Genomic DNA, 115343 nt, shown 5'->3' with positions numbered 1-115343 from the left:
CGTCGGTGCTACCGGTGGAGGAGCCGCAGGCGACGCCCATGCGCCCGTCCTTGATCGATTCGTCGCCCAACAAACCGGCGTCGGCCAGTGCCAGTTCCGACGCGCCGACGGCCAGCCGTGATACCCGGCCCATGCTGCGCAGCTGTTTGCGGGTCCAGTGGCTTGGCACCGTGAAATCATCGATCGGCCCGGCCAGGCGTGTGTTGAGTTCGGTGAAGCGGTCCCACTCGTGCATCCGGCGGATGCCGCTGCGGTTGGCCGCGAAGTTGCCGACGATGGTCGCCCAGTCGCTGCCCAGTGAGGTGATACCGGCCATGCCGGTGACGACGACGCGCTTCATCAGCACAGGCCTCCGTTGACGGCCAGAACTTGCCGGGTGATGTACGAGGCTTCCGCCGACATCAGGAAATTCACCGCGCCGGCCACCTCTTCAGGGGTGCCCATGCGCTGCGCGGGGATCATTTTCATCAGTTCTTCCACCGGCACGTTTTCGTCGAGCATGGCTGTGTCGATCAGGCCGGGGGCGACACAGTTAACGGTGATTTTGCGCTTGCCCAACTCAATCGCCAATGCCTTCGCTGCACCGATCAAGCCGGCCTTGGAGGCGCTGTAGTTGACCTGGCCACGGTTGCCGATCAGCCCGGACACCGAGGTGATGCAGACGATCCGCCCCGGTGCGCGGCGGCGAATCATCGGCATCATCACCGGGTGCAGCACGTTGTAGAAACCGTCGAGGTTGGTGCGCATCACCACATCCCAATCATCCTCGCTCAGCGCCGGAAAAGCACCGTCGCGGGTCAGGCCGGCATTGAGCACCACGCCGTAATAGGCGCCGTGGGTTTCCACGTCCGCTTCAAGGATGGCTTTGCAGCTGGCGCGGTCGGACACGTCGAATTGCAGGATGCGCGCCTGGCGCCCCACGGCTTCGATTTCGGCCTGGACGGCTTGCGCATCGGCCACGCCGTTACGGCAATGCAGCACGATGTCATGCCCGGCCTGGGCCAGGCGCAAGGCGATGGCGCGGCCGATACCACGGCTGGAACCGGTGACCAGTACGGATTCAGTCATCACTGGATTCCTGGGATTCATGAAGATATTGAGCCGCGTGGGGCGGGCGATACACGTTCAGACGGGCTGTCACGTGAATGCCCGTGCCGTTGATATGGCATTCGAACACGCCCATGCCGTTGTCGTCTTCCAGGGAGCGGATGCCATGGATGGTCAGCTCGGTGCCCGCCGGGAAATTTTCGACGTTGCTCTCGAATTTGCGGCTGCCGAGCAAGAACCCCATTTCCACGTCATCACCGCGCTGGCGCGCATGGCAACCGGCGAACGCAGCGACGCTCTGGGCCATCAGTTCAATGCCGACCCATGCCGGCATGCTGCCGTCGGGGCGACTGAACAGGCCATTGGGTCTGACGATAAGACGGGTGTGAATCTGCTCTTCATCGAACGCCAGGATCTGCTCGATGAGGATCATGTCGCCGCCGTGGGGCAGCAGTTCGGCGAGCGGCCAGTCAATCATGGGGCGTCTCCGATAATCAGGCTGACGTTGTTGCCCCCGAAAGCGAAGGAATTGCTCATCAGGTAGCGCGGAGCAATGGACGCCAGGCGAGCGGCCGGGGTCACCCAATTCAGCGCGGGTAACTGGGGATCCGGCTGGCCATCCCAGAGATGGGGCGGCAGAACGTGATCGACATTGACCGGGCTCAGGCTCAACCAGCAGAACGCGGCTTCCAGTGCACCGGCGGCGCCGAGGGTGTGGCCGGTCATGGGTTTGGTGGAAGAACAAGGCACGCCTTCGGGGAACAGCGTCGCGACCGCCTGGCTTTCCATGGCGTCGTTGTGCTGGGTGGCCGTGCCGTGAAGGTTGAGGTAGTTGATCTGCTGCGGCTTCAGGTGCGCACGGCTCAAGGCTTTGTTCATCGCCTGCAAGGCGCCACGGCCCGTGGGTTCGGGGGCGGAAATGTGGTGTGCATCGGAGCTGGCGCCGCTGCCAAGCAAGGCAATTGATGGTGCATCGCCAGCCTGTCGGCTCATCACAAACAGCGCCGCTGCCTCGCCGATGTTGATGCCGTTGCGGTTCACCGAGAACGGATTGCAGCGTTGCCCCGAGACCGCTTCCAGTGCCGAAAAACCATTGAGCGTCAGCTCGCACAGGGTATCGACGCCTCCGCACAGCACCGCATCGCACACGCCGAGGTCCAGCAGGCGCTGGGCGCTCATCAACGCACGGGCGCTGGAGGTGCACGCTGTGGAAATGACATAGGCAGGACCGCTCAGTTGCAGCCAGTCGGCGAGAAAATTCGCCGGGGCCGCGAGTTCCTGCTGCTGATAGTCATACTCAGCCGGGAACTGTTTTTCGCGGATGTAATGGGTCAGGCCCTGGCTGGCCTCGTGGATGCCCGAGGTGCTGGTGCCCAGCACCACACCGACGCGGTGGTGGCCGTAGGTCTGAATTGCACTGTCGATGTCCGGGCGGATTTGCAGCGCGGCTTCCAGCAGCAACTGATTGTTGCGGCTGCGATGCAGCGACATGTCGTCTGGAATTGCCACCAATTCGCCTCGGACCGCACCGACCGGCAATGACCGCTCGCGTACCCATCCAGCCTCATCGACCATGCCGGAGCAGTCGCCGGCAAACAGGTTTTGTGCGACTTCCTGTTTGTTGCGGCCCAAGGCGCAGACCACCCCGAGGGCATTGAGGTAGGTGGTCATGGCGCGTCACCGCTCAGTGGAGTGACTTGGTAGGTCGGACCTTTCGGTAGCTGCAATTGAAAATTCTGCGGTTGTGCGTAGCGGATGTCCCAGCGCTCGGGCAAGGACCGTTGTGTGCCGTGCTGCCAGGCGCCAGGATAATTGGCGGCCAGTTCATCGTTCGGCGTCAGTGCAAACAGCAACGCTGCGAACAGCTCCCGGGCTTCCGGATTGGGTGGCAAAAACCCGTCGGATTCCCAGTGTTTATCGATCAGTTTCTGGCGGGCCTGAGGAATGCCCAACAGGTCCATCATCGACCAGCGAATGCCTTGGTCTTCACGCTGGATCACCAATACCCAATCCTGGCGCTGGTCAGCCTGCAAGCGCTGGATATGCAGTTGCATGGGCAGCGCAAGGTTCGGGTTTTGCTCGGGCAGCGGCGCACGACTGGCGCAGGCGCTCAGCAACAGGGTCGTCGCGACCAGCAGCCATCGCAGATAGCCCGTCATCCCCGTGGGAGCGAGCTTGTTCGCGAGGGTGGTGAGGCATTCAACATTAATCTTAGCTGACCCACCGCAGTCGCTCGGAAAGCTCATGTCTCCTCTCTTGCACAGAGCGCCGAAATAACCTTCAAGCGGCGCTTGGCTTCGCTGACGAACGGATTGCGTTCGTCCCAGGCATACCCGGCGAGAATGGAGCAGATCATCCGGCGGATTTCCGCTGAGCCGCCCTCATGGTAGATCACGTCCTGGAAGGTCCCGGCGTACCAGCCTTCGACGTAGCAGCGGAACGTGTCGACGCCGCGCTTGAGCGGATCGGCGAACTCGGTCTGCCAGTCAACGCTTTCGCCTTGCAGCTGACGGTGCAGCACTGCGGCGGCCATGCTGGCCGAACGCATGGCGATGGTGACGCCCGAGGAGAAGACCGGGTCAAGGAACTCCGCCGCGTTACCCAGCAGCGCGAAACCCGGGCCATGTAAGCTTTTGACGTTGGCCGAGTAGCCGCCAATGGTTCGGGCTTCGGTGTCCCACACGGCGTTGTTCAACACGCCGGCCAGGCTTGGCGTCTCGGCAATGAAACCGCGCAGGCAGTCGTCGAGGTTGTCGGTGCGACCTTCGAAGTGTTCCTCGGCGGCGACCACGCCAATCGAGCAGCGCCCGTTGCTGAACGGAATGGTCCAGAACCACACATCGCGTTTTGTCGGGTGGGTGGTGATGAGAATCTTGGTGCGGTCGAAGTCCGGGCTGTCGATGCAGTCTTCGACGTGGGTGAACACGGCCTGGCGCACCGGGAAGTTCGAGGGTGCCTCAAGCTCGAGCAAACGCGGCAGGACGCGCCCGTAGCCGCTGGCGTCGAGCATGAACTCGGCTTCGATGGTGTATTCGCTGCCGTCTTCGCGGCGTACGCCAAGTTGCGGCTTGGCGCCCTTGATGTCGACGCTGACGATGGCCTCGCCGTAACGAATTTCCACGCCTTGCAGCGCGGCCTGATCGGCCAGCAACTTGTCGAAATCCGCACGCTGAACCTGGAACGTCGTTGGTTTGCCCTGGGTGAAGGTGTCGCTGAAATCGAAGGCGCTGTAGCACTCGCCCCAGGCGAACGCAGCACCGGTTTTCACCTGGAAACCGGCGGCGTTGACGGCGTCGAGCATGCCCGCTTCTTCGACGAAGTCCAGGCAGTGGGCCAACAGGCTCTCGCCGATGGAAAAGCGCGGAAAATGCTGGCGTTCAATCACCAGTACATCGTGACCTTTGCGCTTGAGCAGTGCGGCGGCGATGGCGCCGGAAGGGCCGGCACCGATCACTACGACCTGGCGGCGTTGCATTTCAACGGTTGGCATTTGGGCTCCTTGCCGGCGCGGCGGCTTTCAACGGGATTCGGTGCATGCCGGTCAAGGCCGGCAGCAATGTAGCGATCAAGCCCATCAACATCAGCGCGAAGTACAGCGGCGGGCTGATGAGTTGTTGTTGGAGCAGCAGGTTGAGGAAGACAATTTCGCTCAAGCCGCGAATGTTCAGCAATACGCTTTCCCGCCAGCGGCTGGCACCACTGAACGAGGCGCCGGCCCAACCGAGGCCGAGCCAGTTGCCCAGCAGTTTGCTGGTGATCGGCAGCAGCAGCAATGCCATCAGTTGAATCCAGCCAAGACTGTCCAGGGCGCTGTGCACGTTGATCTGCACAATGCCGAACGTGAGGATCAGCGGAATGGCGAAGTACGTCTGCAAACGGCTCATCCACAGCAGTGGAATCGGCAGGATTAGAGGCGCCTTCAGTGCGGCCATGATCAGCACATAACCGATGCCGAAAATCAGCGCATTGAGCTTGAAGTGCTCGGCCACCATCAGCAGCGCAAAAAAGCATCCGCTGTACAGCCACGCCTGACGCAAGCCCAGCAGGCGCAGCAGCACCGGCAGGCAAGCGCCGGCCAGGGGCAGCAACAAACTGCTCAGCTGCAGGCTGCCCTGGGCGATGCCGAACACGGTCCAGCAGGCGAGGTCGATGAGGATCGCGGTTTGCACCAACCGTCGGGTCGCGGCGGGCGGGTAGTCGATGTGTTGCAGGTACAGATACAACACCGGGATGGCGGTAATGGCGAACAACAATCCGATCGCCAATGAACTGATCCAGGGTTGTGGTGGCAGTAGCCAGATCGCCGTGACCAGGCCGCAGGCAAATGGAATGCAGAAGCTCGGCAAGGCGATTTTCAGGCTCTGGCGGTCCAGTTGCAGGTCGATCACATCGCTGAGGATGTAACCCAGCAACAGGGCGAAGCTCAGGCTGTAGAGGTTTTTCAACCAGTCCGGCGACACCAGTGCCGCACCGCTCAGTTGCCATTGCGGTTCGATCCAGAAGTACATCAACAGCGGCAGGCCAAGGGTCGCCAACAGCAACTGGCTGACAATCGGAATCAGGCCGAAATGACGCCCGACGCGAGTCGCCACGGCGAACAACGTCAGGGCCATCGCCCAGAACAGAACCACCATCACGCTGCCGTCTCCGCGACGGACGCGGCATGCAACTGGCGACCGGCCCAAGGGGCGAGCAGGAAACTGAAGACCAGACCCAGGCTCACCGACAGCCCGAAATTGCTCACCGCCGGGGTGCTCGACACCGCCAGCAAACCGAACGACAGCCAGGTGGTGACCGCCGCCAACAAGGTCCCCAACAGGCTCACGGCAGCGCCACCGACCTGTTCGCGCATGAGGATGGCGTAGTCGACGCTGATCGCCGTCACCAGCAGCAAGCCGAACAGGCTGAACAGGGTCAGCGGTTGCCCCAGCCAACCGAGGCTGGCGAGGCTGCACAACGCTGCCAGCAGAGGCAGGGAGACGATGCGCAATGCGCCGCTGAAACCGAATGGCAGGATCAGCACCAGCACGATCAGCACGCAGGAGGCGAGCTTCAGTTCGGCGGCGCTGATCTGGGTGGCGGCGAAGACGCTGTTCAACTCGCCCAGTCGATCCACCAGCACCACGCCTGGTAAATCCTCAGCCTGGACTTGCAGCAAGGTCGGGTTGCTCACGCCTTGCAGGCTGACGATGGCTGCGACGCCGTCATCCGTCGGCCCCAGCCACAAAGTGCGATAAGGCTCGGCCAATGGGCCGGTGAGTGCTGTGTCGATGTCTTCGGCGGGCAGCGATTGCAACGTAGCCAATTCGGCCTGAAGTGCCTCGACCGGCACACCGACATCGATCAACGGCTGCCAGAACTGCGGCAGTTTGTTCAGTGCATCGCGCACTTGCTGCTGTTCGTTCGGCGGGCTGACCAGTTGGTTGAGCGACAGATAACCCTGAAGTTTGTCCAGACCGGTCAATTGATCCAGGCGTTCGCTCAGGGCGCTTGAGCGTTCGAGCAGTTGCTGCTGATTGGCGGCGCGTACCAGGAAGAACTGACTGGTGGGTTGAAAACCGGTTATTTGCGCGATGGTCCGCGCTTCGTCGGTCAATGATTGCGGTGCGCTGATCCATTGGCGGATGTCGTTCCTGCTGTCGAGTTGCAGCAGTCCGCCTACGCAGAAGGCGATCAGCAGCGCCAGCAACACCGGCGTCTTGAGGTGCTTGAGCAGCGCTTCACGGCAGCTCAACAGATACTCGCAAATGCGTAATGGCCAATCGGCCGGGCGCAGTTCTACACCTTTGAGCAGCGCGGGCAGCAGGCATACCGCGGACAAATAGGCGCCGAGCAGGCCGGCAGCGGAGAACACGGCAATCTGGGTCAATGCCGGGAACGGCGTCCAGGCCAGCGCCAGGTAGCCGATGGCGCTGGTGATCAGGCTCAGGGTCAGCCCGGGCAGCGTCAGGCGCAGCGCCGGCCAGCTGTGCCAGGGTTTCAGGCTCCAGCTCTTGGACAGGTAATGCAGCGGGTAATCGACGGCGACGCCGATCAGGCTTGAGCCCAATACCAGCGTCATCACGTGCATGTGGCCGAACAGCGCCACGCAGGCCACCGCACCGAAAAGCATGCCCACCAGCACCGGAATAAACGCCAGCAAGACGCGCCAACGACGGAAAGCCAACAGCAGTAACAGCAGGATCCCGACGGTGGCACCGCCGCCGACCCAGGTCATCTCCCGCGAAGCCTGTCGCTGGCCGCTGGCCGCGTACAGCAGACCGCTGGCGGCCAACAGTTGCACGTCGGCCTGGGCGGCCTCTTCGCGACTGTGCTGCAGCAGGTCAGCCACTTGCAGCGGCAGGTTCATGTCGAAGGCGTTGCCAGCGGTGCGCGCTCGCAGCAGCACCCAGCTTTTACCGTCGGCATCAGCTATCAAGGCGCCGCTGCCGATGTCCAGTTGCACCGAACCGCGTTGCGGCTGGCTGTTCTGGATGCGCCCGGTCAGGCCCAGCCAGTCATCCTGGCTGGACACCAAGGTGAAACCGGTGAAGGGGTCGAAAAGCGCTTGCACCCGTTGCTGGATAAAAACGTCAGGGTGTTCGACCAGTTGCTGACGATCTTCGGTCGAGAGCATCGCCAATCGACCTTGCAGCAGTTGCGTGCGCAGTGCCGGGAGGTCGGCTTGCAGGTTCCACTGGACCTTTTCGAACAAGCCGCTGGCTTGCCACTGATCGCCCAGCTTCTGCGCCATGCTGATGGCTTGTTCACGATTCTTGTGGCCGACCAGCACCAGCATCTCGCGGTTCAACGGCGCTTGCATGCGTTGTTCGGCGCGCTGTTCCAGCGCATCCGGTGCCGTACCGGGCACCAGTTCCATCAGGTTGGCCGACAGCGGCGCACCGTCACGCCATTGCCAACCGGCGAGCGCCAGCACGGCCAGCAGCAGGAGAAGAAACAGCCACGGCAGTCTGCGTTCACTCGGCAAAGTCATGTTGCTCCGCGTCGCTCAACGGTTGGGCGCTGGTGCTGTCCTGCATGCGCAACAAGGTGCTGTCGCCCTGGGTTTCCAGCAGTTCGATGCTGTGCACCAGATCACTGCCCGTGATGTTGATCTGATTGAACACCTGCTTGAGCAGCATCGAGCGCGGTACCAGTGTCAGTTGCCAGTTCTGTGCGTCGCCACTCAAGGACAACTCGAAATCCCGTTGCAGTCCTGTGCTGTCGCCTTGCAACACGGCGAGGAACAAACGGTTCTGCTCGGCACCGGCGCTCTTGCCCGGCAGCATCTGCCAACCATGGACATCACGCCGGGCAATGCCTTGGGCGGTGATGCGGTAATCCTGTTGCAGCGGCGTTTTCAGCAGCCACAACAAACCGTGGTTTTTCGCCAGGACGAAGGTGCCCTTGCTGGTCAGCGGTTGGGGCAGGGCACGCAGGTGCTTTTCCTGAATGAAGCTGCCGTGGATGACATCGGGCTTGGCCAGTTGATCGCTCAGCTGCTGCAGGTCGAATGCGTGGGCCAGTCCGGGTATGCCCAACAATACGCAGAACACTGCAGGAGCGAGCTTGCTCGCGAAAGACCTGAGAGCGCCGCGCAGTGTCAGGTGCCCTGCGTCATCGTTGACGTCCATCGCGAGCAAGCTTGCTCCTACAAGGGAACGGGGAGGGCTGAAAATCATCGCAGAGCTCTCTCTACGGCTTCGACAAACACCTTTGGCGAGGCCAGTTGCATCTCGCGGCTGGCGATCTCGACGGCGACCTGCACCGAGACAGCGCGGGTCAGGCGTTCGCCGGTGACCAGATCCGTGATCAGGTAATTGATCTTCAAACGGTTCTCCCACTCCACGAGGCTGGCGCGCACATTCAGCTTCTGGCCGAACACGGCGCCGCGCACATAGCGCAATTGCAGGTCGATCACCGGCCACGCGAAGCCCGAGTCGTTCATCACCGTGTAGTTATGACCGATCCTGTCCAGCAGCGCGCAACGGGCGACTTCCAGATATTTCACATAATGGCCGTGCCAGACCACATGCATGCTGTCGACGTCGAAAAACGGCACGAGGATTTCCGTGTCGGTGTGAAGCACTCCCTTGCTACGCATGCAGCCTCCAGTGTTGTTCGGCGATGCGTTGCAGGCACAGGCGCAATTCGCCTTCCAGCGCACGGTCTTCGATGACCGGTGGGAAATCGTCGGCCAATGCTTCGTGCATGGCGGCGAGGGCGGGTGGCAACGGTCGAGCGTCTTCGGCCTGACCGCGCAGCCAGACACCCTGATTGGCCGCCAGTAATGTTGCCGCGGCGACCTGTTCGGTCAGCTCCAGCACGCGGATGGCATCGCGGGCGGCGATGGTGCCCATGCTCACCTTGTCCTGGTTGTGGCACTCGGTGGAACGCGAGAAAACGCTAGCGGGCATGGTGTTCTTCAAGGCTTCGGCGGTCCAGGCGCTGGTGCCGATCTGTACCGCTTTGAAACCATGGTTGAGCATTGCCCGCTCGGCGCTGGCGCCGGACAGGTTGCTCGGCAAACCGTGGTTGTAGCGCTCGTCCACCAGCAGCGCCAGTTGTCGATCCAGCAGGTCGGCGACGTTGGCCACGAGGTTTTTCAGGCTGTCCATGGCGAACGCGATGTGCCCGCCGTAGAAGTGCCCGCCGTGCAAGACACGCTCGGCTTCGGCATCGATGATCGGGTTGTCGTTGGCACTGTTGAGTTCAATCTCAATGAACGAACGCAGCCAGTTCAGGCTGTCGGCCAACACGCCGAGCACATGCGGTGCGCAACGCAGGGAGTAACGGTCTTGCAGGCGATGCAGCGGCGCGGTCGGTGCGTCGATCGCCAGATCCTTGCGCAGCCACGCGGCGACTTGCATCTGCCCCGGGTGCGGTTTGGCGGCGAACAGGCGCTCGTCGAAGTGCTCGGGATTGCCTTGCAGGGCGACCACGTTCAGCGCCGTGATACGCGTGGCCAGTTGCAGCAGGTAATCGGCGCGGGCATAGGCCAGGCAGGCGAGGCCGGTCATCACGGCGGTGCCGTTCATCAATGCCAGCGCTTCTTTCGGGCGCAGCACCAGCGGTTGCCAGCCGAGTTCGCGGTGCACATCGGCGGCTTGCCGGCGTTCGCCACGGAACATCACTTCGCGTTCGCCGGACAAGGTCGCGGCGACGTACGACAACGGCGTCAGATCGCCGCTGGCGCCCACCGAGCCTTCTTCCGGGATCAGCGGCAGAATGTCGTTTTCAAGGAACGCTTGCAGGCGTTCCAGCAGTTCCACACGCACCCCGGACACGCCGTGGCACAGCGACTGCAAACGCGCCGCCAGCACGGCGCGGGTGGCCTGGGCGTCGAGCAACTTGCCCAGTCCGCAGCCGTGGAAGGTGTACAGATGACGTGGCAGTGCCTCGACGTGATGCAGCGGCACCGCAACCACGCAAGAATCGCCGTAGCCGGTGGTCACGCCGTAGATCACGCCTTCCTTGTCCAACAGGGAATCGAGGAATCGCGCACCCTTGGCAATGCGTTCGCGGTAGGCGGGATCGCGCTGCAACTGTGTCGGCACCTTGCGGTTGGCCAGGGCCAACACATCTTCGATGCGCAAAGGGCGTTCGCCGAAGGTTACCGGCTCAAGCGTTGGCGTCGTCATCGGTCTTCCAGAAAGGGTAAAAGTTGAACCATTGTCGGGGGGCTTCGAGGCAATAGTGACTCAGTCGTTCGGCATAGCGCGAAGCCCACTGATGAATGACCTGCTCGCGATCGCTGCGTTTCCAGATGATCGCCTCGGCGAACGGCTCAATCGTCAGGCGATAGCCGTCGTCGGGCTTCTTCAGGCACATCAACAGATTGACCGGACATTTCAATAAACCGGCCAACAGCCACGGGCCTTGGGGGAATTTTGCCGGGTGGCCGAGGAAGTCCACGGTCACGCTGCGCCCGCCATGCAGCGGTACGCGGTCGCCGGCAATCGCCAGCCATTCGCCGCGCTCCAGGCGTTCGTGCAGTTGCAGCATGATGACCGGGTTCAGTTCGCTGACCTGAATCAGGCGCAAATGGGTCGCCCCGGCTTCGCCCAGCAAACGGTTGAACTGCTCGGCGTGCTTGGTGTGCACCAGCACGTTCATCGTGACCCTTTCGCCGATTTCCGCCAGCGCCCGGCAGACTTCCAGATTGCCCAGGTGCGCGCCCACCAGCATCTGCCCGCGTGTGCCGAGCAACTGATTGCGCAGCAGCGCCGGGTCGATGATTTCGATCTGCTCGATGCTCAGCTTGCCGTTCCACACGTCGAGTTTGTCGAGCATGGAATCGGCGAAGGCCATGAACTGGCTAAATACGCGCCAATGGCTAGGCCGCAATTCTCTGCGACCGCTCCAGTCGGCGAGCCGTTGCTGGTATTGCCAGGCACTGTGGCGGGCGCTGCGGCCGAACAGGAAAAAGTACAAGACGATACCGTACAGCAGCGGGCTCAACAGTCGGCGACCGAGAACCCTGGCGGCAAACGCGGTGAGCTTCATCAGCCAGAAACTGCCGCGCTCTTCGCGGTCGGCCCAATGCTGATTGTCTGGCGTCATGGTCGCCACCGCCGCCAGAGGATCACTGGCGAGCGCAACAACATGCCGAAGAACAGCCGGGTGTGCATGCTCGTGATCAGCACGTTGTCGTGGAACATGCGGAAGTGCGAAACACCGTCCAGCGGGTAGTGAACTTTGGTTTTCAGCCACTGCATCGGCTGATTGCGCCAGGCCAGGCGCACCAGAATGTCCGAATCGAAATCCATGCGCTTGCCGATCTTCGCCGAGTCGATCAGCTTCAGAGCCGGCGGCAGCGGGTAAACCCGAAAGCCGCACATGGAGTCGCGGATCTGCAGCGACAGGGTGTTGATCCAGACCATGACGTGGGTCAGGTAGCGGGCGTACAACCGGCCTTTGGGCACGCTGTCATCGTATTGCGGGTAGCCGCAGATGACCGCTTGCGGATGGGCGCGTGACAGTTCGATAAACCGTCGCACGTCTTGCAGGTCGTGCTGGCCATCGGCGTCCACTTGCAGGGCATGGCTGAAACCCAGGCGCGAGGCTTCACGCAGACCGGTCATCACCGCGGCGCCCTTGCCCTGATTGGTGGCCAGGCGGATCAGGTACACCATCTCGCGCCGGGCCAATCGATCGAGCACCCGGGCACAGGCCGGGCTGCTGGCATCGTCCACCAGAATGCAGGGCAGGTTGCAGGCGATCAGTGCATCGACCACGGTGGTGATGGCGGTTTCGTGGTTGTAGACCGGGATGACGGCGCAGGGGCTATGCATGGACCGAAACCTCTACAACACTTTTGTGGCGAGGGAGCTTGCTCCCGTTCGAGTGCGAAGCACTCGCCATGACGCCGGTGCGAGATGGTTTTGGGTCTGCTTCGCAGCCCAGCGGGAGCAAGCTCCCTCGCCACAGGTTATGCATTCAAAGCCTCCAGCAAGATCCGCCCGCTGGAGCAGGTTGCGGTCTCGTTGCGATAGGCGAAATACAATTTGCCCCGGGTCGAGTCGTAACGCAGGTGCAGCTGGATTTCATCGCCGGGACGTACCAGTTGCTGAAACTTCAGCACTTCCATGCCGGCGAATTTTTCCGGCAGGTTCATCACTTGCTGGCCCAGGTTCAACGCCCACTCCACCTGCACCACACCGGGCAGAACCGGCGCGGTGGGGAAGTGACCGCTGAAGTAGGCCAGGTCCGGTGGCACGGCCAGTTGCAGGCTCCACTCGCCATCGGTTTCGGTTTGCGCCAGCACTTGCGGCGCCTTGGGCCGTGGTGCCAGCAGCAAGGCGTCGACGTCGGCCTGAGGCAGTTTGCCTTGGGCGTTCAGCGGCAGTTGCCGCAGCAAGCGCCAACGCCGTGGCAAGGCGAGCGCCTCACAATGCAGGCTCAGGTGCTGGCGCAATTGTTCGGTGAGGGTGCGTCGGCCCTGATTGCGCAGGGCATGCAGGCCCGTTTCAGTCAGCACCAGCAAGGCACCCAGCGAGGCACGTTTTTCCTGGACTACGCCAAGGCGCGCTTCGGCGACCCAGGCATGAGCCATGAGTGCCTGTTCCAGCATTGGCAGCGAGATACGTTTTTCTTCCAGTTTGACGATCCGGTCCAGTCTTCCGAGCAATTCGAACCGGCCATCCGCGGCGACTCTCGCGGAGTCGGCGGTGTGTTCGACATGGCCATGAGGCAAGTACGGCGAGGCAATCAGCAGCGCGCCGTCGCTGTCCTCGCTCAACACAACGTCGGTGAAGGGCCGCCAGAGCTCCGAGGCTTGGCGCCAGGCGATACCGCCGGTTTCCGAGCTGCCGAAGATTTCCGTCGGCCATTGTCCCAGGCGTTCGTGCAGGCTCTGTGCGGCCTCGGCCGGCAAGGCGCCGCCGGAAGAAAACACCCGACGCACCGCGCTCAGGGCTGGCCAGTCGAGGTTGTCGCCCATGCGTTTGAGCAACGCCGGGCTGGCAACCCAGGCAAAGGCCGGGTGTTCGCGGCTGGCACGTTGCAAATCTTCCGGAAAGGCCAGTTGCCGACGTACAAACAGGCGTCCGGCACACAGCGGCCACAGCACCCGAAACAGCAGGCCGTAGATGTGCTGAGTGGCAACGCTGCCGATGATGCACGCCGGCCCCAGGTCCGTTCCCCACAACTGTTCCAGGGCATCGACTTCATTGGCCAGTTGGCGCAGGTTCTTTTCGATGCGCTTGGGCTCGCCACTGGAACCGGAGGTGCACAGGTTGAGCCGACAGTGATCGAGATCCAGTGCGGCGCCTTCCAATGGCGGATGGCGATACTCGCTCAGGTGCGCATCGCCGGTTTGATCGGTCAGCCACAGGTCGACGTCATTTGACCAGCGTTGGCGGGTCTGCGGTTGCAGGTCGGCAGGCAGCAACACGCTGACCCCGGCGCGCCAGGCGCCGAGCAACGCAACCGCCAGATCGGCGGCATCCTCAAGGTGCACGGCCATCTGCCGCACGCCTTGGACTTGCAGGCCGCCGGCCAGGCGCAACGCCCGGTCGCACAGTTGGGCATGATCCAGTGCCGGACCGGCCGTTACGGCACGCTCCGGTTGCGCCTTGAGCAACAGGTGCTCAAGTTTTATCCAATTCATGGGTGGCCTCGTACCCGTTGGCGTATCAGCCATTCAATGGCAAACATCAGGCCTATCAATCCGTAGGAAATCAGACCGGTGTACAACATCCACCAGCTCAGCGGTGCCCACAGCGTCAGGGCGGTGGCGCACAAACCGTTGCAGAGAAAAAACACACTCCAGGCGATGGTCACCTGGCGGGTATAACGAATGGCCTTGGCCGGTAACTGCGGTTCACGCAGACGGGCCAGGCGTTCCACCATCGGCGGGCCGAATTTAAGGCTCAGGCCGAACAGCCCCAGCATGAATCCGCTGATCAGCACCGGATACCAACGCAGCAACTCCGGGCTGTCGAACAGCGCCAGCAACAGACAGAACACGATGGCCACCGCGGCCATCCACAGGCTGTCGGGGCGTCGCCGTCCGGTCAGCGCGCGCGCCAGCCACAGGCTGCCCAGCAGCAGCGCGAACTGCCACGGCGCGAAGTGCTCCATGCCGAAATACACCGCAAAGGGGTACAGCAGGCCTGCCAGCAGCAGGCCCAGGCCGATCAGTCGGCTCATGCGGCCGGTTGAACCAGACGGTAAACCGCCTCGACCACGTCGCTGACGGTACGCACCGATTTGAACTCTTCGGCGGCGATTTTCTTGCCGGTCTGGCGTTTGATGTGATCGATCAGGTCGACCGCGTCAATGCTGTCGATTTCCAGATCCTGATACAGGTTGGATTCGAGACTTACGCGCTCGGGGTCCAGTTCGAACAGCTCGACCAAGGCATCGCGCAAGGTGTTGAAAATGTCTTCACGAGTTTGCATGGTCCGGTCTCAAGCTGCCTGTTTTGCGGTGACGAACGCCGCAAGGCTCGCCACGTTGCTGAAGTGATTACGCGTGTCCTTGGCGTCTGCATCGATTTTGATGCCGTATTTTTTCTGGATGGCCAGGCCGAGTTCCAGGGCGTCTACCGAGTCCAGGCCCAGGCCTTCGCCGAACAGCGTTTGCTCATCGCCGATGTCGTCGGCACTGATGTCTTCGAGACCCAGGGCGTCGATGATCAGGTCTTTTATTTCCAGCACCAGGTTCTTAGTGTGCAGATTGCTCATCTTCGGCGAGCTCCTTGATAAAGTAAGAATGTAGATGATCGTTGAGCTTGCGCGAGGCCTGAGGCGCTGGCCCCTGCACGGCGAAGGCCTGTGGATCTATATCGGCCCCGACACGGAAACTGAAGTGCACGCGCCGCTTGGGTATGCGGTACCAGGGTTCGGCCTTGGTCAATGTCGTCGGGCTGACCTTGATCACCACGGGGGTGAGGATTTTCGCACCGCGCAGGGCAATTGCCGCACCCCCCCGATGAAAGGCGGGGGTCTGTCCAGGTTGCGTCCGGGTACCTTCGGGGAAAATGATCAGGGTCTGGCCGTTTTTCAGCGCATCGGCAGCGGTATCGAGCATGTCCATACTGCCATCATTGCTGATGTAATCGGTGCGGCGCAGCGGGCCACGCGTGAACGGGTTCTCCCACAGGCTTTGCTTGACCACGCAGTTGGAGTGCCCCACCAGCCCGATCAGGAACACCACGTCGATCAGCGACGGGTGATTGGCAATGATCATCTGGCCCGGGCGCCCGAGTTTTTCCGCACCCTTGATATCGTAGGTCAGTACGCCGGAACGGGCCATGAACTGCACGAAAAGCCAGAAGCAACGGCTGACGGTTTGCCGTGCACGCAACCGGTGGGTCTGGGCGTCGCCCGGCAGGCAGCTCAACAGCGGGAAAACCAACACGCGCAGGCACATCGCACCCAACCCGAACAGGGTAAAGCTCGCAGCGGTCGCCAGCAGGCGCCAGTAATAGGCGTCGCGGTTCTTTTCGGTCACGGGTTGCGTTGCCAGGTCCATACACGATTTTTCCAGGCATGTTGGCAGGTGGTTTGCTGGTCGAGTAGCGCACGCAACAGATTCAGTGCGTGGGGCCAGCGGGATTTTGACAACGCGTCCGAAGGGCTGTTCAGGGTCAACTGCCAGTCAGGGCCGGGTGTGATCAACAGGCCGACGGCATACGGGAACGGCACATCATCGATCCAGGCCGAATAGGCCGCGGGTGGTTGCTCCTCGGTCACCACCAGCAAGACTGCCGGGGCGCCTTCGGCCAGGAGCGCCGCTGCTTCCAGCATGCCGTGTTCAAGGCCGTCGCCAGCGGCAGCGAGGGCGGTCATCTCGCTGGTTTCACCGCGCATGATCGACCACAGACCGATGATTGCATTATGCACCGAGAGGCTGAACTGGGTTGGCGACAGCGGTTGTTCGGTGGCCAGGTCGCTCAGAATATCGAAGGTGCGCGGGGTTTCTCCGTGACGGGAAACAAAGACCAGCGGCAGATCCTGGTGACCGTCAGCCAATGGCCAGCCAACGCTGAACGCCATCCGCGCCAATCGACTGAGGCGTCGGCGCTGCATGGCCGGCAGGAACGAGACGTCCGGTGCCACATCGCTCAATGGCAGTACGACCGGTTGGCGACTCCATGCCTGCCAATCATTCACGCTTTCGAGCCCTGGAGCCCACGCGCGCCATTGGGCGATGTTGAAGTTGATCACAGACATACAATCCCGCCCTTGATGGGCTTCCTGACGTGTGAGGGGTCGAAAACCGCGACTCGCCTTACGTGGCGCCGGACGCCGACTGGTGCGCATTATCCCGGTGCCGGGAACGTGTAGCAAATGCTGGATACGTTTTGCTCAAACAGATGTACCGTTTAGTGAGCAAAAACTGAATAGTTGCCAATTATTCGCATTTTTACTGACCCGTCTGTCGGCGCTCGTCGCTTTTTCCGCAAGAGATGGCCGCTGACTGTGTAGTCCCGATGCCAGCGAGGTAGCGAAGCCATGCCGTCGCCCACTACACTCGGTCATTCTTTGATACACGGAGGTTTTGACATGCGGCGTGTGGTGTTCAATCAGAAAGGTGGTGTGGGCAAGTCCAGCATTGCCTGCAATCTGGCAGCGGTCAGTGCCAGCGAGGGCTTTCGCACCCTGTTGGTGGATCTCGATGCCCAGGCGAACTCCACCCAGTACCTGACGGGGCTTACCGGTAACGATATTCCGATGGGCATTGCCGATTTTTTCAAGCAGACCCTGTCGTCCGGGCCTTTCTCCAAGAAAAATCAGGTCGACATCTACGAAACCCCGTTCAACAACCTCCACGTCATTACAGCGACCGCTGAATTGGCGGATCTACAGCCAAAGCTTGAAGCCAAGCACAAGATCAACAAGCTGCGTAAGTTGCTCGAAGAGCTAAGTGAAGATTACGACCGGATTTACCTGGATACCCCGCCAGCGCTGAACTTCTATGCAGTTTCGGCACTGATCGCCGCCGATCGTGTGTTGATTCCATTCGACTGCGACAGTTTCTCCCGACAGGCGTTGTACGGCCTGATGGCGGAAATCGAAGAATTGAAGGAAGACCACAATGAGGGCCTGGAAGTCGAAGGCATCGTCGTCAATCAGTTCCAGGCCCGCGCCAGCCTGCCCCAGCAGATCCTCGACGAACTGATCGCCGAAGGCCTGCCAGTGTTGCCCGTTTACCTGGGCAGCTCGGTTCGCATGCGTGAGTCGCACCAGGCGAACACACCGCTGATCCATCTTGATCCGCGGCACAAGTTGACTCAACAGTTCGTCGAGTTGCACAACTTGCTGGAAAACGCCTGAGGCACAAAAGATCGGTGTCAAACCCCTTGGCTACGCAACCAGCTCATCAACTGCGGTAACGGGAAGGCCCCGCTCTGGCGTGCGACTTCCCGGCCGTTCTTGAACAGGATCAGGCTCGGAATCGAGCGAATCCCCAATTGCGCCGACAACTGCTGGTTCGCTTCGCTGTCCAGCTTGGCCAGCCGGCACTTGCCCGCCAGTTGCCCCGCCGCCTGTTCGAACACCGGCGCAAACGACTTGCATGGCCCGCACCAGTCCGCCCAAACATCCACCAGCAGCGGCAGATCGCCCTTGATCTGGCTGGCGTAGTCGCCCTGTTTCAACTCAAACGGCGTGTTCAGCAAGACTTCGGCTTTGCAGCGCCCGCATTTCGGGTGGTCGTTGAGGCGCTCGGCCGGGATGCGGTTGAGGCCGTTGCAGTGGGGGCAGGGAATCAGAAGTGGATTAGACATGTAGGTGGTCCTGTTAAAAATCCGATTACTCACTATTTGGAGACGTCTGCTCACATTTTCAATCGAGCGGGGAGCGGCGATAAAACTAGGCTGAGTCGTACTCAGTCAGGCCACTGGTCTTGTAGTGGGTATCGCATCTTGCGATATTTTTGATCTGTGATTAACTCCCCATAGCAGAATGCGATAAGGATGTTGCATGCATGTCATCACCGAAAAACGAATACGTGAAGCAGCAACCAAATGGCCAAGAGCAGCTACTGCACTGGATCATTGGTATCAACTGGTCAAAGGAAGTAAACCCTCGGATTTTGCGGCGATGAGGGCCTTATGGATCACCGCGAATATGACCGCGGAAAATGGAAGGAGGGAAGAGCATGAGTGTCCTGATCAAAAGAGCTGCGGAGCATTGGGAGTTCGTCTCGCCGTTGCTTCGAAAACCGAAAAACGAAGACGACTATGACTTGCTGGCGCAGGCGCTGGACGAGTTGCTCGAGATGACCGGCGATGATGAGTCCCATCCGCTTATGAGCCTGGTAGATATCATCGGTGACTGGATTGAGGAATGGGATCACAAGCATCACCCTATGCCGAAGCCTGGTGGGGTCGATATTCTTGGCTACTTGATGCGCGAACATGGCCTGACCCAGAGCGACCTTCCCGGTGTTGGTACCCAATCGGTTGTTTCGGAAATTCTGAGTGGCAAGCGTCAGCTCAACCTGCGGCAAATCCGCTGGTTGGCCGAACGATTTGGTGTGTCGGTTGAAACCTTCATCTGACCAGATTCAGGAAGAACAACTGATCTCCAGATGCTTGCCCCACTCCGGCGGCCGCTCGGCATAACTTTCCATCCCCGGTTGCTCTTCGAACGGTTTGCTCAGCACCGCGTGCAGACGGCGGACCTCTGAGTAGTCGCCGCTCTCTGCCGCATCGATGGCTTTCTGTGCCAGGTAATTGCGCAGGATGTACAGCGGATTGACCGCGTCCATCCGTTGGCGGCGCTGCTCTTGATCAAGCGTGCCTTCACGGTCCACACGGGCGACGTAGAGCTCGCCCCAGGCATCGAAGCCCTTGAGGTCGACGAAGTTATCACGCAAGTGGGTAATGGCCTGTTCGGGCGCCTTTTCACCCAAACGACGGAAAAACAGGCTGTAATCCACGCCGCTGTTCTGCATCAGTTGCAGCAAGTGCTCCAACAGTTTCTGGTCTTCGTCTTCGGCGGTGGTCAAGCCGAGGCGGCGACGCATCAGGTCCAGGTAATGGGCCTGGAACAGCGGCAGGTACAGGCCGAGGGTTTCGCGCAGGGCTTCGACGCTGATGAACGGCGTCAGGGCCTGGGCCAGGGCGCTGAGGTTCCACTGGCCAATCGGCACCTGGTTGCTGAAGGAGTAGCGGCCCTGATCATCGGAGTGGTTGCAGATGAAGTTGGCGTCGAAGTCGTCGAGGAAGGCGAACGGACCGAAGTCGAAGGTGATGCCGAGGATCGACATATTGTCGGTGTTCATCACGCCGTGGCAAAAACCGTAGGCCTGCCACTTGGCGATGAGTTCGGCATTGCGCTCGACAATCTCGCGGAACATCGCCAGGTACGGTTCCGGTTGCTCCAGGCATTCCGGGAAATGCATGGCCAGCACATGTTCGCCGAGTTCTTTCTGTTTTTCGGGGCGCTTGGTGTAATAGAAATACTCGAAGTGGCCGAAACGCACATGGCTCGGCGCAAGGCGCAGGACCATGGCGGCGCGCTCCTGCTTTTCGCGCCATACCGGCGTATCGGAACCGATGACGCACAGCGCTCGGGTGGTCGGGATGTTTAGCGCATGCAGGGCTTCGGACGCGAGAAATTCGCGGATCGAGGAGCGCAGCACGGCGCGACCATCACCCATGCGTGAAAACGGTGTCTGGCCCGCGCCCTTGAGGTGCAGGTCCCAGTGTTCGCCCGCCTCGTTGTACACCTCGCCCAACAACAGGCCGCGACCGTCGCCCAGTTGCGGGTTGTACGAGCCGAACTGATGCCCGGAATAGACCATCGCCCGAGGCACCGCGTCGGCCCAGAGCTTGTGGCCGCTGAACAGTTCGGCAAACTCCGGGGTTTCGGCCACGGCCGGGTCGAGGTCCAGCAACGCCATGGCGGCAGGGCTCGCGACCACAAGGCTTGGATTATCGATGGGCTCGGGCAGCACGTGGGCAGAAAAGGTATCGCCCAGGCGGTCGAAGCGATTATCGAAGGTCAGTTCGTCGAGGGCTTTCAAGGGCCGGCTCCAGCAGAATGTCCGAGCATTCTGCTGGGGAAAGACCGGTTAGTCGAGTTTGGCGGCCGGCGGTTGCTGCGACGACTTGCCATCGGTGATCGGCACGATGGTTTTCGCTTCCGGCTCGATCGGCACCATCTTGTATTCCTGGCCATGCAGGTTCTTGAGGTAGACCTCCATCTGCCGGAACGAGATGTTGATGTGCTGCTTCTTGAACTCGCGGTTGATGAAGCGGTTGACCTCGTCGAGCACCGGGTTGCGGTCGCCGAGGTCGCGCACGTGCATGCGCAACTCGTGGTCGAGGGTGCTTTCGCCGAAGTTCAGGAAGTACACGTGGGGTTCGGGGTCTTTCAGCACACGCGGGTTATCGCGGGCAGCCTTCAGCAGCAGTTCTTTCACCAGATCGAGATCCGAACCGTAGTCGACGCCGAGCTTGAGCGTCACTCGGGTAATGGTGTCGGTCAGCGACCAGTTGATCAGTTGCCCGGTGATGAACGTCTTGTTCGGGACAATGATGTCCTTGCGGTCGAAGTCGGTGATGGTCGTGGCGCGAATGCGGATTTTGCTCACCGTGCCCGACAGGTTGCCGATGGTGATGGTGTCGCCGATCCGTACCGGACGCTCGAACAGGATCATGATGCCGGAGATGAAGTTGGCGAAGATCTCCTGCATGCCGAAGCCGAGGCCGACCGACAGGGCTGCCACCAGCCATTGCAGCTTGTCCCAGCTCACGCCGAGGGTCGACAGCGTCGAGACGAAACCGACGCCGGCGATCACATAGGACAGCAGCGTGGTCGTGGCGTAGGCACTGCCCTGGGCGAGGTTGAGCTTGGACAGCACGAACACTTCCAGCAGGCCCGGCAAGTTGCGGGCGAGGGCGAAGGTGATGCCGATGATGATCAGCGCGCCGAGCATGTCGCCGATGCTGATCGGCACCATGCTCATGTTGGCGCCGGTGCCGCTGGTGTATTCGTAGAGGGTGATGTTGTCCAGGTACGAGAACACCGTGATCAGGTCGGCCCAGACCCAGTACAGCAACGCCATGAACCCGCCGAGCAACGCCAGACGGATCAGGCGCAGGGACTGTTCATTGACCTTTTCGATGTCCATGGTCGGTTCTTCGATCACCGCTTCGCCATCGCCGGCCTCTTTGGCAGCCTGACGTTTGGCCAGGGCGCGCTGGTAGGCCAGACGGCGTGCCGCGACGCTGAGGCCGCGGACGAAAGTGGCTTCGATCACCAGCCAGAACATCAGCAGATACAGGGTGTTGATCAGACGGTCGCTGAGTTTCAGTGCGGTGTAGTAGTAGCCGAAGCACACGGCGACAAACAGCGCGACGGGCAGGATGGTGAACAGGAAGCCCACGATCTTGCGGAACAACGAGGCGTTTTCGTGGGTCGGGCTGCTGATCAGCAAGCGGCTGAGCAGCAGGGTCATCAAGGCGTAGCACGTGAGCACCACGGGCATGCCGATCACGTCGTCGGCCAGTCCCGCCGGTTGCAGTTCGGCAACCGCCACCACCGCCACCAGAGCCATCACGACCATGCCGAGACGGCGGACCCAGCCGCGCAGGAACTCGACCTGAGGCTTTTCCCAGCGGAAATGCAGCTCGGCCACGCCACCCGGCGCCAGAATCCGGTAGGCGGTGTAGAACACCAGCCACGCCTGGGCCATTTGCAGCAGCGCTGCGCCCATGTTGGCGTTTTGCCCGCGGGCGTCGATTTGCAGGGCCAGGCCGCACAGCGCGAAGGCCAGGGACACCGGCATCGCCAGCAAGATGTTGATCAGAATGGCCTGCGGCGTGTGCCACTGGCTGTCGCGCTTGAAGTGGCCGATGTCCTGGTGAACTTTGTTCAGTCGTGAATACAGTTGTTTGCGGCGCCACAGCAGGGCACCAATCAGCAGTGCCAACGGCAGGAACAGCAGCGGTCGCTGGGTCAGGCCATCGGTCAGTTCGCTCAGGCTTGAGGCCAGGGGCAGCGTATCGATCTGACGCTCCAGGCGATCCGGCACGCTGTAGATCCACTCCAGGTCCAGCGGCTTGTTGCTGGGAATCCAGAACATCTGTTCATCGAGCGTGGCCCGCAGGCTTTGCGCGGTGCTGAGCAATTGCTTCTGGTTCAGTTGCAGGGTGATGGATTCGTTGAGGACCGCACTCAGCTCCCGGTTCAGACGCTCCAGCAGGTCGGCACGGGTGGTGGCCAGTTCCAGCAGGCTCTTGCGCAGCTGCGGGGTCACTTGCTCGGGAGGCTGGGTCGACAGCAGGTTATCGACGTAGGTGGCCGGGTTGCTGAGCAATTCACGTTGCTGGCTGACTTCGAACTGATAGAGGCGAATGTCGGCGATCTGGTCGGCCAGGTCGCGGTCGACCTTGAGGCGCGGCAGGGCTTGCTTCTGCTTGTAAAGAATCTTGGAGAGCAGCAGGCTGCCTTTGAGCACGTTGATCTGCTCATCCAAAGCCGAGTCGCTTTGGGTCACGCTGTCGAGTTGCTGCTTGGTCTGCAGGTTTTTCTGGGTGACTTCGTTGAGGCGGTCAGTGCTTTTGAGCAGGTAGTCCGAGAGCTTCAGGTTGGCCGTGCTTTCGGTCGCCAGCAGGCTACTGCCGCCGGACTTCTGCGCTTCGATCGACTGTTGCGTAACCGTTTCCTGAGATTGCGCCAGACGTTTCTGATTGATCAGGTTTTGCAGTTCTTGAATCTCACGATCCAGACGGTCGGACCTTTCCGACAACAAGTCATGCTGGCTGTTGCCCAGGTCTTGCAGCTGAGTATTGCCGGCCAGTTCCTGGCGACGCAGCGGGATCAGGGCATTGAGCGCCGCGAGTTCGGCGTTGAGTTGATCGCGATGCTCGGCACTCAAGGTCTTGCCGGCGTCTTTGCCGGTCTTGAGGATGTTGTTGATCTGCTGGATGCGTGTCTGGCTCGCGGAAATTTCCGCCTGCGCACGCTCCGGACGGGTCTGGGCAGTGATGATCAGGCTGTTGGCGTCGGCCAGGGCTTTTTGCAGATCGCTTTGCTGGGTCGAACGCTCGGTGAGCAATTGCTCCAGCTGCTGAATGTTCTCTTTGGCGAACCGTTGCGCCACCGGCACCACACTGGTGGCCTTGAGGCGGGTCAGTTCACGCTGGTTCTCGATGGTCTGCTTGGGCGCGCTGCTCAGCTGTTGCTTGAGATCAACCAGCTTCTGCTCGTAATCGCGCTGGTTGTTGAGCTGGGTCAGCGTGCCTTGCAGGACGGACTGCAGAGCCTTTTGATCCGCCTCCGGCAGTTTACGGTCGGCGATCTTGTCCAGACTCGTCTGCACGGCTTCGCGGGTGGGCGGTTCGGCGGCTTGCAAGGGACCGACGGAGAGGCTCAGGCCCAACAGGGCCATGATGAAAATAGTGCGCAGGCTTGACATAGAGACCGATCAAAAAGCTGACGAGAAGTGGAGTTTAGAGGAAGAGTCCCGGACCCGGGCGACTTCCTTCGGGGAATCTGACGCCCACTTTGCCGATCTTGTTCCCCTCCATGACGGCAACGGTCCAGATGGTGTTGTTCCATTCCACCTGGTCGCCGACCACCGGCGCGCCACCGACTTTCTGGGCGATGAAGTGGCCCAGGGACATGTCCGGGTCGATGCCTTCGACTTTCAGGCCATACAGGGCGGCAACCGCCGCCAGCTGGGCGTCTCCTTCGAGTACGAAGTCGCCGAAGAAACGCAAATCGAGGCCCCGTTGCGGCGCCTGGCTGAAGAGTTTTCCGAGGGCCGGCAGGTTGTGTTCATGGCCGATAACACACAGTAAATCATCGACTTCCAGCACCGTACTACCCGACGGATGGAGCAATTGCTGGCCACGAAACAGGGCGGCAATGCGGGTGCCTTCGGGCATTTTCAGTTCACGCAGGGGCGAACCGATGCACCATTTTTCCGCACCGAGTCGATAAACGAACAGTTCCCATTCGCTGGTGACGTGGACTTCCAGGGCGGAGCGGGAGATCGGTGCAGGCTCCGGCGGCACCGTCACCTTCAGCAGTTTGGCGACCCACGGCAAACTCGTGCCCTGCACCAGCAGCGACACCAGCACGATAAAGAACGCGAGGTTGAAATACAGTTGGGCGTTGGGCAGACCGGCCATCAGCGGGAACACCGCCAGAATGATCGGCACCGCGCCGCGCAGACCGACCCAGGAAATGAACGCCTTTTCCCGACCATGGAAGGCCTTGAACGGCAGCAGGCCGACGATCACCGACAGCGGCCGGGCAAACAGAATCATCCACAGCGCCAGTGCCAGTGCGGGCAGCGCAATCGGCAGCAGGTCGTGGGGTGTGACCAGCAGACCCAGCACCAGGAACATGCCGATCTGCGCCAGCCACGCCATGCCGTCGAGCATGTGCAGGATGCCGTGACGGCTGCGCACTGGACGGTTGCCGATCACCAGGCCGCAGATGTACACCGCGAGGAAGCCACTGCCATGCAAGGCGTTGGTCAGGGCAAAGACAACCAGCCCCCCGGCAATGACCAGAATCGGATACAAACCGGTGGCCAGATTGATGCGGTTGACCAGTTGCAACATCAGCCAGCCGCCACCTAGACCGATGACGCCGCCGATGCCGAATTCGCGCAGCAAGTGGGTCAGCAGGCTCCAGTGCAGGCCGGTCTGGCCGCTGGCGAGCATGTCGATCAAGGTGACGGTGAGAAACACCGCCATCGGGTCGTTGCTGCCGGATTCGATTTCGAGGGTGGCGGTGACCCGTTCGTTCAGGCCCTTGCCACCCAACAGCGAGAACACCGCCGCGGCGTCGGTGGAACCGACGATGGCGCCGATCAGCAGGCCTTGAATCAGGTTCAAGTCGAACAGCCACGCGGCCGCCATGCCGGTCAACCCGGTGGTAATCAACACCCCGACCGTCGCCAGCGACAGCGCCGGCCATAACGCTACGCGGAAACTCGATACCCGGGTGCGTAAGCCGCCGTCGAGCAGGATCACCGCCAGCGCGAGGTTGCCGACCAGATAAGCCGTGGGGTAGTTATCGAAAACAATGCCGGCGCCATCGACACCGGCCACCATGCCGACGGCCAGGATGATTACCAGAATCGGGATGCCGAGGCGTGACGAGAGGGAACTCACCAGAATGCTCGCACCCACCAGCAACGCGCCGATCAAGAACAGGCTGTTGATGGTCGTCGCATTCAAAGGCAGTACTCCAGAAAAGCTGAAAGGCGGGCGCAAAGTGACCATGCAGCCTGCGTGCCAGCGATTCTAACCTGTTGAATTGCGGTGCTGTCAAAAAGCTTTTTGCAGGCGATTCCGCACGCAAGCCCCCTCGCCACAGGGGGGCGGTGCTTGTTAGAGACTAAATCGCCCAACCATGGTGTTCAGGTCTACCGCCAGGCGCGACAGTTCATTGCTGGCCGCACTGGTCTGGTTGGCACCCGTGGCCGATTGCACCGACAGATCACGAATGTTCACCAGGTTGCGGTCCACTTCTCGGGCCACTTGCGCCTGCTCTTCCGCGGCGCTGGCGATCACCAGGTTGCGTTCGTTGATTTCGACGATGGTGCTGTTGATGGTGTCCAGCGACATTCCGGCGCCGCGGGCAATGTTCAGGGTCGACTCGGCGCGTTCGGTGCTGTTGCGCATTGAATCCACCGCCTGCCCGGTGCCGCTCTGGATGCTGCCGATCATGCGTTCGATTTCGCTGGTCGATTGCTGGGTGCGATGCGCCAGGGCCCGCACTTCATCGGCCACCACCGCAAAGCCACGACCGGCCTCACCAGCACGAGCCGCTTCGATGGCCGCATTGAGGGCCAGTAGATTGGTCTGGTCGGCGAGGCCGCGAATCACGTCCAGCACCTTGCCGATATCACGGGATTCGTTGGCCAGATCGCCGATCAGCGTTGCGGTGCTCTGAACATCCGCGCTCATGCGTTCGATGGCGCTGACGGTTTCCTGCACCAGATCGCGACCGTCACCGGCGGACGTGGTGGCGTTCTTCGACGCTTCGGAAGTGCTGACCGCGTTGCGCGCGACCTCTTCCACGGCGCTGGTCATTTCGTTGACGGCGGTAGCGGCCTGTTCGATTTCATTGTTCTGCTGGGTCAGGCCACGGGCGCTTTCGTCCGTGACGCTGTTGAGTTCTTCGGCTGCCGAAGCCAGTTGAGTGGCCGAACCGGAGATTCGCTGCAAGGTGTCGCGCAGCTTGTCCTGCATCTTCGACATCGCCAACAGCAAGCGCCCGGCCTCGTCGTTGCCGTCAACGGTGATCGGGTGTGTCAGGTTGCCTTCGGCAATCTGTTCGGCGGCGTTCAGGGCGTTGGCAATCGGCTGGGTGATGCTGTTGGTCAGCAGCCAGGCGAACAGCAGGGTCAGCGCAGTGGCGATCACCAGCAGGACGATGACCAGATTAAACGCCGAATCGTACTGCTCGGCGGCCCGCTGGTTGGTGTCGAGGGTTTGTTGGGTGTTGATCTCCAGCAATCGGCTCAGCACGGTATTGATCGCTTCGGAGTTGCTGAGCAGATCGGTGTTGAGCAGGTTGCGCAGTTCATCGACCTGATCGTTGCGCGACAGGGTTTTCATCCGGTCTTCGATCTGGCGGTACTGCCCCAGCAATTGCACGTATTGATCGTAGGTCGAACGCTCCTGCGGGCTGGTGATCAGTTTTTCGTAAGTGGCCTGGGCAGCGCGAATCTGCTGATTGCGCAGGTCCAGCAGTTCCATGGTTTTCTGCTGTACGTCGGGCTCGCGGTTCACCAGCAAGCGGTAGGACAGAACGCGCAGGCGCAAAGTGAGTTGGGTGAACTCGTCGAGACTCTTGATGCTCGGGACGCTGTTGGACGTGATGTTCTCGGCGGCGCCGCGGATCTTGCTCATCTGATTCAAGGCAAACACGCCCAGGATCATCATCAATCCGCCGATCAGGGCAAAGCTGAGGAACGCCCGCGGGGCAATATTCATATTACGAAGGGACATGGCGGTTTACCGAAAAGAGCGCGCCTGGGCGGTGCCGAGACTGACGTATAAATGCCTTATCGGTCGCGGGGCTGAACTCTTGAGCCCCGTGTGTTTGAGGCGGTTGCACCTTTTAGTGACGAAGTGCAGGAACCAGATCGGTCATTCACAGTCTTTAAAACTCGCGAGGACGGTTGCCCGTCAGGAAAATCAAGGCTTTGCGCCGGTATAACCCTGGCATCCACGGTGACTTTTCTTTATCGTACGCGCCCTTTGAAAATGCCCGGAAAATCAAAATGTTGGAAGCATCCCTGAGTCAACTGGAACAACTGGTCAGCGACCTCGTGCAGCAGAACCAGACCCTGAGCGCCGAACTGGCCCAGGCCAAGGACGAAAACGAAAGCCTGCAACTGAACCTGATGGAGCAGGAAGAGAAGCAAGGCGCCACCGCCGCTCGCATCCAGGCCCTGGTTGAACGCGTCAGTGCAGGCCCTGTCAGCGCATGAATTACAACGCCGCAGGGGTAAAAGTCGTCTCGATACTGGGGGAGGACTATTCGATCAAGGCACCCGCCGGGGAAGAACAGACCCTGCTGGACGCTGCGATGATGTTGAAAGCTGCCCTGGACGACACCAAAAGAAAGTACCCGACACTGATCGGTGACCGACTGCTCGTGCTGGCCGCGATGAATCTGTGCTCCCAGCAGATCGAAATGCGCAAGCAGCACCAACTCGAACTCGACCGTTACCAAGAGCAAGTCAGCGCCACGGTTGAAGTGATCTCCAAGACGATCAATCAAGCCTGATCGGCTTTGCGCACAACCAAAGAATAAATTGTCGACTTGGATGTATACAATCGGCACGGCTGTTGCAGTGATTCAGCCTCTTATTCTTTGGGGGTGCTCCATGCAGTTCTGGCGACGCAGTATCCAATGGCAGTTGATCCTGAGCATGGGCAGCGCCCTGCTGGTCAGTATTTTGATCGTGGTTGGCATTTATACCCTCGTGGTCAACCGCCTCGCCCAGAGCTATCTGGTCGAGCAAGCGTTGCCGTCGAGCATCGAAGCGATGCGCAACGACATCGAACGCATCCTCGTCCAACCCCTCACCGCCGCCAAGGACATCGCCAGCAACAGCATGGTGCGCGACTGGCTGGTCGCGGGTGAAGACAGCGCCCAGGTCGGCACCTTCACCACTTATCTCGAAGGTGTGCGCGCCGAGCACAAAGCCTTTACCGCGATCATTGTCGGTACCGCCTCCAACCATTACTTCACCGAAAAAGGCCTGGATCGCACCCTCAGTCGATCCAACCCGAAAGACGCCTGGTTCTATGAATTCGTGGACAGCAACCAGTCGCGCACCCTCAATATCGACAATGACACCGCCACCGGAGAATTGGCGCTTTTCATCGACTTCAAAGTCGAGCAGGGCGGCAAAACGGTGGGCGTTGCCGGTCTCGGCTTGAGCATGAAAGAGCTGTCGGAGTTGATTCACAACTTCAGCTTCGGTGAGCGCGGCAAGGTCTATCTCGTGCGTTCCGACGGTTTGATCCAGGTTCATCCCGAAGCGCAATTCAGCGGCAAACGTACCCTGACAGAGCAAGTTGGCGATGCAGCGGCCCGTCAAGTCATGGGTCAAAAATCCGCCACCAGTAATAGCTTCCAGCGTGACGGTGAAGATTTCCTCGCGTTAAGCCTGCCATTGCGCGATCTCGGCTGGACCTTGGTGGCCGAAGTGCCGCAGTCGCAGATCTATGCTGAAGCCCGTCGCGCCATGTGGATGAGCAGCGGCATTGGCCTGGCGGTGGCGATTGTGTGCCTGTTGCTGGTGGTGTTGCTGGCCCGTGGATTGGTAAAACCGATTCGTCAGGTAACAGCGGCACTGGTCGCCATCGGTAGCGGTGGTGGAGATTTGACCCACCGGTTAGATTCCAGCCGCGCCGATGAGCTGGGTGATCTGGCGCGCGGGTTCAATCGCTTCCTCGACAGTCAGCGCGACATGATCGGCGAAGTGCTGACCACCAGCGAACGCCTGCGCACGGCGGTGAGCCAAGTGGCCAAGGTTGTGGATAACACTGCTGAGCGCTCCGGACGCCAGCAGGAAATGACTGACATGGTCGCCACGGCGGTTCACGAAATGGGCCTGACGGTTCAGGAAATCGCGCAGAACGCCGGCAATGCGGCGGTCGCGTCGCAAACGGCGCGGGATGAGGCGATGCAAGCGCGGGAAGTGGTCGGTGGCTCGATCCGCCACATCGAAAGCATGTCCGATGAAATCGGCGTCGCCGCCCATGCCGTTGGTGCACTGGCCCATCAGGTGGCGTCAATCGATCAGGTGCTGGCTGTGATTCGCGGCATCTCCGAGCAAACCAACCTGCTGGCGCTCAATGCTGCCATCGAAGCCGCGCGGGCCGGTGACATGGGCCGCGGGTTTGCGGTCGTTGCCGATGAGGTGCGGACCCTGGCACGACGCACCCAGTCGTCCACCGACGAGATTCAGCAAATGATCGGCAGCCTCAAGCAGGGCGCAGAGAATGCGGTGTCATCGATGCATTCGGGGCAAGCGGCGACGGGCACGGGTGTTGAGTCGAGCCAGCGTACCGGGGCGTCGTTGACCGAGATTACCGAGCAGGTGGAGCGCATCAGCGACATGAACCATCAGGTGGCGACGGCGACGGAAGAGCAATCGGCCGTGACCGAAGAGATCAACCGCAACGTGCAGGGGATTTCCGATCTGGCCCGGGCGACGGCAGGGGAGGTGCGGGCTTGCCGCGAGGACTGCCAGACGTTGCAGCGCTTGGCCGATGATCTGGCGCGTCAGATGGGTGGGTTCAAGCTGAAGTGATGTGTTGTTTGTTCTGACGCCATCGCGAGCAAGCTCGCTCCTACAGGTTTTGTGTCGAACACATTATTCGTGAACGACCGGATCCCTGTAGGAGCCGGCTTGCCGGCGATTGGATCTCAAAGGCGGCACAAGGCGCGGATCAGAACCACTCATCCTGCATCGTCAGGCACACATCATCCCGAGATTCGAGCAATGCCAGCTCATGATGGCAACCCGGCACTTCCCACGTCAGGAAGTACCGCGCCGCCTGCAGCTTGCCTTTGTAAAAGCTCACATCCGCCGCATTCCCCTTGGCCAAGCCTTCCTCGGCGCGGATCGCCTGTTCCAGCCAGCGCCAGCCAATCACCGTGTGGCCGAACACCTTCAGGTACAGCGCCGAGTTCGCCAGGCTGCTATTAACCTTGCCCTGGCCCAGATCAACCAGCAGGCCGATGGTCACGGTTTGCAGGCGCGCCACCAGTTTTTCCAGTGGTTCGCGCAGCGGCGTCAATGAATCAAACGCCTGCGCTCGCTCGCCCGTGTTGGCGATCAGGCGGATCAGTTGTTTCAGGCCTGCACCACCGTTCTGCGCCAGTTTGCGCCCCAGCAAGTCCAGCGACTGGATGCCGTGGGTGCCTTCGTGGATCGGGTTCAGGCGGTTGTCGCGGTAGTACTGCTCCACCGGGTATTCGCGGGTATAGCCGTGGCCGCCAAGAATCTGGATCGCCAGTTCGTTGGCCTTCAGGCAAAACTCCGATGGCCAGGATTTGACGATTGGCGTCAGCAGGTCCAGCAGCTCATGGGCCTGTTTGCGTTCGGCTTCGGTCGCAAGCGTCGTGGTGTCATCGAACAGCCGCGCCGCATAAAGACCCAAGTCAAACGAACCTTCGACATAGGCCTTTTGTGTCAGCAGCATGCGCTTGACGTCGGCGTGGTTGATGATCGCCACCGGCGCGGTGTTCGGGTCCTTACTGTCCGGCACACGGCCCTGTGGACGCTCGCGGGCGTACTCCAGCGAATACAGGTAACCGGCGTAGCCGAGCATCACCGCACCCATGCCGACGCCGATCCGCGCCTCGTTCATCATCTGGAACATGTAGCTCAAGCCCTGGTGCGGTTTGCCCACCAGATAGCCGACACACTCACCGTTATCGCCGAAGTTCAGCGCGGTGGACGTGGTGCCGCGCCAGCCCATCTTGTGGAACAGACCGGCGAGCAACACGTCATTACGCTTGCCGAGGCTGCCGTCATCGTTGACCAGGAATTTCGGCACGATGAACAGTGAAATACCCTTCACCCCGGCCGGTGCGTCCGGCAGTTTGGCCAGGACCATGTGCACAATGTTTTCCGACAGCGGGTGATCGCCGCCGGAAATGAAGATCTTGTTGCCCTTGAGGCGATAGGTGCCGTCAGACGCAGGCTCGGCGCGGGTACGAATATCCGACAGCGACGAGCCGGCGTGCGGTTCGGTCAAGGCCATGGTGCCGAAAAAGCGGCCATCGATCATGGGTTGCAGGAAGCGCTGCTTCTGTTCGTCAGTGCCGAAGCTTTCGATCAGGTTGGCCGCGCCCATGGTCAGGAACGGATAAGACGTCGAAGCGGCGTTGGCGGACTGGAAGTGCGAAAAGCAGGCTTGGGACAACAAAGTAGGAAGTTGCATGCCGCCAGCGTCGAAACTGCGCGCAGCGTTGAGGAAACCCGCTTCGAGGAAGGCATCCACTGCCGGTTTCACTTCGGGAATCAGAATCGCCTGACCGTTCTCATAGCGCGGCTCGTTCTCGTCGCCCTTGCGGTTGTGCGGGGCAAAGAACTTCTCGGCGATGCTGCGGGCGGTGCCAATGGCGGCATCGAAGGTTTCGCGATTGTGCTCGGCGAAACGCTCACGCTGGGTCAGGCCCTCGGCATCAAGGACTTCATACAGCTCGAAAGCCAGATTGCGGGAACTGAGCAACGTCTCGGACATGGCGGCCTACCTTTTATTGGAATGGGCCGAGTCTAAGATGGGGGATAGAGGCTGAACAGGATGATTGATGTCGGTGATAAAGGGGCAAAACACCGACCTGTAGGAGTCGGCTTGCTGGCGATGGCGGTGCATCAGACGTACCGTAGTGTATTGATCGCCAGCAAGCCGGCTCCTACAAGGCAAAAAAATGGGCGCCGATGAGGGCGCCCATTTTTACAGTGACTGCATCGCTATTTAGCCGATGGTCATCAAGCTGGCATTACCACCCGCCGCAGCGGTATTGACGCTCAACGCACGCTCAATCACCAGGCGCTCCAGCGCAATGTTGGATTCGCCTTGCGACAGGCCCTGAACCCCAACGATAGCGCCGGCACGTTTGGCGACCTGCTGGCAGACCGCACGCAACTGGTCGGAATGGCCGTGATGCAGAACCGCATCAAACACCACTTCGTCCTTGTTCCAGTCGGAAACCAGCTTGATGCGCGCCTGAATGTCCTTCGGCAAGCGTGCGAACAAGGCTTTGGTCATGTCAGCTTCCGGCCAGACTGCCGAACCGCCAACAGCCAATACGGCTGCCAGTTGAGTCAGCAGGTCGCCTTCGACTTCCGCCAGGCACAGCACGTGTTCACGCGGCAGGATTGCATAGCTGTTGCGCTCGCCGGTCGGGCCGGCCAGTACGCGGGTGATACCGCTTTGCGATTGCGCGGCGAACTGTACGCACAGGGTGCTCAGGTCGGCGAACTTGTTGCTGTCGGCCCAGGCTTTCAGGGCAATCAGCGGCTTGCTCATCGCCTCGCGCAGACGTACATCCGGTGCAACCTCGGCATCACCGCGAGCGAAGGATTGTTCGATCGCATCGGTAGGACGCGTCGACAGCAGGCGGTACAGGTACAGCGGGCCACCGGCTTTCGGGCCAGTACCCGACAGGCCTTCGCCGCCGAACGGTTGAACGCCGACCACGGCACCCACGATGTTGCGGTTGACGTAGACGTTACCGGCGTTGACGTTGTCGATCACCTTGGCGATGGTTTCGTCGATGCGGGTGTGCACGCCCAGCGTCAGGCCGTAGCCGGAAGCGTTGATCTGAGCGATCAGCTGGTCGATGTCTTTACGCTTGTAGCGAACCACGTGCAGCACCGGGCCGAAGATTTCGCGCTGCAGTTCATCGAAGCTTTCCAGTTCGATCAACGTCGGCATGACGAAGGTGCCGCGTTTGACCTCTTCGGCGTCGGCGATGGCCACCTGGTACACGCTGCGACCTTTGTCGCGCATGGCCTGGATGTGCTTCTCGATGCCGGCCTTGGCTTCGGCGTCGATCACCGGGCCAATGTCCACGGACAGACGCTCAGGGTTGCCGAGGCGGCTTTCAGCCATGGCACCTTTAAGCATTTCGATGACACGGTCAGCGGAATCTTCCTGCAAGCACAGCACGCGCAGGGCCGAGCAACGCTGGCCGGCGCTGTCGAAGGCCGACGAAACCACGTCGATCACCACTTGCTCGGTCAGTGCCGAGGAGTCGACGATCATTGCGTTCTGGCCACCGGTTTCGGCGATCAGCGGGATCGGACGACCCTGGCTGTCCAAACGACCGGCAATGTTGCGTTGCAGCAGGCGAGCGACTTCGGTGGAACCGGTGAACATCACGCCTTTGACGCGATCATCGCCGACCAGACCGGCACCGACGGTTTCGCCACGGCCCGGCAGCAGTTGCAGCACGCCTTCCGGGATGCCGGCTTCGAGCAGCAGGCGCACGGCCTGAGCGGCGACCAGCGGGGTCTGTTCCGCAGGCTTGGCCAATACCGGGTTACCGGCAGCCAATGCAGCGGCGACTTGACCACTGAAGATTGCCAGCGGGAAGTTCCACGGGCTGATGCACACGACTGGACCCAGCGGACGGTGAGCGTCGTTGGTGAAATCGTTGCGTGCCTGCACCGCGTAATAACGCAGGAAGTCCACGGCTTCACGCACTTCGGCGATGGCGTTGGCGAAGGTCTTGCCAGCTTCACGAGCCAGCAGGCCCATCAGCGGCTGGATCTCGGCTTCCATCAAGTCAGCGGCACGTTCCAGGATCGCGGCGCGCTCGGCGGGCGGGGTGGCCTGCCAGATCGGTGCAGCGTTCAGGGCGCACTGGATCGCATTGTCGACGTCTTCGACGGTCGCTTCCTGCACGTGGCCGACCACGTCACGCATATCCGACGGGTTCAGAACCGGTGCCGGCGCTTCGCTGCTGGAGGCGCAACCGAGCATCGGCGCGGCTTTCCAGTGGTTATGCGCGGTGGCGAGCAGGGCGCAGGACAGCGAAGCCAAACGATGTTCGTTGGCCATGTCGATGCCGCTGGAGTTGGCGCGTTCCGAACCGTACAGGTCACGCGGCAGCGGAATGCGTGGGTGCGGCAGACCGAAGCCACCTTCCACGGTCGCCATCTGCTCGATGCTGGCTACCGGATCGGCCACCAGTTCCTGGATGGAAATCGACTGGTCGGCGATACGGTTGACGAACGAGGTGTTCGCGCCGTTTTCCAGCAGACGACGTACCAGGTAAGCCAGCAGGGTTTCGTGGGTGCCGACCGGAGCGTACACGCGGCACGGACGGTTCAGCTTGCCTTCGGAAACTTTGCCTACAACTTGTTCGTACAGCGGTTCACCCATGCCGTGCAGGCACTGGAACTCGTACTGACCCGGGTAATAGTTCTGACCGGCGATGTGATAAATGGCCGACAGCGTGTGGGCGTTGTGGGTGGCGAACTGCGGGTAGATGACTTCCGGTACCGACAGCAGTTTGCGTGCGCAAGCGATGTAGGAAACGTCGGTGTACACCTTGCGGGTGTAGACCGGGTAGCCTTCCAGGCCTTCGACCTGGGCGCGCTTGATCTCGCTGTCCCAGTACGCGCCTTTTACCAGGCGGATCATCAGGCGATGACGGCTGCGACGAGCCAGGTCGATCACGTAGTCGATCACGTACGGGCAACGCTTCTGGTAAGCCTGGATCACGAAACCGATGCCGTTCCAGCCAGTCAGTTGCGGCTCGAAGCACAGGCGCTCGAGCAGATCCAGCGACAGCTCGAGGCGGTCGGCTTCTTCGGCGTCGATGTTCAGGCCGATGTCGTATTGCTTGGCCAGCAGGGTCAGCGACAATAGGCGCGGGTACAGCTCGTCCATCACGCGCTCGTACTGGGCGCGGCTGTAACGCGGGTGCAGGGCGGACAGTTTGATGGAGATGCCCGGGCCTTCATAAATCCCACGGCCATGGGACGCTTTGCCGATCGAGTGGATGGCTTGTTCGTACGAGGCCAGGTACTTCTGGGCGTCGTGCTCGGTGAGTGCGGCTTCACCCAGCATGTCGTAGGAATAGCGGAAACCCTTGGCTTCGAACTTGCTGGCGTTAGCCAGGGCCTCGGCGATGGTTTCGCCGGTCACGAACTGCTCGCCCATCAGGCGCATGGCCATGTCGACGCCCTTGCGGATCATCGGCTCGCCGCTCTTGCCGATGATGCGGCTCAGGGACGAGGTCAAGCCCGCTTCGTTGTGCGTGGACACCAGCTTGCCGGTCAGCAGCAGGCCCCAGGTCGCGGCGTTGACGAACAGCGACGGGCTGTTGCCCAGGTGCGGATGCCAGTTGCCGGTGCTGATCTTGTCGCGGATCAGTGCATCGCGAGTGCCTTTGTCCGGGATGCGCAGCAGCGCTTCGGCCAGGCACATCAGCGCCACGCCTTCCTGGGAAGACAGAGAGAATTCCTGCAGCAGGCCCTGAACGATGCCAGCACGGCCGCCAGCGCTCTTCTGGTTGCGCAGTTTTTCCGCGATGGACGCGGCGAGTTTGTTGGTGGCTTCGGCCATCGGAGCCGGCAGACGCGCCTGCTCGATCAGCATCGGTACCACTTCCGGCTCAGGGCGACGGTAGGCGGCGGTGATCGATGCGCGCAGGACCGATTGCGGCAGGATGCTTTCAGCGAATTCGAGGAAGCACTGGTGGGCATGATCCAGAGGCGCGTCGACGGAGTCGTCGGAATCCTTGGTCAAACCGTTCAGCTCGGACAGGGTTGCACCACCCTCGAGTTTTTCCAGGTAATTAAAGATTGCCTGCTTGATCAGCCAGTGAGGCGTGCGATCAATCGAGGTCGCGGCGGCCTTGAGGCGTTCGCGGGTCGGGTCGTCAAGTTTGACCCCAAGGGTGGTGGTAGCCATGTTTTTATCCTCATGTTTGCCACGACTGCGTGGCATCAGCTGGCGGCAAGATTAGCCGTGCAACTGGTGAGGTGCAACCGGGTGCAACCCTTTTTTTGTCGGAATAATAAGCAGCTCGTCAGGAAATAAATTCTGGTACGTCAGTGCCGCCTCTGCTTGGTGCTTTTTAGGTTAGTCAGCGGCGGTTCTTGCTCCGAAAAGGAGCAAAAACAAGGGTTTGGAATTTATTTCCGACTGGGTGCAACTTATTCAAGAGAAACTGGTTGCACCTTATTTGCTTTGTTGAATAGCATTCGCGCCCAAGGTGCAACCCGAGCGAAATCGGGTGCGCCGGCCGATGGCTTTCCTGGGGAAACATCGGTCATAAATGCGCGGCATCCCGAATCGTCTGTCAAACGTCACCGTTTGCGAGCGGTTCACCCGCCGCCGCTACATAAAAACAAAGCCAGGGCGTAACTCAATGAGCGTAAGCAACCCCACCCTGATCACGTTTGTGATCTACATCGCAGCAATGGTGCTGATCGGCTTCATGGCCTATCGCTCCACCAACAACCTTTCCGATTACATTCTGGGCGGCCGTAGCCTGGGCAGCGTCGTGACTGCACTGTCCGCCGGCGCTTCCGACATGAGCGGCTGGTTGTTGATGGGCCTGCCGGGCGCCATCTACATGTCCGGTCTGTCTGAAAGCTGGATCGCCATCGGCCTGATCATCGGTGCGTACCTGAACTGGCTGTTCGTCGCTGGCCGTCTGCGTGTGCAGACCGAGCACAATGGCGATGCGCTGACCCTGCCGGACTACTTCTCCAGCCGTTTCGAAGACAAAAGCGGCCTGCTGCGGATCATCTCCGCCGTCGTGATCCTGGTGTTCTTCACCATCTACTGCGCTTCGGGCATCGTGGCTGGCGCCCGTCTGTTTGAAAGCACCTTCGGCATGTCCTACGAGACCGCGCTGTGGGCCGGTGCTGCGGCGACAATTGCCTACACCTTCGTAGGCGGTTTCCTGGCAGTGAGCTGGACTGACACCGTACAAGCCACACTGATGATCTTCGCCCTGTTGCTCACGCCGATCATCGTGCTGCTGGCGACCGGCGGCGTCGACACCACGTTCCTGGCCATCGAAGCGCAAGATCCAAGCAACTTCGACATGCTGAAAAACACCACCTTCATCGGCATCATTTCGCTGATGGGCTGGGGTCTGGGCTACTTCGGTCAGCCGCACATCCTGGCGCGCTTCATGGCTGCCGATTCGGTCAAGTCGATCGCCAAGGCTCGTCGCATTTCCATGGCCTGGATGATCCTGTGCCTGGGCGGCACCGTGGCGGTAGGCTTCTTCGGTATCGCTTACTTCTCGGCGCACCCTGAGCTGGCCGGTCCTGTGACCGAAAACCACGAGCGTGTGTTCATCGAGCTGGCGAAAATCCTGTTCAACCCATGGATTGCCGGTGTTCTGTTGTCGGCCATTCTGGCTGCCGTAATGAGTACCCTGAGCTGCCAGTTGCTGGTGTGCTCGAGCGCCCTGACCGAAGACTTCTACAAAACCTTCCTGCGTAAAACCGCTTCCCAGGTTGAACTGGTCTGGGTTGGCCGCGCCATGGTGCTGTTGGTTGCTCTGGTTGCGATCGCTCTGGCGGCCAACCCGGAAAACCGTGTACTGGGTCTGGTGAGCTACGCGTGGGCTGGTTTCGGTGCTGCGTTCGGTCCGGTCGTGCTGATCTCCGTGATCTGGAAAGACATGACCCGTAACGGCGCACTGGCCGGTATCCTGGTCGGCGCGATCACCGTGATCGTGTGGAAACACTTCGAACTGCTGGGCCTGTACGAAATCATCCCTGGTTTCATCTTCGCCAGCCTGGCGATCTACATCGTCAGCAAACTGGGCACGCCGACTGCCGGCATGCTTCAGCGTTTCGATGCTGCCGAAAAAGATTACCGCCTGAACAAGTGATGGGGATGAGCTGACGCTCTGAACTTTCGCGCAAAACGGCCCGCTTCCTACAGGATGCGGGTCGTTTTTTTTGGCCTTCGCAAAATATTCGAACCTCTGTAGGCGCGAGCAAGCTCGCTCCTACAAGGGGTTCGGTGTTTTCTTTGCTTGTCTGTAGTTGGATAAACCGTTTTCTGAAGGGAAATGCTTCGAGGGAAGTAGGCTAATTCTGATTTTTCCGCACCCCGTTCGGACGCCGTAGTCGCTCATGCAGAATCGCTCGCCTTCGTTCTGCAGAGACCACATCGGATGTTCGCCCCTGCTAACCAATCGCGATTCACACTGACCCTCCAAGGCGATCAGAGCCCGGACTTCGAGGTGCTTGAATTTACGGGCACGGAAACCATCAGTGAACCCTATCGATTCGACCTGGAACTGGTCAGTGAGCGTTCGGACATTGCGCTCGAAAGCCTGCTGCATCGTCAGGCATTTCTGAGTTTCGATGCACAAGGTTCCGGTGTTCACGGTCAGATTTTTCGCGTCGGGCAAGGGGATTCCGGCAAGCGTCTGACGCGCTATCAGATCAGCCTGGTGCCGCGTTTGACCTACCTGGGCATGCGCATCAATCAGCGAGTTTTCCAGCACAAACCGGTGCCGCAGATCATCGCCCTGGTGCTGAAAGACCACGGAGTCTTTGAGCACGCTGATTTCAAATTCCTGCTCAGCGGCCAATACCCCGAACGCGAGTATTGCGTGCAATACGCTGAAAGCGACCTGGCCTTCATCCAGCGCCTGTGCGCCGAAACCGGCATTCACTATCACTTTCAGCACAGCCCCGACGGGCATCTGCTGATGTTTGGCGATGACCAGACGGTTTTTCCTCGGCTGCCCAAGCCAGTGCTGTATCTGCCGGGCAGCGGTATGGCAGCCGAAACCGCGGCGATCAAAACCTTCAATGTCCGCCTGGAAACCCGCACCACAGCAGTGGCTCGCCGGGACTACGACTTCCACAAGCCGAACCTGCAACTCGACAGTCATCTCGACAGCCAACAATTACCGCTGCTGGAGGACTACCGGTTTCCCGGTCAATTCACGGATCGCGAACGCGCAAAGCACCTGGTTCAGCGAGCGCTGGAGCGTCACAACGCAGACTTTCGTTTGGGCACGGGCAGTGGCGACGTTTCCTCCTTGGTCAGCGGACATTTCCTGCAGCTCGCCGAGCATCCGAATCAGGCATGGAATGATCTGTGGCTGATCACGCAGATCGAGCACCGTGGCTGCCAGCCTCAGGTACTGGAAGAGTCGGCCCCCAGCGACAACGGGGACACCTTCCAGGGTTATCGCAATACCTTTCTGGCCACGCCGTGGGACGTATTGTTTCGCCCGCCGTTGAGCGAAAAACCTCACGCTTCAGGTTATCAGTCGGGCGTGGTCACTGGCGCAAAGGGCAGCGAAATCCATTGCGACGAGTACGGTCGGGTCAAGGTTCAGCTGCGCTGGGACCGGGATGGCCAGTTCAACGAACATTCCAGTTGCTGGTTGCGGGTCGCCTCGGGCTGGGCGCATGACCGTTATGGCAGCGTGCTGATCCCGCGTGTCGGCATGGAAGTGTTGGTGGGTTTCATCGATGGCGATGTCGATAAACCGATGGTCATGGCGTGTGTGCCCAACGCAGCAACTCAAGTGCCCCTGGACCTTCCAGCGGACAAGACCCGCAGCATTTTCCGCACTCAAAGCAGTCCTGGAGGCGGGGGCTACAACGAACTGCGCATCGAGGATCGCAAAGGCGCCGAGGAAATCTACCTGCGCGCCCAGCGAAACTGGAGTCAGGATGTACTCGCGGACATGCGCGTCCAGGTGGGCAGCCAGCGCAATGTAGTGATCGGCCGTGCCGAAGGGCTGGCCTCAGTGGACAGCCTTCATGTCCACGGCGCCCGGCACGTTCGCAGCACTAATGAAAGCCACAATGTCAGCGAACAATTCCATGTCAGCGCAATTGAGCAGGTTGTCATCGACGGTGGCGTCAACACAGTGATTCAGTCCGGTGGGCACTGGATCAACATTGGTCCTGCGGGGATTTTCAGCAGCGTGCCGATCATGGTGGGTGGCGTGCCGATGCCGACCATGGGCGGCAAGTCCGGCAAAGAGGCGCCCGCACCCGCGCCGCTGAGCCAAGCGCAAAGCCAGAGCCTGAAAAGCGATGCACCTTTCTGCGAAGAATGCCTGCGTTGTGCTGAGGGCTTTTGCCCCACGCCTCAAACGTTAAACGGCCGCACCAAGGCATCGGCCAGCTCGGCGGCATCCAGTGTCGAACCGGGCTTCCACATCGTGGAGCAGCCACTGTCCCGTGAGGCCCTGGAGTCGTTGCTATTTCCCCAACCGAGCACGGCAGTACTGGCCAAATTCCGCAGCCTCAACCCGCAACTCAGTGGCTACGCCAAACCCGGGCAACTGATCGTACTCAGCGACCCGCGCAACACCCAATGCACCCGCGAAGAAGCCTTGTTGATGGAGGCTGCGCAAAAAGTCGACGCGGCCCTTGAGCCTATGAGTGATGCGGACGCTGAGTTTATGGCGCGGCATTACGGTGTCATCGAGCCTTTTCTGGCTAACAGTTCAATGGCGCTAGGCATCAGTGGTGCGATGTTTGGGCAGCATCTGAGTAACTTGAATGGCACCTTGAAGGAACTGGAAGCTTTGCATACGCGGACTTTCAACCAACACGGAAAACTTTCGGGCGCCGAGTTCCACGCCGCGCGTAAAAAGCTGATGGCACAACTCGACAACAGCCTCGGACCATTGGTGCGTAAAGGTGTGGGTATTCCCGATCACCCGAAACTCAAAAATGCGTTGGGCATTTCCATCCGTAACTTGGTCCACCACTGGAGCAAGGCCGGTACAGCGGGCGGGGTTCCGGGGTATGCCACGCATATAGAGGGGGTGAGCAAGGCCAGTAAGGTCATTAAGGCTGGTGGTTGGATTGGTGTTGGATTGGGGGCTGGGGCTTCGGGGTTGAGGGTGAAGGAGACTTGCAGGACTGGGACGGAAGAGGATTGTAGGAAAGTGAAGTTTACGGAGGCGGGGAAGTTTGGAGGAGCTCTCGCAGGGGGAGCCGCCGGAGGAATGGCAGGCGTCGCAATCGGTGGGGGGGTATGTGCTGCTATAGGTGTCGGAACGGTAGGTGTTGGAGGTGTTATTTGCGGTCTCGTCTTTGTAGGTCTCGGCTCTGGGGTGGGAGGAAATTACTTGGGTACTTCAGGTGAGTCTTTGGGTGAGGTGTTGTATGAGGGGTTAAGTAGTGCGAAGTGATATTGAATTAATGTTTTTTTTAGTTTTGGGGCTGGCAATGGTTGCAGTCTTAATTGCTTTGCTGGTGTTGTTGTATTTTGCATACTTCAGAATTGTTGATATAGATAATGGCCTGGGTAATAGTAGATTTTTTTTGTTGCGCAGATCATTGATGGGGGCTGATCCGGTTTCAAGATTTTTTATGATTATAAGTGTTGGAATGGTGTTTGCATTTCCCTCTCGCTACCTCAAGAACGGCGAACTGGACGCAGATGATTTCAGAAGTTTTCCTGCTGGTCTGATGGTAGGCATTAAAGGTTTCTATCTTTTTGGGTTGATAGTGGGTTTGGCAATGTTTGCAATGGCGGGTGTGGGAAAGCTAATGGGGTGGGTCAAGTAAAGGTCGCGCTCTATGGTTTTGTGGGGCTGTGAGTAGAAATTTACATATGAGGTGGCAGGTTGAAGATCGTCTATGAAGTGACGTTTTTAATGACGGGTTTTGTTTTGATTGTGCTGGCGTAGTCGTCCAGCACCAGCTCTATAGGGGCGTTAATTATTCTTTCAGGGAGGTCTTTGAAAAGTAGTGAGTTGAACTTACAGGATTATCAGTTTTTTCCGAAAAAATTGAGAGTGATTGTGATCACTTATAGTTGGCTGACATTGACTCTCGGTATAGCTGCTATTGCTTTGATATTGGTCGGTAGGAGTATGAGTTGGATAGATTAGGTTTTTTCGTGGATGTCCTTGGGAGCGGCACGCTGGTTTTGATTTGGAGGTCCTTCCATGATTTGCCCAGATATTTGGCTACAAAATTCTCCGCTTTCTGACACCGAACAACTCTTCGCCATCTTCAGCAGTGCCAGCGCCGCAGAGCCGTTCAAGGTGTGGCTGCAATCAGGGGGCGGTAAGGCGCCGCGCCCGGTTTGGGCGGACACGGCGTATGCCGAGTGGAAAGAGGTGATGCCTTATGTGGGGATCGTCGAGCCTGGCAATGAGTTTTTGCAGTGGGTGGCAACGACCGAGTCTCAGGACTGGGGTTGGCTGGCAGTGTCGTCGGCGAGCCTGGAGGGGCTGGTCGAGCATTTGCGCAGCCTGACGCAAGTGAAGCTGCTGGATTGCAAGGCAGTGTTTTTTCGTTTTTGGGATGGGCGTTTTTTGTTGCCGATTTTGCGTTCTGCCGAAGTGGACGCTGCGCAACTGCTGCCGGTGATTGAACGTTGTTTGATCAATGGGCAGTCGCTGGAAATTGGCGGTGGCGCGCATAAATCGGAGAGGGTTTTTCCGTGGTGGGAGGTGCCTGAGTCGGTGCTGCAACATCTGGGTGCCGTAGATGATTCGACCCGCATCGGTAACCTGCTGCAGTGGTTGAGTGAGGAGCAACCTAATGTGTTTGAGGCGTTTTCTGAAAATGTACTGCGCAGCAAGGTTGCGAATTTTCTCAAACAGCCTGATTTGCCATCCGCGCCTAAGGATGAGGTGCTGGCGTACTTTATGGAGGAAATGCAGTAGGTCCTAGGACATTTCCGGGCAAGGTCCTCGGAGATTTCCTTCAAGTTGTGGCGGTTTGCGTGAACTGGTGGGCGATGGATTGGAGGGATAGTCTTTGGCTGTCACTGCAAATGCGGTGGCAGGGTGTAGGAACCCTTTCCCCCAGCGCGCATCAGCGCTGTCGTTTGATTGCGGTACTTATTTTGTGTTCGTAACATCGTTCGCGGCGGCTGTGTGCGGGACACGTTTCGACGTGGCTGAGTTTGGGGTTTTGCTCAGTTTCCTACTCCCGCGCACGGCTGCCACCCAAGCCCGTAGGAAAGGTCGTTGGCAGCTTCAAATAAATACCCCGGAGATATTTGAAAAATGACCAAACTTAATCCCGATCCACCGTACGTAAAACCAGTCCCCCACCCCGAAAACCGCTTCATGGCCCTCACCCAAGTGCTGGGAAACCTGTCCATGCGCGGTACGGTTGAGTGCGAGTCGTTCATCCTCAGTGACTTTGCCTTGCTCTGCGCGATTCCGTTGCGCGATGGCTGTGATGTGCTGGATGTGCTTGGTCGGCGATTGCGGGCGCAGCCTTCTCAGTAGCGACGCGTTCGCCTGATTCTGTAGGAGCCGGCTTACTGGCGATAGCGGTAGGTCAGGCAATATCCATGTTGATTGATACGCCGCCATCGCCAGCAAGCCGGCTCCTACAGGTCAGGGCGACCACTGCGTCGAGCCACTCAGCTGCGAACCCCTGACTTGCCGGCCGGTAAAAGGTAAACTTCCCGGCCTTCGCAGGAGCAACCATGAATTATCGTCACGCCTTCCATGCCGGCAATCACGCCGATGTGTTCAAACACCTGACCTTGACCCGCCTCATCGCCCTGATGTCGCGCAAGGAGCAGCCGTTTGCCTATCTCGACACCCACGCCGGCATTGGTCTGTATGACCTGCAGGGCGATCAGGCCAGCCGTACCGGTGAGTACCTGGAAGGCATCGCGCGTTTGTGGGATCAGCCGGATCTGCCGATCCTGACTGCCGATTACATGCAGGTGCTGCACGAGATGAACCCGGATGGCCAGTTGCGCTATTACCCGGGCTCGCCGGAATTGGCGCGGCGCCTGACCCGTGCGCAGGATCGCGTGATGCTCAACGAAAAGCACCCGGAAGATGGCGTGCTGCTCAAGGACAACATGGCCGGTGATCGTCGGGTCAAAGTGCACCTGGGCGAAGGCTGGCATGTGCCGCGTGCCATGCTACCGGTGCAGGAGAAGCGTGCGGTGATGTTGATCGATCCGCCGTTCGAGCAGCTCGACGAGATGCAGCGTTGTGCGGCGTCGTTGAAAGAGGCGATTGGCCGGATGCGTCAAACCGTGGCCGCGATCTGGTACCCGGTGAAGGATCAGCGCGCCTTGCGTCGGTTCTATCAGGACCTGGCGGGTACCGGGGCGCCGAAGTTGTTGCGCGTGGAGTTGCTGGTGCATCCGCTGGATACGCCGAACAGCCTGAACGGTTCCGGGTTGGCGATTGCCAATCCGCCGTGGGGGCTGGAGGAAGAATTGCGCGAGCTACTGCCGTGGCTGGCCCAGAAACTGGGGCAGACCGAGGGTAGTTGGAAGATGGATTGGTTGATTGCCGAGTAATGCTCGGCCTGTAGGAGCCGGCTTGCCGGCGATGGCAATCCAGAGTTCACCGCTGGACAGTCTGCCGCCATCGCCAGCAAGCCGGCTCCTACAAGTGATCTGCGTCAGATCGGGCAGGTCACGCCGGTGCCGCCAATCCCGCAGTAGCCTTCCGGATTTTTCGCCAGGTACTGCTGGTGATACGCCTCGGCGAAGTAAACCGTTGGGGCTTCTTCGATTTCGGTGGTGATGTCGCCTTTGCCGGCCTTGGTCAGTTCGACCTGGAACACTTCTTTGCTGTGTTCGGCGGCGGCCAGTTGCGTCGGGTTGGTCGCATAGATCACAGAGCGATATTGGGTGCCGATGTCGTTGCCCTGACGCATACCCTGGGTCGGGTTGTGCAGTTCCCAGAACATCTTCAGCAATTCTTCGTAACTGACTTTTGCCGGCTCATAGACCACGAGCACCACTTCGGTGTGGCCGGTCAGGCCCGAGCAGACTTCTTCGTAGGTAGGGTTTGGCGTGAAGCCGCCGGCGTAACCCACCACGGTGCTGACTACGCCTTCACGCTGCCAGAAGCGACGTTCCGCGCCCCAGAAGCAGCCGAGACCGAAGATCGCAAAATCGACATCGGTGGCGAACGGACCCAGCAGCGGGGCGTCGTGGACGAAATGTCTTTCCGGCAGGTTCATCGGGGATTCACGGCCAGGCAGAGCTTGTTCTTTGGTAGGGAGCACGTTTTTGTTCACCAGAATTTCCGAGCGCAGAACCATGATCAGTCCTCTCAGTCAGGTTGAGATGTAAATAAACAGACCATCAGTGTGCCCAATACCAGCGGGATGCGCACTACCCTTGTAGGAGCGGGATGTGTGTTTGTCAGGCGATTGGGCCGCGCGGGTAGCGTTTGAGCCTTTCGATCAGCTCGGTGCCCGGGATAGGGCGGTCGAACAGGTAGCCCTGGCCGACGTCGCAGCGGTGACGGCGCAGGAACGCCAGTTGCTCGGCGGTTTCGATGCCTTCAGCCACGACCTTGAGCTTCAGGTTATGAGCCATGGCGATCACCGCGGAGGTGATTTCCATGTCGTCCTGGTTGTCCGGGATTTCGTGGATGAAGCTTCGATCGATCTTGATGATGTCGATGGGGAATTTTTTCAGGTAGCTGAGCGACGAATAACCGGTACCGAAGTCATCCATGGCCAGGGTCAGGCCCAGGCGCTTGAGCTGGTCGAGCTGCAAGTGGGTGTCTTCGGTGGCCTCAAGCAACAAGCCTTCGGTCAGCTCCAGCTCCAGCAGGTGAGCGGGCAGGGCTTCTTCCTTGAGGATGTTGGCAATCGATGTCACCAGATCCGGGTCGGAAAACTGCTTGGGGGACAGGTTGATCGCCACCTGCAAATTGCCCAGGCCCGCGGCGGTCAGGGCTTTGCTCATGCGGCAGGCCTGACGGGCGATCCATTTACCGATCGGAATGATCAACCCCGTCTCTTCGGCCACGCTGATGAACTGGTCCGGGCGGATCATGCCTTTTTCCGGATGATCCCAGCGCAGCAGCGCTTCCATCCCCAGCAGGCGACCGCTGCGCAGGCACAGCTTTGGCTGGTAGAACACGTCGAGTTCGTTCTGGGTCAGGGCGCGGCGCAGGTTGTTTTCGACGAACAGCTTGTAGCTGGCCTCGGCGTTCAGTGCTTCGGTGAACACTTGCACTTGATGTTTGCCGTTGGCCTTGGCCTTGTGCAGCGCCAGACCGGCGTTGCGCATCAGGGTTTGCGGATCTCGCCCGTGCAACGGCGCGCAGGCCAGGCCCACGGAGCCGGTGACGCTGATCAATTGGTTGTCGACGAACATCGGCTTGTCGAGGGTCGCCAGCAATTGGTTGGCCACTTGCTGGCCTACCGTGAGGTCGCTGTTGTCCAGCAACACGGCGAATTCGTTACTGGCGAATCGCGCCAGGCTGCCGCTCGGGATCAAACTGTTGCGCAGGCGTCGGGCCAGGCTGATCAGCAGTTTGTCGCCGGTCTGGTGGCCGAGGCTGTCGTTGATCCGCTTGAAGTTGTCGATGTCCACCAGCAACAGGCTGATCGGCGCATCGCTGTCTCGGGCAAAGCGCTCATCGAGGTTACGGATGAACGCCGGGCGGTTGCCGAGGTTGGTCAGGTTGTCGGTGTAGGCCAGGCGCTCGATGCGTTGCTGAGCGAGCTTGGTCTGGGTGATGTCTTCATAGATGCCGATGTAATGGGTCAGCTCGCGGTTGTCGCCGTAAACCTTGGAGATCGACAACTGGCCCCAGTAGGGTTCGAGGTTCTTTCGACGGCTCTTGAACTCGCCCTGCCAGCTGTTGCTCTTGGCCAGTGCCGAAGGTGCGTCGAACAGCAGTTCGCTGAGGTTTTCCAGCGCCGGCAGTTCCGACAGCCGCTGGCCGTGGACTTCTTCGGTGCTGTACTGGGTGATCGCGGTGAAGCTCGGATTGACGTATTCGACAACGCCGTCGCAATTGACCAGCAGAAAGGCGTTCGCACTTTGCTCGACTGCGCGCTGGAACAGGTGCAGGGCGCTGGTCGCGGTGCGGCGATTGTGATTGCTGATGACCTGGGCGAACTGATCCGCCAGTTCACCGGCAAAGGCGATTTCATCGGACTGCCAGGCACGCGTCGCACCGGTCTGTTCCAGGCACAGCACGCCCACCACTTGGCCGTCGACACGGATACTGGCGTCGAGCATCGCGTTGACATCGCGCGGGCGCAGGCTTTCGGCCATTTCCCGGGTGCGCGGGTCGCGCATGGCGTTGTGCGCGTCGATGGCGCGACCGGTGTGCAAGGCGTCGAGGTAATCGGGGAACACGCTGACGTCGATCGACTCCTGCAGCAAATATTCCTGGGTCGTGCGGTGATAGGCCGAGATCGGCACCAGTTTCGAGCCGTCGAGGTGCCACAGGCTGGCGCAGTCGATTTCGTAGATGTCGCAGGCGCTGCGGGTGATCAGTTCGGCAGCTTCTTGTAGGGAGTTGTTGCTGCTGTAGCGCTGGCGGGTCAGCAACAGGATCAGGTCCTGCTGGGCGCGTGCTCGATCCAGATGCAGCAGTTGCTCCTGCTGGGTACGTTGGTTGAGCTCAAGGGCAATCTGCAGGCGCGAGTTCTGGGTTTCGAGGTCCAGGGCCGGTTGCAGCGCAGAGCCCTCGAGCACGCCGTCGACGACCATCAGGTAGCCGCGCAACAAGTGCCGGTTGTGTTGTTTGTAGGCTTCGCCCAGTTCCAGCAGATTCAGGGAGCCGGCGGCGGTGTGCAAGGTATAGCGGATCTGGTAATGCGGGCTTTCGGTCAGTTGCTGCTGGACGGCGTCATGCAGCTGATAGCGCGCTTCGGGCTCCATCAGGCTGGCGTAGGGCGAGTCGACCAGCGCACAAAGCTCCATGGCCTGCATGCCGAATTGGTGTTCGCAGTTGGGATCGAGAAACAGCAGCGCCCAGCTGGGTTCATTAAGCCGTTCGAAACGCAGCATGCCGAGCCGCGAGGGCACAGGCAACTGCGTCACTACCTCGGCCACCATACGGCTGGCGGCATCGGGTTGGCTTTTCATGGAGGGAAACTCGCTTCGAATTTGCTGAACGCGCCGGGCTCTCGCCCTCTGTACTGTTGCCTGCGGCAAGGTTGCATCATTGCGGCACCGACTGACAAGAGAGATGAAGGCCAAGTGCTATAAGAATATGTCGGCAGGCGATAAGTTTTCTCCAGTCTGCGGCGAAAAGTAATGGTATTAGCGAAAAGATCGCAGCCCGTAGGCGCTGCCGAAGGCTGCGATCTTTTGGTTTCAACGCAATTTGATACTGGACGATTGCAGCAGCTTTCCATCCCGATCGTGGTAATTCACCTCAATCCGATCCCCCTCGACGACCAGATGCGCGAAGTTATCCTGGCTGATGACTGTGCCGGTCAGCTCATGTCGGTAATCCCCGGCGGCCGTGCGGGCCAAGGGTTGGTTGAGGATGAAGGTGGAAGCCTTGGCGTAGGGCAGCAGCTTGCTGTTGCACAGCGGGGACGAGACGATGGTGTGAACCTCGAAATCCGGATCCTCGCTATGGGTCAGCCGACTGCACAGCGAGCCATGGACATCGCCGGAAATGAACACGACGTTCTTGATGCGGTGTGTACGAATGGTTTCCAGCAACCGTAGCCGTTGTTCGGGAAAGGCCTGCCAGGCGTCATCGCCCAGTCGTTTGCGGTCGGGGTAGAACATGACGCTGGTGACCACGAATTTGACCCGCGCCGGGCTGTGAATCAGCCAGTCACACAGCGCTTGCTCTTGGTCTGTGTCGAGAATGCGTCGGTCGGTCGCCGACAGATTGCGACGGGTTCGACTGTCGGTGACAAACCATTCGATATCGCCGTCGGTGAATGGATACCAGTACTTATCGAGTTGCTTGTTTAATTGTCCGTTGGCGGAAAGTGTGTGCGCCGGGCTGTGGCTGGCTTGATATAACTCATAGGCCTTTGTTGCGTTGCGATATAAGTGTTCATCGGTTTTATGTTTATTGGCAGGCCAGTTGTCTTCTATCTCGTGATCATCAAGGATCATGTAAGTGGGCAGGCTGGCCATCAACTTGGCGATATGAGGCTGTGAAAACGCAGCGCGATACTTCTGCAGTATTTCCTTGAATTCCCGATCAGGGGCAATGATGTTCAAATCATCGACATAGATCTGGTCGCCGGTCATCAGTAATGCACTGATGGGCAGTTTTGCCTGCTCCGCCAGGCGTGAGATCGACGCGAAGATCCTGTCGCCAAGGTGAGGCATCGAAGGAACTCCCGCCGTCATGCGCAGGTAACGGCAGGAGCCGACAATGTACGCGCGGGGCCGGTTGGCCTCGCTGGAGCGGGTGCGCAGGCGATGAATCGGGCGGGGCCATTGCAGCGGCAGCTCCTGCACAGAGTCCACGGTATGCGCCGGGTTCATCGGGCTGAACCAGCCGGCCTGGTATTCGTAGTCGGTGTCGGCGGCAAGGTCATTGAGTGCGATCACATCGGACATATCGCGCATCGGCTCGAGTTTGGCGAATGCACCCTTTGACCAACTCTCTTCGCCCCGTCGTCGATAACGAATGCCGGCAAATGCCAACGCATTATTTTGTAAGTCGCCCCGCAGAAAGATTCGCGCATGGTGAGTTGTTGTGTGGCCAAGAATTGGCCCGACGGTGGGTTTTAACATGTTCGAGTCCATTCGATTTTTAACCAGATAAATAAATGATGTTTTCAAGGGTGTTCAATAACACTCGAACTAAGCCTAGTTATTGAGCCTGAAAAAATATCTGGCCGAAATGGATTCGACTTGTAGCCGATATCAGCCACAAATGTAGGAATACACTTTTGTAAGTTAAAAGCTTCAGGCAAAAAAAGCCCCGCCAATTGGCGGGGTTGAGGTACGAGCGTGGCGCTCGGAAACGTGGAACGCGAACGGCCCTCCAGCGATGGAGGGCCATTCGGGATTACAGGAGCATGGTACGGATGTCGCCCAGCAGATCGCTCAGACGCTTGGTGAAGCGTGCAGCAGCGGCGCCGTTGATCACACGGTGATCGTAGGACAGAGACAGCGGCAGCATCAGTTTCGGCTGGAAGGCTTTGCCGTCCCAGACTGGCTGGATGGTTGCCTTGGAAACACCGAGGATCGCCACTTCCGGCGCGTTGACGATCGGCGTGAAGCCGGTGCCACCAATGTGGCCGAGGCTGGAAATGGTGAAGCAGGCGCCTTGCATGTCGTCAGCGGTGAGCTTTTTGTCGCGGGCTTTGGCGGCCAGCGCAGCGGCTTCGGCTGCCAGTTGCAACAGGCTCTTCTGGTCGACGTTCTTGATGACCGGTACCAGCAGGCCTTCAGGGGTGTCGACGGCGAAGCCGATGTTCACGTACTTCTTGCGGATGATCGCTTTGCCGCTTGGTGCCAGCGAACTGTTGAAGTCCGGCATTTCCTTGAGCAGGTGCGCGCAGGTCTTGAGCAGCAGCGGCAGGATGGTCAGCTTGACGCCAGCCTTCTCTGCAACGGCTTTCTGAGCGATGCGGAACGCTTCCAGCTCGGTGATATCAGCCGAATCGAACTGAGTCACGTGCGGAATGTTCAGCCAGCTGCGGTGCAGGCTCGACGCGCCGATTTGCATCAGGCGAGTCATCGGCACTTCTTCGGTTTCACCGAAGCGGCTGAAGTCCACGACCGGAATCGGCGGGATGCCCGCGCCACCGGTTGCGCCGGCAGCAGCGGCCGGTGCTTCCTTGGCCTTTTGCATCATGGCTTTGACGTAAACCTGCACGTCTTCTTTCAGGATGCGACCGTGCGGACCGCTGGCGCCAACGGCGTTCAGTTCGACGCCGAATTCACGGGCCAGTTGACGCACGGCAGGGCCGGCGTGAACTTTCGCGCCAGGCTTGGCTGGAGCAGCGGCCGGGGCAGCAGGTGCAGCGGCGGCCGGAGCAGCCGCGGCTGGAGCCGGTGTGCTTGGAGCGGCAGCGGCAGGTGCCGGAGCAGCAGCCGGCGCAGCGCCTTTGACTTTCAGCTTGAGGATCAGGTCGCCGGTACCGACTTCGTCATCGAGCTTGATGGAAACACTTTCCACCACGCCAGCGGCTGGCGATGGGATTTCCATGCTCGCCTTGTCGGATTCCAGGGTAATCAGCGACTGGTCGGCGGCAACGGTGTCGCCAGCCTTGACCAGTACTTCGATGATCTTGGCCTTGCCCGCCGAACCGATGTCCGGAACGTGGATGTCCTGAACGCTGTCAGCCACTGGAGCAGCCGGAGCCGCCGCAGGAGCAGGTGCAGCGGCGGCAGTTGCAGCCGCCTGGGCCGGAGCGGCAGCCGGTGCCGCAGCACCTGCCACTTCCAGGTCCAGAATCAGGTCGCCGGTGCCGACTTCGTCGTTGAGCTTGACGCTGATGGTCTTGACCACGCCAGCGGCGGGCGACGGGATTTCCATGCTCGCCTTGTCGGATTCCAGTGTGATCAGCGACTGATCAGCCGCGACGGTATCGCCGACCTTGACCTGGATCTCGATGATCTGGGCCTTGCCCGACGAGCCGATGTCCGGCACGTGCACTTGCTGAACGCTGGCGGCAGCCGGCGCAGCAGCAGGAGCGGCGGCAGGAGCAGCAACCGGTTGGGCTTCAGCCTTGGCGGCTGGCGCAGCGGCAGCCGCTGGGGCCGCAGCAGCGGCACCTTCGACTTCCAGCTCCAGCAGTTCGTCGCCTTCTTTCAGACGATCGCCCAGCTTCACTTTCAGGCTCTTGATGATACCGGCCTTCGGCGCAGGCACTTCCATGCTCGCCTTGTCCGATTCCAGCGTCAGGATGCTCTGGTCGGCTTCGATACGGTCGCCGACCTTCACAAACAGTTCAATTACTTCACCTTCACCGCTGCCGATGTCAGGTACGCGAATGAGTTCGCTCACAGAATCTCTCCTCAGCAGTCCAGTGGGTTGCGTTTTTCCGGGTTGATACCGAACTTGGTGATGGCTTCAGCCACAACCTTAGGTTCGATGTCACCACGGTCAGCCAGTGCTTCCAGGGCTGCCAACACCACGAAATGACGGTCGACTTCGAAGAAATGACGCAGTTTCTTGCGGCTGTCGCTGCGCCCGAAACCGTCGGTGCCCAGGACTTTGAATTCCTTGACCGGTACCCACTGACGGATCTGTTCGGCGAACAGTTTCATGTAGTCGGTAGACGCGATGACCGGACCTTTACGGCCGTTCAGGCACTCTTCCACATAGCTCAGCTTAGGCTTCTGGCCCGGGTGCAGACGGTTGGTGCGCTCAACGGCCAGGCCGTCGCGACGCAGTTCGTTGAAGCTGGTAACGCTCCAGACGTCAGCACCAACGTTGAACTCTTCACGCAGGATCTTCGCTGCTTCACGGACTTCACGCAGGATGGTGCCGGAGCCCATCAGCTGAACGTGGTGCGCCGCTTCGCGGTTGTCTTCCTCGAGCAGGTACATGCCTTTCTTGATGCCTTCTTCGGCACCGGCCGGCATGGCTGGCTGCTGGTAGGACTCGTTCATCACGGTGATGTAGTAGAAGACGTCCTGTTGCTCTTCGGTCATCTTCTTCATGCCGTCCTGAATGATCACCGCCAGCTCGTAGCCGTAGGTTGGATCGTAGGTGCGGCAGTTCGGGATGGTCGAGGCCAGCAGGTGGCTGTGACCGTCTTCGTGTTGCAGGCCTTCACCGTTCAGGGTGGTACGGCCGGCGGTGCCGCCGATCAGGAAGCCACGGGTACGGCTGTCGCCAGCGGCCCAGGCCAGGTCACCGATACGCTGGAAACCGAACATCGAGTAGAAGATGTAGAACGGCAGCATCGGCTGGTTGTGGCTGGAGTACGAAGTACCGGCCGCGATGAAGGAGCTCATGGCGCCCGCTTCGTTGATGCCTTCTTCAAGGATCTGACCCTTCTGGTCTTCCTTGTAGAACATCACCTGGTCTTTATCGACTGGCTCGTAGAGCTGGCCGACGGAGGAGTAGATACCCAGCTGACGGAACATGCCTTCCATACCGAATGTACGGGCTTCGTCCGGGATGATCGGAACGATGCGCGGGCCGATTTCCTTGTCCTTGACCAGTTGCGCGAGGATCCGCACGAACGCCATGGTGGTGGAAATTTCACGGTCGCCCGAGCCGTCCAGGATCGCCTTGAGGGTGTCCAGTGGCGGAGTCGGGATGTTGAAGCTTTGTGCGCGACGCTGTGGCACGAAACCGCCCAGCGCAGTACGACGTTCGCTCAGGTAACGGGCTTCGGCGCTGCCTTCTTCAGGCTTGAAGAACGGCAGGTTTTCCAGCTCTTCGTCTTTGACCGGGATGTCGAAGCGGTCACGGAACAGCTTCAGGCTCTCGACGTCGACTTTCTTGGTGTTGTGCGCGGTGTTTTTCGCTTCGCCGGCACCGGTGCCATAACCCTTGATGGTCTTGGCCAGGATGACGGTCGGTTGTTCTTTGTGATTGACCGCTTCGTGGTACGCCGCGTAGACCTTGTACGGGTCGTGGCCGCCACGGTTGAGTTTCCAGATCTCGTCGTCGGACAGGTCTGCAACCATCGCCTTGAGTTCTGGCGTGTTGAAGAAGTGTTCACGCACGAACGCGCCGTCTTTGGCTTTGTAGTTCTGGTACTCGCCGTCGATGACTTCGTCCATGCGACGCTGCAGGATGCCGTCGACGTCCTTGGCCAGCAGTGGGTCCCAGAAACGGCCCCAGATGACTTTGGTCACGTTCCACTGAGCACCGCGGAACACGCCTTCGAGTTCCTGGATGATCTTGCCGTTGCCGCGAACCGGGCCGTCGAGGCGCTGCAGGTTGCAGTTGATGACGAAGATCAGGTTGTCCAGCTTCTCGCGGCCGGCCAGGGAGATAGCGCCCAGGGATTCCGGCTCGTCGCACTCGCCGTCGCCCAGGAAGCACCAGACTTTCTGTTTGCCTGGCTGGATGAAACCGCGGTGTTCCAGGTACTTCATGAAGCGTGCCTGGTAGATCGCCTGGATCGGGCCCAGACCCATCGATACGGTCGGGAACTGCCAGAAGTCAGGCATCAGCCAAGGGTGCGGGTAGGACGACAGGCCCTGACCGTCGACTTCCTGGCGGAAGTTGTTCATCTGGTCTTCGGTGATGCGGCCTTCCATGAATGCACGGGCGTAAACGCCTGGCGAGGTGTGGCCCTGGAAGTAGATCAGGTCGCCGCCGTGTTCGTCGGTCGGGGCCTGGAAGAAGTAGTTGAAGCCAATGTCATACAGGGTCGCACTGGAAGCGAAGCTGGAGATGTGACCGCCGAGGTCAGAATCTTTCAGGTTCGTACGCATTACCATGGCCATCGCGTTCCAGCGTACCAGCGAGCGAATGCGGCGTTCCATGAACAGGTCGCCAGGCATGCGTGCTTCGTGGGTTACCGGGATGGTGTTGCGGTAAGGCGTGGTGATGGCGTAAGGCAACTGCGAACCGCTGCGGGTCGCCAGTTCACCCATACGGGTCATCAAATAGTGAGCACGGTCTTCGCCTTCTTTGTCGAGAACCGATTCCAGGGCGTCCAGCCATTCCTGGGTTTCGACGGGATCGAGGTCTTGCATGGCTTGCTCCAGGGCGGAAAGGCTACCAGAATCGGTTGCCTGAGTTAGCGACTGGCCTTGTGGGCAGACGTTTTGAATTCTTGGATTTGCCGACAGGTTGTTCCGGCGGCGTGTAGTTTTACTACAAATCTTCCGGCATTTCAGCCTTGGTAATGTATATACGAGTAGTAAAACTACAGATGAGCGGCTTGGGGCCCCCGGCTGCGTTGTGAGAATAATCGTTAAGGTTGGTCTTTTTCCAACTCGAATAGGTGAAAGCTTGATGCTGGCTGCCAAAAACAAAGAAATTTCAGCTATTTCTAACTTTTGTTCGACACTCCATCAGGTAGTGGGTTTTCGAAATCCACTACATGCAGCCCGTTGCACGCCGATCAAGGATAGACCATGAGCCTCCCTTCGCTTGCTGAACTGCCTGGCATTCTCCTGCCGTTTGTCACCCGTGCCGAACAGTCGTTCCGCACCGCCGTCGCCGCGCTCGATGATGACCACGGCCTGTCAGCCTGGACGCCAGAGCGCTGGGCGCAATTTGCCCGCGTGACCGCCGCCAGCGACTTCGTCATTGAACAGAGCGTGCGTGACCCTTTGATGTTGCTGGCGCTGGTGCAGTCCGGCGAACTGGACCGCAGTTTTGCCCCCGGCGAATTGTGTGCACAGATTGCAGCCGCAGTGAGCGCCGCCGAAACCGACGACCAGCTCGGCCGCGCACTGCGCCGCCAGCGTGCGCGCCATCAGGTGCGGATCATCTGGCGCGACCTGACCCGTCAGGCCGACCTGGTCCAGACCTGTCGCGATCTGTCGGACATGGCCGATGCCAGTATCGACCAGGCATACCAATGGTTGTACGCGCGTCATTGCGAGCAATTCGGCGTCCCGACCGGTCGGCGCAGCGGCGAGCCGCAGCAGATGGTCGTCCTCGGCATGGGCAAGTTAGGCGCCGTGGAGCTGAACCTGTCGTCGGACATCGACTTGATTTTCGCCTACCCCGAGGGCGGCGAAACGGTCGGCGTCAAACGCTCGCTGGATAACCAGGAGTTTTTCATCCGGCTCGGCCAGCGTCTGATCAAGGCGCTGGACCCGATGACCGTCGACGGTTTTGTGTTTCGCGTCGACATGCGTTTGCGCCCCTACGGTTCGGCGGGCGCGTTGGTGCTGAGCTTCAACGCGCTGGAGCAGTATTACCAGGACCAGGGCCGCGACTGGGAACGCTACGCGATGATCAAATCGCGGGTGGTGGCGGGCGACCAGGTGGCCGGCGCGCAACTGCAAGACATGCTGCGACCTTTCGTTTACCGGCGTTATCTGGACTTCTCGGCCATCGAAGCGCTGCGCACCATGAAGCAGCTGATCCAGCAGGAAGTCCGGCGCAAGGGCATGGCCGACAACATCAAACTCGGTTCGGGCGGTATCCGTGAAGTGGAGTTCATCGCCCAGGCGTTCCAGCTGATTCACGGCGGCCGCGACTTGAGCTTGCAGCAGCGCCCTCTATTAAAAGTACTGAGCACACTGGAAGGGCAGGGCTATCTGCCGCCAGCGGTGATCAGCGAACTGCGTGAAGGTTACGAATTCCTGCGTTACACCGAGCACGCGATCCAGGCGATTGCCGACCGTCAGACCCAAATGCTGCCGGATGGTGAGCAGGATCAGGCGCGTATTGCGTTCATGCTCGGTTTCGCCGACTGGGAAGCCTTCCACGAAAAACTGATGTTCTGGCGTGGCCGCGTGGCTTGGCACTTCGCTCAGGTGATCGCCGATCCCGACGAAGAGGAAGGTGCCGAAAGCGAAGTGGTGGTGGGCGGAGAATGGTTGCCGCTGTGGGAAGAGGCCCAGGATGAAGAAGCCGCCTGCCGTCAATTGGAAGAGGGTGGTTTCGCCGATGCGCCGAAGGCGCTGAAGGCGTTGGCCGGTCTGCGCGGCAGTCCGCAATTGCGCGCCATGCAGCGACTGGGGCGCGAGCGTCTCGATGCCTTTATTCCGCGTTTGCTGGCCCAGGCCGTGGAGCACGCCAACCCGGACCTGGTGCTGGAGCGAGTGCTGCCACTGGTGGAAGCGGTGGCGCGTCGTTCGGCGTACCTCGTCTTGCTGACCGAAAATCCCGGTGCGTTGCGGCGCTTGCTGACCTTGTGCGCCGCCAGCCCGTGGATCGCTGAACAAATCACGCGCTTCCCGCTGTTGCTCGACGAGTTGCTCAACGAAGGCCGACTGTTCAAGCCGCCGTTGGCGCCGGAACTGGCCGCCGAACTGCGCGAGCGTTTGACGCGCATTCCCGAAGACGATCTGGAGCAGCAAATGGAAGCCCTGCGCCATTTCAAACTGGCGCACCGCTTGCGGGTCGCCGCTTCGGAAATCGCCGGCAGCCTGCCGCTGATGAAGGTCAGCGACTACCTGACGTGGCTTGCCGAAGCGATCCTCGAACAAGTGATGGCCCTGGCCTGGCGGCAAACGGTGGCCAAGTACGGTTCGCCGATGCGCCCCGACGGGACCGTGTGCGATCCCGGCTTCATTATTGTCGGTTATGGGAAAGTCGGCGGCCTGGAACTCGGGCATGGTTCGGACCTGGACCTGGTGTTCATCCACGACGGCGATCCGCAGGCGGAAACCGATGGGCCCAAGCCTATCGATGGCGCGCAATTCTTCACCCGTCTGGGCCAGCGCATCATTCACTTGCTGACGGCGCAGACCAACTCCGGCCAGTTGTATGAAGTGGACATGCGCCTGCGACCGTCCGGGGCATCGGGTCTTTTGGTGAGTTCGCTGGGGGCGTTTGCGCGCTATCAAGAAAGTGAAGCATGGACATGGGAACATCAGGCCTTGGTACGGGCGCGGGTGTTGGTGGGCAGTCAGGATGTCGGCCAGGCGTTCGAGAAAGTCCGCGCCGCGGTACTGGGCAAGCCGCGTGACTTGCCGACCCTGCGTCAGGAGGTCAGCGAGATGCGCGCCAAAATGCGCGAGAACCTCGGCAGCAAGGGCACCGCAGCCGGAACCGGTGCCAATGCCTTCGAAGCCGCGGCGCCCTTCGACCTCAAGCAGGACGCCGGAGGTATCGTCGATATTGAATTTATGGTGCAATACGCGGCCCTGGCGTGGTCGCAAACGCACCCGCCATTGCTGCGCTGGACAGATAACATCCGCATTCTGGAAGAGCTGGAGCACGAAGGGTTGTTGCCCGTCGAAGATGCCAGTCTGCTACGTGAAGCTTATAAAGCTTACCGTTCCGCTGCCCACCGGCAGGCCTTGCAGAAGGACGCCGGCGTCATACCGGGTGATCAGTTCGCGGACGAGCGGCGGCAGGTCATGCGGATCTGGCGTGAGTTGGGGTTAAGCTGAAACGGGATATTTGATACGCCAATATCCCCTGTAGGAGCGAGCTTTTGTGGCGAGGGAGCTTGCTCCCGCTGGAGCGCGAAGCGCTCCCAAATCAGCTTGTGCGGTCAGTCAGATGAGAATGCGGTGGCAGGTTTTGGGGCTGCTGCGCAGCCCAGCGGGAGCAAGCTCCCTCGCCACAGGATTTATGCTGACTGACGTGATTGTGTATTGAATTGATCCGATGAGCCCCAACCGGCTCGTCCAAATGACCTGGCGGTTCACCCCCCGCAGGTGCTGGATTTTCGAGGCGGGGAGGCGTAGGCCTCCCCGGTTCGTTTATGGAAACCACATGAAAATTCTGATCGTTGGGCCCAGTTGGGTCGGTGACATGGTGATGGCGCAGACACTCTTTCAGTGTCTCAAACAGCGCCACCCGCAATGCGAAATCGACGTGCTGGCCCCCGAGTGGAGCCGGCCGATTCTTGAGCGCATGCCCGAAGTTCGCCAGGCCTTGAGCTTCCCGCTCGGCCATGGCGCACTCGAATTAGCCACGCGTCGGCGCATCGGCAAATCCCTGGCCGGTCAGTACGATCAGGCGATCCTGTTGCCAAACTCCTTGAAATCGGCGCTGGTGCCGTTCTTTGCTGGCATCCCGAAACGCACCGGCTGGCGTGGCGAGTTCCGTTACGGCCTGCTTAATGATGTGCGCACGCTGGACAAAGACCGTTATCCGCTGATGATCGAGCGCTTTATGGCGCTCGCTTTCGAGCCAGGTGTCGAGCTGCCAACACCGTACCCGCGCCCGACGCTGCAAATCGACCCGGTCACCCGCGAGGCGGCACTGGCCAAGTTCGGCTTGACCCTCGATCGCCCGGTGTTGGTGCTGTGCCCCGGCGCCGAGTTCGGCGAATCCAAGCGCTGGCCGTCCGAGCATTACGCGAAAGTGGCGGAAGCGAAAATTCGCGAGGGCTGGCAAGTCTGGCTGTTCGGTTCGAAAAACGACCACGCCGTGGGCGAAGACATCCGCGCGCGGCTGATTCCCGGCCTGCGTGAAGAGTCGGTCAACCTCAGCGGCGGCACCTCGCTGGCCGAAGCCATCGACCTGATGTCCTGCGCCGATGCGGTGGTGTCCAACGATTCCGGCCTGATGCACGTCGCCGCCGCGCTGAACCGCCCGCTGGTTGCGGTCTACGGTTCGACGTCGCCAGGTTTCACGCCGCCGCTGGCCGAGCACGTCGAAGTCGTTCGCCTGGGCATCGAGTGCAGCCCGTGCTTCGATCGCACCTGCCGTTTCGGCCATTACAACTGCTTGCGCCAACTGATGCCGCAAGCGGTGAACGAAGCCTTGCAGCGGTTGCAGGGCACTGTGGTCGAGGTCAAATAGTTTGCGCGTTCTGTTGATCAAGACTTCATCGCTGGGCGACGTGATTCACGCGTTGCCGGCGCTGACCGACGCGGCGCGGGCCATTCCCGGCATTCAGTTCGACTGGGTGGTGGAAGAGGGCTTCGCCGAAATCCCGACCTGGCACCCGGCCGTGGGCAAGGTGATTCCGGTGGCGATCCGTCGCTGGCGCAAGAACATCTGGCAAACCATCAAGAGTGGTGAGTGGAAACGCTTCAAGCAAAGCATTCGCGCCACAAAATACGATCTGGTGATCGACGCTCAGGGGCTTCTGAAAAGTGCCTGGCTGACCCGTTACGTCAAAGCGCCGGTGGCCGGGTTCGACAAGAGTTCGGCCCGCGAACCGATCGCGGCACGCTTCTACGATCGGCGTCTGGCGGTTGCCCGTGGTCAGCACGCAGTGGAGCGGGTTCGTCAGTTGTTCGCCATCGCGCTGGGCTATGACTTGCCCAAGGGCCTGGGCGATTACGGTTTGAGCGTCGAGCGTCTGGTCGAGTTGCCGCGCAAGAATCCCTACGTGCTGTTTTTGCACGGCACTACCTGGGACACCAAACACTGGCCCGAAGCCTACTGGCGCGAGCTGACCGAGCGTGTCGGTTATCTCGGTGTGGGCGTGAAACTGCCGTGGGGCAATCCGGCGGAGAAGGCCCGTGCCGAGCGCATTGCGGCAGGCTTCAAGCACGCCGAAGTCCTGCCGAAGCTGAACCTGGCCGGTGTCGGCAAGGTGCTGGCAGGCGCACAGGCCTGCGTCGCGGTGGACACCGGCCTCGGTCATCTGGCCGCCGCGCTGGACGTGCCGACACTGTCACTGTTCGGCCCGACCAATCCGGGCCTGACCGGCGCCTACGGCAAATCGCAGATCCACCTGGCCAGCGATTTCCCTTGCTCGCCATGCCTGCAAAAGAAATGCACCTATCAACCGACGGCCGAAGATGCCCGTCAGTTTGACCTGAAGCGCGAGTGGCCCCTGTGCTTCACGCGTCTGAATCCCGAGCGTGTCGCCAGCCGACTGAGCACGTTGTTACTGGCTGAGGAGCTGCGCTGATGCAATTGGCATTTGTCCTGTACAAATACTTTCCGTTTGGTGGTTTGCAGCGCGATTTCATGCGCATCGCTCTGGAGTGCCAGAAGCGCGGCCATCAGATTCGCGTCTACACGCTGATCTGGGAAGGCGACGTGCCGCCGGGCTTCGAAGTGCTGGTGGCGCCGGTCAAGGCGTTCTTCAATCATCGACGCAACGAAAAGCTCAGCGAGTGGATGGAAGCGGACCTGGCCAAGCGCCCGGTCGACCGCCTGATTGGCTTCAACAAGATGCCGGGCCTGGACGTCTACTACGCTGCCGACGGCTGTTTCGAAGACAAGGCGCAGAACCTGCGCAATTCGCTGTACCGTCGCTGGGGCCGCTATCGTCACTTCGCCGAGTACGAGCGGGCGGTGTTCGCCAAGGACGCCAAGACTGAAGTCCTGATGATTTCCGAAGTCCAGCAGCCGCTGTTCATCAAGCATTACGACACCCCGCTGGAGCGCTTCCACTTGCTGCCACCGGGTATCGCCCAGGACCGTCGCCGGCCGGCGGATGCCGACGAAATTCGCGCCGGTTTCCGTGCCGAATTCAGCCTGAAGGACGATGAGCTGTTGCTGGTTCAGATCGGCTCCGGGTTCAAGACCAAGGGCGTGGATCGAAGCCTCAAGGCGTTGGCGGCATTGCCCGCTGATCTGAAGAAACGCACTCGCCTGTTTGTAATTGGCCAGGACGACCCCAAATTATTCCAGATGCAGAGTGCGACGCTGGGGCTGGGCGACAACGTGACGTTCCTTAAAGGGCGCAGCGATATCCCGCGTTTCCTGCTGGGTGCCGATCTGTTGATTCATCCGGCGTACAACGAAAACACTGGCACCGTTCTGCTTGAAGCCTTGGTCGCCGGGTTGCCGGTGCTGGTGAGCGCGGTCTGCGGTTACGCGCATTACATCGCCGAGGCTGACGCTGGCCTGGTGCTGGATGAGCCTTTCGAGCAGACGCAACTGACGCAGTACCTGACCGGCATGTTGAATGACGCTCAGGCACGGGCGGCCTGGAGCCGCAATGGTCTGGCCTTCGCCGAGACGGCCGACCTCTACAGCATGCCGCAACACGCGGCCGATGTGATTCTGGCGGAGCAGGCTAAATGAAGTTGATGCTGGCTGAACCGTTCAAGAGCCTCTGGGCTGGACGCGACCCCTTCGCCGAAGTCGAGGGCTTGCAGGGCGAGGTGTACCGCGAGCTTGAAGCGCGCCGAACCCTGCGTACCGAGGTGAACGGTCGCGGGTTTTTCGTGAAGATCCACCGTGGCATCGGCTGGGGTGAAATCTTCAAGAACCTGCTCACCGCCAAGCTGCCGGTACTCGGCGCAGGCCAGGAGTGGAAGGCCATTCAGCGCTTGCAGGAAGCCGGCGTGCCGACCATGACCGCGGTCGCTTACGGTGAAAAGGGCAGCAATCCCGCCGATCAGCATTCGTTCATCGTCACCGAAGAACTGGCGCCAACCGTCAGTCTTGAAGATTTCAGCATCAACTGGATCAAGCAACCGCCGGAGCCAACGCTCAAGCGTGCGCTGATCGCCGAAGTCGCACGCATGACCGGCATGATGCACCGCGCTGGCGTCAATCACCGCGACTGCTACATCTGCCACTTCCTGCTGCACACCGATAAACCGGTGACCGCCGATGATTTCAAACTCTCGGTGATCGACCTGCATCGCGCCCAGACCCGTCCGGCGATCACCCAGCGCTGGCGCAACAAAGACCTGGCGGCGCTGTACTTTTCCGCACTGGACATCGGCCTGACCCGGCGCGACAAGCTGCGCTTCCTCAAGGGCTATTTCCAGCGACCGCTGCGGCAGATCCTGGGCGAAGAAGCCGGATTGCTGAACTGGCTCGAAGGCAAGGCGAACAAGCTCTACGACCGAAAACAGCGATACGGGGATGCGCTCTGATGTCCGGTTGGAGACTGGAACCGGCTTACAGCGATCTGGCAGTGGACTTCGGCAGCCTTGAAGCGGTGTTCTCGCTTCAGGGTGAGCGACTGACCCGCGATCCGCTGTCCGAGGTCATCCGCGTGCGGCGCAATGGCGTCAATTACTATGTCAAACGCTACGTGGGCGCCGGCAAGGGGTTGCGTCGCTATATCGGCAAACCCCGAGTGAAAATGGAATGGCAAAACCTCAAGCGCTTCGCCAAGTGGGGCATTCCCACCGCTGAAGTGGTGGCGTGGGGGCTCGAGCGACGCGGCGCGGCGTACGATCGCGGTGCGATGATTACCCGCGAATTACCCAATACCGAAGACCTGTCGGCATTGGCCGAACGGCGCGATCCCAAACTGGCGGATCGCGCCTGGGTCGACGCCGTCAGCCGCCAGCTGGCCCAGTACACCCGAACCATGCATGACCGTCGTTTCACCCATAACGATCTGAAGTGGCGCAACCTGCTGATCGACGATCAGGCCCGACTGTTCCTGATCGATTGCCCCAATGGTGATTTCTGGCGGGGTTTCTGGCTCAATTACCGCATTACCAAGGACCTGGCATGCCTGGACAAGGTCGCCAAGTATCAGCTGTCAGCGACCCAGCGCCTGCGTTTCTACCTGCAATACCGCAACCGGACCCGGCTCAATGCAGCCGATAAAAAGCGCATCCGGCACGTGGTGAGATTTTTCGAGGGACGCGAATGATTGATTTCCTGGCGGCTGAAGATCGTGCGCTGCTTGAACGGCATGGTCTTGGCACGTTCGATGCGCTCTGGGGCAAGCAACTCGACGCGGTGGATGAGCCCAATACCGGGCGCGGAGGCTGGAGTAGCGTGTTTCGGCTGGACCTGGAAGGTCAGGGTTTCTACCTGAAACGCCAGAGCAATTACATGACCCGCACGTTGCGCGCACCGTTCGGCGAACCAAGCTTCGCCCACGAATTTCGTAACATCCTGCGCTATCAGAAAATGGGCATCCCGGCGATGCAAGCGGCGTTCTACGGCGAGCGAAAGGTTGATGGAGAGGTCCGGGCGATCCTGTTGACCCGCGCGCTGGATGGCTGGAGCGATCTGGATTCGCTGTTGCAGCGCTGGACGGACCTGAGCACGCAACAGCATTCGCACATCCTCAAGGCCTGCGGTGTACTGGCGCGGCAACTGCACGCAGCGCGTCAGGTGCATGGTTGCTTCTACCCCAAGCACATTTTTCTGAAAACAACCGGCAGCGGCTATCAGGCTCAGTTGATTGATCTGGAAAAGACCCGGCCGTTACTTTACGGGCAGCGTGACCGGGTCAAGGACCTGGAACCGCTGACACGCCGCGCCCCTCAATGGGACGAGTCTCAGTTGCGTGAATTGCTCGCCGCTTATCTGGATCAAGGCCAGGAAAGTGCTCTGATCGATAGCTGGTTGCAGCGCCTGATGGCACGCCGTAGTCACAAAGGGGCGCATTGATGCGTTTGTCTGAACTGAAAACCGCTGGCCGTCTCCCGGCCCTGCCACTGACAGTGTCACTGGCCGACGCCGCTGGCCCCGCCGATCTGCAACTGTTGAGCTTGCTGCGGGTGTTGCCGGGGCAGCGCTATGTCGGTGCCGGCGTCTGGCGTGGCCGGCCGGTGCTGGCCAAGTTGCTGGTCGGCACCAGGGCGGCGAGGCATTTTCAGCGCGAGCTGGATGGCGTTCGCTTGCTTGCCGCCCAAGGGTTGACCACGCCGCAGTTGCTGGCCGATGGCCTGGAAGAAGGCGAGGGTGGCTGGCTGTTGTTCGAGTTTCTGGAGCGAGCCGAAAGCCTGGGCGATACCTGGACGCAGGTTGAGCGCCAGCCCGTACTGTCCGATGGGCAAGGGGCGGTACTGGCCGAGGCTTTGGGCGCGATCGGGCAAATGCACCGCAAAGGCCTGTGGCAGGAAGACCTGCATCTGGACAATCTGTTGCGTCAGGGCGGTCGTCTGTACTTGATCGACGGCGGTGGTATCTGCTCGGAAACGCCGGGCCAGCCGCTTTCACGGCAGAAAGTCCTGGAAAACCTCGGTGTGTTTTTCGCGCAGTTGCCCAAAACGCTGGAGCCGTTCACCGAAGAGTTGCTGGTGTATTACCTGCTCAGTAACGGCGAACACGCCTTGCCCATGGAAGCGTTGCAGAAGCAGATCGACAAGGTTCGCCAATGGCGCCTCAAGGACTACCTGGTCAAGGTTGGCCGCGAATGCACGCTGTTCAGTGTGCAGCGCGATGCGTTCGGCTTGCGGGCGATTCGTCGCGAGGAAGAGGCGGCCATGTTGCCGGTGCTGGAGCAGGCCGATGCCTTGCTCGATCAGGGGCACCTGTACAAGACCGGCGGCGCAGCGAGCGTCGGCAAGGTCGAAGTGGATGGCCGCACGCTGGTGATCAAACGCTACAACATCAAAGGGGTTGCTCACTGGCTCAAGCGCTTCTGGCGCCCGAGCCGCGCCTGGCATTCCTGGCGCGAAGGCAATCGCCTGGCGTTCCTCGGGATCGCCACGCCCAAACCGCTGGCGATGCTGGAAAAGCGTTATCTGTGGTTGCGCAGCCGGGCTTATTTGATCACCGAGTATTTGCCCGGGCCGGACATCATCGAGCGCTTCGCGCCGTATGTTGAGCGTGGCGATGCACCTGAGTCCGAGTTGGCCGCGCTGGATCATCTGTTTGCCGAGCTGATTCGCGAACGTATCAGTCATGGCGACTTCAAGGGTCACAACCTGTTCTGGCAGGGGGATCGCTGGGCGCTGATCGATCTCGACTCAATGTGTCAGCACAGCTCCGTCGGCAGCTTTGCCCCGGCCTATGCACGGGATCGCGCGCGGTTTATGCGCAATTGGGCCGAAAGCAGTGCGCTGTATCAGAAAATCGATCAGCGTTTGCCCAAGGATGCTTTCAGCGCTGCCTGAATAGGGCCGAGAGCGGCGACAAGCGCTTGGGATCCGTCCTACATCAACTTCAGAAGCCATGAACTGTGGCTGAAATCGCCACGATGCTAGCTTGCCTGACGTTCTCGGAGGGCAGGCTGTGACAATAAAAATGGCGGTTTCATCAGGTGTTCTATCACTGGCTTTGGGCGGATGCGGGACGGCGGCGACGGTCCTGCAGGATGACGCTGAGGCGGCGCAGGACCTGCGCAGGCAAAAGACCTATTGCCAGTCCATTCCCCGGGTCTATAGCGGCCTCGCTTACGACTTCTGCGTGCTGAACGCACCGCCTGACCCCACAGGTTTCCTCGTTCCGCTCATTCTGGTGGACCTCGCCCTGTCAGGTGCGCTGGATACCGTTGTCTTGCCGTACACGATCTATCGGCAGGGCGTGGACGGAAACCTCTCGATTTACTGGCGGCCGTCCCGTGGATAAGCACCGGTTAGACCATCGCTTCGGTGCTTGCCGCTTGCAGCTAGAGGTTTGCCACTGCTTTTAAGTTATAATCCCGCCCTTTAGCTGTCTCTCGCCCATTGCGAGGGCACATTAATTTTTGAGGCGCTTGTCGCCTGCACGCAGACTTAAGAGGCTAGACCCCTGTGGCATTGACGATTCTTGGCCTGTCCGGCGCCCTTAGCCATGATCCTTCCGCAGCCTTGTACATCGACGGCAAGCTGGTCGCGGCGGCTGAAGAAGAGCGCTTCGTACGCGATAAACATGCAAAGAACCGCATGCCCTACGAATCGGCGAAGTTCTGCCTGGAACAGGCCGGTATCAAACCTTCCGACGTTGACGTGGTAGCGATCCCGTTCGCTCCGATCAGCCTGTTCGGCAAGGCCCGCTGGCAGTACGCCAAGCGTTACTGGTACGCCCCGGACCGTGCCCTCGACGCGATCCTGATGGGCAACCGTCGCTACAAGCGCTATCGCAACAAGATCGTCTGGTGCCTGGAGCAATTGGGTTTTGATCCGAAGAAGATCAAGATCGAGCCGGTCGAACACCACCTGGCCCACGCCTCCAGCGCTTATCACTGCTCCGGTTTCAAAGAGAAAACCGCGATCCTGGGCATCGACGGCAAGGGCGAGTACGCCACGACCTTCTTCGGTTACGGCGAAAACGGCAAGATCCACAAGATCAAGGAATTCTTCGATCCGGACTCCCTCGGCGGCCTGTACGGCGCGATCACCGAGTTCCTCGGTTTCGACATGCTCGACGGTGAGTTCAAGGTCATGGGCATGGCGCCGTACGGTGACGCCAGCAAATACGATTTCTCACGCCTGGCTTCGTTCGAAAACGGCGAGCTGGTAATCAACACCGACTACGCCAACGTCATCGGCCTGCGTCGCTACAAAGAGAAGGGCAAGGGTTACTACTTCTCGCCGAAGCTGATCGAGTGGCTGGGTCCAAAGCGCGAAGGCGACATCGCCGACGAGCCGTACATCCACTACGCCGCCAGCATTCAAGCGCTGTTCGAAAAAATTTCGCTGCAGATGATCGACCACTACCTGGGCGACGTGCTCAAGGAAACCGGCAAACTGGCCTATGCCGGTGGCTGTGCGTTGAACGTCAAGCTGAACCAGAAAATCATTGCCCGCGACGACGTCAAAGAGCTGTTTGTGCAGCCTGCATCCGGCGATGCCGGTACCGCAGTCGGCGCCGCCGCCTATGTGTCCCACGCCCGTGGCGTTCCGGTCGAGAAGATGGAACACGTCTACCTCGGTCCGTCGTACAGCAACGAAGACGTGATCGCAGCCTGCGCCCGTCATGCCGACAAGCCGAGCTGGCGCAAACTCGACAACATGCCTGAGCAGATAGCCAAAATCATGGTCGATGGCAACCCGGTGGCCTGGTTCCAGGGCCGCATGGAGTTCGGTCCGCGTGCATTGGGTGGTCGTTCGATCATTGGTTGCCCGAGCATTCCCGGCGTGGCCGACCGCATCAACCACCAGATCAAGTTCCGTGAGCGCTGGAGGCCTTTCTGCCCGTCGATGCTCGACACCGTGGCGTCGCAGATGATCAAGATCGATCACCCGGCCCCGTTCATGACGTTCACCTTCGAAGTGGCGGAAGAGTGGAAAACCCGCGTGCCGGAAGTCGTCCACGAAGACGGCACTTCCCGTGCCCAGGTGCTCAAGCGCGAATACAACCCGCGCTACTACGACATGATGAAAGCGCTGGAAGTGCTGACCGGTAACGGTGTGTCGCTGAACACCTCGCTCAACCGTCGCGGCGAGCCGATGATCTGCTCACCGACCGATGCGCTGAACATGTTCTTCGGTTCGGATCTACAGTATCTGATCATGGAAGACATCCTGGTGGTTAAAGAGGGCGCAAACGCCTATGACACGCTCGGCTGAACGCCATGTGTTGCAGTTCTGCCACGGCTATGACGGCCCGTTTCTGGACTGCGCCCGGCAGTACGCCAGCCTGTTCGCGGGGACCGGTTATCGGGTGACCACGGTGTTTCTCACCGGGGTCGCCGATGCCGATGTCGCCGAGGGCTGCGCTTCCGATGAAGTGCTGTTCATGGAGTACAGCTCCAAGGCCATTCGTGGCCTGAAGCTGGGCGCCATCGGTGATCTGCGCAAGATCGCCGCTTCGCGCAACTTCAGTTTCTGCATCGCTCACCGCTTCAAACCGATCTATATCGCCTTGCTCGGCACGTCTTTGCCGGTAATTGGCGTGCACCACGCGTTTGACGATTACAAACGCGGCAGTCGCAAGCTGTTCGCGCACCTCTTGCGCAAACGCTTGAGCTTGATCGGCGTGTCCGATGCCGTGCGCGACGACATGCGCAGCTGCCTGCCGAAATGGCCGGCGTCGCGTATTCAGACGTTGTACAACCGAATTGATGTGGATGCCTTGCAGGCGACCCAGGTGTCGGCTCGTGAGGCCCGTGAAACCCTTGGCCTGGCGGCGGACGCCTGGATTGTCGGCAACGTCGGACGCCTGCATCCGGACAAGGATCAGGCCACGTTGCTGGACGGATTTGCCGAAGCATTACCGGGGTTGCCGGCCAATAGCCAACTGGTGATCCTCGGTTCAGGGCGGCTGGAAGAGGATCTCAAGGCGCAGGCCCGTGAGCTTGGCATGGGTGATCGGGTGCTGTTTCTCGGTCAGGTCCCCGATGCACGTCGCTATTTTAGTGCCTTTGATGTGTTTGCCCTGAGTTCCGACCACGAACCGTTCGGCATGGTGTTGCTGGAAGCCATGGCTGCCGGTGTACCGTTGCTGGCCACTGCGTGCGGTGGGGCCAGGGAAGTGGTCGAAGGCGTCGGCATTCTGTTTCCGCTGGGCGATGCCAAACACCTGGCTCAAGGTCTGCAGCATCTGGCCGCAATGGACGAGCATCAGCGTCGCCAGTGTGCCGAGCTGATGCTCGAGCGCTTGCGCGAGCGCTTCTCTGACCGTGCGGTTCGCGATGCATTCTGGCACTTGCCCCACGTTACCGAACTGGCACAGAGGGGCTGATGCTCAACCGATTTCAAGGCTGGCGTGAACGTGGCTGGGCGGTCGTCGACGCTTCGGTTTACAGCCAAACCTGGCAGCGATATGGCGGCAGCGTCGCAACGCACCCTGTTGTGGTCGAACGTTTGGCGAAACTGGCCGGCATCCCGGTGCGTTACCTGGCCTGGATGCAGGACGGTGACGTCAAGGCAGCCATTGCGACCTGGGGCCGCGACCTCGCCTTGTCCAAGGACGTACTCAAGCGCCATGGCAAGAAAGGGCTGTTCGACCTGGGGAATGCCGAGATCATTCTTCCGGCAGCGGCTGATGCCCAAGCGCCTTTGCGTCATCGCGCACGCTATTTGTCAGCGCTGAACGAAGGGCGTTTCACCGGTATCAAGTTGCAGGCCGAACAGTTGGCCATGGCCCGCACACCGGAAGAGCTGTCCAAGAAATTTCGCTACAACCAGCGCCGTGAATTGCGTTTGCTGGAAGAGGCGGGTGGTGTGGTGCGACCGGTATCCGAATTCTCCAGCAGCGAACTGGCCGCGATTTATTGCGATCTGTTCCAGCGCCGCTGGGGTTTCCCGGCGACTGGTGCCGAACGCATGGCCGAGGTCATCGAGTTGCTGCGTGAGTTGCTGATCGGCTCGGTGATTTTCCTCAACGATGCACCGATTGCGATTCAACTGGTGTACCGCGTCGAGACGCCGCAGTGGATCAGTGTCGAGTACATCAATGGCGGCGTTGATCCCGAAACCCGCGAGTTCAGCCCCGGCAGCGTATTGAGTTTCCTCAACACGCAAAGCGCCTGGGAACATGCCCGTGCGCAGGACAAACCGTTGCGCTTTTCCTTTGGTCGCGCCGACCGTGAATACAAGGACCGCTGGTGCAACCCCGTGCCGGTCTTCACCGTATGAGCCAGGTCATGAGCCGCAAACAACAATTGCTCAAGCGCCATCGGCGCAATAAACGCATTGGCCTGATGATTGCGCTGGTGCTGTTGGCTGTTATTGGCACATTGGTCGCGTGGTGGGTGCCGCTGGTGCTCGCGGTGCTGGGCTGGATCGCCCACGAGGCCTGGTTTGCCGACCATTTGTTCTACTCGCCCGCTGACGATTACGACTACAGCTTCCCGCCTTACACGCCACAGCCCAAGGTCCACTTGAGCGGCGAACATCTGCGGCTGGACGACGGTGTCATGCTGGTCGAGGATGCGACGCTGGTGTTGGCGTTGCGCATCAAAAGCACTTGGCTGGGACACTTCCTCGATCCGGTGGTCGAGTTGTCCGGGGGCGATAACCCGGATCGGCAAACCTTCGAGCGTGGTGTGAACGGCCTGCGTTATCTCAATCTCAGTGGTCAGGCGCAGACGCTGTCACAAGGTGACTTGCGTCTGCGTGGGCGTTTTTGTCGATTGCTAGGCGAACCCGTGTTGTGGGCCTTCGAGCATCCGGATTACCGTCGTCAGCGAGTGATGGTCATCGCACCTCATGCCGATGATGCGGAGCTGGCGGCCTACGGCCTGTACAGTCAGGCAGATGAAGCCTGGATCGTCACGTTGACGGCCGGTGAAATTGAAGCCGAACACTATCGGCAGATGGGGCTTGATGGGGTCGAGGCTGCACGGTTGAAGGGTTCGCTGCGCGCCTGGGACAGTGTCAGTGTGCCGTTGTGGGGAGGGGTGCCCCAACAACGCTGTATCCAGCTGGGGTATTTCTGTCTGCAATTACCCTTGATGCAGAGCGAGCCAGGCGAAGCCGTTGTGTCCCGCGAGGCACAGCTTGGTGATACGCGTTTTTTCCGGCAGTTCAATCCATTCGCCCTGGGCAGTGATGCTGATGGTGTCCCTTCCTGGAACAATCTGCTGGGTGACCTGAGCGAGCTGATCGAGCGTATTCAGCCCCAGGTCATTGTTTTGCCACATCCGCGTTTCGACCCGCATCCGGACCATATCTGCTCCCAGCAGGCCGTCATGCAGGCGCTGAGCGCTACTGTCTGGCAGCCCGGAACACTGTTGCACTATGCCAATCACTTGCATGACAACGATCGTTGGCCAATGGGTGACGCTGGCACGGGTGTGGCGTTGCCGCCGCAGCTCAATGCTGATGAGCCCTTGCGGCCATGGGCACCCAGCCTGTCGATGGAGCATCAGTGGAGTAAAGCAATGTCGTTGGGCATGATGCATGACCTCCAACCTCCACTTTCCCTCAAGCGACTTCTTCGGCGGTGTATTCAACGTTGCCTTGCAGGCCGTCGCTGGCCGGCTTTTGGTGAAAACGAGTTTTTCCGTAAAACAGTGCGACGCCATGAGCTGTTCTGGGTCCAAGAGCAGCCTGGCAAGCAAGAGAGAAGCTAATTGAAAGTCCTGTTTCTGGTGCAGAAAGAGCAACGAGCGATCCTCGATCGACTGTACGACGGTATCGCCGAGTCCTGCGATTGCGACAAGCGTGAGCTGAGCAGTGCCGAGCAGGACGACTTGCGTGGGTATTTCCGCAAGCATGTCGATGTGTCTCTTTACGATCGAATCGTGTTTTTTCTGCGCTTCAAAAAAGAAATCAGACAGGTGCGGTTCATCCAGACACTGCCGAATCTGGTTATCCTTGAACACGACGCGTATCAGAATTACATCCCGTGCAAATACACCGGAAAATTCAGTGCTCATTACCGCAAATTGCCGTGGGCGCGGGTGATCAGCTCGGGATACATGGTCAGCCAGCGTTTGTGTGACGAAGGTTTTGATGCCCATTTCGTACCCAAGGGTTACGACCAGTCGCTGCTGCAAAACCGTCAGCGTGAGCGTGATATCGAGCTGGGTTTCGTCGGCAGTCTCAACAGCGTTGCCTATGCCGGGCGCAAAGCTATGCTCGAATCGGTGGCCGAGGTCGAAAACCTGTTGATCACGCGCACCAAGTCGGGCGAGGAATACTGCGAAACGTTGAGCCGGATCCGTTGTTTTGTCAGTGCCGACGTTGGCATGGGCGAGTACATGATCAAGAACTTCGAAGCCATGGCCTGCGGTTGTGTGTTGTTTGCTTACGACCAAGGGGAAGAAGAGAATCGCGCCCTGGGTTTTGTCGATATGCAAAACATTGTGCTTTATCGAACGCGCGAGGAAATTCGCGAAAAACTGGCGTTGTTGCGTGAGTCACCGCAGCTGACCGAGACCATTTCGGCGGCTGGCCAAACCCTGGTAGAGCAGCGTTACACGTTCCGTGCGGTAGGGCATGCAATTGTCGAAGCGATGCGGGAGCCGCTGCGCGAGCGAGCTGCGCTGAGCTGGAAAGAAAAATTACGCTTATCGCTGGGGCTGTAAAGCCTGGCGATTCAACAATAAAGAGTGCGGTGTAAACACATGCTGTTCAGCGAGACTAGCGATATTTCGGTTGTTATCACCAGTTGCGGCCGCTTCGACCTGTTGAAGCGAACCCTCGAAACCTTCGACCGGTACAACACGGCCCCCATCCGTAAGGTCTTCATTACCGAGGACTCTGGTGACAGTGCCGTCGAAGCTTGTATTCCGGAACATTGGAGGGCGCATACCCAGTTTTTCATCAACAATCCGCGTCTGGGTCAGTTGAAGTCGATTGATGCCGCTTATGCCCAAGTGCAGACGTCCTGGATTTTCCATTGTGAAGATGACTGGGATTTCTATCGCGAAGGGTTTATCGAAGAATCCCAGTGCCTGCTGGAGGAAGATCCGCAGGCGCTACAGGTTTGGCTGCGCAGCTTCAATCATGACCTCATGGTTCACAGCCCTTACGTGTTCCTGAACGAGCGCAAGATCAGCCAAGGCATTCCTTTTTACGTATTGGGTTCACACAAGGTGGACTGGCAGGGCTTTTCCTTTAACCCTGGGTTGCGGCGGCGTGCAGACTATCTGCTCCATGCACCGTATTCCGCGTTTTCCGGAGAAAAAGACCTGTCGCGCCTGTATGCCGCGCAAAATCGCTATGCGCTGATCCTGGAAAACGACGCGGTGTTGCACACCGGCTTCGGCGGGCACGTGGAAGTTCCAGAGGAACGCGTGAACAAATTGCGACGCAAGCGCCTCGATCGATTCAAACTGGTCGCGGTCCTTGTTTTCGGCCTGATAGCAGGTTGGGTGCTTCATGGGGTTTAACGGTGTAAAGCTGCAAAAGCTCACCATGACGAAGTATTTCGGAATAGCGCTCTGTCTGTTTCTGGGGAGTTACATAGCGGGCTGGTCTTCGAAGTGGACCAACAATCTGTTCTACGGCCTGATCGTAGTGCCGGGCCTGGTGTTCCTGATCAAGGAACGAGGTGCAGGTTTGTTCAGGCAGCCGCTCGCACTGGGGTGGCTGGCTTTTACGCTATGGTTTCTGGTGCCGGCGACTATTGCCGGGCACATTCAGTTTTTCAAGCACATCTTCTACGTGATGATGTTCGTCATGGTGGTCGGTGCCTTCAGTGATCCACAGTTTTTTCGTAGCCCGACGTTTGTCCGTGGACAGTTCTGGCTCCTGGCGTTGTACATCTTCAGTTGCGCGTTCTATAGCTGGATCACTGGCGAGTACCCGTTCGGGTCTCGGGTCGCGTTGCTGCCGGCACGCCTGGAGAATGTGATCTACGCCAGTATCTGGCTACTGTGTGCGCTGGCGCTGGCAGTGCCTTACTGGGTCAGGACGCATCGATGGATCGAGAGTGCATTGGCGGTTGTTTTATCGATCTTCGCAGTGACCTTTGTATTGCAGACGCGTACGGCGTTGGTTGGGGTGGCGTTCCTGTTGGGCGTATGGCTGCTTTACGGTCTTTACCGCAAGCCGCGGCAGGTTGGCTGTGCGCTTGCGATCAGCTTGGCGGTGATCGGTGTGCTGTTTCTGATAGTGCACCAAGAAGCCTGGTACCAGTCGCTGTGGACTCGCGGCGATTCCTATCGCATTGAGCTCTTTCACATCATGGTAGGCGAGTGGCGGAACTGCGGCTGGATGCTTGGCTGCGGTGTCACCTTCCACACCAGCCAGTTACTGGGCGGCTGGATGCCGATTCAGCATCCGCACAACATTTATGTGGCGTTGGGTTTGTACAGCGGCGCGGTGGCGCTGGTGCTGTTTCTCGGGCTGATGACCGCCACGCTTTGGCAGGCCTGGCGTCTGCGTGACGCCTGGGGAATGTTTCTGGTGTGTGCGCTGGTCATGCTGAATTTCGATGGCAGTTTGCTGATCGGAAACCCTGACGAGTTGTGGCCATTGGTGTTGTTGCCTGCAGCAATGATCCTCGGGCGAGGATTGCAGGCGCAGCGTAAAGGGGCGGCATGACGCTGACCTTCGCCTCCTCGTTGGGGGCGAAGGGGGCAGGTTATTTTTGCAGGGCGCTGCTCAGCTCTTCCGGGGAGCAGGTGCTCTGGGTCTGGGCATAATGTTGCATGAAGATCTCCCCCTGTCTGTCGAGCAACCATTGCCGATCCTGGGGGTAGCGCACCATATGCTTGAAATTGCGCAATCGCAGTCCCTTACGCAACGGACGGCGATAAACTTGCAGGTCGGCAATGTCGATCAGGCCCAACTGATGTTCAGGCGTGAGCACGATGTTGCCCAGATGCGCTGACCGGAAATAGATCCCGCGTTCATGCAAGGTGGCCATGAAGGTCCCTAGCTTGCCGCGTAACGGACCTGCGTCATTTTGGGTGTCGAGCAGCTGGCGCAAGGTCTGGCCCGGCAGCGGATCGTAATGCACGGCATCACGTTCGATACTCGCAATGCGGTAGACCTGACGGATCGACGGGCAGGGAATCTGTCGCTCACGTAGCGCAATGCAATTATCGGCAAAGCGTTTTGCATACGGATACCAGGCCGCTGACGTCAGCAGGCGCTTGCGACGAAACAGCTTGAGAATCGAGCCGTCTGTCAGCCGCAAAACCTTATCCCCCGAACCATCGGCTTCAAGGACTTGCGCTCCCTCGCGCAGGGCAAGGTATCGACTGTAATCAAGGGCTTGCATCTATACTCCGGGACGACGCCATGAGGCATGGATAGCCGGCCATGTTACCGCAGCTCAGCGACTAAAGTGGCCTGTGTTACAATCGCGGGCTCTTTTCTCACACAACGGGTTCACATGACCAGCCCTGATTCGCCTGCGCCGTCGAGCTTGAAAATTTACCTGCGCCTGCTGTCGTATGTGCGCCCGTACTGGGGCATGTTTTCGATCAGTATCGTCGGCTTTGTGATTTTTGCGTCGACGCAGCCGATGCTGGCGGGGATTCTCAAATACTTCGTCGATGGTCTGAGCAACCCTGAAGCAGTGCTTTTCCCAACGGTTCCCTATCTGCAGGATTTGCAGCTGCTGATGGCCGTACCCTTGCTGATCATTCTGATCGCCGCGTGGCAAGGTCTCGGGTCATTTCTGGGTAACTACTACCTGGCGAGGGTTTCGTTGGGCTTGGTCCATGACCTGCGCGTCGAGTTGTTCAACAACTTGTTGGTCCTGCCAAATCGTTATTTCGATACCCATAATTCCGGACACCTGATTTCGCGTATCACCTTCAACGTGACCATGGTGACCGGTGCCGCTACCGATGCCATTAAAGTGGTCATTCGTGAAGGCCTGACGGTGGTCTTCCTGTTTGGTTATCTGCTGTGGATGAACTGGAAGCTGACCTTGGTGATGCTGGCGATCCTGCCGTTGATCGCGGTCATGGTGAGCAGTACCAGCAAGAAATTTCGCAAGCAGAGCAAGAAAATCCAGGTGGCCATGGGTGACGTGACTCATGTGGCGTCCGAGACCATTCAAGGCTATCGCGTAGTGCGCAGCTTCGGTGGTGAAAGCTACGAGCAGCAACGCTTTGCCGCCGCCAGCCAGGGCAATACCGACAAGCAATTGCGCATGACCAAGACCGGGGCGGTCTATACGCCGATGCTGCAATTGGTGATCTACTCCGCCATGGCCGTGTTGATGTTCCTGGTGCTGTTCCTGCGCGGTGATGCTACCGCCGGTGATCTGGTGGCCTATATCACTGCCGCCGGTCTGTTGCCCAAGCCGATCCGCCAGCTCTCGGAGGTCAGTTCGACCATTCAGAAGGGCGTTGCCGGGGCCGAGAGCATTTTCGAGCAACTGGACGTTGAACCGGAAATTGACAACGGCACGGTTGAACGTGATCGCGTCAGCGGCCACCTGCTGGTACGCAACCTCAGCTTCACGTACCCGGGGACCGAGCGTGAAGTGTTGAAGAACATCAACTTCTCGGCGGCACCGGGACAGATGGTCGCGTTGGTCGGGCGTTCCGGCAGCGGCAAGTCGACCCTCGCCAGCCTGATTCCACGTTTTTACCATCACGAGTCCGGGGAAATCCTGCTCGATGATGTTGAGATCGAGGACTATCGCCTGCGCAATCTGCGTCGGCATGTGGCGCAAGTCACGCAGCATGTCACCCTGTTCAACGACACCATTGCCAACAACATCGCTTACGGTGACCTGGCCGGCGCCCCTCGTGCCGACATCGAAAAGGCCGCCACGGATGCGTTCGCCATGGACTTCATTTCGCAGATGCCCCAAGGCCTGGACACCCAGGTCGGTGAAAATGGCGTGCTGCTGTCTGGAGGCCAGCGTCAGCGTCTGGCGATCGCCCGGGCGCTGTTGAAAAATGCGCCGCTGCTGATCCTCGACGAAGCGACGTCGGCACTCGACACCGAATCCGAGCGCCACATTCAGGCGGCGTTGGACCAGGTCATGAAGGGTCGCACCACGCTGGTGATCGCTCACCGCTTGTCGACCATCGAGAAGGCTGACCTGATCCTGGTGATGGATCAGGGCCAGATCGTCGAGCGAGGCACTCACACGCAGTTGCTGGCCCAAAACGGCTATTACTCGCGCCTGCATGCGATGGGCCTCGACACGCCGGCCGAAGACATCGCCTGACCCCGATAGCGTCAGGGTGAGCCGGGCTCACCCTGACGTCGCTTTTTGGCTTGTTCTTTGCTCAAAAAACGACCAATAAAGCCCGGCAAATCATCCCGTTGCAGCCGTCGCACAAGCCGACGCCAACCCTGTGTTAATATCGCGCCCCTGTTCATTTTGTATGTGGGTTGCTCCATGAAGTTGTCCATGCCGCGATTCGATCAAGCCCCTGTCTTGGTGGTCGGCGATGTCATGCTCGACCGTTACTGGCATGGTGGTACCTCACGGATTTCTCCTGAGGCACCGGTGCCGGTGGTCAAGGTCGATCACATCGAGGACCGCCCGGGCGGTGCCGCCAACGTTGCCTTGAACATTGCCGCGCTCGGCGCGCCAGCCTCGCTGGTCGGTGTGACCGGCGACGATGAAGCTGCCAACAGCCTGGTCAATAGCCTCAACGGCGCAGGTGTGCGGGCCATATTCCAGCGCATCGCGCACCAGCCGACCATCGTCAAGCTGCGGGTCATGAGTCGTCACCAGCAACTGCTGCGTATCGATTTCGAAGAACCGTTCGCCACCGATGCCCTGGCATTGGCGGCGCAGGTCGATGAGTTGCTCGAAGGCATCAAGGTGCTGGTCCTGTCCGACTACGGCAAAGGCGCGTTGAAAAACCATCAGGCGTTGATCCAGGCCGCGCGTGCCCGTGGCATTCCGGTCCTGGCCGATCCCAAGGGCAAGGATTTTTCGATCTACCGGGGCGCGAGCCTGATAACGCCGAACCTCAGCGAATTCGAAACCATCGTCGGTGGTTGCGCCGATGAGCATGAGCTGGTGAACAAGGGCGCGCAGTTGATGCACGACCTGGATCTGGGTGCCTTGCTGGTGACCCGTGGCGAGCACGGCATGACCCTGCTGCGTCCCGATCACCCGGCACTGCACCTGCCCGCCCGGGCCCGTGAGGTGTTCGACGTGACCGGTGCCGGTGATACGGTGATTTCCACCCTGGCGGCCGCGATTGCTGCGGGTGAAGAGCTGCCCCACGCGGTGGCCCTGGCCAATCTGGCGGCGGGCATCGTGGTCGGCAAACTGGGTACGGCGGCCATCAGTGCGCCAGAACTGCGTCGCGCGATTCAGCGTGAGGAAGGTTCCGAACGCGGTGTGCTGGGGCTTGAACAACTGCTGCTGGCCGTTGACGATGCTCGCGCGCATAACGAGCGGATCGTCTTCACCAATGGTTGCTTCGACATCCTGCATGCCGGCCACGTGACCTACCTTGAGCAGGCGCGAGCGCAAGGCGATCGCCTGATTGTTGCGATCAACGACGATGCGTCGGTCAGCCGCCTGAAAGGGCCGGGTCGTCCGATCAACAGCGTCGACCGGCGCATGGCTGTGCTGGCAGGGCTGGGTGCTGTGGACTGGGTGATCAGTTTCTCGGAGGGCACCCCGGAAAACCTGCTGAGCGCGGTCAAGCCGGATGTACTGGTCAAGGGTGGCGATTACGGGATCGACCAAGTGGTCGGTGCAGACATCGTCACCGCTTACGGTGGCACCGTGAAGGTGCTGGGTCTGGTGGAAAACAGCTCGACCACGGCGATTGTCGAGAAGATCCGCAAGTCCGAGTGACGCAATCTATGTAGGAGCTGGCTTGCCAGCGATGGTCGTTAACGATGACGCGTATCTGCTGAGAAAACGCGGCGTCCTTGAATCCTTCGCTGGCACGCCAGCTCCTACGAGGTTGTGCGTACACCCGTCGGAGCTGCAGCAGTTTGCTTTCAGGAACTGACTTTTTTACGCGGCACGATTTTTTTCAGCAGCAATTTGGCCTTGCCGCGTAACCGCGCCAGACCAGAATCTTTCCTCGGCGGGGTCAGACCTTGCTGACTCACCCAATCCTTCCAGCGAATTCGCTCATCGTGAACCAGCCAGCCTTCCTGCCGGGCAAAACTTTCGGCCAGGTAAAGTCCGCGCGTGCTGGCCGGGTACAGCTGATCTTTTTTCAGGGTGAAGAGCTCGGCCGTGGGGTGACCGTCCTTCAAGGGCATCAGGTACAGGTCAGGGCGTTTGCGATCGAGGCGGGCGACGAGTTGATCGCCTTCCAGCCTTTCGTCGACGTGAAACAGGCTCAAGGATTTGGCTTCCTTGGGGACATCCAGGCGCAAGTCGTAAATCAGTTGCAACGATGCTGTCGGCAAATGCACGTAGGCCCGCGGTCGCTCGATCAACATCAGATTGGCGCAACGCACCGGCCGCGCGGAACCGGACAGCGGCGTCAGGCGAAACGGCAAGGCTTCGCGGTAATGCAGGGCGGCGGAATAGGGCGCCGGCAACCACGTTTCATTGAAACGACCACCGAGCCAGCCTTCAGGGGTTTCCAGCAGGCATTCCTCGGCAACTTCCTGAATCGCCGTGTGCAACGGCAGGTTCAGCTCATGGGCCGGTACATAGCCGGAGATCAACTTGAGGACCACGTCGCCGCGGTCCTGCCGACGCTGGCGAACCAGCACCCAATAGTCGCGATTCTGCCAATGCAGCGTCAGACGCACCGAAACCCCGAGGTTGGCCAGTTCCAGGGCAAACTTTTCGCTGTCGCCAACCGTCACGGGGCGGCGCCGTTGCAGGGTCTGGGAGAAGTTCAGCGGCCTCCCGACGCTTTGGTAAGTCAGGCCTTCGGGGGTCGCTTCGACGAATAACGGCAGGGTCTTGAAGTTGCTCGGGTTCTTTCTTATGAGCGTGCGCGGCATGTCGGCTCCTGCTTAAGGCCGCGTGGGGCGGCATCAGTTGCTACGTAGGACCTGGGCAACGGTCGCGACGTTGTGGGCGAGGTGCAGCGGATTGATGGTCCCGACAATAGCACTGGCCACACCCGGATGATCAAACAACAGCTCGAAACTGGCGCGCACCGGATCCACACCCGGACTCAGGCAGACATGACCGCTGGCCAAGGCTTTCTTGACCAGAATGGCTTTGCCGTGTGCAGCAGCATAGTCAATCACGGCCTTCTCGTTTTGTTCGTTCAGATTGTAGGTGACCATCGCGCAGTCACCTTGTTCCAGAGCTTTCAAGCCACCTTCGACGGTTTTGCCGGAAAAACCAAAACCACGAATTTTGCCTTCGGCCTTGAGTTCGGCGAGGGTCTGGTAGGCCTCGCAATCATTGAGAATTGCCAGGTCGTTGCCGTCGGAATGCACCAGCACCAGATCGATGAAATCCGTTTCCAGGCGTTGCAGGCTGCGTTCCACCGACAGGCGTGTGTGAGCGGCGCTGAAATCGTGGCGGGACTGACCGTCGGCAAATTCTTCACCGACCTTGCTGACAATTACCCAATCCTGACGCTGGCCGCGCAGCAACGGGCCCAGGCGTTCTTCACTGCGACCATAGGCCGGGGCGGTGTCGATCAGGTTGATGCCCAGGTCGCGTGCGAGTTTGAGCAGCATACGTGCTTCATCGTCGTCGGGGATCTGGAAGCCATTGGGGTACTTCACCCCTTGATCCCGACCCAGTTTCACCGTGCCCAAGCCCAGCGGCGACACCCGCAGGCCGGTGCTGCCCAGCGGGCGATGCAGGTCGTGCAATGTCGGTTGGCTCATGGCAGCAGTTGCTCCCACGCCGGGACGCCCATCGGCGGCTTTGGCAGCTCAGGCAGCGGTTCCGGGTGGCTTTGCTGGATGCCATCGCGGGTCAGGCTGGTCATTACGCGGTCAGCGAAGTCTGGCGCCAGGGCCAGCTTGGTTGGCCAGCCGACCAGCAAACGCCCCTCTTCGGCGACGAATGCGTTGTCGGGTCGGACAAGGCCCGATTGCAGCGGTTCGGCGCGATCCACGCGCAAAGTCGCCCATTGCACCGTGCTCAAGTCGATCCATGGCAGCAACTGGCCGATTTCTTTCTGTGCCGTGGCGATTTGTTCGGCAGGCTCTCGGGCCACACCCTCGGCTTCGGCGATGTCGCCTCCGAGGTACCAGACCCATTGGCCATCCGCTGCCGGGTGCGTGGTCACGGTGATGCGTGGTTTGGTGCCGCCACCCAGGCAGTGGGCATACAGCGGTTTGAGGCTCGGACCTTTGGCGATGATCATGTGCAACGGCCGACGCTGCATGGCCGGCCGGCTCAACCCCAGCGCTTCAAGCAGTGCCGCCGTACCAGCGCCGGCGCTCAGGACGATGCGCTGGGCGCGGATTTCGCGGTCATCCACTTTCAGGCCGACCAGCACGCCGCCATCCAGCAGCGGTTCGATCGTCTGCCCGGCGAGCAGGCCGTCACCGGCCAGATCGGCCAGGCGCTGGATCAGGCTCGGCACGTCGATCACCAGTTCCGCCAAGCGATAGACCTTGCCCTTGAAGCGCTTGTCTTGCAGGGCGGGCGGCAATTGGTCGCCCTTGACCTGATCGACGCGACCGCGCACGGCTTTGCTGGCAAAGAAACTGGTGAGGTTGCCGGCGAGGGTGCCGGGGGACCAGAGGTAGTGGGCTTCGGACAACAGGCGCACGCCGGACAGGTCCAGTTCACCGTCACCGGCCAGGGCTTCGCGCCAGCGACGCGGCATGTCGGCAATGGCTTCCGAAGCGCCGGTCAGCGCGCCATGCAAGGCGTACTTGGCGCCACCGTGGATGATGCCTTGGGACTTCACGCTCTGCCCGCCGCCGAGGCTGGAGTTCTCCACCAGCACGGTCGAAAAGCCTTCGCGGCGCAGGCGTGCATTAAGCCAGAGGCCGGCGACACCAGCGCCGACAATCAGAACGTCGGTGGAAATAACGGTTGGCATTCGGCGACCTCAGTGTTCAAGACGAGGGCGCAGTATACAAGGCATCTTCAGGATGCAGGTGAGCCTGTAGGAGCCGGCTTGCTGGCGATCCGGCCAACGCGGTGTGCCGGATGCACCGCTATCGCCAGCAAGCCGGCTGCTACAGCGTGTCAGTGTCCGGCAGTTTTGGAGAAGAGTTGAATGACGACGACGCCCAGCACAATCAACGCCATCCCCAGCATCGCCGGCACATCCAGTTTCTGCCCGTAGATAAACAGCGCCGCGACGCTGACCATCACGATGCCCATGCCGGCCCACACCGCGTATGCCACGCCCACCGGCACGCTGCGCACCACCAGCGTGAGCATCCAGAACGCAATGCCGTAGCCGACGATCACCAGCAGCAGTGGCAATGGCGTGCTGAAGCCTTTGACGGCTTTCATCGAAACAGTGGCAATCACTTCGGCGCAGATGGCTATGGCCAGGTAGTAGTAAGCGGTCATGGGTCAATCCTCGTGTGAAGTGTTGCTTTCTGAGCTCGGCATTCTAGTGATTCTCCAGATGCGGTAAAGTCATTACCTATCTGCTATAGAGATTGGTCAGTCCATGAACATGCAATGGAATCTGGAACAGCTGCGGTTGTTCGTCAGCGTCGCGGAACAACGTTCGTTTTCCGCCGTGGCGCGGGATCAGCGCAAGGCGCAGTCGGCAGTCAGCAGCGCGATTGCGTTGCTGGAGGAAGACCTCGGCGTCAGCCTGTTTGATCGTAGCAGTGGCCGTCAGCCGAAGCTCACCGAAGCCGGCGCTGGATTATTGGAGGAAGCACGGGAAGTGCTGCGCCAGTGCGAACGCCTCAATGGCCGGGCACTGGCGATGATGCGCGGTCAGGAAGCGCGCCTGCGCCTGGCCCAGGATGAGGCGATGCCTTATCAGCCGATCATTGAGAGCTTCGAGGCTCTGGCGGAAAAGTTTCCCAGCCTTGAAGTGCAATTGACCAGCGCCGCTCAAGGCGATGTCGCGCGCAAACTGGTGGAGCGTCGCGCCGATCTCGGTTTGTTGTTCTACCACGACCAGATTCCCGAAGCCCTGGAACGTCGTGTGCTCGGCAGCGTGGAGATGGTCACCGTGTGCGGTGTTGATCATCCGCTGGCGAAGCAAGGGCGAATCGACTGCCAGCAGTTGGCGCAGCACCGACAGTTGTTGATGTCGACCCAGTCCAGCGTTTATCCGGGCAGTGAACCGGCCAGCCCGCAAGTCTGGCGTGCCGACAGTTTTTATGTGATGGCTGAATGGTTGGTGCGCGGGCTCGGCTGGGCCTGGCTGCCGCGCCACGTGGTGCAGTACCCGACCTATCAGAACCAGATGGTCGAACTGGCCAGCGAATGGACGCCGCCAGCCCTGGTCGTTGAGCTGGTCTGGCGCCGGGACGAACCGCTGGGGCCGGCCGCTCGCTGGCTCGCCGAACGTTTTGCCGTGCACTTGCAGGCGATCGGCGAGAAAAGCCGATAAACTCCGGCGCCATGAATAGAACTCTCTATACCGCACTGTTTTATCTGGGGCTGCCATTGGTAGCGATTCGGCTGTGGTTGCGGGCGCGCAAGGCGCCGGCGTATGCCCAGCGCATCGGCGAGCGTTTCTCGTATGGCCTGCCGGCGATGAAGCCGGGCGGCATTTGGGTACACGCGGTGTCGGTGGGCGAAAGCATCGCCGCGGCGCCGATGATTCGCGCGTTGTTGGAGCGCTATCCAGCGTTGCCGATCACCGTGACTTGCATGACCCCGACCGGGTCGGAACGCATCCAGGCGTTGTTCGCCAATGAGCCGCGCATCCAGCACTGCTATTTGCCCTACGACTTGCCGTGCGCTGCCCGGCGTTTCCTTGATCGGGTCCAGCCAAAATTGGCGGTGATCATGGAAACCGAACTGTGGCCCAACCATATCCATCAATGTGCCAAGCGCGGGATTCCGGTGGCGCTGGCCAATGCGCGGCTGTCCGAGCGATCCGCCAAGGGCTACGGTCGTTTCCACAAATTGACCCAGCCGATGCTCGCCGAAATGAGCCTGTTCGCGGTGCAGACCGAAGCCGAAGCACAACGCTTCCGTGACCTGGGTGCCCGGCCCGAAACCGTCGACGTCACGGGCTCGATCAAGTTCGACCTGACCATCGATCCGCAACTGCTTCAGCGTGCCGGCGAGTTGCGTGGGCAATGGCAAGCCCTGGAGCGTCCGGTGTGGATCGCCGCCAGTACGCACGAAGGTGAAGATGAAGTGGTGCTGGCGGCCCATCGCCAGTTGTTGGCCAATCATCCCGATGCCTTGCTGATTCTGGTGCCGCGTCATCCGGAACGCTTCAATTCGGTGTACGCGTTGTGTCAGCAGCAAGGGTTCGCCACGGTCCGTCGTTCCGCGGGGGACGCGGTCGACGCAGGCACGTCGGTGTTGTTGGGCGACACCATGGGCGAGTTGCTGTTTCTCTATGCGCTGGCCGACAGTGCGTTCGTCGGCGGCAGCCTGGTGCCCAACGGCGGGCATAACCTGCTGGAGCCGGCGGCATTGGCCAAACCGGTGTTGAGCGGGCCGCATCTGTTCAACTTCCTGGAAATCGCCGCGCAATTGCGCAGCGCCGGGGCGTTGCAGGAAGTGGAGGATGCAGAAGGCCTGGCACTGGCGGTACAGCGTCTGTTTGAGTTGCCGCGGGATGCACAGCGGATGGCTGAGGCGGGATTGAAAGTGATGCGCACCAACCAGGGCGCGTTGCAGCGTTTGCTGGATGGGTTGGGGCGGTTGATCGACAGATCTTGAGCCTGCTGGTGATCCTTTGTGGCGAGGGGGCTTGCCCCCGTTCGGCTGCGAAGCAGTCGTAATTCCTGCGGCTGCGGTGCCGCAGAAAAATGCTATTGCAGATTTTGGGGCCGCTTCGCGACCCAACGGGGGCAAGCCCCCTCGCCACAGGAATGACTTTTACTGGCCAGGTCGCGCTTTCAACTGCTCTTCTGCCGCCTTGGCCAGATCCGGTGGCAGGAAATCCTTGTCCGGGTTGTAGTTGGGATTGAGCCAGCGTGCCAGGTCTTGCAGATCCCCTGGGTTCAACGTGCCGGCCTGTTGCTTGAGGCGCAGGTTGTCGAGGATGTAGTCGTAGCGGGTGTTGTTGTAGTCGCGTACCGACGTGTAGAGCTGACGCTGTGCATCCAGCACGTCGACGATGTTTCGTGTACCCACCTGATAACCGATTTCGGTCGCTTCCACCGCGCTCTGGTTGGAAATGATCGATTGCTTGCGCGCCTGTACCTGCTCGACGTCGGTATTCACCGCGCGGTGCAGGTCGCGGGTGTTTTCCACGATGCTACGGCGCAGGGATTCGCGTTGTTGTTCGGTCTGGTCCAGTTGCGCATACGACTGACGGACCTGGGAGTTGACCAGTCCACCGCTGTAGATCGGGATGTTCAGTTGCAGGCCCACGGTCGTTTGCTCGACGTTGCCGCCGTAGGGTTGGCCCAAGGGGACCGGGTTGCTGAAGCCCAGCGCATCGTTGTCGCCTTTCTCGTACTGCGCGATGGCGTCGAGGGTAGGCGCGTGGCCGGACTTGCGTTGCTTGATGGTTTGTTCGGCGGCACTGACGGCGTAGTTGCTGGCCAGCAGGTTCAGGTTCTGGCGAGCTGCGGTTTCGACCCAGGCTTTGGCGTCATTTGGCGCCGGTGGCAGGATCGGCAGGTTATGGCTGATACCCTGAATCGATTTGTACTGACGGTTGGTCAGGGTGACCAGGGCTTCGAAAGCATCATCCACCTGACGCTGCGCGACGATCCGGTTGGCGCGTGCGGTGTCGTAGCTGGCTTGCGAGTTCAGCACGTCGGTCTTGTCCGACAGGCCGACGTCAAAGCGTTCCTTGGACTGATCGAGCTGGCGTTTGAACGCGGCTTCTTCGGCCTTGTTCGAGGCCAGGTTATCCTGGCTGCGCAGCACGTTGAAATAGCTGTCGGCGGATTGCAGGATCAGGTTTTGCTGGGTCGCCGAGAGTTGCAGGGCAGCCTGTTCATTTACATCCTTGGCGGCCTGGAACTGGAACCAGCGATCAGCGCGGAACAGTGGCTGCGCCAGGGTGGCCTGGTAGGAATGAGCGTTGCGGTTGGCCGTGGACGAAGGCTGATCGAGCGCCGTTCGCACACTGGAAACATTGGCGCCGCCCGAAAGGTTGGGCAGCAGCCCGGCGCGGGCCTGCGGGACGATTTCCTTTTGCGCGCCATATTGAGCGATGGCAGCGGCGAGGTCGGCGTTGTTGTCCACCGCTTCCTGATAAACGCTGACCAGGTCCGTCTTGGTCGATAAGGGCGCTTCTGCTGCCCAGACCATTCCGTTGGACGCACAAGACACGGCAAGGGCCAGTGAGAGTTTGCGCAGCATAGACGATCCCTAGATTAAATATTACACGGGTAATTTGAACGCCAAGGCTAAGGCGCGGTTCGCACCGCGTCAATGCGCAGCTTGGCGTAGCGAGTGTAGTTGCGCATGAGGGCGGCAACAATCCTGGTTCGGCGTGTTATTGCGCCATTCATCATGGTATTTGCAACGGGGTTGGCGTTCTTTGCCGGTTGTGTCTAGACTGGCCGGGTTCTTGTCGGGGTGCCTTGCTATGAGGCTGAGATCGAATAATTTCGGATCCCGTTGAACCTGATCAGGTTAGCGCCTGCGTAGGGAACAAGATTTCTCGTCACCCGGCGAGTCCTCTTGTGCTTCGTCCGGGATGTTGTTCGACAATCGAACACCCCTCGAGCACTGAGCACAGCACAGCTGGTATCTCCAGCGCCCGTGCGTCCATTCGTTTACAGGTTCGCTCCGACAAAAATCCACTGCCTGGATGTGTGTCTGGAGAGCCCGTGATGACTACAAAAGCAAAAATCGCCACCAACCTGAGTGACTCGGCCAAGGTCGATCAGCAATCGGTGCAGCCGTTTACCCGCTCGCAAAAAATCTATGTTCAGGGCTCTCGCCCGGACATCCTCGTGCCGATGCGCGAAATCAGCCTTGATGTGACGCCGACCGACTTCGGCGGCGAGGTCAATGCGCCGGTCGTGGTGTACGACACCTCGGGCCCGTACACCGATCCCAATGTCATCATCGACGTGCGCAAAGGCCTGGCCGACGTGCGTTCGCCATGGATCGAGTCCCGCGGCGACACCGAGCGCCTGAGCGGTCTGAGCTCGAACTTCGGCCAGGAACGCCTCGCCGATGCCGAGCTGACCAAGCTGCGCTTCGCCCACGTCAACAACCCGCGCCGCGCCAAGCCGGGTGCCAACGTCAGCCAGATGCACTACGCGCGCCAGGGCATCATCACCGCCGAGATGGAATACGTCGCCATCCGCGAAAACATGAAGCTGGAAGTGGCCCGCGCTGCCGGCCTGCTGGACCAGCAACACGCCGGCCACAGCTTCGGTGCCAGCGTGCCGAAAATCATTACCCCTGAATTTGTCCGTGACGAAATCGCCCGTGGCCGCGCGATCATTCCGGCCAACATCAACCACACCGAACTGGAACCGATGATCATCGGCCGTAACTTCCTGGTGAAGATCAACGGCAACATCGGCAACAGCGCTCTGGGTTCGTCCATTGAAGAAGAAGTGGCGAAACTGACCTGGGGCATTCGCTGGGGTTCGGACACGGTCATGGACCTGTCCACCGGCAAACACATCCACGAAACCCGCGAGTGGATCATCCGTAACTCGCCGGTGCCGATCGGTACCGTGCCGATCTACCAGGCCCTGGAAAAAGTCGGCGGTGCGGCCGAAGACCTGACCTGGGAACTGTTCCGCGACACGCTGATCGAGCAGGCCGAGCAGGGCGTCGACTACTTCACCATCCACGCCGGCGTGCTGTTGCGCTACGTGCCGATGACCGCCAAGCGTGTGACCGGCATCGTCTCCCGTGGCGGTTCGATCATGGCCAAGTGGTGCCTGGCGCACCACAAAGAGAACTTCCTCTATACCCATTTCGAAGACATCTGCGAAATCATGAAGGCCTACGACGTCAGCTTCTCGCTGGGCGATGGCCTGCGTCCGGGCTCGATTGCCGACGCCAACGACGAAGCGCAGTTCGGCGAGCTGGAAACCCTCGGCGAGCTGACCAAGATTGCGTGGAAGCATGACGTGCAGTGCATGATCGAAGGCCCTGGCCACGTGCCGATGCAGTTGATCAAAGAGAACATGGACAAGCAGCTGGAATGCTGTGACGAGGCGCCGTTCTACACCCTCGGCCCGCTGACCACCGACATCGCGCCGGGCTACGACCACATCACCTCCGGCATTGGTGCGGCGATGATCGGCTGGTTCGGTTGCGCCATGCTTTGCTACGTCACGCCGAAGGAACACTTGGGCCTGCCGAACAAGGATGACGTGAAGACCGGCATCATCACCTACAAGATTGCCGCCCACGCCGCCGATCTGGCGAAGGGGCATCCGGGCGCGCAAATCCGCGACAATGCCTTGAGCAAGGCGCGTTTCGAATTCCGCTGGGAAGACCAGTTCAACCTGGGCCTCGATCCGGACACCGCCCGTTCGTATCACGATGAAACCCTGCCGAAGGATTCGGCCAAGGTCGCGCACTTCTGTTCCATGTGCGGGCCGAAATTCTGCTCGATGAAAATCACCCAGGAAGTCCGCGAATACGCGGCCAACCAGCGGATCGAAGCGGTCGACGTGGAGGTCGCCCAAGGCATGGCCGAACAGGCCGAGCGCTTCAAGCAGGAAGGCAGTCAGCTTTACCAGAAAGTTTGATGCCAACTGTAGGCGCCGGCTTGCTGGCGATTGCGGCGCCTCTGATGCACCGCGTCGCCTTTGATCCTGGCAAGCCAGCTCCTACAGGACTGTGCAGACCACAACAACAAATGTCCCTCTGAGATAACACCCTTGAGCATTCAACCCAGCACTTACTCCCCCGATATCGCGGTGCCGAGCGACAAACGCGTCTTCGGCGGGCGCGATCTGTTTTCCCTGTGGTTCTCCCTCGGCATCGGCCTGATGGTCCTGCAGACCGGCGCATTGCTCGCGCCGGGCCTTGGCCTGTCCGGCTCGTTGCTGGCAATTTTCCTCGGCACGCTGGTTGGCGTTCTGCTGTTGGCCGCGGTTGGCGTGATCGGCAGCGACACAGGCCTGTCGTCGATGGCGGCGCTCAAACTCAGCCTCGGGACCAAAGGTGCGAGCCTGCCGGCGGTGCTGAACCTGCTGCAACTGATCGGTTGGGGCTCGTTCGAAATCATCGTCATGCGCGATGCGGCCAGCCTGCTGGGTGCAAAGGCGTTCAGCGACGGTAGCTTGCTGTCTAATCCGATCATGTGGACGCTGTTCTTCGGTGCGCTGGCGACTCTGTTGGCGGTGAGCGGTCCGTTGACGTTCGTGCGCCAGATCCTGCGTAAATGGGGCATCTGGCTGCTGCTGGCCGCGTGTGTCTGGCTGACCTGGAACCTGTTCGCCAAGGCCGATCTGGCCACGTTGTGGGCTCAGGCCGGTGATGGTTCGATGCCGTTCGCCGTGGGTTTCGACATCGCGATTGCCATGCCGCTGTCGTGGTTGCCATTGATTGCCGACTACTCGCGTTTCGGCAAACGGGCGAAAAACGTCTTCGGCGGCACGGCCATCGGCTTCTTTATCGGGAATTTCTGGCTGATGAGCCTGGGCGTGGCCTACACCCTGGCGTTTGCGCCGAGTGGTGAAGTCAACGCATTGCTGTTGGCGCTGGCGGGTGCCGGCCTGGGGATTCCGTTGCTGCTGATTCTGCTGGATGAGTCAGAAAACGCCTTTGCCGATATTCATTCGGCGGCGGTGTCGAGCGGGATTCTGTTGCGCTTGAAAGTCGAGCACCTGGCGTTGGCCATCGGTGTGATCTGCACCTTGATCGCCTTGCTGGCGCCATTGGCCCAGTACCAGAACTTCCTGCTGTTGATCGGTTCGGTGTTTGCGCCGTTGTTCGGCGTGGTGCTGGTGGATCACTTCATCCTGCGCAAACGCAGTGGCCAGGTGGCGTCAGCCGCGTTGCGCTGGCCGGCGCTGCTCGCCTGGCTGGGCGGGGTCAGCACCTATCATCTGCTGGCCAACCTGTATCCGGACGTCGGCGCAACCCTGCCGGCGTTGGTCCTGGCAGGGTTGCTGCAACTCGTGCTGGGCCGGGCCTTCAGTTACGGCCGGGAAACAGCTCGGGCTTGATGATGCCGTTGAGGCGAGGGTAGGGGATCTTCAGCTCGACATGGCCCAGCGCGTAAGGCGCGATGCTGCTGGTTTCGTACTTGAGGATCACCCCGCCATAGGTCAGCGCCACGTTCTGGGTTTTCTGGAACGGCCAGCTCTTCACGAACTCCGGTTCCTGATCGAGCTTGGTGCTGATCAACCAGCTGTTGTGCGCGACCTGCGCCGCTTTCCAGAACGCGTCTTCCTGACCCGGAACCAGCATGTCCGACAGCGTCAGCACTTTCTGCTGCTGGCGTGAATAGTTGATGAAGCCGCGACCCGGCGTGCCATGGGCACCGCCTGTGTCCAGGTAGCTGGACAATTCGATGATCACCAAGCCGTCATGCTGCTCACGTACTTTCGCTTGCAGGTAGATGCTGTTGCGCGGACCGGCGGTGCGCAAAAACTGTTCGCGATAGGCCGCCAGCGTCGGTGCTACCGGCGCGTCGGGCGAGGTGCGGGTCATCTGCAACAGGCGCTTTTCGACGATGCCGTCCAGCGCAGGCTCGTCCGGAAAGTGCAGGGTGTCGATGTTGACCAGCGGGCAATCCGCGTTGGCGCAACCCGGTTGCAGTTGTTCCGACGCGTCGCGGGTAGTTTCCAGCGGCGCCCGGTAGTTGGGTTGGAACAGGCTCTGGCAGGCGCCCAGGGTCAGGGCGATGGCGGCCACGGAGGCAGTTTTGAAAAGCGACATGGACGTCCTTTCTGAAACAAGGGAAGACAAAAAGTTACCGCTTCGACTCTAAACGAAGCAGTCAGTTCGCCACTAAGCTAATTAGAGTGGGTTTCTCCCTCACCGTCCATCCCGATGACGGTAAAGGGGCTGCATCAAACGTCACGGGCGCGTTAGGATGGCGCGAAGTCGAGGCTCCAGGAAAAAAAGGAACCTCGTATAGGATTGCAGCAAGAGGATAGTCATGACCGATTTCACCACCGCCATTCCGACCGCCGTAGAGATCGTTCGGCGCGAAAAGTGCTTCGAGGGCTTCTACAAACTCGACCGCGTGCACTTGCGCCACGAATTGTTCGCCGGGGGCATGAGTCGGGAAATCAATCGTGAATTGTTCGTACGCCACGATGCGGTGTGCATGCTGCCGTACGATCCACAGCGTGACGAAGTGGTGTTGATCGAGCAGTTCCGCGTCGGCGCCCTGGGCAAGACCGAAAACCCTTGGCTGATCGAATTGGTCGCTGGTCTGATCGACAAGGATGAACAACCGGAAGAAGTTGCTCACCGCGAAGCGCAGGAGGAAGCTGGGCTTGAAATCGGGGCGCTCTGGCCGATGACCAAATACTTTCCATCGCCGGGCGGCAGCAACGAATTCGTGCATCTATACCTGGGGCGTTGCGACACCACCGGCGTTGGCGGCCTGCATGGGCTGGAGGAAGAGGCAGAAGATATCCGCGTCACGGTCTGGGCCTTCGAAGATGCTCTGCAAGCCGTACGCGACGGACGTATTGCCAACGCGGCCACCATCATTGCCTTGCAATGGCTGGCTTTGAACCGCGTTGAAGTGAGGGGGTTATGGTCGTAAACAAGCTGCGCGATCGCTATCGGGTAGACCTGGCAGGGCTGCAAGCGTCCTGCGAGGCCAACTATGCACGCCTGATGCGACTGCTGCCGGACATGCGCAGCGAGCCGGCCGCCAGGCGCATCGCCGTGACCCATGGCGACCAGATGCTTGGCGTCCTGGCGCTGGAAGTGCTGCAGGTCTGTCCCTACACCACCACCTTGCAAGTGCGGCAGGAGCACAGTCTGCCGTGGCTGCCGGTGCCGCAACTGGAAGTGCAGGTCTATCATGATGCCTGCATGGCCGAAGTGGTCAGCGCCGAACATGCACGACGCTTTCGCGGCATCTATCCTTACCCGAACGCCTCGATGCATCAGCCGGACGAAAAGGCCCAGCTGAATATGTTTCTGGGCGAATGGCTGAGCCATTGCCTGGCGCTGGGGCATGAGTACGAAGTGGTACGGTAACTCTGATCAGCAGTTGTGAACTGCGTCAGGTTCACAGATTTCCTCTTTCGATCGTCCCCCAGCATAATTGCGCCACCTATCCATTCCCGTGATCACGCCCTGGGAGATTACCTTGCCGAGCGTATCTACCTTGACCACCGCCGATCCGGCGCTGCTGGTGCAACTCTCCGACAGTCATCTGTTCGCCGAAGCGGACGGGACGTTGTTGGGCATGAACACCCGCGACAGCCTGCAAAAGGTCATTGAGCTGGTGCGCACGCAACAGCCGCGAGTCGATTTGATCATCGCCAGCGGTGATCTGTCCCAGGACGGTACGCTGGAGTCTTACCAGCAGTTTCGCGACATGACGCGCCAGCTCGATGCCCCGGCACGCTGGATCCCCGGCAATCACGATGAGCCGCTGATCATGGCCGAAGCGGCGGTGCAGAGCGCTTTGCTCGAACCGGTGGTGGATATCGGCAACTGGCGCATTACATTGCTCGATTCGGCGGTGCCAGGCTCGGTGCCGGGGTATTTGCAGGATGAACAGTTGCAGTTGCTGGCCCGTTCGTTGAGCGAAGCGCCCGAGCGCCATCATCTGGTGTGTTTCCATCATCATCCGGTGTCCATCGGCTGTGCCTGGATGGAACCCATTGGCTTGCGCAATCCCGACGCGCTGTTTGCCGTGCTGGATCGTTTTGAGCAGGTGCGAGCCGTGTTGTGGGGGCATGTGCATCAGGAAATCGATCAGTTGCGCAACGGCGTGCGCTTGATCGCCTCGCCGTCGACCTGCATTCAGTTCGAGCCCCGGAGCGAGGATTTCAAAGTCGGGGAGCAGGCGCCGGGTTATCGCTGGCTGCGTTTGCTACCCGATGGGCGGCTGGAAACCGGGGTGGAACGGGTGACCGGGTTCGCATTTACCGTGGATTACGGCTCCAACGGCTACTGACAACGCCATTCCGCCGTAGGAGCTGCCGAAGGCTGCGATCTTTTGATTTCGTTTTATAAATGCAAGATCAAAAGATCGCAGCCTCGTTGCACTCGACAGCTCCTACAGTAAACTCCGCTTCTTTAGCCGACGCTCAGGGAGCTCAAATGTCCGGTTCGATCCTTTATATCCACGGCTTCAACAGCTCGCCATTGTCGAAAAAGGCCTGCCAGTTGATCTCTGTGATGGAGCGTCTGGGCCTGAGCGATCATCTGCGTGTGCCGGCCTTGCATCACCATCCCCGCGAGGCTATTGGCCAGCTGGAACAAGCGATTGCCGAGCTGGGTCGGCCGCTGCTGGTCGGCAGCTCGCTCGGCGGCTACTATGCGACTCACTTGGCCGAACGCCTTGGCCTGAAGGCATTGTTGATCAACCCAGCCGTCAGCCCGCACAAACTGTTCGACGGGTATCTGGGGACGCAGAAAAACCTGTATACCGATGAAGCCTGGGAACTGACCCACGACCACGTGACGGCCCTGGCCGAGCTGGAAGTGCCGGCCCCCCAGGACTCGCAGCGCTATCAGGTATGGTTGCAGACCGCTGACGAAACGCTGGACTATCGCCTCGCCCAGCAGTATTACCGGGCCTGCGCCTTGCGCATCCAGGCCGGTGGCGACCATAGTTTCCAGGGTTTTGCCGCGCAATTGCCGGCCATGTTGAGCTTTGCCGGTATCGGCGCAGATTTGTATCAGGCCATTGATTTCACCACATTGTGATTCATTGCCTTTTTTCGCAGATTTCCTTTTTCACTGAACACTGACGACGAGACCCCATGGCCACTCCCAGCGCTAGCTCTTATAACGCAGACGCCATCGAAGTCCTCTCGGGCCTCGACCCGGTGCGCAAACGCCCCGGCATGTACACCGACACCAGTCGGCCGAACCACCTTGCCCAGGAAGTCATCGACAACAGCGTCGACGAAGCCTTGGCCGGGCATGCCAAATCGGTACAGGTCATTCTGCATGCCGACCACTCCCTGGAAGTCAGCGACGATGGTCGCGGCATGCCGGTGGACATTCACCCCGAAGAAGGTGTTTCGGGCGTCGAGCTGATCCTCACCAAACTCCACGCGGGCGGCAAGTTTTCCAACAAGAACTACCAGTTCTCCGGCGGTTTGCACGGGGTAGGTATTTCGGTGGTCAACGCCTTGTCGACCGAAGTCCGGGTACGCGTCAAGCGTGACGGCAACGAATACCAGATGACCTTTGCCGATGGCTACAAGGCCACCGAGCTGGAAATCGTCGGCACCGTCGGCAAGCGCAACACCGGGACCAGCGTGTTCTTCGCGCCGGACCCGAAATACTTCGATTCACCGAAATTCTCCATCAGTCGCCTCAAGCACGTGCTCAAGGCCAAGGCCGTTCTGTGCCCGGGGTTGCTGGTCAGTTTTGAAGACAAGGCCACCGGCGAGAAAGTCGAATGGCACTACGAAGACGGCCTGCGCTCCTATCTGGTCGACGCGGTCACCGAATTCGAGCGCCTGCCGGACGAACCGTTCTGTGGTGCTTTTGCAGGTAACAAGGAAGCCGTGGACTGGGCGCTGCTGTGGTTGCCGGAAGGCGGCGACGCGGTGCAGGAAAGCTACGTCAACCTGATCCCGACTGCCCAGGGCGGTACTCACGTCAACGGCCTGCGCCAAGGCCTGCTCGACGCCATGCGCGAATTCTGCGAGTTCCGCAGTCTGCTGCCGCGGGGCGTGAAGCTGGCGCCGGAAGACGTCTGGGAGCGCATCGCCTTCGTCCTGTCGATGAAGATGCAGGAACCGCAATTCTCCGGCCAGACCAAAGAGCGTCTGTCGTCCCGTGAAGCGGCGGCGTTCGTCTCCGGCGTGGTCAAGGACGCGTTCAGCCTGTGGCTCAACGCCAACCCTGAAACCGGGATGCTCCTGGCGGAACTGGCGATCAACAACGCCGGCCGTCGCCTGAAGGCCAGCAAGAAGGTCGAGCGCAAGCGCATCACCCAGGGGCCGGCGCTGCCGGGCAAACTGGCTGACTGCGCCGGGCAGGACCCGATGCGTTCCGAGCTGTTCCTGGTGGAAGGTGACTCCGCTGGCGGTTCGGCCAAGCAGGCGCGGGACAAAGAGTTTCAGGCGATCCTGCCGTTGCGCGGCAAGATCCTGAACACCTGGGAAGTTGACGGCAGCGAAGTACTGGCCAGCCAGGAAGTGCACAACATCGCCGTGGCCATCGGTGTCGACCCGGGCGCGGCGGACATCAGCCAGCTGCGCTACGGCAAGATCTGCATCCTCGCCGACGCCGACTCCGACGGTCTGCACATCGCTACGTTGCTGTGTGCGTTGTTTGTCCAGCATTTCCGCGCGCTGGTGGATGCCGGTCACGTCTACGTCGCCATGCCGCCGCTGTACCGCATCGACTTGGGCAAAGAGATCTATTACGCCCTCGACGAAGCCGAGCGCGACGGCATCCTCGACCGACTGGTGGCCGAGAAGAAACGCGGCAAGCCGCAGGTCACCCGATTCAAAGGCCTGGGTGAAATGAACCCGCCGCAACTGCGTGAAACCACCATGGATCCGAACACCCGGCGCCTGGTGCAACTGACGCTGGATGATTTCGAAGCGACCTCGGAAATGATGGACATGCTGCTGGCGAAGAAACGCGCCGGCGACCGCAAGAGCTGGCTCGAATCCAAGGGCAACCTCGCCGAGGTGCTGGGCTGATGCGTCTGGGCTTTGCCCTGGCCTGTGCATTGCTGCTGACCTCGAACACGGTGTCTGCCGAGCCGGCACCGGAGTTGCGCCTGTTGTCCGGGCATGTCGTCGATGGCATGCGCGGCGGCAACCTCTCGGGGCTGGCCCGTTGTGGCGATGAATTGTGGACGGTGTCCGATCGCGATGACGATCAGATTTACCGTCTCGATACTCGCGAGAGCGTCTGGAAGGCCGAAGCCGTGGCTATCGATGTGCCGACGGTGCCTGAAAGCGGTCTGCCGTGGGGACTGAAGTCCCGCGTCTGGGGGGCGTCGTTCATACGTGGCGGCGATCTGGATTTCGAGGGCATCACGTGCGACAGCGTGGGCAATCGCTACGTGGTCAGCGAAGGTCATGCCGCGGTGCTGCAAATACCGCTCGTCGGGCCTGCAACCTGGTTGAAGATTTCGCCTCTGATGGTGCGCGAAGCGCGGGCCAGTGGTCTGTTACTGAACTTTAATGCCTTGTTCGAAGGGATTGCGATCAATCCGGCCGGTGATCAATTGTGGCTGGCGGCCGAGCGCGAACGCCGCGGTTTGTTGCTGATCAAGCGTCAGCAAACGGTCTGGGACTGCGATGGGGGCTGCGTGCTGTTGAGTGAAGGCGGTGTGGAAATGCAGCCGGAGCAATTCCCCAACGCCAGAGCGGTTTCCCGGGATTTTGCCGATGTTTCGCTGTTCAACGGCAAACTGTTCACGCTTGAGCGCAATGCCTACCAGATCTGTCGCCGTGATGCGCAGACGGCCAAGGTCGAGCGCTGCTGGTCGTACGCCGCCGAGTTACTGCGCAAAGAACGCCGTTACCCACAGAACTATGGACTTGAAGAGGGGCTGATCGTGGAGGCCGATGGCGCCTGGATCGGTGTCGATAACAACAATGGTGACCGCGCCGATGGCGAGGGACGGCCGGTTGTCTGGCGCTTTGCCGCGCCGGACGGTGGCTGGAGCGCCAAGCCATGAGTCAGCAAACGCCGGGGCGGCGCGCCGGTCGGGTGTTGATGATTTTGGCGTGGTGCGCTGGGTTGTTTCTGGCCACGCGATTTTTCGGCCAGTGGGAAGCGCGTCAGCAAAACCCGAACGTGGTGGTCAGCTCGGAGCAGGGCGCGGGTTTCGTAGAAGTGAAACTGGTCAGCAACGTGCAGGGGCATTTCGTCGCCAGCGGCCAGATCAACGGCCAGCCAGTGGAGTTCATGCTCGACACCGGCGCGACCGATGTGTCGATTCCGGCGGACCTGGCCAAACGATTGAAGCTGGAAGAAGGTTTTGGGGTAACCCTGAGCACGGCCAATGGCCTGAGCCAGGGCTATCGCACCCGTATCGAACGCCTGCAACTGGGTGACATTGTGCTGCGCGATGTGCGCGCACTGGTGGCGCCGGGGCTGCATGGCGATCAGGTGTTGCTCGGCATGAGCGCACTGAACAAACTTGAATTTACCCAGCGCGGTGGCACCATGCTGTTGCGCCAGACAACGAACCGATGAGGCCCGCATGAGCGACTCCCTTGATCTCAGCCTGGACGGTGTAGAACGCCGGTCACTGGCTGACTTCACCGAAAATGCCTACCTCAACTACTCCATGTACGTGATCATGGACCGAGCCTTGCCGCATATCGGCGACGGCCTGAAACCGGTACAGCGCCGCATCATTTATGCGATGAGCGAGTTGGGGCTGGACGCTGATTCCAAGCACAAGAAATCGGCGCGTACCGTCGGTGACGTGCTCGGCAAGTTTCACCCCCACGGCGACTCGGCCTGCTACGAAGCGATGGTGCTGATGGCCCAGCCGTTCAGCTACCGCTACACGCTGGTCGACGGCCAGGGTAACTGGGGTGCGCCGGACGATCCCAAGTCTTTCGCCGCCATGCGTTACACCGAAGCGCGGCTGTCGCGCTATTCCGAAGTGCTGCTCAGCGAGTTGGGCCAGGGCACGGCGGACTGGGGGCCGAACTTCGACGGTACGCTCGACGAGCCATTGGTGTTGCCGGCACGTTTGCCGAATATCCTGCTCAACGGCACCACCGGTATCGCCGTGGGCATGGCCACCGACGTGCCGCCACACAACCTGCGCGAAGTCGCCACGGCGTGCGTGCGTTTGCTCGATGAGCCAAAAGCCACGGTCGAACAGCTCTGTGAACACATTCAGGGCCCGGATTACCCGACCGAAGCGGAAATCATCACCCCTCGCGCCGATCTGCTGAAAATGTATGAAACCGGCAAGGGCTCGGTCCGCATGCGCGCCGTGTATCACATCGAAGACGGCGACATCATCGTTACCGCGCTACCGCATCAGGTTTCGGGCGCCAAGGTGCTGGAACAGATCGCGGCAATGATGCAGGCCAAGCCGTCCAAGGCCCCGCAAATCGCCGACCTGCGCGACGAATCCGACCACGAGAACCCATGCCGGATCGTGATCATTCCGGGCGCCCGCAAGAATTTTGACCACGACGCGCTGATGCAGCACCTGTTCGCCAGCACCGAGCTGGAGTCGAGCTACCGGGTCAACGTCAACATCATCGGCCTGGATGGCAAGCCGCAGCTGAAAAACCTGCGTGCGTTGCTGGTCGAATGGCTGGAATTCCGGGTTCAGACCGTTCGTCGTCGCCTGCAATTCCGCCTCGACAAGGTCGAGCGTCGTCTGCACCTGTTGGACGGCTTGTTGATCGCTTACCTCAACCTGGATGAAGTGATTCACATCATTCGTACCGAGGAGCATCCGAAAGCTGCGCTGATCGCGCGTTTCGCCCTGAGCGAAATCCAGGCCGACTACATCCTCGACACCCGTCTGCGTCAGTTGGCGCGACTGGAAGAAATGAAGCTGCGCGCCGAACAGGATGAACTGCTCAAGGAACAAGCCAAGCTGCAAGCCCTGCTGAGCAGCGAAGCCAAACTGAAGAAACTGGTGCGTAGCGAGCTGATCAAGGACGCTGAAACCTACGGCGATGACCGTCGTTCGCCTATCGTCGAGCGTACAGAAGCCAAGGCCCTGACCGAACACGATCTGCTGCCGAACGAAAAAGTCACCGTCGTGCTGTCGGAAAAAGGCTGGATTCGCTCTGCCAAAGGGCATGAAATCGACGCCACCGGGCTTTCCTACAAGGCAGGGGACGGCTTCAAGGCCCTGGCGGCCGGGCGTTCCAACCAGTTTGCGGTGTTTATCGACTCCACCGGGCGCAGTTATTCGGTGGCCGCGCACACCTTGCCGTCGGCCCGTGGCCAGGGCGAACCACTGACCGGTCGCCTGACGCCGCCGCCAGGTGCGACGTTCGAGTGCGTGTTGATGCCCGAGGACGATGCGCTGTACGTGATCGCATCCGACGCCGGTTACGGTTTCGTGGTCAAGGGTGAAGACCTGCAAGCCAAGAACAAGGCGGGCAAGGCGCTGTTGAGCCTGCCGAACAACGCCAAAGTGATCCTGCCGCGTCCGGTGGCCGACCGCGAGCAGAACTGGCTCGCCTCGGTGACGACCGAAGGTCGCCTGCTGATCTTCAAGATCAGCGACCTGCCACAATTAGGTAAGGGCAAAGGCAACAAGATCATCGGGATTTCCGGTGAGCGCGTGGCCAGTCGCGAAGAGTATGTGACGGACATCGCCGTGATCCCGGACGGTGCAACGCTGGTGTTGCAGGCCGGGAAACGTACCTTGTCCTTGAAGGCGGACGACCTCGAACACTACAAAGGTGAGCGTGGGCGTCGGGGTAACAAGCTGCCGCGGGGCTTCCAGAGGGTAGATGCGCTGCTCGTCGAAAACCTCAATTAAGCGTCCTAGAGCGCCAGGTCTACGATTTAACGCGTAGATCGGCGCTTTCGCGCTGGAGTCGGAGCGCATATTCACGGATGATATGCCCTTTCAAGCGCCGGCGTGGCCGCGCGTTCTTCATATTTATTGAGTATTTTCACTGTGATCAGCCTTGTGGCGATCACCTGGATGGGACGATGACTGCTCTGCGCCTTCCTTTTTTTCTGATGCTCGCCGGCTTTTTTGGCCTGACGGGCTGCAGCGTTCACCAGCCGGTGTCGCTGTATCAACTGGACAGCGGAAGTCCGGTTCAGCCTGCGCAAAGCGCAGGCATGGCTGTTTTGTTGGGCCCGGTCACCGTGGCCGACTATCTGCAACGCGAAACCCTGTTGCAGCGTCAGCCAGATGGCAGCCTGCAAGCCGCGACCGACGGTCGTTGGGCGGGCAGCCTGTCTTCGGACATTGATCAGCTGTTGTTGCGTCGGGTCGCCGGTAATCTGGACAGCCAACGCGTGGTGTTGGCCCCGGCAACCGCTGGCTTCACCCCGGATGTTCAAGTATTGCTGACCATCACGCGCCTGGACTCGGGTGAAAAGCAGCCGGCGATCCTTGATGCGCAATGGCGCCTGATCGACCGACGTGGACAGGTGCGTGACAACCGCATCATTCATCTGCAGGAACAGCACGCCGGTACCACGGCGGCACAGGTTCACGCTCAGGGTGTGTTGTTGCAGAAACTGGCCGAACAGCTGTCGACGGCGCTCAAGCCGCTGGCCAACCAGCCACCGATCGCCGAAGCACCGCGTAAAGCAGCCGCCAAGCCTGCTACGCCAGCAGCAGGGCAGGAAAAACAGCCGAAAATCCCGATGGCTTCGCCGATCCGGACCGATATGGAAGTGTTCCGCTTCTAAGACTGGATCGAGTCAAACCAAAGCCCGCCTTGTGCGGGCTTTGTTGTTTCTGCGGGATGGAGCGCTCTAGTGCCTGTCCTGGCCTCATCGCTGGCAAGCCAGGTCCTACGAGGAATGCGTACACCTGCAGGAGCTGGCTTGCCAGCGATGAGGCCGGCACAGGCAACAAAAAGCCCGCAGACGATCGCTCATCTGCGGGCTTCAATGTTTAAAGGCTAAATCGCAGCCTTCGGCAGCTCCTGCGGCTTACGCCCGACGCTCATGCATCCGCGCCAGTTGCCGCTCCAGCATCGACGGGTAAGGCTCCATCAAGCGCTCCACGCAGCAAGCGCCTTCAGGGCTGGCAATCGGGCGGATCCGTGCACGCTGGCGGATCAGCGCGTCATCACTGATCTTGCGCTCAACCAGCAACAGGTTGCGGCTGTGCTGAGACAGGGCCAGTGCATCCTGAGCGGGGTCAGTCAGCAGCAGGTCGATCTGACTCAGGCCGAACAGTTCGTCGCCGAGGGTCAAACCCAATTGCAATTGCAGGGTGATGCCGCTGTCGGCGACTTCGATCTGCAATTGATGGCCCAGCGCTCGCAATAGTTCGCCGCAGCAGATCGCGTTGGTCAGGTAGTCGTCGCCGCTGTCTTCGGTGTGGAACAGCATCAAGGTGCTGCCGTCGTTCAAGGTCTGCACTTCGCCTTGATACAGCGAAGCGGCCTGGTCCAGGCAGTCACGGTAGCGTTTGAGCAGTTCTTCCAGTCGTGTGCGCGGCAGGCGTCGCAGTTGTTCCTGGGAACCCAGTTGCACGGCCAGTACGGCGCTGTGCTGCGGCACGTTGGATACCACGGGTTTGGCGACAGGTTTTGCTGCGCTGTCTGGCGAATCATCGAGCAAGTCGGCAAAGGCATCGTCGTCATCGTCTTCAACGGTGCTGACAACGCGTCGTGGCGCAGCCTTCATCGCGGCCATCGGACGGCTTTCATCGAAGCTCGGATCGCGCAGGTTACGCACTTCGAACTCGGGCTCGGCATCGTCGTAATCGCCGTCATCAAGCTCGGGTTCAGGTTCCGGCTCGGCGGGTTCCGGTGCGAAACTGGCGTGCAGCTGGCGCGCCAGGTCACCGATCTCGTCATTACGTTCGGTGGCCGGGGTGTGTTCATCGATATTGCGCAGCCATACCCGCAGTTGCAGCAGTGGCGTGGAGAGGTAGCGGCCCATGCGCAGGCTCAAGGCCAGGGACAAGGCCAGCAGGATCGCGCTCAGAATGCCCATGCTTTGCAGGCTGATGGTCATCGGCTGCTGGAACTGATCCATGTCCAGGCTGATGCGCAGTTGCCCGGCGGTCACGTCCTGGAAGGTGATCTTGCTCTGGTAGATGCCCTCGGCTTCGCCCAGCAGGCCATGTTTTGGACGCTGACCGGCTTCGGCGAGGATGCGGTTATCCATGCTGTAGATGGCAGCGTGGGCCACCAGCTTGTTCTTGGTCAGGTTGTTGAGCAGCACGTTGAGGCTGAGGATGTCATTGGACACCAACAGCTCGGTGGCCGAGGTGGCCGTCTGCGTCGTCAGGCTTTCGCCCAGCGCATCCGCCTGCTCGTGCATGGCCTGCTTGAACTGCAAACCCATCACACCGGCATAGATGACCAGGGCCAGGGCGACCAGGATCACGTTATGGCTGGCAATGCGTAATGCAATCGGTACACGGCGATGGCGCAGTGCCCGGAAGATCAGCAGAAAGAAGTTATCGGTTTTTACTGGCGTAGGCCGGTTCACTTGAGCTCGGCTCTTTGTCCGTGAAGTTGACGCGCAGTATAGCGACAGGCCCTAGGCCGTCAAAGCGCTCACGGTGCCCGATGGTCACTGAAAGTGGGTAGAATGCGGTTTTTTTCCACCTGCGGGGGTGCGCCTTGCGCGAAATCGTCCTGATAAACATCACGGGAGTCGACCGTCCGGGTCTGACTGCGGCCATTACCGGCGTTCTGGCCCAGGGTGGTGTGAACATTCTCGACATCGGTCAGGCGGTGATCCACGACACCTTGTCGTTCGGCATCCTGGTCGAAATTCCCGACACCGAACAAGGCAAGTCCGTGCTCAAGGACATCCTGTTCAAGGGCTATGAGCTCGACCAACAGGTGCGTTTCACGCCGGTGTCCGAAGAGGATTACCAGCAGTGGGTCGGCAATCAGGGCAAAAAACGCCACATCGTGACCCTGTTGACCCGCAAGGTAACGGCCGGTCAGTTGCAGGCCGTGAGTTCGATCACCGCCAAATATGGCCTGAACATCGACCACATCGATCGTCTGTCCGGGCGTATGCCGCTGGACACGCCGGCCGACAAGGGCAAGGGCTGCATCGAGTTTTCCGTGCGTGGCGAAGCGGCTGACCCGCAGGCGTTGCGGGCCGAATTCCTCAGCGTTGCTCAGGAATTGAACGTCGACATCGCCTTCCAGGAAGATTCGCTGTTCCGTCGTAACCGTCGTCTGGCGGTGTTCGACATGGATTCAACCCTGATCGAAGCCGAAGTCATCGATGAACTGGCCAAGGCGGCAGGTGTCGGCGACAAGGTCTCGGAAATCACCGAACGGGCGATGGCCGGTGAACTGGACTTCCGCGCCAGCTTCAAAGAGCGCCTGGCCTTGCTCAAAGGGCTGGACGTCAATGTGCTCGACTCTATCGGTACCTCGTTGCGCCTGACCGAAGGTGCCGAAACCCTGTTCGCCGAACTCAAGCGCCTGGGTTACAAAACAGCGATCTTGTCGGGCGGCTTCACCTACTTCGCCAAGCAATTGCAGGCCAAGCTGGGGATCGACTATGTGTTCGCCAACGAACTGGAAGTGGTCGACGGCAAAGTCACCGGTGTCGCCATTGAGCCGATTGTCGATGCGCAGCGTAAAGCTGATTTGCTGAAAGAACTGGCACACAAGGAAGGGTTGCGTCTGGAGCAGACCATTGCGGTCGGTGACGGTGCGAACGATCTGCCGATGCTGGCGATTGCCGGGTTGGGTGTGGCGTTCCGTGCCAAGCCGCTGGTCAAGCAGTCGGCGAAACAGGCGATCTCCACCCTTGGGCTGGATGGCGTGCTGTATCTGCTGGGCTTCCGCGATCGCGACGGCCAGCTGTAACACGTAAATCCACTGTAGGAGCCGGCTTGCTGGCGATGGCGTCCTCAATGGCCCCATCGCCAGCAAGCCGGCTCCTACAGGTTTAGCGCATGGGTTTATGCTTTTGGCGAGCCCATGCCTTGGCCCATCTGCACCGCAGTGCCAGCGGTCATGTCTTCAGCCCACTTCACTTGATCCGGCCCGAACAGTACGACAGCGGTCGAACCCAACTTGAAACGACCCAGCTCTGCACCCTTTTCCAAATGGATCGGCGCGCGGGCGGCTTCGTCGTAGCGGAAGGTTTTCAGCTCGCGCTTCGGCGGCGTCACCAGGCCGGCCCACACGGTTTCGATCGAGGCAACGATCATCGCACCCACCAGCACCACGGCCATCGGCCCGCGCTCGGTGTCGAAAATGCACGCCACGCGCTCGTTGCGGGCGAACAGTTCCGGGACGTTTTCAGCCGTGGTCTGGTTGACCGAGAACAGGCGGCCAGGGATGTAGACCATCTCGCGCAGGGTGCCGGCCAGCGGCATGTGCACGCGATGGTAGTCCTTCGGCGACAGGTAGATAGTCGCGAAATCACCGCCCATGAACGGCGCAGCATTGGCGGTATCGCCACCCAGCAGTTCCAGCACGCTGAAGCTGTGGCCCTTGGCCTGGAACACGCGACCGTGTTCGATCGGGCCCAGTTGGCTGATGGCGCCATCGGCCGGGCTGAGGATTGCGCCCGGTGTTTCGTCCAGTGGGCGCGCACCGTCTTTCAAGGCACGGGTGAAAAACGCATTGAAGTGCTCGTAGGTAGTCAGGTCTTCGACCAGTGCCTGGGACATGTCCACCTGATAACGCTTGGCGAACCATGCAGTGAAGGCATTTTTGAACCAGCGCACGCGGCATTCGGCGATGCAGCCGGCCAGTCGCGAGAGCAAGTTGTGGGGCAGCAGGTACTGGCTGAGGATAAACAGACGCTTGTTCATTAACGGTCCTTAAAAATCTTAAATTTCTACCGGGGTGTCGGGGTGGTTGCCCCATTCGCCCCAAGAGCCGGCGTAGCCCTTGACCCGCGGATAACCGAGAGCCTTGGCCACCAGATAGGTGAAGCCAGAACGGTGGTGAGTCTGGCAGTGGGTAATCACTTCTTTGTCTTTGCTGATCCCGAGCTGTTCGAGAATCTGCGGCATGTCGGTGCGGATGCGCAGTTGGCGTGCCTGATCCATGCCGGCGGTCCATTCGAAATTGACCGCGCCGGGGATGTGCCCGCCCTTTGCTGCGAGGACTTTCTCGCCGGAATACTCCAGCGGCCCGCGTGCGTCCCAGATCGCCAGGTCGGTGGCGCCGAGTCGGCTTTGCAGGTATTCGCGGGTAGCGGTGGGTTCGTCGTGCAGGGTCAATGCAACCTGACCGCCAACGGGTGCCGGGACCTGGATCGACATAGGCAAACCTTCTGCCAGCCAGGCAGTCAGGCCACCGTCGACATAGTGGTATTTGCTGTGGCCGATGACATCCAGCAGCCAGATAAACCGCCCGGCCCAACCGCCGCCTTCGTCGTCATAAACAACGTAGACCGCATCGCGATTGTGCCCCAGCTCACCAAACAGGGCTTCCAGCGCCGCGTGCGGCGGCATCAGGCCCGGCGCGGGTGGCTGGCCGAGTTGCGTACGCTTGGGGTCGACAAAGCGCGCACCGGGAATATGCCCTTCGGTGTAGCGCGCACTGCTGGTCAGGTCCACCAGGATCAGTTCGCGGGAGTCGAGGCGAGGGAGCAAGTCGCTCGGTTCGATCACCAGCGGCAAGCCAGAGAAGTCAGACATGTGAGGTCTCCAGAGCACAAAAGGGAGGATTGTAACGCAGCTTATTGGCCACGGTGGCTAAAGCTGTGCAGCGCTTTTTCAATGCACTGCGCGGTTTTGCCGAAGGCCTGGACGGTGGTTTCCGAAAACGGCCCGCCACCCTGGTCTGCCACGACAATCATGATCACCCGACCATTATTGACCAGCGAACGTATCAGCAAATGTTCACCGCCGAATTGCGCGCGCAGGTTGCTGGGCAATAAGGCTGAAAATTGTGCATTGTTGACCGGTGTCAGGCGCACTTGGGCCTGCTGTGCGAGCAATCGTTGCAGCAGGTTGCTCTGACTGACCACAAAATTCAGTCCGGCCGCTTCTTTTGGCAGCCCCGCCGACTGATGGACCCGTAAATTAGCGTGGGTGCGGTCGGCCATCAGGATCATCACCCGACGCATGCCGCAAGCCTGCAGGGCATCCCGTGCGGCGATGGTCAGGTGCATGGCATTGGTAAAGCGACTGGGCTCGACCAGCAGTTCGGCGCATTGTTTGCGCCACTTTGCCAGGTCTTCGGCGCTGGGTGCCGCCGCCGGCAGCAAACCGGCGTGGACACGGTTCGTGCCCCACGGCCAGATCAGCGATTCGGCGGGATGCCAGAGGTCGGGCATCGAGTGATGGCGGGCGCTGTTGGCGGCCTGTTGGTGCAGCTGCTGCTGAACCTCGTCCATCGGCATCTGCAGGTAGAGACTGGTCAGGTATTGCCAGCGTTCACTGTGCGGGCTGTCCCAGGCGTGTTGCGCCGACAGCGCCAGTCCATTGGCCAGCAATACAGTGTTGGCCGGCTGATTGAGCCAGCGGCGCAGGGTAGGATCGTCATCGAGGCGATTTTGCTGGCGCAGTGGATGCTCACTGTCACGGGCGATACGCAGAACTTTCACCAGCTCCCGCTGCTCGGTCAGCAACAGCCGATAGCCCTGCTGGACCCAGATCGGCAGGCGCCAGACTTCGACCAGCGCCTGGCCGATTTCCAGCAGGCGCACGCCAAACAATTGCTTCTCGACGACGGGCGCCGACTCACCTTTGTGGATGACCCGCAGCTCCCATTCCTCAAGCAACTTAGGATGCGTCAGCGCCAGGGGCCACAGCGGCGACAGAAACAGCAGGCTGCCCCAATGAATGTCCTGCCACAGCCGCGCCAGGCGACTGGAAAAAAAACCGTTGGCCTGTTGCGTGGCGTGCTGGCTGATCATCTGCACCTGACGCAAGGCCTTCGGGATCTCGGATGGCGGCAGGGTGGGCAGGCGTTCGAGCAGTTCTTCGGTGCGTTTCAAACCGAGGCGGTTGATGGCGACTTCGAGGTTTTCTGCCGGCTCGGTCATGCTGCCATGGGTATGCCGGTTGGCTTCGCGAATCACGCTCAGGGCCAGGGCCGGGCTGTCCTGCATCAGGTCGGCAATGTCACGCAGCGAACGGCGATCATCGTTGATGGCCCTGCACACAAGGTCATGGCTGGCTTGCGGAACTGGCAGGCGCACACCATCGAGAAGCTTGACCCAGCCTTCAAGTGTCGTCGGTTTTGGTGTTGGAACGTTCGTTTCGTTAGCCATGATTGAAGGCGATCATCGTCAACATTCCCTAAGCCCGGAGTGGGTCAAATTGGCTTTTCGCCTGAACTGGCTATAGTCTGGCGCAGTTTTGCCGATAAGTAGAAGAAGAGATTTTTTAACTTCCGAATATGACCTTGAACCCGACTCAGTAAGTATCTCCTACCTATGGCTAAAATTATCGGCATCATCGTCGTATTCGCGAGCGTGCTCGGCGGATACGTGCTCTCCCACGGCAAGATTGCCGCCCTGATTCAGCCTTTCGAGGTCATGATTATCGGCGGTGCAGCCCTCGGCGCATTTCTGCAAGCCAACCCCGGCTACATGACGATGCACGTGCTCAAGAAGTCCCTGAGCATGTTCAGTTCGCGTTTCACCCACGCCTTCTATCTTGAAGTGCTGGGCCTGATCTACGAGATCCTCAACAAGAGTCGCCGCGAAGGCATGATGGCCATCGAGGGCGACATCGAAGATGCCGCCGCGAGCCCGATCTTCGCCAAGTACCCAACGGTCCTCAAGGACGAGCGCATGACCGCGTTCATCTGCGATTACCTGCGCATCATGTCCTCCGGCAACATGGCGCCCCATGAGCTGGAAGGCCTGTTCGACATGGAGTTGTACAGCCTCAAGGAAGACCTGGAGCACCCGTCCCATGCGGTGAACGGCATCGCCGACGCCATGCCTGGTTTCGGTATCGTTGCGGCGGTACTGGGTATCGTGGTGACCATGGCTTCGCTGGGCGAAGGCGACCAGAAATCCATCGGCCTGCACGTGGGTGCGGCCCTGGTCGGTACCTTCTTCGGTATTCTCGCCGCCTACGGTTTCTTCGGTCCGCTGGCCCATTCCCTGGCCCACGATGCCAAGGAAGAACTGAACGTCTACGAAGCCATCAAGGCCTCGCTGGTGGCTTCGGCTTCCGGCATGCCGCCATCGCTGGCCGTGGAATTCGGGCGCAAGGTGCTGTACCCGGCGCACCGTCCAAGCTTCGCCGAGCTGGAACAAGCGGTTCGCGGTCGATAGTGCTTTGTTTCGCAAATACGTTCCTTTTTTGGCGAGTGACTGTTGTTGCCAGACAAGGCGCCGCGACGAGTCATAGCCCGCTATGGCGAGGAGCGGCAACGCCGTATGGCGACAACAGGCACCGTCAAAAAGGAACAGTATTTGTGAGACAGAGCACTCTGTATGGAAAATAATCAGCCGATAATCATCAAGCGCGTCAAGCGCATCGCCGGCGGGCATCACGGGGGCGCCTGGAAAATCGCCTTCGCCGACTTTGCCACGGCGATGATGGCGTTCTTCCTGGTGTTGTGGCTGCTGTCCACCGCCACGCCGGAACAGAAGATCGCCATCGCCGGTTATTTCAAGGACCCGATCGGCTTTTCCGAAAGCGGTACGCCTTACATTATCGATCTGGGTGGCTCGCCGACCCTGGCGCCGGAAAACACCCTCAACCCCGAGGTGAAGTCCCAACCTCAGCCGGACAAAGTCACCGTCGACGCCGAACAGGTCGAAGGCATGGCCGAAATGGTCGAGAGGGAGCGCCTCGAATTGTTGCTGCAAGAGTTGCAGAACAAGGTCGAGGAGAATCCTCAGCTGCAGAAATTCAAGGACCAGATCCTGTTCGAGATCACCCAGGACGGCCTGCGTATCCAGATCATGGATGCGGAAAATCGTCCGATGTTCGACTCTGGCTCCGCTCGCTTGAAACCGTATTTCGAAGACATCCTGCTGGCCATGGCCGACACCATCAAAGCGGTGCCGAACAAAATCAGTATCAGCGGTCACACCGATGCCAAGCCGTACACCGGGACCGGTGATTTCGGTAACTGGGAACTGTCGGCCAACCGCGCCAACGCCGCACGCCGTGCGCTGGTCGCGGGCAGTTATCCGGATGCGCAAGTGGCGCGGGTGGTCGGTTATGCCTCGTCGGCGTTGTTTGACCGCGAGAATCCGTTCAACCCGGTCAACCGCCGAATCGACATCGTGGTGCTGACCAAGAAAGCCCAGCGTGCCATCGAAGGCTCGCAAGGGACGGAACCGGCACCCAAGGCGCCGCAAGGTTCGGCTGCCCCAGGCGCAGCGCCGGCCACGCCCGTCGACCCGAACGCGTTGCCCGCGGACAAGCAGCCGTTACCGGCTCATGAAGTGCGAGAGCGTCTGAACCTGTTTGATGATCCGGCACCGAAGCCGGGTGAACCGCCCAAGCAGTAGTCCACAAAAGCCGACAGCGATGTCGGCTTTTTTGTGCGTTTTGTCCTGGTTTGGAGGTCGCTTCATTGTAGGAGCCGGCTTGCTGGCGATGGATTCAAGTGCGCCGAGTGAATTCAGGCAACACGCGTTACCGTTAACGACCATCGCCAGCAAGCCGGCTCCTACAATGTTGGGCGAGAGTAAATCCAGCCTTTCAAGGCAAGAGGATGGACCTGCACGTCAGAAGCCACGAATAATTCTGGACTTGAGATCCGTATGGAATCGATCGGCATTCGTCCTGTTGACGCTATGCACCGACTCACTGCCGGTCATCGATTCCAGTGACATCGAGCGCTTGAGCGTCGATTCGTTGCGATAAGCATCGATGAAGAACTCGATGTCCCGGTCGCTGGTCAGCTTCGGCCATTTGTCCAGGTACAGCGGCAGCTCTTTCGGGCCGGTCTTGTACGAGCCGCTATGCCGATCGCGACTGTGTCGACCAATCCGCCACTAAAAAAGGAAGCGTCCTACATACAAGCTGTTTCGTTAGCGACTTAATTGCCGCCTTTGGGTTTCGCCAGGAGCATGGACGTGCAGGTCCTGGGCGACCACGGGTTGCTTATGCCGCAGGAAGTTTGTTAATGGAACTGACAAAAATATTCTCGCCACAGAACCGGCGTCTGATCAGGTTCACCTCCCCGCTCAAAGACCAGCAAGCACTGCTGCTCGAGCAATTTTCCGGTGCCGAGGGGCTGTCAACCCTGTTCAGTTTCGAGTTGTCGCTGCTCAGTCAGGATGCCCGGCTGGAACTCAAGTCATTGATCGGGCAACCGGCGTCACTCGAGATTGAGTTGGCGAGCGGCGAGGCACGTTACATTCATGGCTACATCAGTCGATTCAGCCTGCACAGCAGTGACGGTGGCCTGGCCTACTATTCGGCCACCTTGAGCCCCTGGCTGTGGATGCTGTCGCGACGCTTCGACTCGCGGATCTTTCAAGAGCAAACCATCGAAGACATTCTGCGCACGGTGTTCGCCAACTATGGCGTGCTGCCCAGGTTTGAGTTCCGTCTGGAGCAGCCGCTCAAGTCGCACAGCTACATCACGCAATACCGCGAGAGCGATCTGGATTTCGTCTTGCGCCTGCTGGAGCGTGAGGGTCTGTTTTTCTACTTCGATCATACGAAGGACGAACACCGCCTGATCATCACCGACCACTCACGCAACCTTGAGGCGCTGGCCCGGCAACCGCGGATCCGCTACCACAGCGCCTCGGTCACCGAGACCGCCGATTCGATCACTCAATGGAGCAGCCATCGGGTTTTGCAGTCCGGCGGGATGGCCATCCAGACCTTCGACTACCGGCAACCGCGCAATCCGCTACCGGTGAGCATGCCCAGCCTCAACGCCCAAGGTGAGGTGCCAGCCTACGAAATCTACGACTTTCCCGGTCACTACAGCCACGGGATGCCCGAAGATGGCGAAGCGCTGGTGCGTCATCGACTCGAAGCCCTGGAGGTACAGAGCAAGAAGTTTGAGGGCGCCAGTAACTGTCGCGCCATGCTGCCCGGCTATACCTTCGAACTGACCCAGCACTTCGATCACGATGGTGATCCCGTGGATGATCGCCATTTCCTCCTGCTCAAGGTGGAGCATCGAGGCGGCAACAACTACCTGACGGATCAACCGGCGAGTTACGACAACAACTTCGTCTGCATCCGCCACAAAATTGCGTATCGCCCACCGATCATGACGCCGCGACCGACGATTTCCGGGCCGCTCACCGCCATTGTGGTGGGCCCGGAAGGCGAGGAGGTGTTTACCGACGAGATGGCCCGCGTGCAAGTGCGCTTTCATTGGCAGCGGGAGCAGGATGCGGCACAAGGCACGACCTGGCTAAGGGTCGCCATGCCCAGTGCTGGCTCCGGTTTTGGTCATCAGTTTTTGCCACGCATCGGTCAGGAAGTGCTGGTCACGTTCCTCGGCGGCGACATCGACCGCCCCCTGGTGACGTCGGTGCTCTACAACGCCGACCATTTTCCGCCGCACTTCAGTAACGCCACGGGCTTGCCGGGCAATCGAACCTTATCGGGGGTCCGGACCCGGGAACATCAGGGCAAGGGCTTCAACGAATTACTCTTCGACGATACACCCGGTGCGCTGCGCGCCCGGCTGGGCACGACCCATCAGGCCACGGCGCTGAATCTGGGCAAGCTCGTCACGCCGCGAACCGATGGGCAGGCCCAGGCACGCGGTCAGGGCGCTGAACTACGCAGCGATGCCGCGATTGCCCTGCGGGCGGCCCAAGGGATGTTGTTGACCACCTACGTTCGCCACGATGCCCAGGGCTCACAGCTGGACCGTGAGGAACTGCTCAAGCTCTTGGCCGAGTGCGGCGAGCTGTTCCAGTCCCTCGGCCAGACCGCCGCCGCCCGTGGCAGCCGGCAAGTCGACCCCCAAGGCATCGAGGCGTTGCGCCAGTCCTTGAACCAATGGCCTGCCCCTGCCAGCGACAGTCCGGGTGAGCCGGTGGTCGCGGTGGCAGCTCAAGCCGGTATCGCCAGCGCCACGCCACGTTCGCAGGTGCATTACGCCGGTGAAAACCATGACACCACCGCCCAGGATCACCTGCAGTTGACCAGCGGCTCGGCCATGCGCCTGCAAGCCGGCAAAGGGATCAGCGCCTTCGCCCAGGACGAGGGCATCAGCGCCATCGCCAATCGCGGCAAGGTGCTGCTGCAAGCCCAGGACGACGACATGGTGCTCAACGCGCAAAAGAGCCTGCACCTGTCGGCGGCCGAAGGCGAGGTGCTCGTCACCGCCCCCACCATCCGCCTGGTGGCCGATGACGGCAGCTACATCAGGATCGGTGGCGGGGTCGAGATTGGCACGCAGGGCAAGGCCATTGTGCATGCCAGCGAGCATGACTGGGTGGGGCCGAAAACCGACAGTGCCTCGGTGCCTACGTTCGGTCGAGACCCCGCCGCGCAACGCCTGGTCATTCATTACCCCGGCCACGGCGACGACAGCGCCCGACTGGCGGCCGGGCATGCTTACCAAATCAAACTGGAGGACGGCAGCACGGTGCAAGGATTGACGGACTCAAGCGGACTGACGGAGCGGGTAGAGCGCGAGCTGATGCATCAGGCGCAAGCATCGGCGTTGCGTGGCAAAGAGCAGAACGGTGGCGACCAATGAGCAGCGAAGATATGTACTGCGTGGCGCAACTCACCACCCGCCTGATGCCCAACTGCAACACCGAGCGCAAAATGGAAGTGCCCGCCGACCTGCCGGGCGTGGTGATCTTCCTGCACGGCGTGAATGACCCCGGGGCGTCGTATGAGTCGGTGGAAACCGGGTTGTGTCAGGGGGTGAATGAGCGGCTGGATCGACCGGATCTGAAGGCGGGGCGGTATGGGGCTGATTACAGTGAGGCCAAAGAATTGCCACTTGATGAACGGAGTGCTGATCAGAAGGCCACACTCGATGATCCTGATACCTTTCTGTATCAACGCGACACGGACGATCCGAAAACCCGCAGCTTGATGATCCCGTTCTACTGGGGCTATCGCGCCGCACCGGAACACGTTAAGCGTGATGACGCCGGTGATCCGTTCAGGATGCGCAACCAGTTTCAGGATATCCGGGGCAATCGCCTGGACCGCCACTTTGCCAAGGCCGGTGGTTTTTTTGTCAATGCCACCAACAACCTGGAAGAGATGTATGGCGAGGGCTTCAAGGCCAACCGGAAAACCGGCATGGTCGAATTTGCCAAGCCGAACAATTTCCTGCTCTTCGCCAATGCGCCGCTGCGGCATTACTTTGTGCTGGCTGCTCACCGTCTGGCAATGCTGGTCAGTGAGATTCGCCGCGTCTCTCCCGATGAAACCATCACCATCATGGGCCATAGCCAAGGCACCCTGATCGCGTTACTGGCGCAGGCCCTGTTGGTGGACAAGGGGCAGCGCTGCGCCGACACCCTGATTCTCGTGGACACGCCTTACAGCGTGCTGCCCAAGGTCACCCCCCAAGACCATGACACCCTCGCCACCCTGATTGGTATCGTCACGGCGGTCACGCAAACGCCCCATGCCCAGCCAGCGTTATCCGCGCTCAGGGAAGCCAAAACCTATGGCGGTCGCAGCGGCCCTCGATGGTCACCGACGCAAGGGACCCGCAAGGACAAGATCGGCAACCTCAGCGTTTTCCCCGAGCGCGACAATCGCGGCAAGGTGTACTTGTATTTTTGCCCGGACGACACCACCGTGGCCCTGGACGACGTGCGAGGCATCGGTACCTACGGTGTGCCGGATGCAACGCCTGATGGCCGGCCGGCGATGATGGCGCTGCAATCGATGGGCTTTTATCAACGCCTGTGGACCAAGCGTCATCGTGACGGCGAGCCGGTGCTGGTGGGCAAGCCGCCGCAGCCGGAATTCATCCGCGCGCCAGGCGAACACCGCTACCCGGGCGCGTCCTTTGTCACTGGATTGGCCTCGCAAGCGCCGATAGCCACGGGGCAGGAACGCCTGATCAATGCCGAGGCCCTGAACCCGCCCCATGCGCCGCAGATGTTCGGTGGCGAAGCGATAATCGGCAGCCCGACGACTGCAGGCTTGGACAAACCGGATGAAGTTGCGAAGAGCATTGCGCTGGGCAAAGACACCGCGACCTTTTTGTGGATAAAAATGCCCGCCGAGTATGACGCCCCGAACACCACGCAGCAGGAGGCGCTGAGCCGATTTAACGGGCTATCCGACGATCCGGAGGACCATACGCGCGCCGTACGAAAAGGCGCGGCCTGCTCCAGTTTCAGCTCTTGTCACGAGCGCGAGGAGACCCCGCGAGAGGCCCGGGCGCGCATGGAACATGACCAGGGGACCTGGGGCGCCAACTCCTACCACTCGGCGATCCTGCGAAGCCCGGAAAACCAGCGTTGGGTCACGGCGATGGACATTGCGATTGGCCAGGCGCAGTGCCTCGATGACCCGGCCATGCGCGAGGTGTTGGTGGCGATTGCGGATTGGAAGATGGATGAAGTGCAATACAGGATAGTTAATAAACTGCCGGGGTGGTCGCGGCTTAGTGCTGAGGCTCAGGCGCTAGTGAAGTCCAGTTACCTGTATTACCAGGAGGGCATATTTCCGCCCTCCGATCTGGTATCGCTAACACCCCCTACCCTGCTTGCCGGCACCGCTAAAAAAGGAGGTGCCTTGTGAGCGATCCTCAACACCGCCCCCGAACTTTACCGAAACTGAAACCCTATCTCTGGATCGCCAGCGTGCTGCTGATCCTTTGGTTCGGATTCGTCTGGATGGTCCACTTCAAGGCACAGGAAACCAACGTGGAACTTCGCAACCTCAACCCAGTACTGCGCTGGGGTATCGCCGCCATCCTGGGTCCCTTGCTGCTGATTTTCAGCGTTCACTGGTGGGGCAAAGCCGTGGCCGGTGAAAAAGCAGGACTTGCCGCCTATAAAGCCAATGTCATGGCGCAAATCACCGAGCAGCAAGCCACGCAAGTACGGACTTATGCGTTGGAAATTCGCGGGGTAGGACTTGGGATCTACCAGGATCACCAATCGGAAATCTGGCAATTCATCAAGAAGAAAAACGACAACTTTGCGTCGATTTACTCACGAGATCCCAAGGACTATAAGGCATCACTGAGATCCAGAGAAAACTCCAGAGATATCAAAGTCCGTGTGGCGTTCAAGTATTCGGCAGGCGAGTCAGTGGCGTACTGGCCAATCCCGGTGTTTTCCATCGCGCCGCCCAAGCAACCTTCAGATACAGGGGCTGCGAGCAATATCCTCGGCGGTCGCAATGCCGCGACACTCGGAGTCACGCTCTTTTTGTGGCAGGACGCGGAGAATACGACCCATGCCCAAGGCATGATCGAGCGATTGTTCCAGTTCTTTGATGACAACCCCGAAGTGCCCCAGGCCTTGATCGTGAGCGAGGACGGCGACGTCACGCGAAACGGTTTACGCGTGGCTGGCACCCCTGGGTTGCAGAACGGCCATGTCGTCCCCACGGTGTACGAAAGCATGACCGGGCTGCTGGTCACTCGCACTGATCGGGTGGATCGGTACATTCGCCGTTTTGCCACCCACGAGTCTGAGGACAACCAAAACAAAAACACTGACCTGGGCAAGCTTTGGGCATTTTACTGGAAGCATTCCCGTGAATTTCGAGATGTGTACGAAGAGGCGGAGCGTGCCAAGGGTTTTGCAAACCCCGATGCCCCCGGCACCATGTCCACCGCCTACTGGCAATCCCAACTCCCCACCCTCTGGCAAACCATAAGTAACCGCGGGCCAGGCTATTTCGAACCCTCCCCATGGCTACCCATACGCTGGGCCCAGCACCAGGTCAAAGAGTTCGACGCCGCGCCGGTGCTGGGTTACCTGCACCGGCCAATCAAGGTCTCGATGCAGGATGAACAGGGTCAGCGGCTCAAACCGGCGTTGCAGGCCAAGGCCCTGCAGGCAGGCTGGCTGCAGGCCGTGGAGACGTTGCCCAAAGGGCAGAAGCCGGTCCGCGTGTTCTATGACACCACCGACAACCGGGACGCTGAAATCGCCCTGACCAATGCCTTGCACGGCCTGAACACGGACGGCCATGGCATCGAGTTGGGCAATGTTGACGAGGGTTACGACATCGGGCGGCGCCTGGGCAATACCGGCGTCAGCGGGGCC

The 115343-nt window shown here is 60.2% G+C and carries 89 protein-coding genes, 3 pseudogenes and 1 riboswitch (1 of these 93 running past the window's edge); of the genes and pseudogenes, 49 read left to right on the top strand and 43 right to left on the bottom strand.

Going from position 1 to position 115343, the window contains the following annotated elements:
• The 19 genes from QYH43_RS02795 to QYH43_RS02705 form a co-directional block, all read right to left on the bottom strand.
• Positions 1-340, bottom strand: partial view of a beta-ketoacyl-ACP synthase gene (locus tag QYH43_RS02795; RefSeq protein ID WP_095056460.1) — the beginning only. Its footprint begins 887 nt before the window's first position; only the first 340 of its 1227 coding nucleotides appear in the window; it begins with the start codon at positions 338-340; its stop codon lies beyond the left edge, outside the window.
• Complete coding sequence (fabG, locus tag QYH43_RS02790; RefSeq protein WP_301156203.1) at positions 340-1068, bottom strand: 3-oxoacyl-ACP reductase FabG; 729 nt, start codon at positions 1066-1068, stop codon at positions 340-342. Before fabG ends, QYH43_RS02795 begins: the two co-directional genes overlap by 1 nt.
• A complete protein-coding gene (locus QYH43_RS02785; RefSeq protein WP_301156202.1) occupies positions 1061-1525 on the bottom strand; it encodes a hotdog family protein in 465 nt (154 codons plus the stop codon). Before QYH43_RS02785 ends, fabG begins: the two co-directional genes overlap by 8 nt.
• Positions 1522-2718, bottom strand: coding sequence for a beta-ketoacyl-[acyl-carrier-protein] synthase family protein (locus QYH43_RS02780; RefSeq protein ID WP_301156200.1), 1197 nt, complete (start codon positions 2716-2718; stop codon positions 1522-1524). Before QYH43_RS02780 ends, QYH43_RS02785 begins: the two co-directional genes overlap by 4 nt.
• Complete coding sequence (locus tag QYH43_RS02775; protein WP_301156199.1) at positions 2715-3206, bottom strand: hypothetical protein; 492 nt, start codon at positions 3204-3206, stop codon at positions 2715-2717. Before QYH43_RS02775 ends, QYH43_RS02780 begins: the two co-directional genes overlap by 4 nt.
• Before the next feature lie 83 nt (positions 3207-3289).
• Entirely contained in the window at positions 3290-4537 is a 1248-nt protein-coding gene (locus tag QYH43_RS02770; protein ID WP_301156198.1) for an NAD(P)/FAD-dependent oxidoreductase, read from the bottom strand.
• Positions 4524-5681, bottom strand: coding sequence for a sodium:proton antiporter (locus QYH43_RS02765; RefSeq protein ID WP_095056455.1), 1158 nt, complete (start codon positions 5679-5681; stop codon positions 4524-4526). The genes QYH43_RS02770 and QYH43_RS02765 overlap by 14 nt, the downstream gene beginning before the upstream one ends.
• Positions 5681-8020, bottom strand: coding sequence for an MMPL family transporter (locus QYH43_RS02760; protein WP_301156197.1), 2340 nt, complete (start codon positions 8018-8020; stop codon positions 5681-5683). Before QYH43_RS02760 ends, QYH43_RS02765 begins: the two co-directional genes overlap by 1 nt.
• Positions 8004-8708 carry an outer membrane lipoprotein carrier protein LolA gene (locus QYH43_RS02755; protein WP_095152463.1) on the bottom strand — a complete coding sequence of 235 codons (705 nt, stop codon included), beginning with the start codon at positions 8706-8708 and terminating at the stop codon, positions 8004-8006. Before QYH43_RS02755 ends, QYH43_RS02760 begins: the two co-directional genes overlap by 17 nt.
• Entirely contained in the window at positions 8705-9130 is a 426-nt protein-coding gene (locus tag QYH43_RS02750; protein ID WP_095056452.1) for a thioesterase family protein, read from the bottom strand. The genes QYH43_RS02755 and QYH43_RS02750 overlap by 4 nt, the downstream gene beginning before the upstream one ends.
• The gene (gene hutH / locus QYH43_RS02745) at positions 9123-10667 is read right to left on the bottom strand and encodes a histidine ammonia-lyase (RefSeq protein ID WP_301156196.1); all 1545 of its coding nucleotides are present in this window, start codon (positions 10665-10667) and stop codon (positions 9123-9125) included. Before hutH ends, QYH43_RS02750 begins: the two co-directional genes overlap by 8 nt.
• The gene (locus QYH43_RS02740; RefSeq protein WP_301156194.1) at positions 10648-11589 is read right to left on the bottom strand and encodes a glycosyl transferase; all 942 of its coding nucleotides are present in this window, start codon (positions 11587-11589) and stop codon (positions 10648-10650) included. The genes hutH and QYH43_RS02740 overlap by 20 nt, the downstream gene beginning before the upstream one ends.
• Complete coding sequence (locus QYH43_RS02735; protein WP_095056449.1) at positions 11586-12320, bottom strand: glycosyltransferase family 2 protein; 735 nt, start codon at positions 12318-12320, stop codon at positions 11586-11588. Before QYH43_RS02735 ends, QYH43_RS02740 begins: the two co-directional genes overlap by 4 nt.
• A 137-nt stretch (positions 12321-12457) precedes the next feature.
• Positions 12458-14137: an acyl-CoA synthetase family protein gene (locus QYH43_RS02730; protein ID WP_301156193.1), complete on the bottom strand. Its 1680-nt coding sequence runs from the start codon at positions 14135-14137 to the stop codon at positions 12458-12460.
• On the bottom strand, positions 14134-14679 hold the full coding sequence (locus tag QYH43_RS02725; protein ID WP_095056447.1) for a hypothetical protein: 546 nt from the start codon (positions 14677-14679) through the stop codon (positions 14134-14136). The genes QYH43_RS02730 and QYH43_RS02725 overlap by 4 nt, the downstream gene beginning before the upstream one ends.
• Positions 14676-14930 carry an acyl carrier protein gene (locus QYH43_RS02720; protein ID WP_095152467.1) on the bottom strand — a complete coding sequence of 85 codons (255 nt, stop codon included), beginning with the start codon at positions 14928-14930 and terminating at the stop codon, positions 14676-14678. The genes QYH43_RS02725 and QYH43_RS02720 overlap by 4 nt, the downstream gene beginning before the upstream one ends.
• A gap of 9 nt (positions 14931-14939) precedes the next feature.
• Positions 14940-15215 (bottom strand): phosphopantetheine-binding protein, encoded by a 276-nt coding sequence (locus QYH43_RS02715; protein WP_095056445.1) that lies wholly within the window; start codon positions 15213-15215, stop codon positions 14940-14942.
• Positions 15196-16005 (bottom strand): 1-acyl-sn-glycerol-3-phosphate acyltransferase, encoded by an 810-nt coding sequence (locus QYH43_RS02710; RefSeq protein ID WP_095056444.1) that lies wholly within the window; start codon positions 16003-16005, stop codon positions 15196-15198. Before QYH43_RS02710 ends, QYH43_RS02715 begins: the two co-directional genes overlap by 20 nt.
• The gene (locus QYH43_RS02705) at positions 15981-16706 is read right to left on the bottom strand and encodes a beta-ketoacyl synthase chain length factor (RefSeq protein ID WP_095152468.1); all 726 of its coding nucleotides are present in this window, start codon (positions 16704-16706) and stop codon (positions 15981-15983) included. Before QYH43_RS02705 ends, QYH43_RS02710 begins: the two co-directional genes overlap by 25 nt.
• A 333-nt stretch (positions 16707-17039) precedes the next feature.
• On the opposite strand from QYH43_RS02705, the gene QYH43_RS02700 reads away from it, so the two are divergent.
• Complete coding sequence (locus tag QYH43_RS02700; protein ID WP_095056442.1) at positions 17040-17810, top strand: ParA family protein; 771 nt, start codon at positions 17040-17042, stop codon at positions 17808-17810.
• A gap of 17 nt (positions 17811-17827) precedes the next feature.
• On the opposite strand, the gene trxC is transcribed toward QYH43_RS02700, so the two are convergent.
• A complete protein-coding gene (gene trxC, locus QYH43_RS02695) occupies positions 17828-18262 on the bottom strand; it encodes a thioredoxin TrxC (protein ID WP_095152469.1) in 435 nt (144 codons plus the stop codon).
• Between the two features lie 196 nt (positions 18263-18458).
• On the opposite strand from trxC, the pseudogene QYH43_RS02690 reads away from it, so the two are divergent.
• Both QYH43_RS02690 and QYH43_RS02685 read left to right on the top strand, forming a co-directional pair.
• Positions 18459-18640, top strand: a pseudogene (locus QYH43_RS02690) (hypothetical protein).
• Positions 18637-19038: a type II toxin-antitoxin system HigA family antitoxin gene (locus tag QYH43_RS02685; protein WP_095056439.1), complete on the top strand. Its 402-nt coding sequence runs from the start codon at positions 18637-18639 to the stop codon at positions 19036-19038. Before QYH43_RS02690 ends, QYH43_RS02685 begins: the two are co-directional and overlap by 4 nt.
• 6 nt (positions 19039-19044) lie before the next feature.
• Here QYH43_RS02685 and selO read toward each other — a convergent pair whose 3' ends face one another.
• The 4 genes from selO to QYH43_RS02665 form a co-directional block, all read right to left on the bottom strand.
• Positions 19045-20508, bottom strand: coding sequence for a protein adenylyltransferase SelO (gene selO / locus QYH43_RS02680; RefSeq protein WP_301156191.1), 1464 nt, complete (start codon positions 20506-20508; stop codon positions 19045-19047).
• Between the two features lie 48 nt (positions 20509-20556).
• Positions 20557-23907, bottom strand: coding sequence for a mechanosensitive channel MscK (mscK, locus tag QYH43_RS02675; protein ID WP_095056437.1), 3351 nt, complete (start codon positions 23905-23907; stop codon positions 20557-20559).
• Between the two features lie 34 nt (positions 23908-23941).
• Positions 23942-25684 carry a potassium/proton antiporter gene (locus tag QYH43_RS02670; RefSeq protein ID WP_095056436.1) on the bottom strand — a complete coding sequence of 581 codons (1743 nt, stop codon included), beginning with the start codon at positions 25682-25684 and terminating at the stop codon, positions 23942-23944.
• Positions 25685-25837: 153 nt separating this feature from the next.
• Complete coding sequence (locus QYH43_RS02665; RefSeq protein ID WP_301156190.1) at positions 25838-27463, bottom strand: methyl-accepting chemotaxis protein; 1626 nt, start codon at positions 27461-27463, stop codon at positions 25838-25840.
• 275 nt (positions 27464-27738) lie between these two features.
• Between QYH43_RS02665 and QYH43_RS02660 the strand changes: the two genes are divergently transcribed.
• The 3 genes from QYH43_RS02660 to QYH43_RS02650 all read left to right on the top strand — a co-directional run bounded on the left by QYH43_RS02660 (position 27739) and on the right by QYH43_RS02650 (position 30285).
• A complete protein-coding gene (locus tag QYH43_RS02660) occupies positions 27739-27948 on the top strand; it encodes a hypothetical protein (RefSeq protein WP_095056434.1) in 210 nt (69 codons plus the stop codon).
• Complete coding sequence (locus tag QYH43_RS02655; protein ID WP_095056433.1) at positions 27945-28247, top strand: cell division protein ZapA; 303 nt, start codon at positions 27945-27947, stop codon at positions 28245-28247. Before QYH43_RS02660 ends, QYH43_RS02655 begins: the two co-directional genes overlap by 4 nt.
• 100 nt (positions 28248-28347) lie before the next feature.
• A complete protein-coding gene (locus tag QYH43_RS02650) occupies positions 28348-30285 on the top strand; it encodes a methyl-accepting chemotaxis protein (protein ID WP_095056432.1) in 1938 nt (645 codons plus the stop codon).
• 139 nt (positions 30286-30424) lie between these two features.
• On the opposite strand, the gene QYH43_RS02645 is transcribed toward QYH43_RS02650, so the two are convergent.
• Both QYH43_RS02645 and putA read right to left on the bottom strand, forming a co-directional pair.
• Positions 30425-32227: an acyl-CoA dehydrogenase gene (locus QYH43_RS02645; protein ID WP_301156187.1), complete on the bottom strand. Its 1803-nt coding sequence runs from the start codon at positions 32225-32227 to the stop codon at positions 30425-30427.
• A gap of 234 nt (positions 32228-32461) precedes the next feature.
• Positions 32462-36412 (bottom strand): trifunctional transcriptional regulator/proline dehydrogenase/L-glutamate gamma-semialdehyde dehydrogenase, encoded by a 3951-nt coding sequence (gene putA / locus QYH43_RS02640; protein WP_301156185.1) that lies wholly within the window; start codon positions 36410-36412, stop codon positions 32462-32464.
• 460 nt (positions 36413-36872) lie between these two features.
• Between putA and putP the strand changes: the two genes are divergently transcribed.
• From putP to QYH43_RS02610, 6 genes and pseudogenes are all read left to right on the top strand, one after another.
• Entirely contained in the window at positions 36873-38357 is a 1485-nt protein-coding gene (putP, locus tag QYH43_RS02635) for a sodium/proline symporter PutP (protein WP_095056429.1), read from the top strand.
• 288 nt (positions 38358-38645) lie between these two features.
• Positions 38646-40568, top strand: a pseudogene (locus tag QYH43_RS02630) (type VI secretion system tip protein VgrG); the annotation flags it as partial.
• A 1066-nt stretch (positions 40569-41634) separates the two neighbouring features.
• Entirely contained in the window at positions 41635-42024 is a 390-nt protein-coding gene (locus tag QYH43_RS02625) for a hypothetical protein (RefSeq protein ID WP_143498463.1), read from the top strand.
• A gap of 383 nt (positions 42025-42407) precedes the next feature.
• Positions 42408-43133, top strand: a complete 726-nt coding sequence (locus QYH43_RS02620; protein WP_095152478.1) for a DUF4123 domain-containing protein — start codon at positions 42408-42410, stop codon at positions 43131-43133.
• Positions 43134-43478: 345 nt separating this feature from the next.
• Positions 43479-43706, top strand: a complete 228-nt coding sequence (locus QYH43_RS02615; RefSeq protein WP_301156182.1) for a hypothetical protein — start codon at positions 43479-43481, stop codon at positions 43704-43706.
• Between the two features lie 203 nt (positions 43707-43909).
• Positions 43910-44746 carry a 23S rRNA (adenine(2030)-N(6))-methyltransferase RlmJ gene (locus QYH43_RS02610; RefSeq protein ID WP_095056425.1) on the top strand — a complete coding sequence of 279 codons (837 nt, stop codon included), beginning with the start codon at positions 43910-43912 and terminating at the stop codon, positions 44744-44746.
• A 104-nt stretch (positions 44747-44850) separates the two neighbouring features.
• Here the strand turns inward: QYH43_RS02610 and msrA are convergent, their stop codons facing one another.
• The 5 genes from msrA to aceE all read right to left on the bottom strand — a co-directional run bounded on the left by msrA (position 44851) and on the right by aceE (position 54802).
• Positions 44851-45498: a peptide-methionine (S)-S-oxide reductase MsrA gene (msrA, locus tag QYH43_RS02605; RefSeq protein ID WP_095056424.1), complete on the bottom strand. Its 648-nt coding sequence runs from the start codon at positions 45496-45498 to the stop codon at positions 44851-44853.
• Positions 45499-45601: 103 nt separating this feature from the next.
• On the bottom strand, positions 45602-48295 hold the full coding sequence (locus QYH43_RS02600) for a bifunctional diguanylate cyclase/phosphodiesterase (RefSeq protein ID WP_095056423.1): 2694 nt from the start codon (positions 48293-48295) through the stop codon (positions 45602-45604).
• Positions 48296-48526: 231 nt separating this feature from the next.
• Positions 48527-49921, bottom strand: a complete 1395-nt coding sequence (locus tag QYH43_RS02595) for an alkaline phosphatase D family protein (protein ID WP_301156383.1) — start codon at positions 49919-49921, stop codon at positions 48527-48529.
• A gap of 277 nt (positions 49922-50198) precedes the next feature.
• A complete protein-coding gene (gene aceF, locus QYH43_RS02590) occupies positions 50199-52145 on the bottom strand; it encodes a dihydrolipoyllysine-residue acetyltransferase (RefSeq protein WP_095152481.1) in 1947 nt (648 codons plus the stop codon).
• Between the two features lie 11 nt (positions 52146-52156).
• Entirely contained in the window at positions 52157-54802 is a 2646-nt protein-coding gene (aceE, locus tag QYH43_RS02585) for a pyruvate dehydrogenase (acetyl-transferring), homodimeric type (protein ID WP_095056420.1), read from the bottom strand.
• Between the two features lie 384 nt (positions 54803-55186).
• Between aceE and glnE the strand changes: the two genes are divergently transcribed.
• The 16 genes from glnE to QYH43_RS02505 all read left to right on the top strand — a co-directional run bounded on the left by glnE (position 55187) and on the right by QYH43_RS02505 (position 74158).
• Entirely contained in the window at positions 55187-58126 is a 2940-nt protein-coding gene (glnE, locus tag QYH43_RS02580; RefSeq protein WP_095152483.1) for a bifunctional [glutamate--ammonia ligase]-adenylyl-L-tyrosine phosphorylase/[glutamate--ammonia-ligase] adenylyltransferase, read from the top strand.
• A 328-nt stretch (positions 58127-58454) separates the two neighbouring features.
• Positions 58455-59489 carry a lipopolysaccharide heptosyltransferase II gene (gene waaF, locus QYH43_RS02575; protein WP_095056418.1) on the top strand — a complete coding sequence of 345 codons (1035 nt, stop codon included), beginning with the start codon at positions 58455-58457 and terminating at the stop codon, positions 59487-59489.
• Between the two features lies 1 nt (position 59490).
• Positions 59491-60552: a lipopolysaccharide heptosyltransferase I gene (gene waaC, locus QYH43_RS02570; RefSeq protein WP_095056417.1), complete on the top strand. Its 1062-nt coding sequence runs from the start codon at positions 59491-59493 to the stop codon at positions 60550-60552.
• Positions 60552-61676: a glycosyltransferase family 4 protein gene (locus tag QYH43_RS02565; RefSeq protein ID WP_095056416.1), complete on the top strand. Its 1125-nt coding sequence runs from the start codon at positions 60552-60554 to the stop codon at positions 61674-61676. Before waaC ends, QYH43_RS02565 begins: the two co-directional genes overlap by 1 nt.
• Entirely contained in the window at positions 61673-62479 is an 807-nt protein-coding gene (rfaP, locus tag QYH43_RS02560; protein WP_095056415.1) for a lipopolysaccharide core heptose(I) kinase RfaP, read from the top strand. Before QYH43_RS02565 ends, rfaP begins: the two co-directional genes overlap by 4 nt.
• Positions 62479-63213 (top strand): lipopolysaccharide kinase InaA family protein, encoded by a 735-nt coding sequence (locus QYH43_RS02555; RefSeq protein WP_095056414.1) that lies wholly within the window; start codon positions 62479-62481, stop codon positions 63211-63213. The genes rfaP and QYH43_RS02555 overlap by 1 nt, the downstream gene beginning before the upstream one ends.
• Positions 63210-63962 (top strand): lipopolysaccharide kinase InaA family protein, encoded by a 753-nt coding sequence (locus tag QYH43_RS02550; protein WP_095056413.1) that lies wholly within the window; start codon positions 63210-63212, stop codon positions 63960-63962. The genes QYH43_RS02555 and QYH43_RS02550 overlap by 4 nt, the downstream gene beginning before the upstream one ends.
• Positions 63962-65413, top strand: coding sequence for a lipopolysaccharide kinase InaA family protein (locus tag QYH43_RS02545; RefSeq protein ID WP_301156172.1), 1452 nt, complete (start codon positions 63962-63964; stop codon positions 65411-65413). Before QYH43_RS02550 ends, QYH43_RS02545 begins: the two co-directional genes overlap by 1 nt.
• 118 nt (positions 65414-65531) lie before the next feature.
• Complete coding sequence (locus tag QYH43_RS02540; protein ID WP_095152486.1) at positions 65532-65867, top strand: YceK/YidQ family lipoprotein; 336 nt, start codon at positions 65532-65534, stop codon at positions 65865-65867.
• A 164-nt stretch (positions 65868-66031) separates the two neighbouring features.
• Positions 66032-67789: a carbamoyltransferase gene (locus tag QYH43_RS02535; protein ID WP_095152487.1), complete on the top strand. Its 1758-nt coding sequence runs from the start codon at positions 66032-66034 to the stop codon at positions 67787-67789.
• Entirely contained in the window at positions 67773-68903 is a 1131-nt protein-coding gene (locus QYH43_RS02530) for a glycosyltransferase (RefSeq protein WP_095056410.1), read from the top strand. The genes QYH43_RS02535 and QYH43_RS02530 overlap by 17 nt, the downstream gene beginning before the upstream one ends.
• A complete protein-coding gene (locus QYH43_RS02525) occupies positions 68903-69799 on the top strand; it encodes an antimicrobial resistance protein Mig-14 (RefSeq protein ID WP_095056409.1) in 897 nt (298 codons plus the stop codon). Before QYH43_RS02530 ends, QYH43_RS02525 begins: the two co-directional genes overlap by 1 nt.
• Before the next feature lie 8 nt (positions 69800-69807).
• Positions 69808-71238, top strand: a complete 1431-nt coding sequence (locus QYH43_RS02520; protein WP_301156170.1) for a PIG-L deacetylase family protein — start codon at positions 69808-69810, stop codon at positions 71236-71238.
• The gene (locus QYH43_RS02515) at positions 71239-72195 is read left to right on the top strand and encodes a glycosyltransferase (protein WP_095152488.1); all 957 of its coding nucleotides are present in this window, start codon (positions 71239-71241) and stop codon (positions 72193-72195) included.
• Positions 72196-72234: 39 nt separating this feature from the next.
• Entirely contained in the window at positions 72235-73002 is a 768-nt protein-coding gene (locus QYH43_RS02510) for a glycosyltransferase family A protein (protein ID WP_095056407.1), read from the top strand.
• A gap of 25 nt (positions 73003-73027) precedes the next feature.
• Entirely contained in the window at positions 73028-74158 is a 1131-nt protein-coding gene (locus tag QYH43_RS02505) for an O-antigen ligase (RefSeq protein ID WP_301156168.1), read from the top strand.
• Between the two features lie 40 nt (positions 74159-74198).
• Here QYH43_RS02505 and QYH43_RS02500 read toward each other — a convergent pair whose 3' ends face one another.
• Entirely contained in the window at positions 74199-74840 is a 642-nt protein-coding gene (locus tag QYH43_RS02500; RefSeq protein ID WP_301156166.1) for a toluene tolerance protein, read from the bottom strand.
• A gap of 114 nt (positions 74841-74954) precedes the next feature.
• On the opposite strand from QYH43_RS02500, the gene msbA reads away from it, so the two are divergent.
• Both msbA and hldE read left to right on the top strand, forming a co-directional pair.
• Positions 74955-76754, top strand: a complete 1800-nt coding sequence (msbA, locus tag QYH43_RS02495; RefSeq protein WP_177408767.1) for a lipid A export permease/ATP-binding protein MsbA — start codon at positions 74955-74957, stop codon at positions 76752-76754.
• Between the two features lie 174 nt (positions 76755-76928).
• Positions 76929-78353, top strand: coding sequence for a bifunctional D-glycero-beta-D-manno-heptose-7-phosphate kinase/D-glycero-beta-D-manno-heptose 1-phosphate adenylyltransferase HldE (gene hldE / locus QYH43_RS02490; protein ID WP_095056403.1), 1425 nt, complete (start codon positions 76929-76931; stop codon positions 78351-78353).
• A gap of 149 nt (positions 78354-78502) precedes the next feature.
• On the opposite strand, the gene QYH43_RS02485 is transcribed toward hldE, so the two are convergent.
• The 4 genes from QYH43_RS02485 to QYH43_RS02470 form a co-directional block, all read right to left on the bottom strand.
• The gene (locus QYH43_RS02485) at positions 78503-79471 is read right to left on the bottom strand and encodes a metal ABC transporter ATPase (RefSeq protein ID WP_095056402.1); all 969 of its coding nucleotides are present in this window, start codon (positions 79469-79471) and stop codon (positions 78503-78505) included.
• A gap of 33 nt (positions 79472-79504) precedes the next feature.
• Complete coding sequence (locus QYH43_RS02480) at positions 79505-80317, bottom strand: aldo/keto reductase (protein WP_095056401.1); 813 nt, start codon at positions 80315-80317, stop codon at positions 79505-79507.
• Positions 80314-81489, bottom strand: coding sequence for an FAD-binding oxidoreductase (locus tag QYH43_RS02475; protein WP_301156163.1), 1176 nt, complete (start codon positions 81487-81489; stop codon positions 80314-80316). The genes QYH43_RS02480 and QYH43_RS02475 overlap by 4 nt, the downstream gene beginning before the upstream one ends.
• Positions 81490-81638: 149 nt before the next feature.
• Positions 81639-81971, bottom strand: a complete 333-nt coding sequence (locus QYH43_RS02470; protein WP_008004867.1) for a multidrug efflux SMR transporter — start codon at positions 81969-81971, stop codon at positions 81639-81641.
• Between the two features lie 103 nt (positions 81972-82074).
• Here QYH43_RS02470 and QYH43_RS02465 point away from each other — a divergent pair, with 103 nt between their 5' ends.
• Positions 82075-82977 (top strand): LysR family transcriptional regulator, encoded by a 903-nt coding sequence (locus QYH43_RS02465; RefSeq protein ID WP_177408766.1) that lies wholly within the window; start codon positions 82075-82077, stop codon positions 82975-82977.
• Between the two features lie 11 nt (positions 82978-82988).
• On the top strand, positions 82989-84269 hold the full coding sequence (gene waaA, locus QYH43_RS02460) for a lipid IV(A) 3-deoxy-D-manno-octulosonic acid transferase (protein WP_301156159.1): 1281 nt from the start codon (positions 82989-82991) through the stop codon (positions 84267-84269).
• Positions 84270-84428: 159 nt separating this feature from the next.
• Here waaA and QYH43_RS02455 read toward each other — a convergent pair whose 3' ends face one another.
• A complete protein-coding gene (locus QYH43_RS02455) occupies positions 84429-85868 on the bottom strand; it encodes a TolC family outer membrane protein (protein ID WP_095056398.1) in 1440 nt (479 codons plus the stop codon).
• 205 nt (positions 85869-86073) lie between these two features.
• A riboswitch (TPP riboswitch) is annotated at positions 86074-86179 on the top strand.
• A gap of 165 nt (positions 86180-86344) precedes the next feature.
• On the opposite strand from QYH43_RS02455, the gene thiC reads away from it, so the two are divergent.
• Together thiC and cytX are read left to right on the top strand one after the other, a co-directional pair.
• Positions 86345-88234 (top strand): phosphomethylpyrimidine synthase ThiC, encoded by a 1890-nt coding sequence (gene thiC / locus QYH43_RS02450; protein WP_095056397.1) that lies wholly within the window; start codon positions 86345-86347, stop codon positions 88232-88234.
• Positions 88235-88366: 132 nt separating this feature from the next.
• Complete coding sequence (cytX, locus tag QYH43_RS02445) at positions 88367-89659, top strand: putative hydroxymethylpyrimidine transporter CytX (RefSeq protein WP_301156156.1); 1293 nt, start codon at positions 88367-88369, stop codon at positions 89657-89659.
• Here cytX and QYH43_RS02440 read toward each other — a convergent pair.
• Complete coding sequence (locus QYH43_RS02440) at positions 89628-90374, bottom strand: RsiV family protein (protein ID WP_095056395.1); 747 nt, start codon at positions 90372-90374, stop codon at positions 89628-89630. The two genes, cytX and QYH43_RS02440, sit on opposite strands and share 32 nt — an antisense overlap.
• Positions 90375-90597: 223 nt before the next feature.
• On the opposite strand from QYH43_RS02440, the gene QYH43_RS02435 reads away from it, so the two are divergent.
• The 9 genes from QYH43_RS02435 (at position 90598) to QYH43_RS02395 (ending at position 99977) form a co-directional block, all read left to right on the top strand.
• Positions 90598-91215: an NUDIX domain-containing protein gene (locus QYH43_RS02435; protein ID WP_095056394.1), complete on the top strand. Its 618-nt coding sequence runs from the start codon at positions 90598-90600 to the stop codon at positions 91213-91215.
• Positions 91206-91658, top strand: coding sequence for a DUF1249 domain-containing protein (locus QYH43_RS02430; protein ID WP_045061863.1), 453 nt, complete (start codon positions 91206-91208; stop codon positions 91656-91658). Before QYH43_RS02435 ends, QYH43_RS02430 begins: the two co-directional genes overlap by 10 nt.
• A gap of 112 nt (positions 91659-91770) precedes the next feature.
• Complete coding sequence (gene cpdA / locus QYH43_RS02425) at positions 91771-92586, top strand: 3',5'-cyclic-AMP phosphodiesterase (protein ID WP_301156152.1); 816 nt, start codon at positions 91771-91773, stop codon at positions 92584-92586.
• Positions 92587-92732: 146 nt separating this feature from the next.
• On the top strand, positions 92733-93341 hold the full coding sequence (locus QYH43_RS02420) for a YqiA/YcfP family alpha/beta fold hydrolase (protein ID WP_095152495.1): 609 nt from the start codon (positions 92733-92735) through the stop codon (positions 93339-93341).
• A 56-nt stretch (positions 93342-93397) separates the two neighbouring features.
• The gene (gene parE / locus QYH43_RS02415; protein ID WP_095056391.1) at positions 93398-95302 is read left to right on the top strand and encodes a DNA topoisomerase IV subunit B; all 1905 of its coding nucleotides are present in this window, start codon (positions 93398-93400) and stop codon (positions 95300-95302) included.
• Positions 95302-96291, top strand: a complete 990-nt coding sequence (locus tag QYH43_RS02410; RefSeq protein ID WP_095056390.1) for an esterase-like activity of phytase family protein — start codon at positions 95302-95304, stop codon at positions 96289-96291. The genes parE and QYH43_RS02410 overlap by 1 nt, the downstream gene beginning before the upstream one ends.
• Positions 96288-96812 carry a TIGR02281 family clan AA aspartic protease gene (locus QYH43_RS02405; protein ID WP_095056389.1) on the top strand — a complete coding sequence of 175 codons (525 nt, stop codon included), beginning with the start codon at positions 96288-96290 and terminating at the stop codon, positions 96810-96812. The genes QYH43_RS02410 and QYH43_RS02405 overlap by 4 nt, the downstream gene beginning before the upstream one ends.
• 7 nt (positions 96813-96819) lie before the next feature.
• Complete coding sequence (parC, locus tag QYH43_RS02400) at positions 96820-99087, top strand: DNA topoisomerase IV subunit A (protein WP_095056388.1); 2268 nt, start codon at positions 96820-96822, stop codon at positions 99085-99087.
• 176 nt (positions 99088-99263) lie between these two features.
• Positions 99264-99977 (top strand): membrane integrity-associated transporter subunit PqiC, encoded by a 714-nt coding sequence (locus tag QYH43_RS02395; RefSeq protein WP_095056387.1) that lies wholly within the window; start codon positions 99264-99266, stop codon positions 99975-99977.
• A 246-nt stretch (positions 99978-100223) separates the two neighbouring features.
• Here QYH43_RS02395 and QYH43_RS02390 read toward each other — a convergent pair whose 3' ends face one another.
• Positions 100224-101738, bottom strand: a complete 1515-nt coding sequence (locus QYH43_RS02390; RefSeq protein ID WP_301156148.1) for an AhpA/YtjB family protein — start codon at positions 101736-101738, stop codon at positions 100224-100226.
• A 134-nt stretch (positions 101739-101872) separates the two neighbouring features.
• Between QYH43_RS02390 and serB the strand changes: the two genes are divergently transcribed.
• Complete coding sequence (serB, locus tag QYH43_RS02385) at positions 101873-103087, top strand: phosphoserine phosphatase SerB (protein ID WP_301156147.1); 1215 nt, start codon at positions 101873-101875, stop codon at positions 103085-103087.
• Between the two features lie 95 nt (positions 103088-103182).
• On the opposite strand, the gene asd is transcribed toward serB, so the two are convergent.
• The 3 genes from asd to QYH43_RS02370 are packed head-to-tail and all read right to left on the bottom strand — an operon-like array spanning position 103183 to position 106457.
• Complete coding sequence (gene asd, locus QYH43_RS02380; RefSeq protein WP_301156145.1) at positions 103183-104043, bottom strand: archaetidylserine decarboxylase; 861 nt, start codon at positions 104041-104043, stop codon at positions 103183-103185.
• Between the two features lie 18 nt (positions 104044-104061).
• Positions 104062-104877 (bottom strand): rhodanese-like domain-containing protein, encoded by an 816-nt coding sequence (locus QYH43_RS02375; protein ID WP_095056383.1) that lies wholly within the window; start codon positions 104875-104877, stop codon positions 104062-104064.
• A gap of 41 nt (positions 104878-104918) precedes the next feature.
• Positions 104919-106457: an HDOD domain-containing protein gene (locus tag QYH43_RS02370; RefSeq protein ID WP_301156143.1), complete on the bottom strand. Its 1539-nt coding sequence runs from the start codon at positions 106455-106457 to the stop codon at positions 104919-104921.
• Positions 106458-106622: 165 nt separating this feature from the next.
• On the opposite strand from QYH43_RS02370, the gene motA reads away from it, so the two are divergent.
• A complete protein-coding gene (motA, locus tag QYH43_RS02365) occupies positions 106623-107474 on the top strand; it encodes a flagellar motor stator protein MotA (protein ID WP_095056381.1) in 852 nt (283 codons plus the stop codon).
• A gap of 162 nt (positions 107475-107636) precedes the next feature.
• A complete protein-coding gene (gene motB / locus QYH43_RS02360) occupies positions 107637-108665 on the top strand; it encodes a flagellar motor protein MotB (RefSeq protein WP_095056380.1) in 1029 nt (342 codons plus the stop codon).
• A 219-nt stretch (positions 108666-108884) separates the two neighbouring features.
• Here the strand turns inward: motB and QYH43_RS26890 are convergent.
• Positions 108885-109115 (bottom strand): annotated as a pseudogene (locus tag QYH43_RS26890) (molecular chaperone Tir); the annotation flags it as partial.
• 164 nt (positions 109116-109279) lie between these two features.
• Here QYH43_RS26890 and QYH43_RS02355 point away from each other — a divergent pair.
• The 3 genes from QYH43_RS02355 to QYH43_RS02345 form a co-directional block, all read left to right on the top strand.
• On the top strand, positions 109280-111841 hold the full coding sequence (locus tag QYH43_RS02355; protein ID WP_301156141.1) for a type VI secretion system Vgr family protein: 2562 nt from the start codon (positions 109280-109282) through the stop codon (positions 111839-111841).
• Positions 111838-113862, top strand: coding sequence for a DUF3274 domain-containing protein (locus QYH43_RS02350; protein WP_301156140.1), 2025 nt, complete (start codon positions 111838-111840; stop codon positions 113860-113862). The genes QYH43_RS02355 and QYH43_RS02350 overlap by 4 nt, the downstream gene beginning before the upstream one ends.
• The coding region (locus tag QYH43_RS02345; protein WP_301156138.1) for a DUF2875 family protein at positions 113859-115343 on the top strand (1485 nt) is incomplete at its 3' end. The genes QYH43_RS02350 and QYH43_RS02345, both read left to right, overlap by 4 nt.

Origin of the sequence: Pseudomonas sp. C32 (assembly GCF_030417915.1) — a bacterium.
Classification (GTDB): Bacteria; Pseudomonadota; Gammaproteobacteria; order Pseudomonadales; family Pseudomonadaceae; genus Aquipseudomonas.
The sequence above is the reverse complement of the archived record's forward strand: the minus strand, read 5'-3'. Positions and strand labels throughout refer to the sequence as shown.

Excerpts from the sequence above, each read along its gene's own strand:
- fabG (WP_301156203.1), bottom strand. The coding sequence starts at position 1,068 with ATGACTGAATCCGTACTGGTCACCGGTTCCAGCCGTGGTATCGGCCGC.
- QYH43_RS02785 (WP_301156202.1), bottom strand. The coding sequence starts at position 1,525 with ATGATTGACTGGCCGCTCGCCGAACTGCTGCCCCACGGCGGCGACATG.
- QYH43_RS02780 (WP_301156200.1), bottom strand. The coding sequence starts at position 2,718 with ATGACCACCTACCTCAATGCCCTCGGGGTGGTCTGCGCCTTGGGCCGC.
- QYH43_RS02775 (WP_301156199.1), bottom strand. The coding sequence starts at position 3,206 with ATGACGGGCTATCTGCGATGGCTGCTGGTCGCGACGACCCTGTTGCTG.
- QYH43_RS02770 (WP_301156198.1), bottom strand. The coding sequence starts at position 4,537 with ATGCCAACCGTTGAAATGCAACGCCGCCAGGTCGTAGTGATCGGTGCC.
- QYH43_RS02765 (WP_095056455.1), bottom strand. The coding sequence starts at position 5,681 with ATGGTGGTTCTGTTCTGGGCGATGGCCCTGACGTTGTTCGCCGTGGCG.
- QYH43_RS02760 (WP_301156197.1), bottom strand. The coding sequence starts at position 8,020 with ATGACTTTGCCGAGTGAACGCAGACTGCCGTGGCTGTTTCTTCTCCTG.
- QYH43_RS02755 (WP_095152463.1), bottom strand. The coding sequence starts at position 8,708 with ATGATTTTCAGCCCTCCCCGTTCCCTTGTAGGAGCAAGCTTGCTCGCG.
- QYH43_RS02750 (WP_095056452.1), bottom strand. The coding sequence starts at position 9,130 with ATGCGTAGCAAGGGAGTGCTTCACACCGACACGGAAATCCTCGTGCCG.
- hutH (WP_301156196.1), bottom strand. The coding sequence starts at position 10,667 with ATGACGACGCCAACGCTTGAGCCGGTAACCTTCGGCGAACGCCCTTTG.
- QYH43_RS02740 (WP_301156194.1), bottom strand. The coding sequence starts at position 11,589 with ATGACGCCAGACAATCAGCATTGGGCCGACCGCGAAGAGCGCGGCAGT.
- QYH43_RS02735 (WP_095056449.1), bottom strand. The coding sequence starts at position 12,320 with ATGCATAGCCCCTGCGCCGTCATCCCGGTCTACAACCACGAAACCGCC.
- QYH43_RS02730 (WP_301156193.1), bottom strand. The coding sequence starts at position 14,137 with ATGAATTGGATAAAACTTGAGCACCTGTTGCTCAAGGCGCAACCGGAG.
- QYH43_RS02725 (WP_095056447.1), bottom strand. The coding sequence starts at position 14,679 with ATGAGCCGACTGATCGGCCTGGGCCTGCTGCTGGCAGGCCTGCTGTAC.
- QYH43_RS02720 (WP_095152467.1), bottom strand. The coding sequence starts at position 14,930 with ATGCAAACTCGTGAAGACATTTTCAACACCTTGCGCGATGCCTTGGTC.
- QYH43_RS02715 (WP_095056445.1), bottom strand. The coding sequence starts at position 15,215 with ATGAGCAATCTGCACACTAAGAACCTGGTGCTGGAAATAAAAGACCTG.
- QYH43_RS02710 (WP_095056444.1), bottom strand. The coding sequence starts at position 16,005 with ATGGACCTGGCAACGCAACCCGTGACCGAAAAGAACCGCGACGCCTAT.
- QYH43_RS02705 (WP_095152468.1), bottom strand. The coding sequence starts at position 16,706 with ATGTCTGTGATCAACTTCAACATCGCCCAATGGCGCGCGTGGGCTCCA.
- QYH43_RS02700 (WP_095056442.1), top strand. The coding sequence starts at position 17,040 with ATGCGGCGTGTGGTGTTCAATCAGAAAGGTGGTGTGGGCAAGTCCAGC.
- trxC (WP_095152469.1), bottom strand. The coding sequence starts at position 18,262 with ATGTCTAATCCACTTCTGATTCCCTGCCCCCACTGCAACGGCCTCAAC.
- QYH43_RS02685 (WP_095056439.1), top strand. The coding sequence starts at position 18,637 with ATGAGTGTCCTGATCAAAAGAGCTGCGGAGCATTGGGAGTTCGTCTCG.
- mscK (WP_095056437.1), bottom strand. The coding sequence starts at position 23,907 with ATGTCAAGCCTGCGCACTATTTTCATCATGGCCCTGTTGGGCCTGAGC.
- QYH43_RS02665 (WP_301156190.1), bottom strand. The coding sequence starts at position 27,463 with ATGTCCCTTCGTAATATGAATATTGCCCCGCGGGCGTTCCTCAGCTTT.
- QYH43_RS02660 (WP_095056434.1), top strand. The coding sequence starts at position 27,739 with ATGTTGGAAGCATCCCTGAGTCAACTGGAACAACTGGTCAGCGACCTC.
- QYH43_RS02655 (WP_095056433.1), top strand. The coding sequence starts at position 27,945 with ATGAATTACAACGCCGCAGGGGTAAAAGTCGTCTCGATACTGGGGGAG.
- QYH43_RS02650 (WP_095056432.1), top strand. The coding sequence starts at position 28,348 with ATGCAGTTCTGGCGACGCAGTATCCAATGGCAGTTGATCCTGAGCATG.
- QYH43_RS02645 (WP_301156187.1), bottom strand. The coding sequence starts at position 32,227 with ATGTCCGAGACGTTGCTCAGTTCCCGCAATCTGGCTTTCGAGCTGTAT.
- putA (WP_301156185.1), bottom strand. The coding sequence starts at position 36,412 with ATGGCTACCACCACCCTTGGGGTCAAACTTGACGACCCGACCCGCGAA.
- putP (WP_095056429.1), top strand. The coding sequence starts at position 36,873 with ATGAGCGTAAGCAACCCCACCCTGATCACGTTTGTGATCTACATCGCA.
- QYH43_RS02620 (WP_095152478.1), top strand. The coding sequence starts at position 42,408 with ATGATTTGCCCAGATATTTGGCTACAAAATTCTCCGCTTTCTGACACC.
- QYH43_RS02615 (WP_301156182.1), top strand. The coding sequence starts at position 43,479 with ATGACCAAACTTAATCCCGATCCACCGTACGTAAAACCAGTCCCCCAC.
- QYH43_RS02610 (WP_095056425.1), top strand. The coding sequence starts at position 43,910 with ATGAATTATCGTCACGCCTTCCATGCCGGCAATCACGCCGATGTGTTC.
- msrA (WP_095056424.1), bottom strand. The coding sequence starts at position 45,498 with ATGGTTCTGCGCTCGGAAATTCTGGTGAACAAAAACGTGCTCCCTACC.
- QYH43_RS02600 (WP_095056423.1), bottom strand. The coding sequence starts at position 48,295 with ATGAAAAGCCAACCCGATGCCGCCAGCCGTATGGTGGCCGAGGTAGTG.
- QYH43_RS02595 (WP_301156383.1), bottom strand. The coding sequence starts at position 49,921 with ATGTTAAAACCCACCGTCGGGCCAATTCTTGGCCACACAACAACTCAC.
- aceE (WP_095056420.1), bottom strand. The coding sequence starts at position 54,802 with ATGCAAGACCTCGATCCCGTCGAAACCCAGGAATGGCTGGACGCCCTG.
- glnE (WP_095152483.1), top strand. The coding sequence starts at position 55,187 with ATGAGCCTCCCTTCGCTTGCTGAACTGCCTGGCATTCTCCTGCCGTTT.
- waaF (WP_095056418.1), top strand. The coding sequence starts at position 58,455 with ATGAAAATTCTGATCGTTGGGCCCAGTTGGGTCGGTGACATGGTGATG.
- QYH43_RS02565 (WP_095056416.1), top strand. The coding sequence starts at position 60,552 with ATGCAATTGGCATTTGTCCTGTACAAATACTTTCCGTTTGGTGGTTTG.
- rfaP (WP_095056415.1), top strand. The coding sequence starts at position 61,673 with ATGAAGTTGATGCTGGCTGAACCGTTCAAGAGCCTCTGGGCTGGACGC.
- QYH43_RS02555 (WP_095056414.1), top strand. The coding sequence starts at position 62,479 with ATGTCCGGTTGGAGACTGGAACCGGCTTACAGCGATCTGGCAGTGGAC.
- QYH43_RS02550 (WP_095056413.1), top strand. The coding sequence starts at position 63,210 with ATGATTGATTTCCTGGCGGCTGAAGATCGTGCGCTGCTTGAACGGCAT.
- QYH43_RS02545 (WP_301156172.1), top strand. The coding sequence starts at position 63,962 with ATGCGTTTGTCTGAACTGAAAACCGCTGGCCGTCTCCCGGCCCTGCCA.
- QYH43_RS02530 (WP_095056410.1), top strand. The coding sequence starts at position 67,773 with ATGACACGCTCGGCTGAACGCCATGTGTTGCAGTTCTGCCACGGCTAT.
- QYH43_RS02525 (WP_095056409.1), top strand. The coding sequence starts at position 68,903 with ATGCTCAACCGATTTCAAGGCTGGCGTGAACGTGGCTGGGCGGTCGTC.
- QYH43_RS02520 (WP_301156170.1), top strand. The coding sequence starts at position 69,808 with ATGAGCCGCAAACAACAATTGCTCAAGCGCCATCGGCGCAATAAACGC.
- QYH43_RS02510 (WP_095056407.1), top strand. The coding sequence starts at position 72,235 with ATGCTGTTCAGCGAGACTAGCGATATTTCGGTTGTTATCACCAGTTGC.
- QYH43_RS02505 (WP_301156168.1), top strand. The coding sequence starts at position 73,028 with ATGACGAAGTATTTCGGAATAGCGCTCTGTCTGTTTCTGGGGAGTTAC.
- QYH43_RS02500 (WP_301156166.1), bottom strand. The coding sequence starts at position 74,840 with ATGCAAGCCCTTGATTACAGTCGATACCTTGCCCTGCGCGAGGGAGCG.
- msbA (WP_177408767.1), top strand. The coding sequence starts at position 74,955 with ATGACCAGCCCTGATTCGCCTGCGCCGTCGAGCTTGAAAATTTACCTG.
- hldE (WP_095056403.1), top strand. The coding sequence starts at position 76,929 with ATGAAGTTGTCCATGCCGCGATTCGATCAAGCCCCTGTCTTGGTGGTC.
- QYH43_RS02485 (WP_095056402.1), bottom strand. The coding sequence starts at position 79,471 with ATGCCGCGCACGCTCATAAGAAAGAACCCGAGCAACTTCAAGACCCTG.
- QYH43_RS02480 (WP_095056401.1), bottom strand. The coding sequence starts at position 80,317 with ATGAGCCAACCGACATTGCACGACCTGCATCGCCCGCTGGGCAGCACC.
- QYH43_RS02475 (WP_301156163.1), bottom strand. The coding sequence starts at position 81,489 with ATGCCAACCGTTATTTCCACCGACGTTCTGATTGTCGGCGCTGGTGTC.
- QYH43_RS02470 (WP_008004867.1), bottom strand. The coding sequence starts at position 81,971 with ATGACCGCTTACTACTACCTGGCCATAGCCATCTGCGCCGAAGTGATT.
- QYH43_RS02465 (WP_177408766.1), top strand. The coding sequence starts at position 82,075 with ATGAACATGCAATGGAATCTGGAACAGCTGCGGTTGTTCGTCAGCGTC.
- waaA (WP_301156159.1), top strand. The coding sequence starts at position 82,989 with ATGAATAGAACTCTCTATACCGCACTGTTTTATCTGGGGCTGCCATTG.
- QYH43_RS02455 (WP_095056398.1), bottom strand. The coding sequence starts at position 85,868 with ATGCTGCGCAAACTCTCACTGGCCCTTGCCGTGTCTTGTGCGTCCAAC.
- thiC (WP_095056397.1), top strand. The coding sequence starts at position 86,345 with ATGACTACAAAAGCAAAAATCGCCACCAACCTGAGTGACTCGGCCAAG.
- QYH43_RS02440 (WP_095056395.1), bottom strand. The coding sequence starts at position 90,374 with ATGTCGCTTTTCAAAACTGCCTCCGTGGCCGCCATCGCCCTGACCCTG.
- QYH43_RS02435 (WP_095056394.1), top strand. The coding sequence starts at position 90,598 with ATGACCGATTTCACCACCGCCATTCCGACCGCCGTAGAGATCGTTCGG.
- QYH43_RS02430 (WP_045061863.1), top strand. The coding sequence starts at position 91,206 with ATGGTCGTAAACAAGCTGCGCGATCGCTATCGGGTAGACCTGGCAGGG.
- QYH43_RS02420 (WP_095152495.1), top strand. The coding sequence starts at position 92,733 with ATGTCCGGTTCGATCCTTTATATCCACGGCTTCAACAGCTCGCCATTG.
- parE (WP_095056391.1), top strand. The coding sequence starts at position 93,398 with ATGGCCACTCCCAGCGCTAGCTCTTATAACGCAGACGCCATCGAAGTC.
- QYH43_RS02410 (WP_095056390.1), top strand. The coding sequence starts at position 95,302 with ATGCGTCTGGGCTTTGCCCTGGCCTGTGCATTGCTGCTGACCTCGAAC.
- QYH43_RS02405 (WP_095056389.1), top strand. The coding sequence starts at position 96,288 with ATGAGTCAGCAAACGCCGGGGCGGCGCGCCGGTCGGGTGTTGATGATT.
- parC (WP_095056388.1), top strand. The coding sequence starts at position 96,820 with ATGAGCGACTCCCTTGATCTCAGCCTGGACGGTGTAGAACGCCGGTCA.
- QYH43_RS02395 (WP_095056387.1), top strand. The coding sequence starts at position 99,264 with ATGACTGCTCTGCGCCTTCCTTTTTTTCTGATGCTCGCCGGCTTTTTT.
- asd (WP_301156145.1), bottom strand. The coding sequence starts at position 104,043 with ATGAACAAGCGTCTGTTTATCCTCAGCCAGTACCTGCTGCCCCACAAC.
- QYH43_RS02375 (WP_095056383.1), bottom strand. The coding sequence starts at position 104,877 with ATGTCTGACTTCTCTGGCTTGCCGCTGGTGATCGAACCGAGCGACTTG.
- QYH43_RS02370 (WP_301156143.1), bottom strand. The coding sequence starts at position 106,457 with ATGGCTAACGAAACGAACGTTCCAACACCAAAACCGACGACACTTGAA.
- motA (WP_095056381.1), top strand. The coding sequence starts at position 106,623 with ATGGCTAAAATTATCGGCATCATCGTCGTATTCGCGAGCGTGCTCGGC.
- motB (WP_095056380.1), top strand. The coding sequence starts at position 107,637 with ATGGAAAATAATCAGCCGATAATCATCAAGCGCGTCAAGCGCATCGCC.
- QYH43_RS02350 (WP_301156140.1), top strand. The coding sequence starts at position 111,838 with ATGAGCAGCGAAGATATGTACTGCGTGGCGCAACTCACCACCCGCCTG.